The 87,777-nt window shown below is 41.1% G+C and carries 84 protein-coding genes and 1 tRNA gene; 43 read left to right on the top strand and 42 right to left on the bottom strand.

The annotated features are described in order from the left end of the window. The first annotated feature begins 158 nt into the window (after positions 1-158). The 4 genes from CLV48_RS08245 to CLV48_RS08260 all read left to right on the top strand — a co-directional run bounded on the left by CLV48_RS08245 (position 159) and on the right by CLV48_RS08260 (position 4,499). Positions 159-1,697, top strand: coding sequence for a serine hydrolase (locus CLV48_RS08245; protein WP_106566802.1), 1,539 nt, complete (start codon positions 159-161; stop codon positions 1,695-1,697). Next, a complete protein-coding gene (speB, locus tag CLV48_RS08250) occupies positions 1,694-2,485 on the top strand; it encodes an agmatinase (RefSeq protein WP_106566803.1) in 792 nt (263 codons plus the stop codon). The genes CLV48_RS08245 and speB overlap by 4 nt, the downstream gene beginning before the upstream one ends. Positions 2,486-2,587: 102 nt before the next feature. Continuing rightward, positions 2,588-3,997: a Gfo/Idh/MocA family protein gene (locus CLV48_RS08255; protein WP_106566804.1), complete on the top strand. Its 1,410-nt coding sequence runs from the start codon at positions 2,588-2,590 to the stop codon at positions 3,995-3,997. Positions 3,998-4,004: 7 nt separating this feature from the next. Then, positions 4,005-4,499, top strand: a complete 495-nt coding sequence (locus tag CLV48_RS08260) for a DUF1648 domain-containing protein (protein WP_106566805.1) — start codon at positions 4,005-4,007, stop codon at positions 4,497-4,499. 752 nt (positions 4,500-5,251) lie between these two features. Here CLV48_RS08260 and tnpA (CLV48_RS08265) read toward each other — a convergent pair. From tnpA (CLV48_RS08265) to CLV48_RS08275, 3 genes are all read right to left on the bottom strand, one after another. Further along, on the bottom strand, positions 5,252-5,698 hold the full coding sequence (gene tnpA / locus CLV48_RS08265) for an IS200/IS605 family transposase (protein ID WP_106566806.1): 447 nt from the start codon (positions 5,696-5,698) through the stop codon (positions 5,252-5,254). Positions 5,699-6,418: 720 nt separating this feature from the next. Then, positions 6,419-6,865, bottom strand: a complete 447-nt coding sequence (gene tnpA, locus CLV48_RS08270) for an IS200/IS605 family transposase (protein ID WP_106566806.1) — start codon at positions 6,863-6,865, stop codon at positions 6,419-6,421. Between the two features lie 580 nt (positions 6,866-7,445). After that, positions 7,446-8,579 (bottom strand): sugar phosphate isomerase/epimerase family protein, encoded by a 1,134-nt coding sequence (locus tag CLV48_RS08275; RefSeq protein WP_106566884.1) that lies wholly within the window; start codon positions 8,577-8,579, stop codon positions 7,446-7,448. Positions 8,580-8,726: 147 nt separating this feature from the next. Between CLV48_RS08275 and CLV48_RS08280 the strand changes: the two genes are divergently transcribed. The 3 genes from CLV48_RS08280 (at position 8,727) to CLV48_RS08290 (ending at position 11,812) form a co-directional block, all read left to right on the top strand. Next, positions 8,727-9,887: a PQQ-dependent sugar dehydrogenase gene (locus CLV48_RS08280; RefSeq protein WP_106566807.1), complete on the top strand. Its 1,161-nt coding sequence runs from the start codon at positions 8,727-8,729 to the stop codon at positions 9,885-9,887. Positions 9,888-10,008: 121 nt separating this feature from the next. After that, a complete protein-coding gene (locus CLV48_RS08285; RefSeq protein WP_106566885.1) occupies positions 10,009-10,932 on the top strand; it encodes an alpha/beta hydrolase in 924 nt (307 codons plus the stop codon). Between the two features lie 61 nt (positions 10,933-10,993). After that, positions 10,994-11,812, top strand: coding sequence for a sterol desaturase family protein (locus tag CLV48_RS08290; protein WP_106566808.1), 819 nt, complete (start codon positions 10,994-10,996; stop codon positions 11,810-11,812). Positions 11,813-11,958: 146 nt separating this feature from the next. Here the strand turns inward: CLV48_RS08290 and porT are convergent, their stop codons facing one another. Both porT and ubiE read right to left on the bottom strand, forming a co-directional pair. Beyond that, entirely contained in the window at positions 11,959-12,732 is a 774-nt protein-coding gene (gene porT / locus CLV48_RS08295; protein WP_106566809.1) for a type IX secretion/gliding motility protein PorT/SprT, read from the bottom strand. Continuing rightward, entirely contained in the window at positions 12,681-13,403 is a 723-nt protein-coding gene (gene ubiE, locus CLV48_RS08300; RefSeq protein ID WP_106566810.1) for a bifunctional demethylmenaquinone methyltransferase/2-methoxy-6-polyprenyl-1,4-benzoquinol methylase UbiE, read from the bottom strand. The genes porT and ubiE overlap by 52 nt, the downstream gene beginning before the upstream one ends. Before the next feature lie 155 nt (positions 13,404-13,558). Here ubiE and yihA point away from each other — a divergent pair, with 155 nt between their 5' ends. From yihA to CLV48_RS08315, 3 genes are read left to right on the top strand one after another with little or no spacing between them, the layout of a single operon-like run. After that, positions 13,559-14,167 (top strand): ribosome biogenesis GTP-binding protein YihA/YsxC, encoded by a 609-nt coding sequence (gene yihA / locus CLV48_RS08305; RefSeq protein WP_106566811.1) that lies wholly within the window; start codon positions 13,559-13,561, stop codon positions 14,165-14,167. A gap of 56 nt (positions 14,168-14,223) precedes the next feature. Continuing rightward, positions 14,224-14,652 (top strand): DUF5606 family protein, encoded by a 429-nt coding sequence (locus tag CLV48_RS08310; RefSeq protein WP_106566812.1) that lies wholly within the window; start codon positions 14,224-14,226, stop codon positions 14,650-14,652. A gap of 51 nt (positions 14,653-14,703) precedes the next feature. Further along, entirely contained in the window at positions 14,704-15,006 is a 303-nt protein-coding gene (locus CLV48_RS08315) for a hypothetical protein (RefSeq protein WP_106566813.1), read from the top strand. A gap of 75 nt (positions 15,007-15,081) precedes the next feature. Here CLV48_RS08315 and fbp read toward each other — a convergent pair whose 3' ends face one another. Continuing rightward, positions 15,082-16,119, bottom strand: coding sequence for a class 1 fructose-bisphosphatase (gene fbp / locus CLV48_RS08320; RefSeq protein WP_106566814.1), 1,038 nt, complete (start codon positions 16,117-16,119; stop codon positions 15,082-15,084). A 60-nt stretch (positions 16,120-16,179) separates the two neighbouring features. On the opposite strand from fbp, the gene CLV48_RS08325 reads away from it, so the two are divergent. Next, entirely contained in the window at positions 16,180-17,448 is a 1,269-nt protein-coding gene (locus tag CLV48_RS08325; RefSeq protein ID WP_106566815.1) for an aspartate kinase, read from the top strand. Here the strand turns inward: CLV48_RS08325 and CLV48_RS08330 are convergent. Together CLV48_RS08330 and CLV48_RS08335 are read right to left on the bottom strand one after the other, a co-directional pair. Then, positions 17,440-18,312, bottom strand: coding sequence for a fructosamine kinase family protein (locus CLV48_RS08330; protein ID WP_106566816.1), 873 nt, complete (start codon positions 18,310-18,312; stop codon positions 17,440-17,442). The genes CLV48_RS08325 and CLV48_RS08330 overlap by 9 nt on opposite strands. Continuing rightward, positions 18,305-18,790 (bottom strand): low molecular weight protein-tyrosine-phosphatase, encoded by a 486-nt coding sequence (locus tag CLV48_RS08335; protein ID WP_106566817.1) that lies wholly within the window; start codon positions 18,788-18,790, stop codon positions 18,305-18,307. Before CLV48_RS08335 ends, CLV48_RS08330 begins: the two co-directional genes overlap by 8 nt. Positions 18,791-19,202: 412 nt before the next feature. Here CLV48_RS08335 and CLV48_RS08340 point away from each other — a divergent pair, with 412 nt between their 5' ends. The 7 genes from CLV48_RS08340 to CLV48_RS08365 all read left to right on the top strand — a co-directional run bounded on the left by CLV48_RS08340 (position 19,203) and on the right by CLV48_RS08365 (position 26,437). Then, a complete protein-coding gene (locus tag CLV48_RS08340; protein WP_106566818.1) occupies positions 19,203-19,832 on the top strand; it encodes a peroxiredoxin in 630 nt (209 codons plus the stop codon). Between the two features lie 158 nt (positions 19,833-19,990). After that, positions 19,991-20,851: a glycosyltransferase family 2 protein gene (locus tag CLV48_RS08345; RefSeq protein ID WP_106566819.1), complete on the top strand. Its 861-nt coding sequence runs from the start codon at positions 19,991-19,993 to the stop codon at positions 20,849-20,851. 10 nt (positions 20,852-20,861) lie between these two features. Further along, positions 20,862-21,851: a Stealth CR1 domain-containing protein gene (locus CLV48_RS08350; RefSeq protein WP_106566886.1), complete on the top strand. Its 990-nt coding sequence runs from the start codon at positions 20,862-20,864 to the stop codon at positions 21,849-21,851. After that, positions 21,848-22,771 (top strand): ribosome small subunit-dependent GTPase A, encoded by a 924-nt coding sequence (gene rsgA, locus CLV48_RS08355; RefSeq protein ID WP_106566820.1) that lies wholly within the window; start codon positions 21,848-21,850, stop codon positions 22,769-22,771. The genes CLV48_RS08350 and rsgA overlap by 4 nt, the downstream gene beginning before the upstream one ends. 83 nt (positions 22,772-22,854) lie before the next feature. Continuing rightward, the gene (locus CLV48_RS20525) at positions 22,855-22,998 is read left to right on the top strand and encodes a hypothetical protein (protein ID WP_170068996.1); all 144 of its coding nucleotides are present in this window, start codon (positions 22,855-22,857) and stop codon (positions 22,996-22,998) included. A 61-nt stretch (positions 22,999-23,059) separates the two neighbouring features. After that, positions 23,060-24,676, top strand: coding sequence for a M14 family metallopeptidase (locus CLV48_RS08360; protein WP_106566821.1), 1,617 nt, complete (start codon positions 23,060-23,062; stop codon positions 24,674-24,676). A 12-nt stretch (positions 24,677-24,688) separates the two neighbouring features. Then, positions 24,689-26,437 carry a M14 family metallopeptidase gene (locus CLV48_RS08365; protein ID WP_106566887.1) on the top strand — a complete coding sequence of 583 codons (1,749 nt, stop codon included), beginning with the start codon at positions 24,689-24,691 and terminating at the stop codon, positions 26,435-26,437. Positions 26,438-26,493: 56 nt separating this feature from the next. Here CLV48_RS08365 and trxA (CLV48_RS08370) read toward each other — a convergent pair whose 3' ends face one another. From trxA (CLV48_RS08370) to CLV48_RS08405, 8 genes are all read right to left on the bottom strand, one after another. Then, complete coding sequence (gene trxA, locus CLV48_RS08370) at positions 26,494-26,811, bottom strand: thioredoxin (RefSeq protein WP_483862455.1); 318 nt, start codon at positions 26,809-26,811, stop codon at positions 26,494-26,496. A 157-nt stretch (positions 26,812-26,968) separates the two neighbouring features. Next, the gene (locus CLV48_RS08375) at positions 26,969-27,511 is read right to left on the bottom strand and encodes an OmpH/Skp family outer membrane protein (RefSeq protein ID WP_211299918.1); all 543 of its coding nucleotides are present in this window, start codon (positions 27,509-27,511) and stop codon (positions 26,969-26,971) included. Between the two features lie 19 nt (positions 27,512-27,530). Then, positions 27,531-28,061, bottom strand: coding sequence for an OmpH/Skp family outer membrane protein (locus CLV48_RS08380; protein WP_414734289.1), 531 nt, complete (start codon positions 28,059-28,061; stop codon positions 27,531-27,533). Positions 28,062-28,063: 2 nt separating this feature from the next. After that, complete coding sequence (locus CLV48_RS08385) at positions 28,064-30,760, bottom strand: BamA/OMP85 family outer membrane protein (protein WP_106566824.1); 2,697 nt, start codon at positions 30,758-30,760, stop codon at positions 28,064-28,066. Further along, a complete protein-coding gene (locus tag CLV48_RS08390) occupies positions 30,761-31,504 on the bottom strand; it encodes an undecaprenyl pyrophosphate synthase (protein ID WP_106566825.1) in 744 nt (247 codons plus the stop codon). Positions 31,505-31,584: 80 nt separating this feature from the next. Further along, a complete protein-coding gene (porG, locus tag CLV48_RS08395; protein WP_106566826.1) occupies positions 31,585-32,337 on the bottom strand; it encodes a type IX secretion system protein PorG in 753 nt (250 codons plus the stop codon). A 129-nt stretch (positions 32,338-32,466) separates the two neighbouring features. Then, complete coding sequence (locus CLV48_RS08400; protein WP_106566827.1) at positions 32,467-33,342, bottom strand: NAD kinase; 876 nt, start codon at positions 33,340-33,342, stop codon at positions 32,467-32,469. Positions 33,343-33,352: 10 nt separating this feature from the next. Beyond that, on the bottom strand, positions 33,353-34,018 hold the full coding sequence (locus tag CLV48_RS08405; RefSeq protein ID WP_106566828.1) for a CBS domain-containing protein: 666 nt from the start codon (positions 34,016-34,018) through the stop codon (positions 33,353-33,355). A 150-nt stretch (positions 34,019-34,168) separates the two neighbouring features. On the opposite strand from CLV48_RS08405, the gene dnaE reads away from it, so the two are divergent. Both dnaE and trxA (CLV48_RS08415) read left to right on the top strand, forming a co-directional pair. Further along, positions 34,169-38,455: a DNA polymerase III subunit alpha gene (gene dnaE / locus CLV48_RS08410; RefSeq protein WP_106566829.1), complete on the top strand. Its 4,287-nt coding sequence runs from the start codon at positions 34,169-34,171 to the stop codon at positions 38,453-38,455. Between the two features lie 150 nt (positions 38,456-38,605). Further along, positions 38,606-38,926 (top strand): thioredoxin, encoded by a 321-nt coding sequence (gene trxA / locus CLV48_RS08415; protein ID WP_106566830.1) that lies wholly within the window; start codon positions 38,606-38,608, stop codon positions 38,924-38,926. A gap of 55 nt (positions 38,927-38,981) precedes the next feature. Here the strand turns inward: trxA (CLV48_RS08415) and CLV48_RS08420 are convergent, their stop codons facing one another. From CLV48_RS08420 to CLV48_RS08460, 9 genes are all read right to left on the bottom strand, one after another. Further along, positions 38,982-39,602, bottom strand: a complete 621-nt coding sequence (locus CLV48_RS08420) for a 3-keto-disaccharide hydrolase (RefSeq protein WP_106566831.1) — start codon at positions 39,600-39,602, stop codon at positions 38,982-38,984. A gap of 113 nt (positions 39,603-39,715) precedes the next feature. Continuing rightward, positions 39,716-40,276: a DUF502 domain-containing protein gene (locus tag CLV48_RS08425; protein WP_106566832.1), complete on the bottom strand. Its 561-nt coding sequence runs from the start codon at positions 40,274-40,276 to the stop codon at positions 39,716-39,718. Between the two features lie 255 nt (positions 40,277-40,531). Then, positions 40,532-41,308: a Rossmann-like and DUF2520 domain-containing protein gene (locus CLV48_RS08430; RefSeq protein ID WP_106566833.1), complete on the bottom strand. Its 777-nt coding sequence runs from the start codon at positions 41,306-41,308 to the stop codon at positions 40,532-40,534. Positions 41,309-41,391: 83 nt separating this feature from the next. After that, on the bottom strand, positions 41,392-43,923 hold the full coding sequence (ccsA, locus tag CLV48_RS08435) for a cytochrome c biogenesis protein CcsA (RefSeq protein WP_106566834.1): 2,532 nt from the start codon (positions 43,921-43,923) through the stop codon (positions 41,392-41,394). Positions 43,924-43,954: 31 nt separating this feature from the next. Next, a complete protein-coding gene (locus CLV48_RS08440; protein ID WP_106566835.1) occupies positions 43,955-44,371 on the bottom strand; it encodes a cytochrome c maturation protein CcmE domain-containing protein in 417 nt (138 codons plus the stop codon). Positions 44,372-44,416: 45 nt separating this feature from the next. Next, positions 44,417-44,659, bottom strand: coding sequence for a CcmD family protein (locus tag CLV48_RS08445; RefSeq protein ID WP_211299919.1), 243 nt, complete (start codon positions 44,657-44,659; stop codon positions 44,417-44,419). Between the two features lie 50 nt (positions 44,660-44,709). Beyond that, complete coding sequence (ccsA, locus tag CLV48_RS08450; protein WP_106566836.1) at positions 44,710-45,390, bottom strand: cytochrome c biogenesis protein CcsA; 681 nt, start codon at positions 45,388-45,390, stop codon at positions 44,710-44,712. Between the two features lie 390 nt (positions 45,391-45,780). Beyond that, entirely contained in the window at positions 45,781-45,978 is a 198-nt protein-coding gene (locus CLV48_RS08455) for a hypothetical protein (protein ID WP_106566837.1), read from the bottom strand. Positions 45,979-46,610: 632 nt separating this feature from the next. Then, positions 46,611-47,276 carry a heme exporter protein CcmB gene (locus CLV48_RS08460; protein ID WP_106566838.1) on the bottom strand — a complete coding sequence of 222 codons (666 nt, stop codon included), beginning with the start codon at positions 47,274-47,276 and terminating at the stop codon, positions 46,611-46,613. Positions 47,277-47,712: 436 nt separating this feature from the next. Between CLV48_RS08460 and htpG the strand changes: the two genes are divergently transcribed. After that, on the top strand, positions 47,713-49,596 hold the full coding sequence (gene htpG, locus CLV48_RS08465) for a molecular chaperone HtpG (RefSeq protein ID WP_106566839.1): 1,884 nt from the start codon (positions 47,713-47,715) through the stop codon (positions 49,594-49,596). Between the two features lie 211 nt (positions 49,597-49,807). Further along, positions 49,808-50,176: a hypothetical protein gene (locus tag CLV48_RS08470; protein WP_106566840.1), complete on the top strand. Its 369-nt coding sequence runs from the start codon at positions 49,808-49,810 to the stop codon at positions 50,174-50,176. A 281-nt stretch (positions 50,177-50,457) separates the two neighbouring features. Here the strand turns inward: CLV48_RS08470 and CLV48_RS08475 are convergent, their stop codons facing one another. Continuing rightward, entirely contained in the window at positions 50,458-50,772 is a 315-nt protein-coding gene (locus CLV48_RS08475; RefSeq protein ID WP_106566841.1) for a hypothetical protein, read from the bottom strand. Between the two features lie 30 nt (positions 50,773-50,802). Between CLV48_RS08475 and CLV48_RS08480 the strand changes: the two genes are divergently transcribed. Continuing rightward, a complete protein-coding gene (locus CLV48_RS08480) occupies positions 50,803-51,465 on the top strand; it encodes a hypothetical protein (RefSeq protein ID WP_106566842.1) in 663 nt (220 codons plus the stop codon). On the opposite strand, the gene CLV48_RS08485 is transcribed toward CLV48_RS08480, so the two are convergent. Then, positions 51,466-53,256: an ABC transporter ATP-binding protein gene (locus tag CLV48_RS08485; protein WP_106566843.1), complete on the bottom strand. Its 1,791-nt coding sequence runs from the start codon at positions 53,254-53,256 to the stop codon at positions 51,466-51,468. 146 nt (positions 53,257-53,402) lie between these two features. Between CLV48_RS08485 and CLV48_RS08490 the strand changes: the two genes are divergently transcribed. The 7 genes from CLV48_RS08490 to coaE all read left to right on the top strand — a co-directional run bounded on the left by CLV48_RS08490 (position 53,403) and on the right by coaE (position 58,594). Further along, on the top strand, positions 53,403-54,503 hold the full coding sequence (locus CLV48_RS08490) for a Glu/Leu/Phe/Val family dehydrogenase (protein WP_106566844.1): 1,101 nt from the start codon (positions 53,403-53,405) through the stop codon (positions 54,501-54,503). 142 nt (positions 54,504-54,645) lie between these two features. After that, entirely contained in the window at positions 54,646-55,830 is a 1,185-nt protein-coding gene (nusB, locus tag CLV48_RS08495) for a transcription antitermination factor NusB (RefSeq protein WP_106566845.1), read from the top strand. A 12-nt stretch (positions 55,831-55,842) separates the two neighbouring features. After that, complete coding sequence (locus tag CLV48_RS08500) at positions 55,843-56,145, top strand: YtxH domain-containing protein (protein ID WP_106566846.1); 303 nt, start codon at positions 55,843-55,845, stop codon at positions 56,143-56,145. Positions 56,146-56,159: 14 nt separating this feature from the next. Next, the gene (locus CLV48_RS08505; RefSeq protein WP_106566847.1) at positions 56,160-56,699 is read left to right on the top strand and encodes a DUF1573 domain-containing protein; all 540 of its coding nucleotides are present in this window, start codon (positions 56,160-56,162) and stop codon (positions 56,697-56,699) included. Positions 56,700-56,702: 3 nt separating this feature from the next. Further along, on the top strand, positions 56,703-57,017 hold the full coding sequence (gene yajC, locus CLV48_RS08510) for a preprotein translocase subunit YajC (protein WP_106566848.1): 315 nt from the start codon (positions 56,703-56,705) through the stop codon (positions 57,015-57,017). Positions 57,018-57,069: 52 nt separating this feature from the next. Further along, on the top strand, positions 57,070-57,990 hold the full coding sequence (locus CLV48_RS08515; RefSeq protein ID WP_245889510.1) for a YbbR-like domain-containing protein: 921 nt from the start codon (positions 57,070-57,072) through the stop codon (positions 57,988-57,990). After that, a complete protein-coding gene (gene coaE / locus CLV48_RS08520; RefSeq protein WP_106566850.1) occupies positions 57,983-58,594 on the top strand; it encodes a dephospho-CoA kinase in 612 nt (203 codons plus the stop codon). The genes CLV48_RS08515 and coaE overlap by 8 nt, the downstream gene beginning before the upstream one ends. On the opposite strand, the gene CLV48_RS08525 is transcribed toward coaE, so the two are convergent. Both CLV48_RS08525 and CLV48_RS08530 read right to left on the bottom strand, forming a co-directional pair. Further along, positions 58,591-58,833, bottom strand: a complete 243-nt coding sequence (locus CLV48_RS08525; protein WP_106566851.1) for a hypothetical protein — start codon at positions 58,831-58,833, stop codon at positions 58,591-58,593. The genes coaE and CLV48_RS08525 overlap by 4 nt on opposite strands. Next, positions 58,826-59,800, bottom strand: coding sequence for a tetratricopeptide repeat protein (locus CLV48_RS08530; RefSeq protein ID WP_106566890.1), 975 nt, complete (start codon positions 59,798-59,800; stop codon positions 58,826-58,828). Before CLV48_RS08530 ends, CLV48_RS08525 begins: the two co-directional genes overlap by 8 nt. 83 nt (positions 59,801-59,883) lie before the next feature. Between CLV48_RS08530 and CLV48_RS08535 the strand changes: the two genes are divergently transcribed. From CLV48_RS08535 to hpf, 7 genes are all read left to right on the top strand, one after another. Next, the gene (locus CLV48_RS08535; protein ID WP_106566852.1) at positions 59,884-60,378 is read left to right on the top strand and encodes a C40 family peptidase; all 495 of its coding nucleotides are present in this window, start codon (positions 59,884-59,886) and stop codon (positions 60,376-60,378) included. A 191-nt stretch (positions 60,379-60,569) separates the two neighbouring features. Beyond that, positions 60,570-62,075, top strand: coding sequence for a F0F1 ATP synthase subunit beta (gene atpD, locus CLV48_RS08540; protein WP_106566853.1), 1,506 nt, complete (start codon positions 60,570-60,572; stop codon positions 62,073-62,075). A 33-nt stretch (positions 62,076-62,108) separates the two neighbouring features. After that, positions 62,109-62,357: an ATP synthase F1 subunit epsilon gene (atpC, locus tag CLV48_RS08545; RefSeq protein WP_106566854.1), complete on the top strand. Its 249-nt coding sequence runs from the start codon at positions 62,109-62,111 to the stop codon at positions 62,355-62,357. Between the two features lie 190 nt (positions 62,358-62,547). Then, positions 62,548-62,742, top strand: a complete 195-nt coding sequence (rpsU, locus tag CLV48_RS08550; protein ID WP_106566855.1) for a 30S ribosomal protein S21 — start codon at positions 62,548-62,550, stop codon at positions 62,740-62,742. A gap of 146 nt (positions 62,743-62,888) precedes the next feature. Beyond that, complete coding sequence (locus tag CLV48_RS08555; protein WP_106566856.1) at positions 62,889-63,536, top strand: DUF6624 domain-containing protein; 648 nt, start codon at positions 62,889-62,891, stop codon at positions 63,534-63,536. Between the two features lie 60 nt (positions 63,537-63,596). Then, a complete protein-coding gene (locus tag CLV48_RS08560; protein WP_106566857.1) occupies positions 63,597-64,481 on the top strand; it encodes a tyrosine-type recombinase/integrase in 885 nt (294 codons plus the stop codon). 29 nt (positions 64,482-64,510) lie between these two features. Then, positions 64,511-64,816 (top strand): ribosome hibernation-promoting factor, HPF/YfiA family, encoded by a 306-nt coding sequence (gene hpf, locus CLV48_RS08565; RefSeq protein ID WP_106566858.1) that lies wholly within the window; start codon positions 64,511-64,513, stop codon positions 64,814-64,816. 35 nt (positions 64,817-64,851) lie between these two features. Here hpf and CLV48_RS08570 read toward each other — a convergent pair whose 3' ends face one another. Together CLV48_RS08570 and hemH are read right to left on the bottom strand one after the other, a co-directional pair. Further along, the gene (locus CLV48_RS08570) at positions 64,852-66,030 is read right to left on the bottom strand and encodes a CynX/NimT family MFS transporter (RefSeq protein ID WP_106566859.1); all 1,179 of its coding nucleotides are present in this window, start codon (positions 66,028-66,030) and stop codon (positions 64,852-64,854) included. A 30-nt stretch (positions 66,031-66,060) separates the two neighbouring features. Next, positions 66,061-67,095, bottom strand: a complete 1,035-nt coding sequence (gene hemH / locus CLV48_RS08575; RefSeq protein WP_106566891.1) for a ferrochelatase — start codon at positions 67,093-67,095, stop codon at positions 66,061-66,063. A gap of 204 nt (positions 67,096-67,299) precedes the next feature. Between hemH and CLV48_RS08580 the strand changes: the two genes are divergently transcribed. Continuing rightward, positions 67,300-67,803 carry a phosphoribosyltransferase family protein gene (locus CLV48_RS08580; protein ID WP_106566860.1) on the top strand — a complete coding sequence of 168 codons (504 nt, stop codon included), beginning with the start codon at positions 67,300-67,302 and terminating at the stop codon, positions 67,801-67,803. A 6-nt stretch (positions 67,804-67,809) separates the two neighbouring features. After that, positions 67,810-68,631: a 3-methyl-2-oxobutanoate hydroxymethyltransferase gene (gene panB / locus CLV48_RS08585; protein WP_106566861.1), complete on the top strand. Its 822-nt coding sequence runs from the start codon at positions 67,810-67,812 to the stop codon at positions 68,629-68,631. Between the two features lie 7 nt (positions 68,632-68,638). Here the strand turns inward: panB and CLV48_RS08590 are convergent, their stop codons facing one another. Further along, positions 68,639-70,753 (bottom strand): T9SS type A sorting domain-containing protein, encoded by a 2,115-nt coding sequence (locus CLV48_RS08590; RefSeq protein ID WP_106566862.1) that lies wholly within the window; start codon positions 70,751-70,753, stop codon positions 68,639-68,641. Between the two features lie 92 nt (positions 70,754-70,845). On the opposite strand from CLV48_RS08590, the gene CLV48_RS08595 reads away from it, so the two are divergent. Together CLV48_RS08595 and CLV48_RS08600 are read left to right on the top strand one after the other, a co-directional pair. Further along, a complete protein-coding gene (locus tag CLV48_RS08595; protein ID WP_106566863.1) occupies positions 70,846-72,144 on the top strand; it encodes a UDP-N-acetylmuramoyl-tripeptide--D-alanyl-D-alanine ligase in 1,299 nt (432 codons plus the stop codon). An 85-nt stretch (positions 72,145-72,229) separates the two neighbouring features. Beyond that, on the top strand, positions 72,230-72,910 hold the full coding sequence (locus tag CLV48_RS08600) for a DUF2461 domain-containing protein (protein ID WP_106566864.1): 681 nt from the start codon (positions 72,230-72,232) through the stop codon (positions 72,908-72,910). 6 nt (positions 72,911-72,916) lie between these two features. Here the strand turns inward: CLV48_RS08600 and CLV48_RS08605 are convergent, their stop codons facing one another. From CLV48_RS08605 to CLV48_RS08640, 8 genes are all read right to left on the bottom strand, one after another. After that, the gene (locus CLV48_RS08605) at positions 72,917-73,186 is read right to left on the bottom strand and encodes a hypothetical protein (RefSeq protein ID WP_106566892.1); all 270 of its coding nucleotides are present in this window, start codon (positions 73,184-73,186) and stop codon (positions 72,917-72,919) included. Beyond that, a complete protein-coding gene (locus CLV48_RS08610) occupies positions 73,173-73,625 on the bottom strand; it encodes a hypothetical protein (RefSeq protein ID WP_106566865.1) in 453 nt (150 codons plus the stop codon). The genes CLV48_RS08605 and CLV48_RS08610 overlap by 14 nt, the downstream gene beginning before the upstream one ends. A gap of 25 nt (positions 73,626-73,650) precedes the next feature. Further along, positions 73,651-74,160, bottom strand: coding sequence for a RidA family protein (locus CLV48_RS08615; protein ID WP_106566866.1), 510 nt, complete (start codon positions 74,158-74,160; stop codon positions 73,651-73,653). Positions 74,161-74,218: 58 nt separating this feature from the next. Next, entirely contained in the window at positions 74,219-75,430 is a 1,212-nt protein-coding gene (locus CLV48_RS08620) for a glycoside hydrolase family 57 protein (protein WP_106566867.1), read from the bottom strand. Further along, entirely contained in the window at positions 75,427-76,716 is a 1,290-nt protein-coding gene (locus tag CLV48_RS08625) for a glycosyltransferase family 4 protein (RefSeq protein ID WP_106566868.1), read from the bottom strand. Before CLV48_RS08625 ends, CLV48_RS08620 begins: the two co-directional genes overlap by 4 nt. Positions 76,717-76,726: 10 nt before the next feature. Continuing rightward, positions 76,727-78,643 carry an amylo-alpha-1,6-glucosidase gene (locus tag CLV48_RS08630; RefSeq protein ID WP_106566869.1) on the bottom strand — a complete coding sequence of 639 codons (1,917 nt, stop codon included), beginning with the start codon at positions 78,641-78,643 and terminating at the stop codon, positions 76,727-76,729. A gap of 412 nt (positions 78,644-79,055) precedes the next feature. After that, positions 79,056-79,131: transfer RNA gene (locus tag CLV48_RS08635), tRNA-His, on the bottom strand. 72 nt (positions 79,132-79,203) lie between these two features. Then, positions 79,204-80,553 (bottom strand): dihydroorotase, encoded by a 1,350-nt coding sequence (locus CLV48_RS08640; protein WP_106566870.1) that lies wholly within the window; start codon positions 80,551-80,553, stop codon positions 79,204-79,206. A gap of 137 nt (positions 80,554-80,690) precedes the next feature. On the opposite strand from CLV48_RS08640, the gene CLV48_RS08645 reads away from it, so the two are divergent. Beyond that, complete coding sequence (locus CLV48_RS08645; RefSeq protein ID WP_106566871.1) at positions 80,691-82,046, top strand: DEAD/DEAH box helicase; 1,356 nt, start codon at positions 80,691-80,693, stop codon at positions 82,044-82,046. Between the two features lie 135 nt (positions 82,047-82,181). Here the strand turns inward: CLV48_RS08645 and CLV48_RS08650 are convergent, their stop codons facing one another. Together CLV48_RS08650 and CLV48_RS08655 are read right to left on the bottom strand one after the other, a co-directional pair. Beyond that, positions 82,182-82,772, bottom strand: a complete 591-nt coding sequence (locus CLV48_RS08650) for a hypothetical protein (RefSeq protein ID WP_106566893.1) — start codon at positions 82,770-82,772, stop codon at positions 82,182-82,184. Positions 82,773-82,882: 110 nt separating this feature from the next. After that, a complete protein-coding gene (locus tag CLV48_RS08655) occupies positions 82,883-84,379 on the bottom strand; it encodes a M28 family metallopeptidase (RefSeq protein WP_106566872.1) in 1,497 nt (498 codons plus the stop codon). Between the two features lie 199 nt (positions 84,380-84,578). Here CLV48_RS08655 and gcvP point away from each other — a divergent pair, with 199 nt between their 5' ends. Further along, positions 84,579-87,473, top strand: coding sequence for an aminomethyl-transferring glycine dehydrogenase (gcvP, locus tag CLV48_RS08660; RefSeq protein WP_106566873.1), 2,895 nt, complete (start codon positions 84,579-84,581; stop codon positions 87,471-87,473). Positions 87,474-87,777: the final 304 nt, after the last annotated feature.

Raw genomic sequence — 87,777 nt, forward strand, 5'->3', positions numbered from 1 at the left:
TTCACTAAAAATTTGAAAGCAGGCAAATGGTTCTGCCTGAATACTTAATGTCATGAAAATATCCCTTTACTAATTTTTCTATTTCTAAACAGGTCTCTTTTATTTGGACAGTCCCAAGTCTTTCCTAAATTGAGCCATCAACTATCCCCGCTCAATCAATGAAAAAACATTTCCACTTCTTTTGGGTCTTTTTCCTGTTTGCAATCCACTCCCTTCAGGCCCAAACTACCCCCGATCTTCAAAAGCTCGATGCCTATTTTGAACAGATGGTCAAAGACTGGGATGTTCCGGGAGCCAGTATTGGCATTGTTCAAGATGGACAATTGGTTTTCACTGGTAACTACGGCACTAAGGAAGTTGATAAAAATGAAAAACCCGATGAACATACCCTCTACGCTATCGCCTCCAATTCCAAGGCCTTTACTTCGGCTGTATTGGCAATGCTGGTACAGGAAGGAAAACTAAATTGGAACGATCGGGTAATGGAACACCTGCCATATTTTTCCCTTTTTGATGATCCTTGGATCAGTGCGCATGTTACCATCCGCGACCTGCTTAGCCATAGGGTGGGCCTAGGAACCTTTAGTGGAGACGTTATCTGGTACAAAAATGAAGGTTCCGCCGAGGATTTTATCAAAAGGGCAGGGAAAGTTCCACAAGCTTTCGAATTCAGAGGAGGTTATGGCTATTCCAACTTGATGTATGTGACAGCTGGGGAAATCATCAGGAAAATTACGGGCAAAACATGGGGAGAAAATATCCAAGAGCGCATCCTCAAACCTTTAGGCATGGACAGGACCACCACCACTGCCAAAGACCTGGATAAAAGGGGGAATTATGTCACTCCCCACGGACGCGAAGAAGGAATAAACTTCCCCATTGCTTTTGAGGATTGGGACACCATTGGTGCTACTGGCGGGTTGATTTCTTCCGTGAGCGATGTGGCCAAATGGATGATCTTCAATATGAACCATGGCATCATTGGAGAGGACACGCTGATCTCCAGAGGCAACCGCAACCTGATGTGGACCATGCACAATGTGAATGTGGTGGACCATACCCAACCAAACGACCTGGGCAGGCATTTCAGTGGTTATGGACTGGGTTGGAATTTGGGAGATTTCCATGGGAAGTTGATGGTAGGCCATACAGGAGGCTACGATGGCATGATTACCGCAGTGACTATGATTCCTGAAGAAAAGTTGGGCGTAGTGGTGCTGACCAATGGCCACCAAAGCCCCATCATGGCTGCTACCTACTATGCTTTTGACCAATTTTTAGGAACAGGAAGTAAAGATTGGTCTGGAGATATGCTCAAAAGGAGTTTGGCCAACCAAGCCAATGACACCCGTATCGCAGACATCAAAAAAGCCAGAGTCCTCAATACCAAGACATCCCTCTCTCCTTCCCAATTTGCAGGTGCTTATCGCTCCGACATCTATGGCAAAATCGAAGTCAAAGAAGAAAAAGGGGCTTTGCGACTTTACTTTGAAGACGCTCCAAGACTTTCTGCCAGCTTGAAACATTGGCATTATGACACCTATGAAATCATCTGGGATGAGAAGCATGCCTGGTTTAACTTCGGCACACTCCAATTCTTACTCAACAATAAAATGCAGGTTGTCGGAATGGATTTTAATATACCCAACGACGATATTTTCTTTGAGGAATTGAAACCTGTAAAAATCAATCCATGATCAAAGTTTTAGGAATCCCCTTTGATGCTAACAGTTCCTTCCTTAGAGGACCGTATTTAGCTCCTCCCAGGATCCGTCTGATGGCAACCGAAGGCTCTGCCAATAACTACACGGAAGAGGGTGTAGAAATTATAGCTGGAAGAGATTATCTGGATCTGGGTGATCTTTCTTTTGGCAGTCAAAATTCCCAAAAGGCCTATGAACAGGTCAAAGCAGCCGTTAGCAAAGCCATAGCCGATGGCAGCAAACTGTTGAGCCTGGGAGGTGACCATTCAATCGCTTATCCGGTGATTGAAGCCCATGCACTGAAACATGGACCTTTGCATGTACTGCAGCTCGATGCCCACGGGGATTTGTATGAGAATTTCGAAGACAATCCCTATTCCCATGCTTGTCCTTTTGCCCGGTTGTTAGAAAAGGGCTTGCTGAAATCATTAACTCAGGTGGGTATCCGAACCTTGACCCAGCATCAGCGGGAGCAGGCGGCTAAGTACAGGGTCAATATCATCGAAATGAAAGATTTCACCATGGATTTTATTTCTGTATTGGAGGGTCCTTTGTATATTTCTTTGGATATAGATGTTTTGGATCCTGCCTTTGCTCCTGGAATTTCCCATTATGAACCTGGTGGAATGAATAGCAGACAATTACTTGATATCCTGATTGCTATCAAATTGCCAATAATAGGAGCTGATTTGGTAGAATACAATCCATTAAGGGACCGTCATGACATGACAGCAATGGTTGCATTTAAATTGATGAAGGAACTTATTGCTAAAATGGCCTAAAAACCATGGATATTGATTGAGATCGCTTTTATCAAAATAATGATTTCAGATAAATGCAAAATCAATAACTTATCCATTCATCAACCTTAAACCCTATTGACCATGAAGAACAAAAATTCACCCCTTTCCAGAAGAGATTTTGTCAAAGCTGCTGCCCTTAGCGGCGCAGGGATGATGATAGTACCTAGACATGTCATCGGCGGTCCCGGATATACAGCCCCCAGTGACAAGGTCAACTTAGGTATTATTGGTGCGGGAGGAAAAGGAAAGCAAAATGCAGAAGCCTTTTTAAGGGTGGAAAATGTCAATATCACCGCAGTGGCAGATCCTGCTTATTACTGGAACCTGGCAGATTTTTATTACCGCTCGGAAGCTGGAAGAGGGCCGACATCAGCCATGATTGACGCCCATAATGCTGCCAAGGGAAACACTAAACGGGTCACCCAATACGACGACTTCCGAAAAATGATGGAAAATGCTGCTGATCTGGACGGTATTGTAATTTCCACCCCGGACCATACCCATGCCTACATAGCCTTGATGGCCCTGAAAATGGGCAAGCATGTGTATTGTGAAAAACCCCTGACACACAATATCTGGGAAGCCCGTGAAGTGGCCAAAGTCACCAAAGAGACCGGCTTGATTACCCAGATGGGCAACTCCGGGCATGCTGCTGATGGCATCAGAGAAACGGTGGAATACCTCAGGGCCGGCTTAATAGGAGAAGTTAAGGAATACCATGCCTGGGTTCCGGCAGGTCGCTGGCTTCCGGGCTTGAAGGGTTTGCCCCAAGGACAGAGTACCATGCCAATTGGCTTTGACTGGGATCAGTGGATCGGTCCAAGGGAAATGGTACCTTTCCACAAGGACTATGTTCCTGTCACCTGGAGAGACTTTTGGGATTATGGCTGTGGGGCATTGGGCGATTTTGGCTGCCATGATATGGATTCCGTCACCTGGGCCTTTGACCTCAAAAGCCCGGATACGGTTCAGGTGTTACCTGCAGGTTATTCTGACAGCAAAATTGCACCTTATGGAGAAATAGGCTATTTCAACTTTTCTGCAAAAGGACAACAAAAGCCCATGAAAATCACCTGGTATTCCGGTGGCCTGAAACCGGACCTCCACCCTGCCCTGCCTCAGGGCTTTGTGTATCCTTCAAGAGCCTCCATGTTTGTAGGATCAAAAGGAGTCATCATCAATGATGGGGGCAACCGTAAACCTCAGGTTTTCCCCGAGTCCTTCAGAAACAGTGTAAAACCACCAAAACCAACTATAAAAAGATCACCAGGTCATTTTCAGGAGTGGATCGATGCCATCCGAAACAATGACCAGGCTTCCTCCAATTTTGAATATGGATCAAGATTAACCGAAATTACATTATTGGGAGTGCTTTCTCTGAGATTGGGAGGCAAATTGATTGAGTGGGATTATGACAACATGAAAGCCAAAGGTCTCCCTGAGGCAGACCAATTTATAAAGGAACCTGTAAGATCGGGTTGGGAAATGTAAGAGAAAAATGGCAGCAAGACCTATCATCAAACTGGAATGGACCGCTTGGGATAAGATTTTGGAGGGCCTGGGCTTTTTGGCCCTGGTCCTCCTATTGGTAATTCCTATCTACTATTACCCGGAACTCCCGGACCGTATCCCAAAGCATTATGATGCAACTGGACAAGTCACGGCATATGGAGGAAAAGGTATACTTTGGGTGATGCCTATAATAGGATTAATCACCTATGCGGGGCTGTTTTTTATCAATAAAGTCCCGCACATTTTCAACTATCCTACTGAAATCACGACTGAAAATGCAGAAAGGCAGTACCGAATAGCCACCCGGATGATCAGGACTTTGAATGTGATCATTGTGTATACTTTCCTGTATACTTCCTATGGCACTATACAAAATGCAATGGGGATTCAGGTTGGTTTGGGAAAGGCCTTCATTCCTATCTTCTTGATTGCCCTCTTTGGGACAATTGTTGTTTATTTGGTCAAGGCCTTTAGAAAATAAGGGCAATGGTCATCATGCTATAATATGGAAACAGTTACCAGTTGTTTCATCCTGCCTTTATTTTGGTTTTTATTGCGCATGTTACGTTTATTATATTTTTGTTTTTATTCAATAACCGATCGGTCCTTCAGACCTCGCGTGGTGGATACACGATCTTTAACCCGGGGTTGCACCCCTGGCTGATACGGAACGGCCCTTCAGGCCTTACCAGATAGATATCCGGCCTTTTAACCCGGGACGTTGCCCAGAGCTGATACAACGTGGCCCTTCAGTCCTTAACTGATGAAAACCTGATTTAACCTGGAGCGTTACCCAAGGTTGATACAGAGCAGCCCTACTGCCCATAACTGATCAAAACATGACTTTTAACCAGGGACGTTTCAATGGCTGATACCGAGCGGTCTTTCAGACCTTATCGGATTCTGAAATTATCAAGAATCTCAAAAAGCCTGAAAGGCTGACCCGTAAAAGCCCAGACTGAAGTTTAGGCAAGTCTGGGTTACAATGATCAATCGTTGAACCAAAGGCCTGTAGGGCCGTTCTGTGACAGCCCAGACCAGGGCCAAGCGTTAAGAAATGATCCATTGGAATTATTTTAGCTGGGAGCCAGATTTCAGGGATAATGGACAATAATCATTAAGCGTTTAAAAAGAGGCCTGAAGGGCCGTTCTGTGACAACCCAGACTGAAGTTTACGGAAGTCTGGGTTACAATGATCAATCGTTGAACCAGAGGCCTATAGGGCCGTCCAGTTTAATCCCAAACATACCTTTCATCAAATTCAAGCCGATATTCCTTCAAAAACATTCTGAATTCATCTTCAAAACTTACATTCTTGTGATGTTCGGGTTGATTTTGAATATATTTTATTAAAACATTAATTTTTGATTGGCTTGCAGAAAACACTCCATAACCTTTTTGCCATTCAAAATTCCCAATCCCCTGAGACTTCATCCAAATCGAGCTTGACGTTTTTATTTTTAGAACTAAATCTGAAATAGTTATTGTCCTCGGTAATTCGCAAAATATATGAACATGATCTGGATTTGCATAAATCTCATGAACATAGGATTTAAGGTTTGAAGATACCTCAACCATATAAGCCTGAAGTGAAGGTCTAATTTTCTCCGGTATAAATCTATTCCGTCTTTTTGTAGAGAAAATGATATGAAGGTAAACTTTTGATAAGGATTGTGGCATTTTTAAAAAGTTTAAAACTGAATTCAAATTTAAAAACCTAAAAATTTCTTCAACTAAATTAAACGGATATATCCGATTAATTTCCGATCGGTCCTTCAGACCTCGCGTGGTGGATACACGATCTTTAACCCGGGGTTGCACCCCTGGCTGATACGGAACGGCCCTTCAGGCCTTAACAGATGGATATCCGGCATTTTAACCCGGGACGTTGCCCAGAGTTGATACAACGTGGCCCTTCAGGCCTTAACTGATGAAAACCTGATTTAACCTCGAGCGTTACCCAAGGTTGACACAGAGCAGCCCTACTGCCCTTAACTGATCAAAACATGACTTTTAACCAGGGACGTTTCAATGGCTGATACCGAGCGGTCTTTCAGACCTTATCGGATTCTGAAATTATCAAGAATCTCAAAAAGCCTGAAAGGCTGACCCGTAAAAGCCCAGACTGAAGTTTAGGCAAGTCTGGGTTACAATGATCAATCGTTGAACCAAAGGCCTGTAGGGCCGTTCTGTGACAGCCCAGACCAGGGCCAAGCGTTAAGAAATGATCCATTGGAATTATTTTAGCTGGGAGCCAGATTTCAGGGATAATGGACAATAATCATTAAGCGTTTAAAAAGAGGCCTGAAGGGCCGTTCTGTGACAACCCAGACTGAAGTTTACGGAAGTCTGGGTTACAATGATCAATCGTTGAACCAGAGGCCTATAGGGCCGTCCAGTTTAATCCCAAACATACCTTTCATCAAATTCAAGCCGATATTCCTTCAAAAACATTCTGAATTCATCTTCAAAACTTACATTCTTGTGATGTTCGGGTTGATTTTGAATATATTTTATTAAAACATTAATTTTTGATTGGCTTGCAGAAAACACTCCATAACCTTTTTGCCATTCAAAATTCCCAATCCCCTGAGACTTCATCCAAATCGAGCTTGACGTTTTTATTTTTAGAACTAAATCTGAAATAGTTATTGTCCTCGGTAATTCGCAAAATATATGAACATGATCTGGATTTGCATAAATCTCATGAACATAGGATTTAAGGTTTGAAGATACCTCAACCATATAAGCCTGAAGTGAAGGTCTAATTTTCTCCGGTATAAATCTATTCCGTCTTTTTGTAGAGAAAATGATATGAAGGTAAACTTTTGATAAGGATTGTGGCATTTTTAAAAAGTTTAAAACTGAATTCAAATTTAAAAACCTAAAAATTTCTTCAACTAAATTAAACGGATATATCCGATTAATTTCCGATCGGTCCTTCAGACCTCGCGTGGTGGATACACGATCTTTAACCCGGGGTTGCACCCCTGGCTGATACGGAACGGCCCTTCAGGCCTTAACAGATGGATATCCGGCATTTTAACCCGGGACGTTGCCCAGAGTTGATACAACGTGGCCCTTCAGGCCTTAACTGATGAAAACCTGATTTAACCTCGAGCGTTACCCAAGGTTGACACAGAGCAGCCCTACTGCCCTTAACTGATCAAAACATGACTTTTAACCAGGGACGTTTCAATGGCTGATACCGAGCGGTCTTTCAGACCTTATCGGATTCTGAAATTATCAAAAATAAAAGCCTGAAAGGCTGATATAGAGCAGCCCTTCAGGCCTTAAAGGGAAGTCCAATTTCTCATTCTTCATTATTAATTCTTCACTCTTCATTTTCCATTCTCCACTCTTCATTATTAATTCTCCATTTCCCTAGGATCATTTTACTATTGCCTTGGATCCTTTTCCTAACTTTTCACTTACTACTTCCCACCAGCTCCTCCATCCTCACCACCGGGATATCCTTTCTGTTGAGGTCTTTGAGCGGTCGAACTTCTGCTTTGGGATAAACAAATCCCTCATCGGTAAGTGGATACAACATTGGCGCAAGGTTCTGCACTGCTGCCTTGATACCCTGCATAATTGCCCCCATTTTACCTGTTTGCTTGGATAGTTTGGCCTCATTCTCAATTTCAAAAGGCCCGGTGAATCCCTTTTGATGCAAAACTTCCACAAATTTCCTCCAATCCATGCTGTCTCCCAACCCAAAACCCGGCAATGTCGCTTCATAATGATGCCTGTCCCATTCATTGGTGCTGTAAGGAATACCCGCCTTAGCTGCCCATTCCGGCTTCACCCGCTGCATCGGGTACATATTGCCCCAAAAAGGATCCGGCAGATTGCGCGTGGACTTCACATGTATCCTTTTCAACCTGCTCATATCTGTGTGCTCGATCACCGAAACAGGATCGGTATTCTGCCAGATATCATGGGAAGGATCATAGATTTCTCCATGGTTGGGGCTCGGAATCAGTTCGTACATGATCTTCCTTGCCGCCAACACCCCCGTCAGGTTATTAAAGGTAGTGCCATAACCCGAAGAGCGCCAACCCTCCATGGGGCAATTTTCATACAGCACAGTGACACCGAGGTCTTCCGCATATTTGATGATGGGTGAGAATACCCTTTGGTATTCCTCCAAGTTTTTCTCAAATCCGTTTTCCTGATTGCCCAGTTCATGGTTATAACCCACAAATGTCCCCACTTTCACATCATTTTCATCACCACCAAGAAGGTATGCCATCCGGATGAGCCTGAGCAGATGATTTTGGTTCTTTACCCTATGTCCTTGGTCTCCACCGATCAAGTTTTCAAAAGCCCCAATCGACAGGCGCAATTGGGCTGCGTTGAATTTATCTAATATTTCTTTGGCTGTATCTGGATAAAAATGCTCATAATCCATATGGGTGGCCACAAAATCATCACGGGTACCATCTTTTCTAAACACACAGACATCCAATCCCTGTACCCCTGCTTCTTTGGCTTTTTCAATGGTCTGATCCAGGTTGAGTTGATCAAAGGCAGAGGTCATGATCCAAATTTGATTCATAGGTTCTTTGGTTTTATTCCGGTTAAATATATCAAGTGCATCCAGCATAAAAAAGGCATTTTACTTTAAAAAGCCACCGTTAGTCAAATCCATCAAACAATTATGTAGGAAATTGATTAATTTTGAAAATTAACCAATTAAAACAATATGAAAAACCTGAAAAATCTCTCTTTTATTTTGGCGGGAAGTTTAGCGATATGCTTAGCTTCCTGTTCAGGTAAGGAAGGACAGAACACCGATAACACACCTAGTCCCTTTGCTACAGTAACGGAAAAAATGACTGTAAAAGTGGACACCCTATACACCCAATTTGAAAGCCCTTGGGGTATGACCTGGCTTCCTGATGGCAGGATGTTGGTCGTGGAGAGGAAAGGAGAAATTTTAGTGTTTAAAGATGACAAGTTCACAGGAGAAAAATTGACAGGAGTGCCTGAAGTGCATGAAATCAATCAGGCCGGATTGTTAGATATCACTATTCATCCCAATTATGCAAGCAATGGTTGGATTTACCTTGCTTATGCAAGACCTGAAGGAGAAGGAGATGTATTGGTTATTTCCAGAGCTAAGTTAGATGGCACCAACCTGCACAGTCTGGAGGAGATATTCGTATGTGGTCCGGAATGGAAAGGCGGCAGGCACTTCGGTTCAAGAATCGTATTTGACAATGCAGGTTATCTGTTTTTCTCTAATGGAGACAAAGGTTCCCGACCTACCAATGCCCAGGAACTTGACAATGACCATGGCAAAATCCACAGAATCAAGGATGATGGCAGCATTCCGGAAGACAATCCATTTGTAAATACCCCTGGAGCCAATCCTTCCATCTGGACATATGGTAACAGAAACCCTCAGGGCATGATCTACGACAAAACAAACGACAGGCTATGGGCAGTGGAACATGGTCCTAAAGGAGGTGATGAACTCAACCTGATCGAAAAAGGCAAAAACTACGGTTGGCCTGTGATCTCTTACGGCATCAATTATGATAGCACCATCCTTACAGAACTCACAGAAAAAGAAGGCATGGAGCAGCCGGTAACCTACTGGGTACCTTCTATCGCTACCTGCGGAATGACCTTGGTGACTTCAGACAAGTATCCTGCTTGGAAAGGTAATATTCTGGTAGCAGGACTGGCTGGGCAGCAAATTGCCAGAGTAGAATTGGACGGTACCAAATATATGGGAGAAGAAACCCTTCTGAAGGACATCGGCAGAGTCCGTCAGGTATCCCAAAGCCCTGATGGCTACATTTATGCGATTACAGAGGCTACAGGACTGATGATCAAATTGATTCCACAGGGAAATTAAACAAAAGAAATTTAAATGATTTGAAAAGCCATGTTGGAAACAGCATGGCTTTTTTTAATAGACTAAAATCCTTACTTTTAAAATGGCTCCATGCGATCAACTCTCTAAACCTAAAATAATTATGAACCTATCTAAAACCATTATTTTCCTCCTATGCCTAGCCTATGCTATGCCAGCAATAGCGCAGGATGGGACCATCTATCCCCTTGAAAACCCAAAAGAACCAAAGGCCATTCTACTGGGTACCGGTGGCGTGAATGGTCAAACTTTACCAGAAACATGGTTCCGCCAATGGGGAGACCCCATGGCCAGAAATATCTCCACTGCTACCCTCACACCATTCTTGCCGGATCCTGACAAAGCCAATGGCGCAGCAGTCATTGTAGCACCGGGAGGCGGCTTCCGATGGCTTTCCATGGGCAATGAGGGCTGGGAAGTCGCTGAAGCACTTGCAGCACAGGGCATTGCTGCCTTTGTACTTAAATACCGGCTCCAACCAACCCCGGAATCACTTGAGGAATTTAGCGAATCGATGAACAGGAGTTTTGCAGCAGCTGCCAACCCATCTCCAAATACTGCTCCAAGTCCTCCACTAAGAGACTTAAGCAATCAGCTTGAAGATGCAGAGGCAGCCTATGCAATGATTATTAAAAATGCAAAAGAATGGGGAGTGGATACTTCAAGAATTGGCATGATTGGCTTTTCTGCTGGAGCAGGACTGACCATGCATTGTACCTTAAACTCCAAAACCATGCAACTGGCATTTATTGGACCAATTTATGGGGGAATGGGTCCGGTACAAGTACCTGAAAACGCCCCACCAATGTTCAATGTAATTGCTACGGATGATTTTCTCTTCCGCGGTCAATTTGGCGTGATTGAATCCTGGTTCAAAGCCGGCAAGCCTGTAGAATTTCACCTTTACCAGAATGGAGGGCATGGTTTTGGACTGGGAAATCCAAACCGTACAAGCAACCGCTGGTTTGAGGCCTTTACCCACTGGCTGGATGTCAATGGCTTCCTAAAGCCCAAATCAAAAGGATGACCGTTTTGGTCATCCTTTTGATTTTGCTTTTTCATTAACTTTGCCCCATTGAAATTTTATAATGATGGATTTCGATCTGAATTGGCTTTTAAGTACAGATTATACGCAGCCCGATAGTTTTATTATCATTACCACTATTCTACTGGCAGGAATTTTTCTTCGTTACCTCCTTATGGCTTGGATCTACCATGAACTTGTTTATAAAAAATTAGGGAATTATCAACCTTACCGCAGACTCCATGAGCAGGTACGACTCCCTCAGGTCAGGAAAGAAATTAGGTATTCATTTCTAGGTGCGATCATTTTTGCCTTTTCCGGCACCCTCATGCTCATTTGTTGGCAGAAAGACTTAACCCAACTGTATACCCAACTTAACCTTATAGACCTCATTTGGATTCCATTAAGTTTCTTTCTGGGATTATTCATCCATGAGACCTACTATTATTGGCTCCACCGATGGATGCACCTTCCTAAGGTTCTGAAGCATTTTCATCACACTCACCACAATAGCCTTTATACAAGTTCCTTCACATCATTTTCCTTCCACCCGATTGAAGCATTCCTCCAAGCGATTTTCCTTCCTTTACTTGTATTGTTCCTGCCAATGCATTTTTCCGTCTTATTGGCTATGTTGGTGACCATGTCGGTCACAGCAGTGATCAACCATGCCGGGGTGGAAGTCTATGCCAGCTCATCCATACGCTCTCCCTTAACCAGGTGGATCGTCGGGGCTACCCACCATGATCTTCACCATTTAAAATACCGTTGTAATTATGGACTGTATTTTACTTTTTGGGATGTATGGATGAAAACAGAAGATTCAGAGTTTGAAAAGCGATTCCTGGAGCATAGTATAAAGCCGGATACGAAAAAAAATTAAAGCGGACTCCTGATTTCCAATTAATCCATTACCCTTTAAGGTTAACATTTATTTTAGGCATTCATCAGCCCAGGAATTTCAATTGAGAAAAAGGGGAGATTAGCTTTAAGCGATAGATGACAATCGTTCCTGAAATCGCTTGAGGTTTACTGGAAGTGAAGGTAAAGAGTTATTGACTTTCGCCTTATCTCTGAAATTAAGTCTCTGAACCTGGGATCGGTCGCCTCAGGCCGGTATAGATTAATCAGACCATGAGAAAAACGGATTTCAGGAGAAAATTTAAAAAATTTAAAGTACATATCTAAACCTACCCCTAAATCCACAGTGATATCTCTACCTGTGGTCACGATAGGTTCAATATCGGCTTCCTCTTGGTCCTTTGTACGGAACATATAACTGCCTCCAGCGGTGAAAAACATTCTGCTGTTATTGAACCGTTGAGCTTTGTATTTGAACAGAATTGGCAATTCCACCATAGTGGCTTCAGACAATACCCGCTCTACTCTCATTTCTGGCGCATCACTTGGACCCGGATTACCAAAGGTGTGAATATCAGTTGTAAACTCATAAAAACCGATTTTAGGGGTAAACATGAGGTTGAGCTGATCATGAATTCTGAAAATACTGAGAAATCCTAACGAAAACCCAGGGGTATATACCGGGACAATACTCTCAATATTATCTCCTTGTCCGTTATTCAGATTGGTAAAGGCATCAGAATATTTCAATCGGAAATAATTTGTCTGTCCTGCCAGAAAGAAGCCATAAGAAAACAGCCTATCGTCCTGACCTGCCTTGCTGATCTCTCCGAAACGGGCCTGTGAATAAGAATAAACTTGAAAACCTGCTAGAAAAACCAGAAGCAGGATTATTTTTCTCCAATATATATCGAACTTATGCCGAATGTCAGGGGTCTGCATTTTGTGTTTTTAAAACCTACTTTCTCCAAAATAGCAAGAAAATCTTTTCCATCCGGAAATACCTGAACAGATTCAGGTAAATAGGTATAAGCGGAATTGTCTTTGGATACTAATTTACCGATTTGAGGTAAAATATATTTGAAATAAAAATTATATCCTTGTTTCATGGGAAATTTTTTCGGTTTGGAAAATTCCACTATAACTGTCTTCCCTCCCGGCTTCAATACCCTGAACATATCCGCTAAACCTTTTTCGAGGTTCTCGAAGTTTCTTACTCCAAATGAAACGATGACTGCATCGAACTTATTATCTTCGAACAACAACTTCTCCGAATCTCCTAATTGAAGTTCAATGACATGATCAAGACCACGGCGTTTCATTTTTTTTCTGCCCTCTTCCAACATTCCCTCTGAAATATCCACTCCGATAATTTTTTCTGGATTCAAGGCAAGTGCTTCAATCGCAAAATCTCCCGTACCCGTAGCAATATCCAAGATCAGTTTGGGCTGATCTTTCCTGAGCATTTTGACGGCTTTTTTTCTCCAAATGATATCAATACCCAAACTCAGCAAATGATTCAAAAAATCATACTTCTTGCTGATATTATTGAACATTTCGGCTACCTGCTCCTTCTTTCCGGCCTCTTTCTCTTTGTAAGGTACTACTGACATGGGTATAAAATTTTGTGCAATATTACTAAGTAAACCTGAGCAATTGAAAAATGTTGGTGATTAAAGCGCCAAATCTCATATTTTATTGGTAGATAATCTTAGGTACAAAAGGCTCATTTCTGTCAAAAGAATTAACTTTGCATCAAAAAATAGCCATGATAAAAAAAGCCAGCTTTTTAATCAGTAATACAGATTACAAAAAATGCCCTCCTCCGACCATGCCGGAGTTTGCTTTTATCGGCAGATCTAATGTGGGCAAAAGCTCATTGGTCAATATGCTGACAGGAAATAAAAATCTGGCCAAAATATCAGGCAAACCAGGAAAAACTCAACTCATCAACCACTTCCTTATTGATGACATTTGGTACTTGGTGGATCTTCCGGGATATGGCTTCGCCAAAGTAAGTAAAGGCATCAAATCCACCTGGGAGAAAATGATCAGTGATTATTTGACCAATAGGGAAAACCTGGTAGCAGTATGTGTACTGATAGACAGCAGACTGGATCCCCAAAAAATTGACCTGGAATTCATCACTTGGTGTGGGGAAAATGAAATTCCTTTTATTCTTATTTTTACCAAATCAGACAAACAAAGCAAAACCAAAACTCTTGGTAATGTCAGAAAATTTCTTGATTCAGCTAAAGAGATTTTTGGAGATGAACCTGACTACTTCATCACTTCCTCCCAGAATGGTGAGGGTAAAGTGGAACTGGTAAGCTTTATCGAAAACGAGGTACAGGAATATTATGACAGCCACAGGTAAGCCTTGGGCTTTTATGAGGATATTCTATATTTGCAGGCTCAATAAATACATCAGCAATGAAATTCAACGAAATAGCAACTGTTTCCGGCAAGCCGGGTCTATACAAAGTATTGAAACCGACCAGAGGAGGGGTAATCCTGGAATCTTTGGATGCTAAAAAAAGTAAATTGGTAGTGGGAACTAACCAAAGGGTTTCAATCCTGGGTGAAATCTCCATGTATACCATGACAGAAGAAGGTGCTTCCCCATTGGAAGAAATCATGAAAAGCATTGATCGGGAGTTTAAAGGAGACCTTGGACTTGATGCTGATGCAGAAGCCGAGGAGTTAAGGTCTTTCCTTAAGCATGTACTTCCCGATTATGATGAAAGTAAGGTGTATCCTTCAGACATCAAGAAGTTGATTTCTTGGTATAAAATCATCAAAACCGAAGCTCCTGAGGTATTTGAAATTCAGGAAGAAAGCAAAGATTCAGAAGCAGAATAAAACATTTGAGTGGAGCCTTAAGTGCTCCACTTTTCATTTCCGATTCCGGCTATGCTCCCTATACTTCAACAAACAGCCGAAGTACTCAAAAAAGACTTTAACCTACCGGAAATTCATGAGAATTTCACCGAAGAGAGGCTGATAGAAATCCTTTCCCCAATAATCAAGCAAATGCTCGACAGGGATTTTGAAAGGTTACTGCATATCTGCTATCGGATTGATCTGGGTGAACAGCTGCTCAAAAAAATCTTACATGAGTCAGCACCTGACCAGATGTCCTTTGACCTGGCAAAGGCCCTTATAAAAAGGCAGATCCAAAAAATTGAAATCCGCAATAGATATCGGAATGAATAATAAATCCGGGATGACCAATGGAATTCTCCCACTGCCCGGATTTATCAATCTGATTTAATACATTTCAATTTATTGCTATCCAACTGTCAATGCCCTTCGTTTTTTAATTAGGGCCCCAACTTCCTTTACCATCTCAATAGAACCTATATAAAGTGGAGTCCGTTGGTGCAAGGAACTGGGCTGTATATCCAAAATTCTTTCCTCTCCATCAATTGCACTGGCTCCGGCCTGTTCAGCTATAAAAGCCAATGCATTTGCCTCATATAGCAACCTCAACTTCCCTGATGGGGATTTGGTAGTAGCTGGATAAATATAAATCCCACCTTTCAGGAGGTTTCTATGAAAATCTGCCACCAGACTTCCAATATACCTGGCACTGTACTCCAACTTTTTACAATTTTCGAGATACTCCCTTAGACCAGGTTCGAAATGGTTATAGGTTCCTTCGTTGATACTATATATTTTCCCATTTTGTGGGGCTTTCATATCCGGGTGGGACAAGAAAAATTCACCTAAAGATGCCTCATAGGTAAATCCATTTACGCCATGACCAGTTGTGTAAACCAACATAGTTGAAGAACCATAAAGCACATAACCTGCTGCCACTTGATTCCTGCCAGGCTGCATGATATCCTCGGGCTGAATGGGGCTTCCTACTGGAGTAACTCTTCTGTATATGGAAAAAATGGTGCCAATAGAAATGTTTACATCTATATTGGAAGAACCATCAAGTGGGTCTATGGCCACCACGTATTTTCCGGAACTGTTTTGCAAGTCGATGACCTCATCATCCTCCTCTGATACAATGGCACAGACTTCCCCTCCTTTGGTTAGCGCACGGGTAAATCGAATATTAGCAATCACGTCAAGCTTTTGTTGTTCTTCCCCCTGAATATTGGTATTGCCAAAGGCTCCAGCAATATTTGCGAGTCCTGCCCTATTGGTCTCGCGATTTACTATCTTTGCTGCTAATCCTATATCACGCAAAAGCTGGGACAATTCTCCGGATGCAAATGGAAAATCATCCTGTTTCATTTTGATGAACCTGTCCAGTGTGACGCCGACAGAATATGCTAATTTGGAATCACTTGGGGTATAGTACTTGACTTTCATTAAATATTGGAAAAATTATATATTGGAGTTTCTTTTTCGAAAATTACAACATAATTTCAGATGTTAAAAACTTTTGTTTTCAAATTTGGGGGCGCTTCGATAAAAGACGTCAACTCGATCAAAAACTTATCAAAAATTTTATACAATCGATTGCGAAATCATACCGTAATCGTAATTTCTGCCATGGGAAAAACTACCAACGCCCTGGAAGGAATTTTAGAGAAAAAATTCAACAAGGAAGACTATTCTTCGAATATTACAATTTTAGAAAATTACCATTTGGAAATATGCATGGGTCTTTTTGGAGAAAATCACCCTATCCATGCAATTGTAAAAAACTATTTTTTGCAGCTGCAGAGGGACCTTGAGCTACCTCTTTCCAAAGACAATTACGACCTTTATTATGATAGCATCATTTCTTATGGGGAACTTGTTGCTACCAGGATAGTTCAGGAATATTTATGCCTGGAAAAAATCTATTGTATTTGGAAGGATGCCAGAGAAATTATAGTTACCAATTCAGATTACAGATTTGCCAAAGTGGACTGGAATGCCACTGCTGCAAAAATCAAAAAAAGCCTTGTACCCCTCCTTGAAAAATTTCCTGTAGTCACCCAAGGTTTCATAGGTAAAGACAAGGTCGGAAATACAACTACCCTAGGCCGGGAAGGTTCTGATTTTACAGCAGCCATCATTGCCTCCAGCTTGCATTCTGCCTCTGTAACAATATGGAAAGACGTAGAGGGAGTATTGAATGCAGATCCCAAAAGATTTCCAAATACGATTAAATTTGATGAATTAGACTATCATGAAGCTGCAGAGCTTACTTACTACGGAGCTTCAGTCATTCATCCCAAAACCATCAAGCCACTGGCCAACCTTTCCATACCTTTATATGTAAAATCCTTTATTGATCCCAGTAGCCCAGGAACCAAAATCCATCATGTCAAACATGAAAACAAAACCCCCTGCATCGTGGTCAAGGACGAACAGATCCTAGTAAGTTTTAAGGTAACTGATTTTACATTCATCCATGAAGGGCATATCCATCAGATTTATTCCGAGCTTGAAAAATTGAAACTTAGGGTCAATTTGTTGCAGACCTCTGCCATAAGTATTTCCTTAGTAATCGACAAGCAGGTTTTCAAGTTGGAAAAACTAATTGATTCCCTGAAGCAGGACTTCGAAATCCGCTACAATGAATCCCTTCAGCTCATCACAGTCAAAAACCATAATCCCGAAATCATGGAAAATCTGATGAAAAACAAGGAAATCCTAATGGAGCAGGTCACCCGTTCCACTTTTCAGATTGTGACAAAATCAAATTAATTTCTGGATTGTTTTTTGGATTCCAACGAGGTAACTCTTCCCAAATAACAATAAATGTACAAGGAGAGGATAAAGATTGTAAACATCCATCCTTTCTTCAAATCCAGGTTCAAGGGGGAAAATATCATGATAAGCTAAATAAAAAGCTTCATCAAAACCGCCAAAAAGCCTGGAAAACGCCAGATCCATTTCCCTATGTCCATAATAAACCGCAGGATCGATCAAAACAGGTTGTCCTTCCGGACCAGTCATCACATTTCCGGACCAGAGATCTCCATGTAGGAGAGCGGGTCTTTCTTTGGGGAAAAGCGATTCAAGCTTAGGATAAATTGACTGAAATTTTTTGATAAACTCAGCTTCTATTAATCCGTTATAATACGCCCTTCCAATCAAAGGCTCTAACCTTTGGTGAATGAAAAATCCTGCCCAAGATAGCTCATCTTTATTTTGCTGTGGAACAGAAGCGATATAATTGTCAACCTCCAGTCCAAACTTAGACCTGCTGGCCATATGCATTTGGGCCAATCCCACCCCTAATTTTTCCCAATAAGCAGGTTTGGATCTTCCGGTATCTATCCATTCCATTAAGAGGAAATTCCTATCCTTGACCCTTCCAAATTGGTATACTTTTGGAACTCTGAGAGGGGAAAACCGGGACATTATTTCAAGTCCCCGAGCTTCTTTTTCGAATATATCCAGACTTGGTTCAAAATTGACTTTCAAAAAATATGACTTACCTCTTACCTTTAAATAAACTCCTTGATTAATATAACCCGCAGCAATCAACCTGCTTTCAAAAGAAACTTCCTGTTCCCCGGTACTTAAAAACACTACTTGTTCAAAAAACTCTTGGTCATCAAACATATATATCCTGAGACTGTTTCAGGTGTTCCAAAAAATGTTCAATAGAATTGTCCAGGATTTGGTAAACTTCTTCAAATCCATCCTCTCCCCCATAGTAAGGATCAGGCACCTCTAATTCCTCTGCATCTGGCTGAAATTCTCGAATTAAAAACAATTGTTCATGTTGGATACGGTGAATACCAAGTAAGTTTTCCACATTCCTTTTATTGGAAAAATCCATGGCAATAAGGTAATGGGACTCCCTTAAATCTACACGGTTAATCTGTCTGGCCCTATGATTGATTGGTATTTGGTATTTTGATGCACAGTTTAGGGTACGCTCATCGGGCAACTCACCTATATGGTAATCGGAAGTTCCACAACTATCACTTGAGAACTTATGCTCGAGTCCGTACTTCTTGACTTTATGATTGAAAATGGCTTCCGCCAAGGGGGATCTACAAATATTCCCCAAACAAATAAACAAAACTTTAATCATAGTAATTACTGGGGCCGATTATTCTTCATATCCTTTTTCAAGATAGTCAATTTTTAAATTACTTGAAAAGTCTGACACAAAACTAATCGGCATTAACCGCTCAACTCATTTGCTGATTATTCTGATTACCAGAATTAATCAGAACATAATTCTTTAATTCGTTAAAATATTTAATAACAGGTTAAACCGAATAGATATTTATAACTCATTTCGGAATTAAATTTGGTATTTTTTGTTTGTTATTACAAGCGAGGTTAACTTTGCAGTGGCAATGAAACTCTTTTTTACCTAATAAAAAGAGGTTCTGGTTTTCTACAAAAATTAAAGGCAATGCTTCCAAAAAAAAGAAAACCGGCTTAAAACCAAAGAAATACCAGCACAATTATAAATCTCAAAACCTAAAAATTAAATTATGTCATTAGTAGGAAAAAAAGCTCCTTTATTTTCAGCAGGAGCTGTGATTAATGGTGAGGAGATCGTAGAAAACTTCTCCTTGGAACAATTTATCGGCAAAAAAGATGTAGTGTTCTTCTTCTACCCTAAAGACTTCACATTTGTTTGCCCAACCGAAATCTTGGCTTTCCAAGAAAAATTAGCGGAATTTGAAAAAAGAGGTGTAGCTGTAATTGGTGCATCTACAGATACGGAAGAAACCCACCTAGCTTGGTTGATGACGTCCAAAGCAAATGGCGGTATTGAAGGTGTTACTTACCCATTGGTAGCTGACGTAGCAAAAACAATTGCTCATAACTATGGTGTATTGGCAGGTGAGTGGAACTACAATGAGGAAGGACAATTGACCTTCGACGGTGCCCCTATCGCTTATAGAGGAACTTTCCTTATAGATAAGCAAGGAATTGTAAGACACGAGACTATCAATGACTTCCCACTTGGAAGGAACATTGACGAAATGATCCGATTGGTGGATGCCCTTCATCACGTAGAAAAATATGGTGAAGTATGCCCTGCCAACTGGGAAGAAGGTAAAGAAGCAATGACTGCCTCCAGAACAGGTGTTGCTGAATATCTTAGCAAAAACTAATTGGAAATCTTTTAGCTATTAAGCCCTGAACTTTCTGTTCAGGGCTTTTTTCTTGCCAAAATCCGCTGATCACTATCTTTTATCCCATATTGAAGGTACGGTTTTCGAATTCATGACTTAAAACTTAACTTTGCTTCTACTCAATCAATTCTGTTTTCATGTCCAAAAATCAAACTTCTCCAACTCTCAAAAAAATCGCAGTGATCACCATGGCGAGAAATGATGACTTCTTCCTTTCCCGTTGGATCAAATATTATGGAAAAGAGCTAGGCGAAGAAAATTGCTTCATCTACCTGGATGGAGAGGATCAACCTATTCCTGCAAATGCCGGAAAAGTCAATGTTATCCATGAAAAAAGAGTAGCAGAACACGTAATAAAGGCAGAAAAACGTCGTCTAGGATTTCTTTCAAAAGTAGCCCATTCACTGTTGGGACAATATGATATTATCATTGGGGTAGATGCAGATGAATTTTTGGTGGTCGACCCGAAAGTCGGAAAAAGCCTGGCCTCTTACCTCAGTGAAATCGAAATTAACCCTTCAGTTTCAGGACTTGGAATGGATGTTGGACAAATCTTAGGAAAAGAAGCTGACCTAGATAAAGAGAGGCCATTTTTGGATCAAAGAGAATATGCACTGCTTTCCTCTCGGTACACCAAACCATCAGTCATTTCCCAACCTGTAAACTGGGGTTCAGGATTTCACCGGGTAAAAGGGCATAACTTCAGGATAGATCCCAACTTATATTTATTTCATTTTGGGTCCGTAGATTACAAAATGATTCAAGACCGTTTTTTGGATAAAGACAGGATGGCAACTGGAAGAGCCGGGCATATCAAAAAGAGGGCTAAAACCATTGACATTGTCACCAAATCGAAAGCCAAAACAGACGAAAAGTGGCTAAGTTTAGCCAGAAAATTTCAGACTTTTGCCAGACCCTTGTGGGCCTGGAATAAGCCCACAATGCTCAAGTGGAAACTGGTGGTCAGAATACCTGACCGTTTTAAGGGTATTATTTAATCAAGTGCAAATGGATTCCGAAAAAAGAGGGCCAATAGATGTAGTCATAGCCTGGGTGGATGGAAATGAACCCAAACACAGGGAAAAAATGAACCAATACCTTCCTGAAAAGTCACGTAAACAGGTATTCAGTACAGAAGCTACCAGGTTTGCTTCTGCAGGAGAAATCAAATACTGTGTGCTATCCATACTCACTTTTGCCCCATTTATCAGGAAAGTCTTTATAGTCACCGACAATCAGGACCCAAATCTGGGACCTGAACTTGAAAAATATTTCCCCCAAAGAAAAGACGATGTTCTGATCGTGGACCACAAAGTCATTTTCAGTGGTTATGAATCTTACTTGCCCACCTTCAACAGCAGCACCATTGAAAATATGCTTTGGAGAATTCCTGGCCTCTCAGAAAATTTTGTTTACTTCAATGACGACATGTTCCTGATACGCCCTCTAAAAGAAGAGGACTGGTTTATAAACAATGAAATTGTACTTCGGGGAACCTGGCTACCATCGGCAAGTGTCCGGCATGGGTTAAGAAAACTCAAACAACTGGTAATCAAAAACTATGAGCCTAAGCCATCCTATAACATCAAACAGTGGATGTCTGCGAAAATTATGGGCTTCAGATGGTTTTATTTTGGAATGGACCATACTCCTTGTGTAATGAAAAAATCAATTTTGGAGGATTTCTACACCAACAACCCGGATTTACTGATCAGCAATATATCTCATAGGTTTAGGTTCCACACCCAATTCAATGTAGCATCCATCGTCAATCATAGCACACTCGCCCGCGGAAATAAAAATATAAAAAAGTCAGATATTGCTTATCTGCAACCTTCCAAAAGAAAATCGGGATACCTAAAAGAAAAATTGGAAAAATGTGATAGAAAGCAAAACATCAAATTCCTATGCGTTCAGAACCTGGACCAATGTCCGGAATCATTGAGGAAATACCTTTGGAACTGGCTGGAAAATAGGTTTAAATTTCAAAATTCATGAAAGGAAGGGTCATCAAATCCACAGGAAGTTGGTATTCAGTACAAACGGACACTGGCAATATTCAAGCGAGGTTAAGGGGAAAATTCAAGCAGGATGAACTCAAACTGACCAACCCCATCGCCGTAGGAGACTTTGTGCTTATCGAAAAGGAGGAAAACCAATCCACCTCAGTGATCACGGACATTCTTCCCAGAGAAAATTACATCATCCGGAAATCAACCCGGAAGACCCATTTTTCCCATATTCTGGCCTCTAATATTGATCAGGCATTCCTGATTGTCACCCTTAGAAATCCAAGGACTTCTTTGGGTTTTATTGACCGTTTTTTGGTCAGCACAGAGAGTTTCCGGATCCCGGCTACTATCTTGGTCAATAAAATGGATGAATCCTACAAGGAAAAGGACCTGGAATACCTGGAAACCATCAAAGAAATCTATGAACCCATTGGCTATCCTGTTCTGGAGATTTCTGCTTTAAAAGGCGAAAATTTGAAAGAAAAATTCCTACCACTTCTCCAAGGCAAAACCACTCTTCTATCCGGTCATTCAGGTGTCGGCAAATCAACTTTTCTCAATAAGCTGGTACCTCAGGCCCAACAGGCCACCAAGGAGATTTCCAAATTCAGCGCCAAGGGTGTACATACCACTACTTTTGCGGAAATGTTTGAGCTGGGGGAAGGCGGCTTTCTTATCGATACTCCGGGCATCAAGGAGTTTGGTATATTGGATATCGAAGAACAGGAACTCTCTCACTACTTTGTGGAAATGCGGCAATACCTGGGGCAATGCAAATACAACAACTGCAAACATATCAATGAACCCGGGTGCATCGTACTTGAAAAACTGGAAGAAGGGTATATCCATCCCTATCGATACGACAGTTATGTCAATATCTTGTTTGAAGAGGAAAGTCATAAATAAAGTCCTGATTTCAATAACTTTCCGGAGAAATTTTTGGAGCTACATTTGATTTCAAAAACCACAATACCTAAGACCCGATTGCTATGCGCGTTACTTTGGTTACTAATGCCAAAATAACCAATGACCAGGAAGACAAACCCGCTTATCCAATCGGAAAACCTTTCAAAACCTATGGTATCAACACAGCTAATCCACTTTTATTAAACCATGTATTTTTTGTAACATAGGTGCGGCAAGTGGACCATGTCATGTCCTATTTGTTCAAAAAAACTAAACCTGATATACTTTATGAAGAAAATGTATCTATCGTTGGTTGCAGGGGCAGGAATGCTTTTTTCTGTCCATTCAACTACACTGGCACAGGGGGATTATCCCACTTTAAGCCAGGTAACCCAAAGACTACAGGCTATCTCAGGAAGTGGCAGTGCTGCCAAATTGAGCTCACTGACCAAAACCGAGGGAGGAAAGGACATTTGGGTATTAAAAATCGGCAAAGGTGATATGGATAACAAGCCGGCAATCGCAGTAGTCGGCGGTGCAGAAGGTTTCCATGTACTCAGTGTAGAACTTGCCGTACAGTTTGCTGAAAGACTGGTAAAGGAACACAGCCAAATCTTGGAAAGGACCACTTTCTATGTATTCCCAAACATGTCCCCTGATGCTTACGAGCAATACCATGCTTCTCTCAAATATGAGAGGAGGGGAAATGCTTCCAATGTGGACCATGACAGGGATGGAAGAGTTTCAGAAGATGGCTATGAAGATCTCAACAAGGATGGATTGATCACATTGATGCGTGTAGAGTCTCCTATGGGAGATTACATGACTTTATCCTCGGATGAAAGAGTGATGGTAAAAGCCGACCGCTCCAAAGGAGAAAAAGGAGCCTATATGGTATTCCCTGAAAGCAGGGACAATGACAAGGACGGTAAATTCGGGGAAGATCTGAGAGAGGGTATTGCCTTCAACAGAAACATGACTTACAAATTCCCGATCTTTACCCCTTTGGCAGGTGAATATGCTGTATCTGAAAAGGAAAGCCGTGCTTTACTGGATTACCTTTTTGACCAATGGAACATCTATGCTTTTGTTACTTTCAGCCCTGCAAACAATCTTTCTGCCCCATTGAAATACAATGCAGCTGATGCCCGAAAAAGGATCATTACCTCCATGTTGGAAAAAGACGTTGCTATCAATAGCATGGTCTCCGGCATCTATAACAAGACCGTATCCCAAAAAGCCTACAACCAAACCAATCAGGGAACTGATGGGGACTTTTTCCAATGGGCCTATTTCCATTTTGGGAGACTGAGTTTCAGCACCCCGGGTTGGTGGGTACCTGAAGTGAAAGGAGAAGATGGTAAATCTTATAGCAATACCGAGGCAAATTTCCTGGCATGGGCTTCAGGACAAGGGCTAAATGATGTATTTGTTCCCTGGGCTTCGGTCAACCATCCTGATTTCCCAGGCCAAAAAGTCGAAGTGGGAGGCATCAGACCATTCGCATTACATAACCCTCCTTATGCCATGGTCAATGAGATTGCCAAAGAACATACCGATTTCATTATCCAATTGGCAGAAATAAGTCCAAAGATGGAATTCCATAACCTCAAAACAGAAAAACTAGGGAATGGACTAACCCGGATCTCAGTGGATTTATTCAATAATTCTCCTCTACCTACCCATTCGGATATGGGAGAAAAATCCCGATGGTTGAGGAAGGTAAGGGTGGACATCAACAGAGATGCCAAGGACATTATTTCCGGTGACAAAATCAAATTGATTAACAAACTTGGCGCTTACGAAAATGTCAGTTTGAGCTGGATAGTAAAAGGTTCGGGATCAGTGGACCTCAAAGCCGGAGCAGCACACACTGGTTTTGCCACCCTAAATGTGAGACTTTAAACCAACATGAAGATGAAAATCAAAAATTGGATATATACAGCAGCCCTTGGAGCAGCAATCAGCTTTGCAGGGATAACTAAGACCTCTGCCCAAGTGGGACAGGACAGGTATTTCCGGGCTATCGGAACTCCTCACAATCCAAAAGTGCAGGTTTCTTGGAACAGGTACCATACCAACCTGGCCTTAGAGGAAATCATGAAAAACATGGTGAAACAGCATCCCAATCTGGTAAAGCTGGAAAGTATTGGTAAATCTTACCAGGGAAATGATATATGGGTACTGACCATCACCGATTTCAAGACAGGAAAAGCAGAGGACAAACCGGCCATGTGGATCGATGGTAATATCCATTCCAACGAAATACAAGGAACCGAATTTGCACTTTATACTGCCTGGTATTTGACCGAAATGTATGGAGACCTGGAATTTATCACGCAGCTATTGAAAGACAAAACTTTCTATATCGCCCCTACCATCAACCCGGACGCTCATGATTCTTTTATCAAGGAAGCGAACAACCAAAACTCCCCACGGTCCGGAATGATTGTATTGGACAATGATGGTGATGGTCTTGCCGGGGAAGACCCATTCAATGACCTCAATAAAGATGGACATATCACCATGATGATCAGAAAGTCTTCAACCGGAAGATTTATCAAAGACAAAATGGATCCGAGAAAATTAATCCCTGTCGCAGCCGATCAAAAAGGAGAATATGAAATGCTTGGATATGAAGGTTATGATATGGACGGGGATGGTGAAGTCAATGAGGATGGTATAGGTTATTATGATCCCAATAGGGACTGGGCATGGAATTGGCAGCCGGATTACATCCAAAGGGGTGCTTGGAAATATCCATTCTCTGTACCTGAAAACAGAGCGGTTATGGAGTTTGTGATGAAGCATCCTAACATAGCAGCTGCCCAAAGTTACCATAACTATGGCGGAATGATCCTACGAGGCCCAGGAGCAGAAGAAGACCTAAACACCTACAATGCTTCGGATGTAAGGGTATATGATGCAATTGCCAAGAAAGGAGAAGAGTTTATGCCCGGATATAAATACTTGGTAGTGTACAAGGATCTTTATTCTGTTTTTGGAGGACAATTAGATTGGTTTTATGGAGGAAGGGGAATATTTACTTACTCCAATGAACTGATGACCTCCTATTTGTATCTCCATCAAAATGCAGGTCGTGGCAATCAGGATGAGCAATTGAAAGTGGATACCTACCTTACCTTTGGTGATGCATTTGTCAACTGGGAAGAGTATGATCACCCTCAATTCGGTAAAATAGAAATAGGAGGATTCAAGAAAAACTTCGGCAGGTTACATCCAGGATTCCTGATGGAGCAGGATGCCCATAGAAATTCTGCCTTTACCATACTACACGCTTACCATACTCCCAAATTGAGTATATCAGAAGTGAAAGAGAAAGATCTTGGAGGCGGTTTAAAAGAAATTACTGCTACTATTTTCAATGAGCGATTGATCCCTACCCATTCCTCTCAGGACATCAAGTATAAGATCGAAAGGCCTAATTACGTAAGCATTTCAGGTGCAAAGGTGGTTGCGGGCTTCATTGTAGAAAATGAGGATTTCAATAAACTGAAGGAACAAAAGATCAGCCCTGAAAAACTAGAAGTGGAAAATATCCCAGGTATGGGAGCAGTAAAGGTGCGCTGGATTGTAACAGGAGGTGGCAGCTTCAGCATTGACATTGACTCTGCTAAAGGTGGCAAAGCCAGTTGGAAAAAATAGACACTAAAGCTGCTTAAACAAAAAAGCTCCAAGGATTCTGAACCTTGGAGCTTTTTTTATATAAAACCCTTCAAGGCCTGAAGCAATTCTTTCTTGGTCATGTATCCCCCTTTTCTCCAAAGTATCTTCCCTCTTTTGAAAAGGATAAAATGGGGAATTGATCGTACTCCAAACTGCAAACTGACCTGTGGATTTTTATCAACATTAAGTTTATACAATTTCAATTTACCACCCAATTCTTCCACCACAGCATCCAAAACAGGATTCATAGTCTGACAAGGAGCACACCACTCCGCAAAAAAATCTACCAAAACAGCTTCATCTGTAGCCTGGATTACATTTTTAAATTTATTCTTTGCCATAGATACCTGCAATTTTTCCTGATATAACGCCAGCTCCTTGGGAATGTATTAATCAAGGAATTGAATGTATTAAATACAAAAACTACCCCTGGAAAGTTCTGGAACAAAAGGCACAAAAAAGCCCGTCCCCAAAAGAGACAGGCCAATCCTTCACGCGATGAATGGATTATTAATTTGGTCGGGTAGGTAACTGTATACCCAATTTGGCCAAAACCAACTCAGTAAATTTATCATCATCTCTGGTGTACAACAGGATAGGTGAATTTCCTGCAGATTCGGAGAAGATATGTGTATAATTATGTTCAGCGGCCACAGAATTGATAGCATTGAACACCTTTTGCTGTACCGGCTCAAGCAGTTCCTGAAGTTTTCTTTGATAGGCTACCTGTGCATCCTGCTCAGCTTTTTGCAATTCTTGCTGCAATCTCCTCAACTCCTGCTCTCTTTGAGCTCTCGCATCTTCTGTCATAGTAGGAGCTGCTTGCTGATAAGATTGAACTCTCCTTTCAAAGTCCTGGGCTTTGGTTTGCATATTGGTCTGCAATTGGGTCTGATAGTCTTGAATATCTGCACCGATTTGCTCCATCTCTGGCATCAAGTCCATTAAAAGCTCTACATTGGTATAACCAATTTTGATATCAGACTGGGCCTGAGCTACGAATCCTACGCAAATTATCGCGATTGCGGAAAGGATAACTTTTACTTTCATCATTGTTCTAGTTAATTAATTTTTATTTTTCTAAACCTAATTCCTGAAGCACAAACTCCGAATAGTCATGCCTCGGATCTGAATAAATCATTAATGGCCCTGAAGCCTTGTCAAACAGCACTGCAAGATTGAACCTTTTGCAGACTTTGTCAATTGCGTCAAAGATCTTTGACTGTAAAGGTTGCAATAATTCAGCTTGTTTTTGGTAATACTGACCGTTGATACCAAATACCCGGTTATTGAATGCAATGGCCTGTTTCTCCTTTTCCTGGATGGCCAAAAGCCTTTCCTGATACATTTCCTCGGTCAGCAAAACTTCTTCTGCCTTCAGGTTGGAGCGCATCTCCTTGATTTCCTGCTCCAATTTTTGTGCCTCTTTTTTCCATTGCTCACTCAGGGATGTCAATTCATTCTGAACCAACTTGTAATCAGGATGCTTGTTTAATAGAAATTCAGAATCAATATATCCAAATTTCTGGGCGTATACCGGACTCCAAGCAAGTAGGGTGCCGATAAAACCAAACAAAAATAACAATTTGAGTGATCTTTCCATCATTATCTGAATTGCTGACCAATAGTAAAGTGGAATTGAGGGCCGCTTCTTTGTACTTGCCCAGGAAGTGGGTCAAAACCATAGCCCCAATCCAGCCCAAGCAAACCAAATGCAGGCATGAAGATTCTTGCACCCACACCAGCAGATTTCTTTAAGTTATACGGATTAAATTCCGCATAGGATCCCCAGTTGTTACCCGCTTCCGCAAAGCCAAGCAGGAAGATAGTGGCTGAAGGGTTAGGAGAAACCAGGAATCTCAATTCCATCACATGCTTATTATAAACGATACCCCCATAACCTTCGGTTCTATTGGGATCGAATCGGGATTCTCTTCCCGGAGTAATAGCTTGGTTCTCATACCCTCTCAATCCAATAATTTCCTGTCCAAGGGCAAAGTTATTGAAGTTCATTCCATCCCCACCCAATACGAATCTCTCCAATGGAATGATGCCGATTCGATCACCATACGAGCCCAAGAATCCCATATGTGTCCTTGCACTGATTACCCATTTGGATGAACCAAAAACGGGTGTAAAGAAAGAGGCATCAAACATCCACTTATGATATTCAAGCCATCTGAATTTCTCCTCATCAGGGGATTCCCTGTTTATATTCGGATTGAGCGAGGCATAAGGAGGTGTAAAGGTAGTCGTCAAGGAAATATTGGAACCAAGTCTTGGATAAATAGGGTTGTCGATATTGTTCCTTGCAATTGTATTGTTGAAGGCCAAACTGTTTGCCCTTCCAGTCGGGAAACTTAGACCAAAGCTGGTTCCAAAACGGTCAAATTCATAAATCTGAAAGGTCAGGGAATTACTTACCATAAAGTAATCATCAGGCCAGGTAACTCTTTTAGAAAGACCAACTGTAGCCCCTGTAATTTTAAATGAACCTAATATCTGATCTAAATTACCACTTCTAAAGTCAATCTGACGCTGTACAGAGTGGTTAAAACTTACTGAAAGAGCATTAGGTTTTTTACCTCCAAACCAAGGTTCGGTCAAAGAGATGCTGTAATTCTGGAATGTCCGCCCATTTGCCTGCACCCTCAAGGAAAGCCTTTGTCCATCACCTACAGGAAGCGGTCTCCATTTTTCAAAATTACCGATATTCTTGATGGAAAAGTTATTGAACACCAAACCTACTGTACCCACAAATCCAAAGAATCCTCCCCATCCACCAGATAATTCTATCTGATCATTGGGCCTTTCTTCTAATTTGAAAGTAATATCAACCGTGGCATTCTCAAAATTGGGTCTCATATCCGGTTCGATCTTTTCCGGATCAAAATATCCCAATTGCGAAAGTTCCCTGATAGTCCTTACCAACAAGCTCCTGTTAAACTTCTGTCCTGGAAGGATCCTGATCTCCCTCATGACTACATGGTCAGATGTCCTTTCATTACCTTCAATATTTACAGAATTTACAGTAACCTGCGGACCTTCAAAAATCCTCAGTTCAATATCAATGGAATCACCCTGCACAGCTACCTCCACAGGATCTATCTGGAAGAAAAGGTATCCGTCATTTTGATAAAGGGAACTGACATCATCCTCTTTTTGAGGATCGTAATTCAATCTTTTCTCTAGTTTTTCCTTGTTATAAACATCTCCTTTTTCTATGCCCAGTCGGGCAAGCAATACTTCTGATGGATGTAAATAATTGCCTAAGAAAGTTATATTTCTGTAATAGTATTTAGTTCCCTCTTCCAGCGATATGTCTACATTAATGGTATTGTCGGAATGCCTGTACGTAGAATCTGCAATGACTTCTGCGTCTCTGAAACCCCTGGAATTATAAAAACCAATCAGCTTCTGTTTGTCTTCTTTGAAATCCTTTGCCACATATTTGGAAGATACAAAGAAATTCAATTTGAAATTCCTGTTAAAATAGTCCTTTACCTGCTCATCGCTGACCACATTCCTGTAAATGATTGCCTCTTTTGCAGATTTGGGTGTAGTGTTAGAAATCCTTGATGCCAATTCCCTGAAGAAATGCATCCTGGGATGCTCCTTAGTCTTTTTAAGTTTCCCTTTTAATTTTTTATCAGAAATTTCCTCATTCCCATAGATATTAACCCTATTGATCTTGACTTTAGTTTTGGTGTCAACATCAAACCGGATTTTCACACTATTTGGTAAAGTTGTATCCCTCTCCTGAATCACTTTTACTTCGGTATTCAGAAATCCCTTGTCCACAAAGTATTGGCGGATATTTCTTTGCGAAGTACTGAGTACATCGTCCCTTACTACCCTCCCGCGGATTTTAATCTTATCCTTAAGCTCACCTTCCTGGGTTTTATTGACGCCAGTGAATTCAACACGGGAGAATCTTGGTCTCTCTGTAAGTTCCAAAAGCAGATAAATATCATCTCCTTCAATTTTAGTAACCAAGATTTTTACATCCCCTATAATTCCTTGTCCCCAAAGTTTTTTGAGTGCATTAGATATAGCATCTCCGGGAACGGAAATTTCATCATCTACTCTTAGACCTGAAAGTGAAATAACAGCTACCTCATCTAAAGTAGCGAGCCCTACTGCTTTGATCTCAGCAATTCTGAATTTTTGTGGCTTGGAATAATTCAGTTCCAAAATATCAACAGGCTTTGCCGGGGTAAATCTACTTTGCCCCAATCGGATCTGTGCCTGGGCAGTTACTGCCCATATTATCATTAAAAGTATTAATGTACTCCGCTTCATTCAAGGTTTTGATTTAATCTGGGCAGTTGTTTTTCCAAACCTCCGCTCCCTTCTTTGGTAATCCAATACAGCCTCCAATAAGTGCTCCTTCCTAAAGTCAGGCCACAGAACTTCTGTAAAATACAGCTCTGTGTAGGCCAATTGCCACAATAAGAAATTGCTGATCCTCAGCTCACCACTTGTCCTGATCAATAACTCGGGGTCAGGTACCCCTTTTGTATCCAAATGATCAGCAATTACTTGCTGATTGATCTGTTCTATGCTAATCTGTCCTTCAACTACTTTTTTGACAATCTCCTTAAACGCATTTTCAATTTCCCACCTGCCACTATAGCTGAGAGCAAGCAATACAGTTAATCCTGTGTTTTGGGCAGTAAGTTCCTTAGCCTCCTTTAGTTTTGCCTGGGCAGAAGAAGGAAGGCTTTTGATGTCACCGATGGAAGAAAGCCTGATATTATTTTTCATCATGGTAGGGACCTCATCCGTGATAGAACTGATAAGGATTTCCATCAGGGCATTGACTTCATCCTGGGGTCTGGCCCAGTTTTCTGTTGAAAACGCATAAAGTGTGAGGAATTTAACTCCGATTTCGGCTGATATTTCAATGGATTCCCTTACAGCCGTAAGAGCATTTCTATGACCAAAAATCCTCATGGCGCCTTTCTTCTGGGCCCAACGCCCATTCCCGTCCATGATAATCGCTATATGTTGGGGGATGTTATTCCTGTCTAATAATTCCTTCATTCCGGGTGTAAAGAATCCACTCTTATTTTTGGAGGTACAAAAATGCTATTTCTTTTCCAATATTCTAACCTAATGCTCAATTAATTGTAAATGTAGCATTTGATGTTATTGAAGGAATAACTGATTGTCAGACCAAAAAAGTAATACCAGTCATTATCGCTGTAATTGCCACGGCTGATCCTTGAAGGTTGATTAACCCCATTGGCATCCGGAACCATTATTGGATTGACCGGTAACTTTCCATCTACTTTATCCAAAAGGTCGGTAAATGTAGCCCTAAATCCCAATTCCGCACCGAGCATCCACTTGTCGTTCAATTTATATTTGATACCAATTCCAAAAGGAATCACCGGGGTACTTACGCTATAATCTCCTGCTTCTTGATCTGCAAAATAGCTTCTGCCAGTCCCACTGAAATAGGAATAACCCAATCCGAAAAACCCATATGGGGAAAACCTGTACATGGACTGAGGATGTAGAAAATCAATAAAATGATATTCCATAACAGCTGTCAGTTCATAGACGTTTCCTTTAAAATATGCGTCTCTATTAATGGAAGGCAAGTCAATACGGGAAACAGAATCTGCCGCTGCCAATCTACCAAAAGACAGCCCTGCCCGTAAAGACCACACATTGTCAAAATTTCGTCTGCCAAACAACGTCCCTTGAAGACCAACATTTCCCTGATCAAACCTCCTTACCAGATCTCCGGTGTAGGTGGCTACTCCCAGACCTCCACCAAAATCATAACTTTGCGCAAAGACCCGGTCTGTAAGCATTCCTATAGAAAGCATTAACAGGGAAAGGATTAACCGAATGTTGACTTTATTCAAGACGATGCAATTTATGAAGTACAAAACGATATAAAAACCCCACTTAGTATTTCAGGGGTTAATTTTTGTTAAGATTAACAAGCTTTTAGAAAGCTAAACCAAATGTTCGGAAATTGAAAATATTCCAGTCTAATTTCTCATATCAAAGCCCCAATTTAACTTTTGCCTTAATGTATCAAAATAGCTGTAACCATAAAATTTGACCAACATGGCTGAAAAATCAGCTTTCTTCAGTTTGAGTTCTACAGTAGCATCAATGGCAGTGGACCTTGAATCCAAAGAAATAAGGAATTTCTCGGATCTTCCCTCTATTTGAAAACTGATGACCGACTCATCCGAAACAATGATCGGCCTTACATTGAGGTTATGGGGGCTAACAGGAGTGATTACAAAATTCTTGGCACCTGGGGTAATCAATGGCCCACCACAACTCAATGAATAGCCGGTAGAGCCAGTGGGTGTCGCCACGATTAACCCATCTGCCCAATAGCTGTTGAGATATTGGCCATTGATATAAGTATGGACAATAATCATGGAAGAGGTATCTCTTTTGTGTATTGTAAACTCATTCAGGGCAAAATTCATCCCATTAAAAACAGGTTTGGAGGATTCCAAGCTGACCAAAGTCCTAGACTCCAGACTATACTTCCCCTCAAGCAGGTCATTGATGGCCTTTTGGATATTTTCCTTGGCCACGGTCGCCAAAAAACCCATCCTTCCTGTATTGATACCCACAATAGGAGTCTCCATCCTTCCAACTTGGATGACTGTATCCAAAAGGGTTCCGTCACCACCTACCGAAAGCGCAAAATCCATATCCTTTACCTCCTCCATAGAAGTGATCACATTGGCTTCGGTCACTTTTGTATGCGGCTTTTTAAATGATTTGGAGAAACTTTCTGTAAAAAAAATCCGGATACCCCGGTTTTTTAATAAATCTATCAATTGTTCGATAAATGGAATAAATTCCTTTTGCAGGTTGATTCCATGTAGCACAATGTTCATTGCTGAGCTTTTAAATATTCAAGAATCGGAAAAGATTATCAATTCTTTCCTGCTCTTCACTGATATTATTTTCTTCCTGATATTGGTCGATTATTTTAAAGCCAAATCTCTCTAAGGTGGCTTTGATATGTCTCAATTCCATTTTGTCCAATTTCAAAGTCAGCTTGATCTTACTGTCATCCAGTGGGTCATTGGAAATAAAACTACTCAAAATCTTGGCATTTTCAGACTCGATGATCCTGGCAATTTCAAAAAGGCTATAATCCGTCATATACATTGACAGGACCAGTACTGCGCCATGGGATTGGATGGAAAGAGTATCGGCAAAGGCTCCTATTGCATCTTCCATAGTAACCACACCCAGGTATTTTTTGTCCCTATCTACCACTGCCACCATGTTGATATCAAATTCAGAAGAAACCTTTATGACATCATAGATATGCTTATCCATATAGACAAAACAGGATGGGCTTATTAAGTCTAACTTTGCAATCTTTGAATCAGGTTTGTTCTTAGTATAAATCTTCTCATCTGTCAAAAATCCAAGAAAATTCCCATTTTCTATCACAGGCAAAACGTTGGTTCTAATCTCCTCCATCCAAGACAAAGCCATCTTAGCCTTATCCGTTGGTTTCAAAGGTGGAATGAGATTATTGATGAATTCGTACGCCTGCATGGACTAAAGATATTTAAATTGTTCCGAAATATAAAACAGGTCTGTCAAGTATCTGGTTCAAATAAAATAATTCCTGACAATTTGTGCCAGTGATGCGACAGCTCCAAAGGATATCCCTTATTTTAGAAGTTCCAAAATTCAGGAGTTTGTATGTACATAGTTTTTGATACCGAAACCACAGGATTACCAAGGAATTATGACGCCCCAATGGAGGATTTGGACAACTGGCCCCGGCTGGTCCAAATTGCCTGGCAGCTTCATGATTCCAGGGGAAAATTGATATCCAATCATAATTACATTGTTAAACCGGAAGGTTTCACCATTCCCTACAATGCCGAAAAAGTCCATGGTATTTCCACGGCCAGGGCAAACAAAGAGGGGCATGATCTTGAAAAAGTACTTCAGGTTTTCCATGAAGATGTGGAAAAAGCCCAATACCTGGTAGGTCACAATATCGGTTTTGATATCAATGTAGTAGGCTCGGAGTTTCTTAGAAAGCAAATCCCCATGAAAATCAGGGAGATGCAGGAACTGGACACCAAAGACCTGGCCACTGATTTCTGTGCCATCCCCGGCGGTAAAGGGGGTAAATTCAAATGGCCAACCCTAACTGAACTGCACCAAAAACTTTTTGGAAATGGATTTGCAGATGCCCATGATGCCGCTTATGACGTTGACGCAACAGCAAAGTGCTTTTTTGGGCTAATCACCCAGCAGGTTATCAAGACCGAACCCGGTGTTAGCTATACCGAAGTCATTTATGAAGCTCCAAAATTGGATGCCGCAAATTTTGCAGCTGCGAAAGATGAAACTAAGTCAGCCGCTAAGGAAATTTTAAAAGCTGCAGGTACAGCCGATATTTCGGAAATGGTGGATATGCCATTTTCCCATCTCCACGTACATACCCAATATTCTGTACTGCAGGCTACATCAGAAATCCCTTCTTTGATAGCTCTCGCCAAAGAAATGAACATGCCAGCCATTGCCATGACCGATCATGGGAATATGATGGGGGCATTCAATTTTGTAAGGGCAGCACTTTCTGCTGACATAAAACCAATCATTGGCTGTGAATTCAACCTTTGCCGGGACAGAAAAAACAAATCCACCAAAGATGACGGTTTCCAGACTGTACTTCTGGCTAAAAATAAAGCCGGTTACCATAACCTAGCCAAACTTGCTTCTTATGCCAATATTGAGGGATACTATTATGTTCCAAGGATTGACAAGGAATTATTGGTCAAATACAAAAGTGATCTAATTGCCACCACAGGTGGCCTTTGGGGTGAAATCCCTTACCTTATTCTCAATGTAGGCGACACACAGGCAGAAGAAGCTTTTGTATGGTGGCTCGATCAGTTCGGAGAGGATTTTTACGTGGAACTTAACCGTCATGGAATTCCTGAGGAGGAAAAAGTAAATGAAGTATTGCTCCAATTTGCCAGAAAATACAAGGTCAAATATTTTGCAGCTAACAATACCTATTACAACCAAAAAGTGGATGCCAAAGCACATGACATCCTCCTATGTGTCAAGGATGGGGAATTGGTAGAAAAGCCGAAAAAATATGTAGGCAAACGGGGTAGGGAATTCCGTTATGGTTTTCCTAATGAGGAATTTTACCTTAAAAGTCCAGAGGAGATGAAAAAACTTTTTGCTGACCTTCCGGATGCCATTGCCTGTACCAGTGAGATTGTAGAAAAAATAGAAACATACAAGCTACAGAGGGATGTATTGTTGCCAAAATTTGATATACCTGAAGAATTCAAACATACGGAAGATGATCTCGATGGCGGAAAGCGTGGCGAAAATGCTTATCTGAGATACCTCACCTATGAAGGAGCCAAAAAGCGCTATCCGGTGATCAATGATGAGATCAAAGAAAGATTGGATTTTGAACTGGAAACCATTGAAAGAACGGGGTATCCCGGTTATTTCCTGATTGTGCAGGACTTTACAGGCGCAGCCCGCAAAATGGGTGTATCCGTAGGTCCAGGAAGGGGATCAGCGGCTGGTTCGGCAGTCGCATACTGCATAGGTATCACCAATGTGGATCCGATTGCATATGACTTGCTATTTGAGAGGTTCCTTAACCCGGACAGGGTTTCACTCCCCGATATAGATATTGACTTTGATGATGAGGGGAGGCAAAAAGTCATTGACTACGTGATCAACAAATATGGCTCTAATCAGGTGGCCCAGATCATTACCTATGGTACTATGGCCGCCAAATCAGCCATCAGGGATACTGCAAGGGTCCTTAATCTCCCTTTGTCAGAAGCAGACCGTTTGGCCAAACTGGTACCGGACATCAAACTCAAAGTTTTGTTTGATCTATCCAAAGACAGAGCGAAACTTTCTGAAAAACTAAAAGGCAATGGCGAGGACATGACCAAAGCCGAAGAGTTGATCCGCATTTCCAAAGGACAGGATGAACTCTCCAAAACCATCAATCAGGCAAAGGTACTAGAGGGCTCAGTTCGGAATACCGGCATTCATGCCTGTGGTGTAATTATCACTCCTGATGACATCACCAACTTTGTGCCTGTGGCCTTGGCCAAAGATTCGGATATGGTATGTACCCAATTTGACAACTCAGTTGTGGAAAGTGCCGGTCTCCTCAAGATGGATTTCCTGGGGCTGAAGACTCTCACCTTAATAAAGGATGCTGCCAAAATAGTAAAAGAGAGACATGGTATTGAACTGGATCCGGATAATTTCCCAATAAATGATGTCAAAACATACGAACTGTTCCAGAGAGGAGAAACTGTCGGCATCTTCCAGTACGAATCCCCTGGTATGCAAAAATACATGCGGGAATTAAAACCTACCGTATTTGCTGATCTGATAGCCATGAACGCCCTGTACCGCCCAGGGCCTTTGGAATACATCCCCTCCTTTATTAAGAGAAAGCATGGCCAAGAACCGATCACTTATGATTTGGACGATATGCAGGAGTACCTGGAGGAGACCTATGGAATTACGGTGTACCAGGAACAGGTAATGCTTTTATCACAGAAGTTAGCAGGCTTTACCAAAGGTGAGGCGGATGTGCTCCGAAAGGCCATGGGTAAGAAACAAAAGGACGTCTTGGACAAAATGAAGCCTAAGTTTGTGGAACAGGCTTCTGCCAAGGGACATGATGCCAAAAAGCTGGAAAAAATATGGAAGGACTGGGAGGCATTTGCTTCTTATGCCTTCAATAAATCCCACTCCACATGCTATGCCTGGGTTGCCTATCAGACTGCTTATTTGAAAGCCCATTATCCAGCAGAATATATGGCCTCTGTTTTGAGCAACAACATGAACGACATCACACAGGTCACTTTCTTTATGGAAGAATGTAAGCGAATGGGCATTTCTGTATTGGGACCTGATGTCAACGAGTCCAAGAGTGGATTTACTGTAAACAAAGAAGGACAGATACGGTTTGGAATGGCAGCTATCAAAGGCGTGGGTGAAGCAGCTGTGGAAGCCATTGTAGAGGAAAGGGAGAAAAACGGGAAATACAGCAATATTTTCGAATTCTGTAAGCGGGTCAATAACAGGGCATTAAACAAAAAATCACTGGAATCTCTTGCTATGGCAGGAAGTTTTGATTGTTTTCCACAACACCATCGCCGCCAGTATTTGGAGGCACCAGATGGTGATGTCACATTGTTGGAAAAGGCGGTAAAATATGCCCAGAAAGTGCAACAGGAATCTGAGAGTGCACAGGTGAGCTTGTTTGGCGGAGGCTCAGGAATGGAGGTACCCCTACCTTCTGTAACTCCTATGGAGCCTTTCAGTCAATTACAAGCCCTTAATATCGAAAAAGAGGTTGTAGGCCTATATATTTCTGGCCATCCATTGGATCAATTCAGGGTGGAAATGGAGTCCTTTACCAATACCCCTCTGCCTGAGTTTACCGATATGGATAACCTGAAGAAAAAGGGAGAAATAAAGGCTGCAGGAATGGTCACCGGTTTTGCGCACAGGACCACCAAAACAGGCAAGCCTTTTGGTACATTGACCATGGAGGATTATCATGGAGGGCATACTTTCTTCCTTTTCGGTGAGGATTACATCAAGTACAAAGAATACTTCATGACCGGTTGGTTTATTTATCTTACAGGTTCTGTCCATCCAAACAAATGGAAGGAAAATGAGTTTGAATTCAAGGTCAACAACATGATGCTGCTCAGCGATGTACGTGGCAAAATGATCAAAGGACTAAGGGTAAATATAGACCTGGACGATCTGAACTATGATCTGATGGAAAAGCTGGAGGAAATAACCAAAAAATTTAAGGGGGATGCCAAACTCTACATCAATATTATTGACAGTAAAGAAAATATCACTCTGGACCTCATGTCCAAGCGGTACACAGTAGATCCTTCCAATGAAATGATCAAAGATTTAGGACAGATCCCAGAGGTAGTTTACCAGATTATTTGATGATACGGGCAGTTGGGAAAATCTGAAAGGGTTTCTTTCAGCGAGGAGTTCATTTACATGAATTATTCAACCTGATTTGGAACTATTTACGGGGAATTTAAATTTGGATATTATATTTGAAATTCTAGCAAAAACAAAATTATCAATACGATGGCAAAAGCAATTGAAATTACTGACGCTAACTTTGAAGAAATATTAAAATCAGACAAGCCTGTTTTGGTGGACTTTTGGGCAGAATGGTGCGGTCCATGCAAAATGATCGGCCCAATCGTGGAAGAATTGGCAGGTGATTATGAAGGAAAAGCCGTAGTAGGCAAAGTGGATGTGGACTCCAACCCAGCTGTAGCTTCAGCCTTGGGCATCAGAAGTATTCCTACTTTGATGTTCTTCAAGGGAGGTCAGATTGTTGACAAGCAAGTGGGTGCTGTTCCTAAGGCTATTCTTGCTCAAAAATTGGATGCAGTTCTCTAAAAGAAAAATTGCTATAAAAAAATAATCCCGAAGCGAATGCTTCGGGATTATTTTTTTATAGTACCTTGACTTTGATGCTTTTGTAATAAATAACACTTTCAGGATCATGGGCCTGAATGGCAAATGTACCTTTATCAATTCTTTTCTCCCCTGCATTGGCAGGTCTGTTTCCATCTTTGGACTCCACATATTCCATCACAGTTTTTCCATTCAGTTTGACTGTTACATGGTCACCTTTGACAATGATATGGGTAGTATACCACTCCCCATCCTGTACATATGTTTCCTTTACATCATTGAAGGAATAAAGACTGCCTGACTTCCTCCAGTCTCCATGGGTCTGATTGACCTGAACTTCATATCCTTTGTCAGGCCATCCTTTTTCTTGGTAAACAGTATGGAAGAATATCCCAGAGTTTGCTTTGGGCATGGTCTTCAGTTCCACCATAAGTTCAAAATCTTTAAATACCCCTCCATTTACCTCACCTGTATAGAAGGCGTGGGCGCGTGGCCCATCGATTTTGATGATACCCTCTTCTATTGAAAAAGAATCGGGATTCTCGGAAATTTTCCACCCATCCAGGTTTTTTCCATTGAACAAAGGTATCCATCCGTCCTGCGCATGGACTGCCAGTGACAAGGATAGCAACAAAACAAAGACCGTTAGTTTTTTCATCTTAAATTGTTTTTAGGTATATGTTAATTGGTTTGTAAGATTCATTTCTTGCCCCTTTATTACCCATTATTCATTCTTCATCCCATCCGAAATCCACCTTTAGAACCTTCCTCCTACTCCCTTACCAAATGTGAAACCCCACCGGAAACGATAAATTTCATCACATCGGCACTTCTGATGTTATTAAGAATCCTTACATTTTCTTTAGGCACCAAATAGAGGTTACCAGAGAAATTATAACTATGGGGGAAATAAATGGCCACCAGATTTTCCTCTTCAATTACTCCCAGATCCTCCTGGGTAATAAAGCCCAATCTCGAGATATTTTCCGACATTTTGACAATCACAGGAGTATTGAATTTTTTTTTGTCCCCCACAAAAGCTGACATTAAATCCTTGATACTGGTATAAAGGATATTGATCAAAGGAATTTTAAACACCCATCTTTCAAAAATCTCAAATAATGGTTTTGTGATGAAAATACTTGCCAAAAAACCAATAAAAGTAACAAAACTAAGCATGATCAAAATACCAAGACCAGGTATAGGGATAGGCAAGATTCCATCCAAAAACTGAATAATCAGCACTATTACATAAATGGTCAAAGCTATGGGAACGACAAAAAGTAGCCCACGAAAGAAGTATGTTAGAATTCTCCGGTAAGTAAAAACCATAGTTCAAATAAAGCTTAATGGAATGACAATTAAAGTTACGAAAGAAAAAAATAAAGTGTGTTAAATAGTGCATCTAACAATAAAAAGTGGCCAAATTTTCATTTGACCACCTTTAATCTCTGCAAAACGTTCAACCAAACACTAAAAAGAAAAGCCTGTCCCGCTAACCGGGCTCTTATCCCCAAAAATTGTTCTTAGATAGGGGCAAGTTAGGAAGATTAGTAATCTTAAAAAATACCCTGTACAGGGTATTTTTCAATAAGAATCTATGATGTCCTGTGAAATAAGTCTATATATCTCAGCTACTTGCTCATTATAATTGAGAAATTGGTAATGAGTTTCCAAAGTGTTGAGATCTGTACGGACAGCGGGACCGGTCTGAGCCTTTTTTGCACCCAGTTCAAGGCTTTTACTTATTGTTTCAATGATCAGAGGTTTCAGCATTTCATAATCCAATCCCTTTCTAGCCATTATTTCCTCGGCCAATCGCAACATGTGATTGGAAAAATTGCTTGCAAATACAGCCGCAACATGCAAGGCCATCCGGTCTTTAGACTTGACTATATATTGATGAGGCGAAAGGCTTTTGGCCAATTTTTTAAGTTTCTGCAAAGTAGTAGCGTCTTCCGACTCCAATAAAAAGGGAACATCTTCAAAACTGAGTTCTCTGTTTTTGGTAAAAGTTTGAAGTGGGTAAAAAATCCCAATATAAGATGCAGAGCTATACCCTAGAATATCTAAGGAAACCGATCCCGAAGTATGTACCAAAATACTTCCCTCTGGTAAAATAACTTCATCAGCCAATTCCGAAATAGCTTGGTCACTGACCGCCAAAATGAAGATTTCTGCTTCGGAATCTGAAAAATCCAGATCTGTTTTAGCTTCAGCAGTATAGAGCCTGTTTGTCACTTGTTGGACTTTGTCAAGGTCTCTGCCATATACTTCAGTCACCGTATGTCCCGCTTCTTCCAAAGCCGGTGCCAAATGCCAGGCAACATTTCCAGTACCTAATAGTGCAACTTTAAACTTCATATCTGAAAGATAAAAGATTTTTGACCGATTCTAAAAGGCATTAAAAAACCCCAGAAAGTTCCAGGGTCCTATTTTTTAAGATTTCAATATTCCAAGCCTTTATCTCTCATTTTCCTGAATTCATCATATCTTCTGTAAATCGCAACACAGAACCCAAACAACATGATGATAGTTCCTGCCCAAAGAATATTGATCTGCGGCTTGATAATGGCCTTCAATACAACATAATCCTTTTGGTACCTGTTTACCTTAAATGAAAACTGATTGGATTCAGGAAGAATGTTATCAATTTCGACTTTTACTCCCAATTCATTGTCTATTGCTGGAATTTTCCCTACCTGATTGCCTCTGATGATAAAGATAGGTTCTAAAATTTTCTCAATATCATAATCCATCACCACGAGCTTGGCTTTTACCGCCACATCCCCATCTCTAAGGTCTACCCCTTCAATTTGGTTAAGAACTTCTCCTCCTTGAAATTCTGTAACAAAGTCAGAGATAAAGAAGGTTTCACCAGGAGCCACTTCAAAAAACTCATCTTCTCTCCATTCTGGATCTTCAAAATCATTGATTGCAGAAACAAAGGTATAGAGATCCTTGTCAATAAACCTTCTGGAGTCGGGAGAAGAAATCAAGCCCATACTGGTATTGAATTGGGACATTGGATTCAGTGTAAACTGGTATTCTTCACCTTTATAGTAATCGATTTGGAAATAATCATTTTCTTCAAGGACAATCGGTACTCTCTCTCCTTTTTCATAAAAGGTCTTACCTCTGTAAACGATATCCCCTAAAGCGATGGCCTCATTCACATTGTCAGTAGATTTTAGTAAATTTACATTGACAAGTCCCGGAACTCCTTTAACTTTTTTCTGCCTACCTCTATAAATGGCAGTATATTCTTTAATTTGAGTCGGTTTATTTATCCAAAGAAGTACATGCTCCTTATTCAGTTCATCTTCCCAGGCATTACTGTAAGTAAGACCTGACATATTGAAGGAAATGACCTGAGAATATCCAGAAGAAAACATCACCCCAATTAGGACCATTCCCAAACCGATATGAGCCAAAGAACCTCCTGCCAGTTTGAAGGTGGATTTTTTGATTAAGCGATACAAAATGGTAGAATTGGCCACTATAGTAAAAGTACTCGCCAACACCACAACGATATAGGAAATATCGTATACTTTACCAAAAACAATAATGACAGCAGAAAGGATTACAGCAAGCACATAAGGCATTACCAATGCCTCTCTTAGAGCTTTGGCATCCATCTTATTCCACCAGAAGTACTGCCCTACAGCAGACAATAAGGCAACAGTCACAGCAAACCAAAGTTGGAACTTGGTATAAAAACCAACCTGATCTGCCGGAGGCGCCATATTGGAAATTCCACCAAAGCTTTCCACAATTGCATTCCACACAGGAATGGAGGTTGGAAGAATCACCTGAAAGGCCATCAAAGCCAAGGTAATCGCTCCAATAAATATCCAAAATTCACGGGAATACACAGAAGCTTCTTTCTCTGAAGAAGGGATATGTTTCCAGTGTCTCGCGGCAAGGTAAACCGCAACAGCAAGGAAGAAAAGCATGTAAATCAAAAGCTGCCCGGATAGACCCAAATCAGTAAATGAGTGAACTGAAGAGTCCCCCAAAACACCGCTTCTCACCAGAAAGGTAGCATATAGAACCAAAATGAAAGTAGCGATGATCAGGACAATTGAAGACTTTAATGCGGTACTACTTTTCTTAAAAGTAATCATGGTATGGATTCCCGCTACCAAAATTAGCCAGGGAACATACACTGCATTTTCGACAGGATCCCAATTCCAGTAGCCCCCGAAGTTCAAGGTAACATATGCCCAATAGGCACCCATAATGATACCCATGCCTAAGACCATGGCCGAAAACTGGGCCCATGGAAGTGCCGGACGTACCCACTCAGTATATTTTCTTGTAGCTAAGCCTCCAATCAAAAAAGCAAAAGGCACCAATGTGGTAGCATACCCTAAGAATAGTGTGGGAGGATGAATTACCATCCAGATATTTTGTAACAATGGATTCAGACCAGTACCATCTTCAGGTACAAAATCCGGATTGATCTGAAAGACCGGAGCGCTAACCGCATCCCTCAACAGTATAAAAGGGGAGCTCCCAATTTTAAGATCTCCGATTACCACTCCCAAAATCATGGAAACCAAGAATGCCTGTACCAAGGCAAATACCACCATTACAGGGCCTTCCCAGGCTTTATTGGTCCTTATCAAAACCAGACCCAACAACACATTCCAAACTATCCATAAGATAAATGAACCTTCCTGACCTTCCCAAAAACTGGAAATCATGTAGTGTACAGGCAGTGCTTTAGAGGAATGGGAATAAGCATAAAAATATTCAAAGCGATGGCTGTAAATGATTTCAAATAATGCCAGGGCAATCGTAATACCTGCTGCTGAATGGATATAAAAAGCAAGTCTGCTGAAACGCTGCCAGGTTTTCTTTTCAAGTTCGGGAACTACTGTAAACTGGTAATAGCCAAAAGCAGTCACCAAGGAACTTACAAAAGCCAGGATAACTGCAAAATGACCCAAATTACCTATGAAGGTATTTATCATGTTCTTTTTTGATCAATAAGGTTTTTAGGAATTACATACCAGCTGTGCTGACCTCATTTTCCTGATATTTGGAAGGGCACTTCATCAGGATTTTGTCTGCAACGAATAGGTCTTCGTTTTTGTAAGAACCAATGACCACTACTTGTTCTGCCCTGGCAAAATCCGGTGGGACTGGTTCATTATAAAACACTTTCTGCTCAGTTCCATCATTGTCTACCATCATGAAATAGAAAGATGTTTTGTCAGCATTGACTTCTATACCTTCCACAGCACCGGCAGCACTCTTTTTAAGCTCACCCACCACATGGATGGCCTTATCTTCCCCTTTCATTTTCATCGCTTTGGCGGTTGCAAAACTTTCATAAGTACTTGCATCCCCAATCATGGATACAATGATGATGATCGCCACTGCAATAACCCCAAGTCCTATCAGATGTCCTTTTTTCATAGTATTTTCAATTTGCCTAAACGAAAAACAATTAATCTCCCCAGATCATTCCTGAAGCAGTTTTTCAAGTTTGGCGACTTTTTTGTCTGTGTTGATGATATAAACCAATATTCCAGCAAACACGATCCCAATGATACCTACTAGCACATAAATTTTACCTTCAGATCGCATGACATCGGCCATTTCCACCCTGGAATTTTGGTAATCCGCTTCTGTAATTTCAATTTTCTCCTGAGCTACAGCCTGAAGGCTAAAAACCAGGAACAAGATCAATAACCACTTTTTCATTTAATAATTTCATTTATGGTAAACAGTGCTGCTACTTAAGATTTTCCTTCTCATGATACCTGGTTGATCAGCCTGTCTTCAATTTTCCTTTCCACTCTCCTTAGCCTTACACGTACGGAACTTATCCAGGTTCCCAAAAGCGTCCAACCGATAATAGCCGGATAAAACACTATTCTTAATTTGCTGTCCAAATCATAGGCATTAAAACCTGGATTCCCTCCATTTCCCGGGTGCAAACTATCTGTCAATCTTGGCAACACAAATATCAATGGGATAAAGGCTGCAAAAGCAAAGATATTGTACACTGCACCAATTCTGGCTCTTTGGTGTACATCATTTAAGGAGTTTCTCAGCACCAGATAGGCAAAATACATCAATAAGCCAATGGCGGAAGCGTTCTGCTTTGGATCTCCTGACCAATAATCTCCCCATGTAAACTTCGCCCATAGCATACCGGTCACAATCCCCAATACGCCAAAAAGTATGGCTGCATTGGTGAATTCAATTGCCATATCGTCATGATTGAGATCGTTGGTTCTCAGAAACTTGATACTGTAAACCACCGCTACCACCAACATGATGATCATACCAAACCACATGGTCACATGGAAATGTAAAGCCCGAATTGTTTCATTCAATATAGGAAGCCTAGGTACATCAAGAAGAAGTCCAGCTGTCAGGGTATAAGCAAGTAAGGCTACAGCTAAGATTTTCCACCAACTATTTCTCATGACAGGATTTTGCTAATTCAAGCGCAAAAATAAGGCATAAGTTCCTGATTCCTGTGCTTTTTATGACATAAGTTATCGAATGTTTTACCGGCACTTACAAAAAGGGCTTTTTTAAAGAATAATAGTTGGGCCATGTGTTTCATAAACCAGCCGAAACTTTCATTACACACTAAACCCAAATTATAGATTAGAGTTCTTAGGGAGAGGTCATAACACAAAAGAATCAGGCATTTAGCAAGTGAAACATAGTCATCTCTATGATGAATGAACTAAATGCATTGAAACGATTGATTATGTCCGCCACAGCGGATGACCTCGTATTAACTTGTGCGCAGTAGTGTAGAAATTCTTATGCATATTTCGGGTTAAATTACATTTGCCTACTCGCTTTTAACTAGCAGCTTGGCATTCAAAGAAATCCGGCCAAATAATCACCAATGGCTGTTTTAGATGCTGCAAATAAACTTCCACAACTCCCCCACCTGGAGACAAATGAACATTTTCCACTTGCCAGATGGGATAAGTCCTGATATTATGCCCTTCATGAAATCCTATTAACCGGCTACTGATGCGGATTATTCCTTCCATATCCTATTGATAGCTCCTACATTTTTCCTCACCTTATTGGACTTCCATGAATCCATAAACCTAAGTATCAATAAAAGATAAAAGAAATATCAAAAAGTGGGTACGGAAAGGAAAGGATTGTGGTTTGGATTAAACATGAATTCTAAGGCAATTTTTTACGTGGCACTGAGTTCCAAAATTAAAAAAGTTGTGGAAAGTATTAGAAAGATCCGGAATACATTGAACCCTAAATCAACTAAGTAGGTCAGTGATAGGAACGAACGTGAAGAAAATGTCCAGCGGACATTTTTAGTGAGGGGCCAGGATGCAGAGCAGGAATAAGATCCAAGGAAAAAGGCAAAAGTGAGGTTTAGTCCGGGCCAGCTCCGGCCTTGCGCGCTGATAGGTTTCCGCCGTCTTGATTTTTTTGGTTTCTTTTTGGATCAAAGCCTGTCCCGGAGAAATCCGGGAACAAAAGTAACTAAAGTAAGTAACCTTACAGACCTCCTCAATCAGCTTGATTCAGAATTTCGGTTTTTTTAACTAATAAGCTCAAGTTAGATGGAATTCAAGCATTTTGTCTAACTATTGAACCAAATAAGTAAATTCCCAGCCTTAGTTAATTCCTAATCATTTATTCTTCATTTTACATTCTAACTCCTCCACAGATACGGAAACAAAATGTAAGCCGTAACAGCGACAATGGCATTGATGGCCAAAAGGGTGAGGACTTTATCCATGCTGACCGACCAATCCAACCCATCAATTGCATTTTTGGATACCCTGATCGCCATCAATAATATGGGGATAATCACAGGGAAGCTCAGGATGGCCATTAAGGTGGCGTTGTTGCTTGCTTTGGAAGCGATACCGGAAACCATAGTCAGACAGGCTGAGAAACCCACCGAACCCAAAAGTAAATTGAGCACAAAAAGTCCCTGGTCCTGAACCGGATTACCAAGAACCACACTGAAAACCAAATATCCCAACATGGCCAAAACCAAAGTCAAAAGCGTATTGTACAGCATTTTGGAAATGATAATGGCTTCGGGAGATGCTATCATGTAGTAATACAGTTGCCGACCTTGATGCTCTTGCACAAAACTTTTGGCTACCGCATTAACCGCTGAGAAAAGAATAATGATCCAATACAGGGCGTTCCAGGTGGGCACAGCAATATTCCCTTGCTTGGCCCCCACACTCAGGTAAACGATAAATACTGCCGAGACCACATATAGCAAAATCCCATTCAGGGCATATTTCTGACGCCATTCAAGGGTGAATTCTTTTAGCATTAAAGTCCGGATCTGTCGAAGCATGTGGATCAATTGAAGTTCAAAGTTAAGGTTTGAAAAATAGAATTTAATAGAAATATAATGGAAATAAGGTTGAAATAGAGTGGAAATATTGTTTGAAGACGATTAGGATCCAGGGGTTAACCTGGAGTGCGCTTCGAATTTCATAACTACTGCAGGGAATGTTTTGAATCTGCTGAGTATGCCTTTGGGTACTTTTGAAAAAAGTGACCTGGAACTTCGTTTCTCTCTTAACCTTCTCCCTGAAATAGAACATATTTCAAATTCATTTCACATAGCATATTTCCACTTTATTTCACCATAGGTTTATTTCTACCTTATTTCACCCAAGGTATTTTTCTTTCATACTGCCAAAATGACATTTTTCACCCTTTGGAACGGGCATTGATATGGCTGTATTGTCAAAAATGTTTATCAGTAACTTAAATTCAATATAGCTATGCAGGAAAAAGGTACCATCTCGATACATACCGAGAATATCTTCCCTATCATCAAGAAGTTTTTATACTCTGACCATGAGATTTTTCTCCGGGAATTGGTTTCCAATGCGGTAGATGCCACCCAAAAAATCAAAAGATTGGCCCAGCTTGGACAGTACAACGGGGAGCTTGGAGATCTGACTGTTGAAGTGTCATTTGACAAAGAAAAAAAGACCATCACCATTTCTGACAAAGGTCTGGGGATGACAGCTGATGAGATCAAAAAATACATCAATCAGATCGCCTTCTCCGGAGCTACAGAATTTGTCGAAAAATTCAAAGATGCCAAAGACGCCAATGAGATCATCGGAAAATTTGGTCTGGGATTCTATTCTGCCTTTATGGTGGCCAAACAGGTAGAAATCAACACCCTGTCCTATCAAGAAGGCGCTGCCTCTGCCAGATGGACCTGTGATGGAAGCACGGAATTCGAAATTTCAGCAGGTGACCGAAAAACCAGAGGTACAGATGTCATCCTGCACATCAATGAGGATTCTGAAGAGTTCCTGGATAAGTGGAAACTTCAGGGTATCCTAGACAAATACGCCAAATTCCTTCCTGTACCGATCAAGTTTGGCACCAAAACAGAAAGTGTGGAAGATGGCGTGGATGACAAAGGAGAGAAGAAATGGAAGTCCGTGGAAGTGGACAACATCATCAACAATACCAGCCCCATCTGGACCAAGTCTCCCAACGACCTGAAAGATGAGGACTATCTGGCTTTCTACAAAGAACTTTATCCTTTCAGTGAAGATCCATTGTTCTGGATTCACCTGAATGTGGACTATCCTTTCAACCTCACAGGGGTGCTGTACTTCCCTAAGGTGAAAAATGATTTTGAATTCCAGAAAAACAAAATCAAACTCTTCAGCCGTCAGGTATTCATCACAGATGAAGTCAAGGACATTGTTCCTGAATTCCTAATGCTGCTGCATGGGGTTATTGATTCGCCGGATATTCCTCTGAACGTATCAAGAAGCTTCCTACAAGCGGATGGTAATGTGAAGAAAATCAACAACTATATCACCAAAAAAGTAGCTGATAAATTGGCTGAGCTTTACAAAAAGGACAGAAAAGTCTATGAAGAGAAATGGAATGATATCGGACTTTTTGTAAAATATGGAATGATCTCTGAGGAGAAATTTGCTGAAAAAGGTAAGGATTTCGTCTTGTTGAAAAACACCAAAGGAGAATTCTATACCTTGCCTGAATACAAGGAAAAAGTAAAAGCCTTTCAGACCGATAAAAACGAGCAGGTGGTTTACCTATATGCTACCGATGTAGCCAAACAGGACGCCTTTATCCAGTCTGCCAATAAAAAAGACTATGATGTCCTGGTGATGGATTCTCCCATTGACAACCACTTTATCCAGCACTTGGAGATGAAGGAAGAGAAAACTTCACTGAAGCGTGTGGATGCCGATGTGGTGGACAAACTCATCCAGAAAGAGGCCGGCTACGCCAATCTCCTGAATGAGGAGCAATCCAAAAAGGTGAAGGAAATCTTCGAGAAAGCCATAGACAGCAAATCATACACGGTGGAAGTAGAAGGCTTGAGCCCTGAAGAAATGCCGGTTACTGTGACCATGGAGGAGTTTATGCGCAGGATGAAAGAAATGGCGCAGATGGGAGGCGGCATGGGCTTCTATGGCGCTATGCCGGACAACTACAAAGTTGCCATCAATGGCAATCATCCTTTAATTGATAAGATTCTGAAAGCAGAAGCCGAAGAAGATCAGACCAAGCTGGCCAAGCAGGCATTTGACCTGGCACTCCTGGCCCAGGGCCTACTTACAGGAAAGGATCTGACTGCTTTTGTGAAGCGCAGTGTGGAATTGATTTAATTCAGGCATCATCCCTTGAGGTTTTACCAACCTCGAGGGATTTTGTCAGACCCAAAAACCCTTGAGTGCCCAATGGTACAATCAAGGGTTTTTTATTTGTCAGACTTCAGTTCATCAGGAGTGAAATAAATTTACATTTTTCCTTAAAAAAAATCACAAAACACAAGGACATCTTCATTATTACTTACGTCATAGCATAAACCAAAGTCTTATGCGCTACTTTTTACTCCTTTTTTTTCTTTTCTTTTCTGTCCGGTCTGCGGCACAAGTGTCCAATGAGGATAAACCATCGGTGTTGCTCTACCCGGAAGTTTATGAAGTAATCCACCTCCAAAATACATTGGAAAGCCAAAATTTGATTGCTGAAAAACTGGGTGATTCAAAGCAGGTGTTTTGGAAAACTTTGGAAAAAGAAATCATCTTAATTAAAGTCCATGCCTCGAACCTGGATGCTAAAAATCCGGATAAAAGTCTTGAGCTTCTTCTTAAACCATCTCCAGAGTTCAACATTATATCCAGCAAGCGCTACGGAAGAGAATACCTGCCTCAGGCTTATGTTTGGTGTCTGAACAACAGATAATATGCTTGTCTCCTTTTGTTCTCATTTGTCAATTTCCCGATTTCCAGGAAAGGTCGTAGTTCATAATTAAAGAGCTATGGCCGTTCAAGAATAGACAAAAATCATCATAATTACCTTCCCAACAGCAAAGTTTTTCCAGTTGGAATGGATTGGTGAAAATCAGAAAATCACAGCCCCAAATGAACCAACTATTACAACCCCTACAACAATTACAACCTCCTGGTGGACTGAGAGACAATCTTACTAAAATTGACTAAAAATCTATTTAAGTACTTGTGTAACTACTTACCCAACAACTTCCTTACCCCCTCCAAAATCTCCTTGAAGCCTTCTTTGAAATGTTCGGCCGAGGCGGAAAGATTAGGCTCCATTTCCTCTTTCTTCTCATTATAGAGTTTTTCGACCTTCTCTTTACCTTTTTGGAATTCATCCTCCAGGGTGGTCCGTTTTTCTTTCAGGTCTTTGATTTTCTTTTCGATTTCTTCCTTGGCTTCACCCCCCACTTCCTTACCTTTTTCGATTAATTCTTCTATTTTAGTACCGATGTCCTGAAGTATAGCTTCTACTTCCTCAAAACCTGTTTTTTTCTCAGACATAAAGCGAATTATTTAGTAAACAACCAGACTATGATCAACAAGATACTCAAAAAGCTGCAAACGACCAGTAAACTCAAAGACAATTTGTTTGGACAAACCGAAACCCTATTCAGGCAATTGGAAGAAATCTGCCATACCATTACAAAAGAAATCGATGAAGCCAACAAGGGACAGACACCGGTCCCCATTAAAGTTGAAAGGATCAATGATTTGGAATTTATCTTTCGGGTCGGGGGAGATGTGCTCATTTTTATTCTACAGAGCAATATTGTCCGCCTGCCGGACGACACCTACCTTAGCAGATCCAAGTACCTCAAAGAAGATGTAACCCTTCGGTATTTTGGACAGATCCTGATTTACAATTTCATCGCAGATACCCTGACCTATGGACGGCTTGACGACCCAGGCTACCTGATAGGTAGAATCCTTTTGAACAGGGAGAATAAGTTTTTCCTGGAAGGAGACCGCAAAATTGTCTTTAGCTTTCCCGAACTCAGGGACAACCCAGCAACTCCTGAAAAAATGCGCAGTTTGATCGAACAACTTATAATAGCCGCCTTGGAAAATGACCTGCTTGCACCGGCATTCCATGACATCATGGTCATTACATATCACCAAAAACTCGAACATACTTCCAGTATGGGAAATCCCAAAAAAATAGGGTTTGACTTTTTTGCCAAACCCAGGGAATGATTATTCTACAATTGTTTCAGGAGACTGAGTCTGCTTTTCATACAACTCAGCATAAACTCCTTTCTGTTCCATCAATATTTCATGGGTACCCTGTTCCACAATTTCACCATCGTCCAAAACGATGATTTTATCTGCCAGCTTTGCTGATGACACCCTATGGGAAATGATAATGGAGGTCCTTTTCGCCATGATTTCCTTAAGCGCAGTAAGTATGGCATTTTCTGTTTTGGTGTCCACGGCAGAAAGACAATCATCCAAGAGGAGTATACTCGGCTCCTTGGCTATGGCCCTGGCAATGGAAACCCTTTGCTTCTGACCACCTGAAAGGGTGATACCTCTTTCCCCAAGTTTCGTTTCAAAACCATTGGGAAAATCGATGATATTCTGATATACGTCTGCATCTTTGGCCGCCTTCTCCACTACAGCCTGGGGAATTGTATCAAGCCCAAAGGCAATATTGTTTGTGATGGAATCACTGAACAAAAAGACATCCTGGGGTACAAACCCGATCTGCTTGCGCAATGCTGCGATATCATAAACTTTTATATTTTTCCCGTCAATGAAAATCTCTCCTTCACTAGCATCATACATGCGCATCAGCAGATTGGCAATAGTAGATTTACCCGAACCTGTAGTGCCAATGATCGCTAGGGACTGCCCAGCATTGATTTTAAAACTGACATCTTTCAGGGCCTGTATACCAGAGTCCGGATAGACAAAACCTACTTGGCTAAATTCCACGTTGCCCTCAATGGGAACTTCCAAAGACTCTGTGCTTACAATGTCATTTTCCTCATCCAGAAACTCATTGATTCTGACTTGGGAAGCTGCTGCCCGCTGCACGATACTGGTTACCCAACCCAAGGATGTGACCGGCCAGGTCAGCATATTGACATACAGGATAAACTCAGCAATGACACCATATCCAATAGTTCCATTCATCACCTGCACCCCTCCAATATATACTGTCAAAATGGTACTGATACCGATCAATGCCATGATCAGAGGAAAGAAAAGTGACTGGACCAGGGTCAGGCTGATGGACTTCTCCTTATAATCTTCACTGGCTTTGGCAAATTCATTCTCAGAATCACTCTCTCTGACAAATGCTTTTAACACCCTGATCCCCGAAAAAGCTTCCTGAACAAAAGTGCTTAATCCCGATAGACTGCGCTGGATTTTTTCCGAGCGTTCATTGATCATATTATTGACAAAATAAATGCTCAAAGAAAGTATAGGCAAAGGAAGTAGGGAATAGATAGTCAACTCTACATTGACAGAAATCATGTAGCCAATGACCATGGGGAATAAAATCAGGAGATTGAGTCCATACATAATAGCAGGCCCTAGGTACATCCTGACCCGGCTGACATCTTCTGTGATTCTGGCCATAAGGTCACCAGTACTGTTTCTTCTGTAAAAGCTAAGTGGAAGATTTTGATAATGTTCAAAAATCTCGTTTTTCATGTCGTACTCTATCAGTCTGGACATAATAATAATTGTCTGACGGATAAGAAATAAGAAAAAACCCCTTAACAAGGCCATGACCAAAATCAATACCCCAAAAATCAGAATGTATTGTAAGAATTGGGACCTTGCTAAAGTGGCCAGTTCAATGCCCGAAAACACCTGATAGAAAGAAAAACTCTCCACCACATAATCTATGGCAATCCTGACCAATTGGGCAGGGATTATTACAAAAATATTGGAAATGATAGTAAATAAAATTCCCAACAAAAGATAACCCTTGTATTTGTACAGGTATTTATTGAGCCGCCAGAGAGGTTTCACGAAATAAAAACTTTAAAATCACTTGATAAGTTTTATAATACTCTATTAATTGCATTGGTAAACCCAAAACAAAATATATAATTTTGTGGCGGGTTTCGACAATAGAGTAATCCCAAATATAACACATTAAAAATTTCCAAGTTCAAATGGTAGAGATTAATACTGAGGAAAAAGTGAAGGAAGGTTCCATTTATGGACAGATTACTTCAATGGGTCACGAGCAATTGGTTATTTGCTACGATGAGCCTACCGGACTAAAAGCCATCATTGGCGTGCACAATACGGTGTTGGGACCTGCCCTTGGCGGAACCCGTATGTGGAACTATGCCTCAGAGGCGGAAGCCATCACAGATGTTTTAAGGCTTTCGAGAGGCATGACCTTCAAAGCTGCCATTTCTGGACTGAACTTGGGTGGCGGCAAAGCTGTCATCATCGGTGATCCCAAGTTGAAAAGCGAAGCCTTCATGAGAAGGTTTGGAAGATTTGTAGAAAGTTTGAACGGTAGATATATCACTGCAGAAGATGTGAATACCAAAACAAGCGATATGGAATACATTGCCATGGAGACCAAGCATGTCACAGGGCTTCCGGAATACAAAGGCGGTGGCGGCGATCCATCTCCTGTAACTGCCTATGGTACTTACCTGGGCATGAAAGCCGCTGCTAAAAAAGCATTTGGTACAGATTCCCTTGCCGGTAAGAAAATCGCAGTTCAAGGTATAGGACAAGTAGGAAAATACCTGGTCAACCACTTGGTAAAAGAAGGTGCTGATGTATTCATCACTGATATTTTCGAAGATAGACTGAAGGTAGTAGCCAATGAAACCGGTGCTACTGTAGTGGATCCAAATGCCATTTACGACATAGATATGGACATTTACGCTCCATGTGCTTTGGGGGCCACCATCAATGACCAAACCATTGACAGACTGAAATGTCAGGTAATTGCAGGAGGCGCCAACAATCAGTTGCTGGACGAAGAGAAACACGGAAGAATTCTATTGGAAAAAGGCATCATCTATGCTCCTGACTTCCTGATCAATGCCGGTGGCCTGATCAATGTGTACACCGAATTCTTAGGTGGCTACAAGAGAGAAGTGGCTTATGGACATGCTGAGAAGATCTATGACACTTGCTTGGCCATCTTGAATAAGTCAGAAAACGAAAACAAGCCTTCACAGCAGGCAGCAATAGAAATGGCTTGGAACAGAATTGAGTCAATTGGAAAAGTAAAATTGTCTTACTGATCCCATTTATAATTCCAAAACCACCTGTCAGGGAACTTTTCCATTAAGACAGGTGGTTTTTTGTACATCATCCTAGGGAAGTGGGAAACAAACTCAAATCCTAACCCCATTTTAATTATATTTACGTTCTTTTATTTCAGGTATGTTAAACAGACGAATACTCAGAGTCAAAGCATTTCAGAATCTTTACGCATATGAACAATGTAAAGCTTCCAATTTTAACCTTGCAAAAGACCAAATCAGGGAAGCTTTTCAGCCGGACCTCAACAGCATGGAGATCCAGGACAAGGCCCAGCTAAAAAGAGATGCAGCTAAAGCAATTGAGATTTTTTCAAATAACCTGAACAAAGACATACTAGAAACAGACAATGTGGGCAATCAAAAAATTGTTCAAGAAGTTAAAAATGCCCTTAACTATTTCCACAATACGAACAGAAAGGATTTTGAATTCCTTTCCAAAAACATGATCACTTCCGCCGAAAGGCTGCCTCAATTGTATCTATTTGCCATCAAAATGTTACTGGCATTCGGAGAACATGTGGCAATGGAAGGAGATAGGAAGAGGAAGTTTACCCAAGAGAAAATCAAAATGACTCTTGGTGAACTGAACCTTGCCAACAATAAAATCCTGGACAAAATCAGAAATTCTTCAGAATTCAAATCCGCATGCATCAGACACCTGGTTGATATGGAGGACTTGGAACTGGAAATCAAAGAATGGTTCAGAGATTATGTAAAACCACTTGAAAGTTACCAAGAATACATCAAAATTGATAACCCGACCCTAGAGCAGGATTTTGAGATCACTGATGATATTCTGAAAAAAATTATTTTTAAAATAGAGGCCATATTGAATTTTTTTTCAGAAAAAGACCTCAACTGGACTGAAAACAAGTCAATAGTAAGGAGCCTAGCTTCAAAAGTTCTTAAAAACGTTAAAGATAATTTTGATGCAGAAGGAGAAGTATTGCCCGAGATTGCCCTAAACTGGGAGGAGGACAAGGAATTTTTCCAAAATATATTTAACTTGACCGTTCAAAATGATGACTACAACAAGGAGCTGATTGCCAAAAGGACCCAAAACTGGGATATTGAAAGGATAGCACAGACTGATAAAATCATCTTATCCATGGCAATTACAGAAATGAAAAATTTCCCAAGCATCCCTGTAAAAGTTAGCATAAATGAATACATTGACATTTCTAAAAATTACTCTACACCGAAAAGTAAACAGTTTGTCAATGGCTTGTTGGATGTGTTGTCCAAGGAGTTAACAGAAAGCGGCCAAATCCGTAAGAGTGGAAGAGGATTATTAGACAACAAATAAAAAAGACTGATCATGAGCAAGAGTACCAACGGATGGATAGCATTTATAGCCGGAGCAGGTATAGGTGCAGCCTTAGGCATATTGTTTGCTCCCGACACGGGAAAAAATACCAGAGACAAACTTTCTTATCAGCTTTCCAAATACCGGGAGGAATTGGAAAAGTTGATCAATGACCTGATCGAGGGAAAAAACATGCCCATCAATGAGGCCAAATCAGAAGGGAATAAGGTTATCTCTGATGCCAAAAACAAAGCAGAAAACCTTTTAAGTGATGTCAATAAATTAATTGACCAAATCAATAGAGAAGCTAACTAACCCAATAAATTTATATGAAATACTTCAGATTAACAGCCTTGGCGCTAGGTGTTGCGTTGATGGCAGCCAGCTGTGATTCGAAAAAGGACGATCAGTCTGACAAAATTGCAGAACTTGAACAGAAATTGGCAAGATTGGAAGCCAGCCAGACAGCGGTTCCCGCCAATGTAACATCTGTGACTCCTGCAGACCCTTCCTCTTTAGGCAGATTCAGTTTCCAGGAAATGGAATATGATTTCGGAACCATTGATGAAGGAAAAGTGATTGAGCATATTTTCAAATTCACCAATGAAGGAGAAGCTCCTTTGGTAATTTCCAACATCACTGCATCCTGTGGCTGTACAAGTCCAGACTGGACCAAAACTCCAGTAAAACCTGGTGAAGAAGGTTTTGTGAAAGTGGTATTCAATTCCACTGCTAAGCCTGGTACTCAGGCTCCTACGGTGACCATTCAGGCCAACACAAACCCGAATGTAACACGTTTGAGAATGAAAGGAAATGTTACCCCAAGAGGAGCTGAAGCTACAAGCCAATTGGGTCCCGTTAAGAGATAATCTATGAACAATTGGATATTATTACAAGCTGACGGTGGAGCCGGCATTATGGGACAAGTGTTCTTGTTTGGTTCTATTATATTGATCATGTACTTCTTCATGATCAGACCTCAACAAAAGAAGCAGAAAGAAACTAAGCTCTTCATTGAGGCAATTAAAAAAGGTGATACTGTAGTGACCATAGGCGGCATCCATGGGAAAGTCAGTTCCGTTGAAGGTGATACGGTCATTTTGGAAATTGATAGAGGACTTAAAATCACAGTGGAAAAATCAGCGATTTCTGCTGATTATACCAAAAAAGCCACTGGATCGAAATAATTAAACCTTGTCTACGATAAAAAAAACATTTGCCAATCTGAATCCTCAAAAGATGGCAAACCTGAAAGTGGCGGCACTGTGCTTTTTGGCAGCCGCCACTTTTTGGGTTTTAAATGCCCTCAATAAGGACAATTACACTACAGTAGTGGATTATCCGATCGAAATAATTTTCGACAGGGAAGAGTATATGGCTGTAGAAAAATTGCCTAGCAGGATCAAAATTGAGATCAATGGCAATGGATGGGATTTGTTGAGAAAATACTTCAAATTCAATGAAACCCCTTTTTTGATTGAAATTAGCAATCCTTCTACCAAAAACTATATCCTGACTTCAGAAATAAGGAGAAGTTTGGCAGAATCAATATCACCTACAGGTTTGGTATCAATGGTTTCGGACACCATAAAATTTCAGGTTGATAAAATTGTCACAAGAAAGATTAAAATCCTTCCCGATACCACTGCCAATACATTCGCCAAAAACCACCGCTTGGTAGGAAATATGGAACTGGATCCGGAAACAGTAAATATAAAAGGCCCTGTCTCAGTCCTTCAACAGTTGGATGGATCTTTAAAAATCCCATTGGGTGAGGAAAAAATAAATAAGAATTTTAACAAAATTCTCCCTCTTGAAGCACCAAACGCCTTCAAAGAATACCTCACACTGGAAGAGGAGAGTGTACATATCCATTTCACAGTCACCCAAATGCTGGAAGGCAACAAGCGTCTGAAAATTAAAACAGTAAATTTCCCTAAAAATGTGAGCATCAATGAAGATATGACCACTGTCATGATGTCTTACCTCATAGACGAAAGACAGGTCAATGAATTGGGCAATTACGAATTTGAGGCCATTTTGAATTACAACAATAGAAACAGAGAAGATAGTACCATTGCAGTACAGGTATCTCCCAAACCTCCATTTTTGGAAAAAATCAAATTTGAGCCAGAAATTTTAAAACTCAAATATGAGTAAGCAAAGACCTTATCTGGTAGGAATTACAGGTGGAATTGGTTCTGGCAAAAGTACAGTTGCTAAAATATTCTCCATTTTGGGCATTCCTGTCTATTTTGCAGACGATAGAGCAAAATGGCTTATGTCCCATAATCCTGAATTGAAAAAGGCAATTGAAGAAAACTTTGGAGCAGAAAGCTACTCCTCATCAGGAGAGCTCAACCGCAGTTATTTGGCTGCCCATGTTTTTGCCGATGAAGAAAAGGTGAAAATCATCAATGGTTTGGTCCATCCAGCGGTTAAAAATGATTTTGAGTTCTGGGCAGCTGCCCAAAATAGTCCCTATGTGCTAAAAGAGGCCGCTTTACTTTTTGAGACTGGTTCTTACACAGATTTGGATAAAGTCATCAATGTCAGTTCTCCTCTAAAAATCAGGATAAACAGAATCATGCTGAGAGATCCCCAAAGAGATGAAAAGCAGGTCAATGACATCATTAATAAGCAGTTGCCCGATGAAGAAAAAAACAGCAAGGCTGATTATGTGATCAAAAATTCTGACAATAAATTGCTCATTCCTCAGGTATTGGCTATCCACCAAGAATTGCTCCAATTGGCCAAAAATTAAAGTGGCAATTGGATCTGATCCAGATAGAATTTCATCCTGGAATGTCCTGTGTTCAAAAAATCGATGTTATCTATCTTATCCAGTTTGTGATTGTAAAAAACCTCTATGTATTCCTGCCCCAATAAAAAAAGGTTTACCTTATGGGTATAGTAGCGGATACCCACAATAAAGGTGCCTTCAGTATAAAGCAAATTAATTTTTTTGTGTAAAGGTAAATTTCTAAAGTCTTCCCTACTCATCTTTCAGATTTGCCAGTTCCATTTCAGAAGCAATATAACCAAACGCCGACCAATATCCAGTGGACAAAACATTTTCGAATATAGTTTTTGCCCGGACGGTATCACCTTGGGAAAGATAAAAGTTGCCCAAACCATATCCCTGTGTCACATATTGCAATTTTTGGTCATCGGCATTGGAATCTATAGAAAGTAATGTTTCAGGATTAAGTTCCCCTTTGTACATCAGGATCCTTTTATGGTATGCATCATTTTCAATGATATTCATGGAGCGCTTTACATTTCGGATCAGGTTTTTTGCCTCGTCATGCCTCCCTAACTTCACCAGCGCCATATAATACCAATCCAAAGTGGCAACTATTGAATCATCGTTTTCAGAGACATCCAGGCATTTTTTATATGCTTTGATGGCATCATTCCATTCTCCCTTGAGGTAATGTGCCAGTCCCAAATGGTACCAAACATTAAACTGAACTGTGGAAAGGGGGATGTTCAATTTGTTGGGCATACCATCCTGTTCGATTTGAATAGGCTGACCCTCCATAAGTTCGGCAGCTTTCTCCAAATCTGCAATGGCAGAATCCAACTTCCTGATACTGATAAAACGGTGCCCCCTATGTCTTAAGGGTTCAAAGGCTGAAGGGAATTCTTTAATTGCTTTTGAAAATGTCCTTATGGCCAGATCATATCTTCCCAGATATGCTTCTCTCCGTCCAATCCAGATCAGGTTATCCAAAGAAGGATCATCGGCATACTTTTCCTCTGCCTCCTTCAATTTCAAAATCTGGTCATTTTGGGCTATGGAGTCCACTTCTGTTACCAAAGTGTCTCCCAAGAGGCCAACTCCCTGAAATACACCGGTAGGTTCCAAAATAAACCCATTTTTATTACCGACTATTTTTGAAGTAGGTGTATCACATCCTGGGGAAAAAACTATTAGAATCAAGAAAAAAACATAGATCAATCTCATAAATGAAGGCATTAAGTCGTTGGAATTGTTGGATACTTTGCTTTTGCAAGCTATTATTGAAGTTAAATATATTTTATGCATTTATGAATAAGCGTACCCGGGAAAATTACAGAACTGCCCTATTTTTCTTGTTTTTGATGTTTTCTTTGGGAATATTCTTAAATTCCTGCTCTTCCAGCAAAAAAGCCAGGAACAAAGATGTAGAAAAAGTCATAGCTACAGCCAGGTCTTATAGGGGGACCCCCTACAGGTATGGGGGCACTACGAGATCAGGAATGGACTGTTCGGCGCTTATCTACCATTCCTTTGCCAGTGTAGGTATACAGATGCCGAGGACTTCTGAATCCCAGAGCAAGGTAGGTAAAAGTGTTCCCGGTAGAAATCTCCAAAAGGGTGATCTGGTTTTCTTTGCTACAGGGAGAAATAAAAGAAAAGTTACACATTCCGGAATTGTGACCGAGGTTTCTGGAAGAGGAATAATTTTCATCCACTCCTCTACCAGTCTTGGCGTGACAGAAGACAATTTGTCAAGTGCCTATTGGAACAAAGCATTTTTACATGGAAGAAGGGTTTTTTAGTCTGAGAACATGGCTGTTATTGTATCAGCCACAAAACTTCTATTGTAACAGGTAAGCATTGGAGAAATGATTTCAAAAAAATGAAAAACAAAGGATTAAATTTCCAAACATCCTTTGGTATTCATTATTAATAATTAATTTTGCGACCGATATCTAAAAAGTGTTCATCCTTTTTACATTACTTAATACAAATGGCAAATATTGGTAAGATAACCCAGGTAATTGGTCCGGTAGTGGACGTCTCCTTTGAAGGAGGAAAATTGCCTAATATTTTGGATGCATTGACTGTCACCAAAGAGGACGGTCAGAAAGTAGTCCTAGAAGTACAGCAGCACCTTGGCGAAGATAGGGTAAGAACCATCGCTATGGATGCTACTGAAGGTATGGTAAGAGGTCAGGAAGCTGTGGACAATGGTGCACCAATCTCTGTCCCTACGGGAGAGAGCATCAAAGGAAGACTATTCAACGTGGTCGGTCAAGCTATTGACGGTTTGCCTGAGGTAGAATCAGCCAAAAGATTGCCTATTCACAGATCAGCTCCAAAATTCGAAGATCTTTCTACCTCCACAGAGGTGTTATTTACCGGTATCAAAGTAATCGACTTGATCGAGCCTTATGCAAAAGGTGGTAAAATCGGTCTTTTCGGTGGTGCAGGTGTAGGTAAAACCGTATTGATCCAGGAATTGATCAACAATATTGCAAAAGCTTATTCAGGTCTATCCGTATTTGCCGGTGTAGGTGAAAGAACCCGTGAAGGGAATGACCTTTTGAGGGAAATGATCGAATCAGGTATCGTTACTTACGGTGAAGAATTCCTTCATACCTTGGAAACTGAAGGCGGTTGGGACCTTTCCAAAGTAGATTTGAAAAAATTGGAAGAATCCAAAGCTACCTTTGTGTTCGGTCAGATGAACGAACCTCCTGGTGCCCGTGCTAGGGTTGCTTTGACAGGTTTGACTTTGGCAGAATATTACAGGGACGGAGAAGGTGAAGGTGCAGGCAAAGACATTCTGTTCTTCATTGACAACATCTTCCGTTTCACCCAAGCAGGTTCTGAAGTATCTGCACTTTTGGGAAGGATGCCATCTGCAGTAGGTTACCAGCCTACCCTAGCTACAGAGATGGGTTCTATGCAGGAAAGAATTACTTCTACCAAAAACGGTTCAATTACTTCCGTGCAAGCGGTTTACGTACCTGCGGATGACTTGACTGACCCTGCTCCTGCGACAACTTTCGCACACTTGGATGCTACTACCGTACTTTCCAGAAAAATTGCTGAATTGGGTATATATCCTGCTGTGGATCCTTTGGATTCAACTTCAAGAATCTTGACTCCGGATATCCTTGGTGCAGAGCATTACAATTGTGCACAAAGGGTAAAAGAGATCCTTCAGCGATACAAAGAACTTCAGGACATCATTGCCATCTTGGGTATGGAAGAATTGTCCGAAGAAGATAAAATGGTGGTACACAGAGCCAGAAGGGTACAGCGTTTCCTTTCACAGCCTTTCCACGTAGCTGAGCAGTTTACAGGTTTGAAAGGTGTGTTGGTAGACATCAAAGATACCATCAAAGGCTTCAACATGATCATGGACGGTGAATTGGATCACCTGCCTGAGGCTGCATTCAACTTGGTAGGTACTATCGAGGATGCCATTGCCAAAGGTGAAAAGATGTTGGCTGAAGTCAATCAATAATATTTAGGATCTCCTGAATAAAAAATTAAATTTATGATGCAGTTGACCATTATCACTCCTGACCAAAAAGTATTTGAGGGAGAAGTAACAGAGGCTACTTTCCCCGGTGCCAGCGGTTCCTTCCAAGTTTTGAAGAACCACGCGGCTATTGTTTCTGCTTTGGCAAAAGGAAATGTTTCCTACACCACCAAAGAAGGAAAACAAAGTCATGTGATCGAAGGAGGAGTAGTGGAAGTAAATGATAACAAAATCGTCCTTTTGGCCGAAAAAGTAATCGGTTAAGGATTAATCAATACTACAGAAAAGCCCTTTCAACGATCGGGCTTTTTTTTGGCCCTTCAAGCTTACAGCCAAAGACTTAGTAGATCACTTCTGACTATTCAAATACCTTAATAGTATTTATTTCAGGATCTAATTTTGCAATTGGTTTAATAATTAGTACCTTTGCCAGCCTGAAAGGAGGTGTATACAAATGATAATAGTCAACGTAAAAGAAAACGAATCTATCGAAAAAGCGCTTAAGCGTTTCAAAAAGAAGTTTGATAAGACTGGAGCTGTTAGGGAACTAAGAGCAAGACAGCACTTTGTGAAGCCTTCTGTTAGGAAAAGAGACGAAGTAATCAGAGCTGCTTATAGACAAAGATTACAGACAGAAGCAATGAAGTAATTGTTTGTTATCTTTTCGATATCATACAGATAGCGCATCTACCGAAAGTTGATGCGCTTTTTTTTTTACTCTTAACAATTATTAAGTCAGGGGAAACGTTTTTTAAAATAATAAGCTGTAGTTTAGAATATTCCAAAGTAGCTCAAATGAAACATTCTGTTTTTTTCCTTTTGGCTTTGTTGCTTATGTCATGCGGTAGTCGGCAAGATAAAGAAAACAGTAATTTAGATTATGCCGCTTTCGCAAATGCTTTGGACTCCATTATGGAAGTTGACCAAGGAATCAGGATCCTATTAAGCGAGGCAAGGCAATCCGGCAATGAAGTTCCGGATAGTCTGTTCGAAAAGATGGACATCATTGATGCTTCCAATCAGGCCTGGGTTAAATCTAGGCTGGAAGAATACGGTTGGCCAGGAAAAAGTCAAATTGGCGAAAATGCTGCTTTGGCCTTATTTCTTGTAATCCAACATGCAGAGTTTAATGATATTGAAACTTACTATCCCCAATTACAACAACTTGCTGACAATGGTGAGGCTCATCCTGCACATGCAGCTATGATGCTGGACAGGATGTTGATGTATCAAGGCAAAAAACAGGTTTACGGTACCCAAGCCAGCGGACTTCTCCGGGCGGATGGCTCATTTGTGATATGGCCGATTGAAAATCCTGAATCCGTTAACGAAAGAAGAATCAAAGCAGGTTTTCCAGATTCAGTGGAAGACTATGCAGCATCTTTGCAAGCATTCTATGACCCCATGGAACCATTACCAAAAAATGAAAAGCAAGGCCAATAATCCATTCAATACATCTAGCCCCAAGTCAATACCCCTTTTTTAATTACCAAAATTCAAAGCATGTTAGACTCCTTTATCAACTATCTGGAATTTGAAAAAAGAGCAAGTGCCCATACCGTCCTGGCCTACAGGAAGGATCTGGAACAGTTTTCTGATTTCTGTCAAACTGCATTTGAAAAAGGAGATATCAGCAAGGCCGAACATACCGAAATCCGGGCATGGATAATTGACCTTGTCGAGCAGCAGCTCAGCGCTACCTCAGTAAACCGCAAAATTGCTACTCTCAGATCATTCTATAAGTTTCTTTTACGCTCAGGGGAAATAAGCAAAGACCCAACCTACAAAATCAAAGCCCTAAAAACCCCTAAGCGGCTTCCTGAATTTGTACAGGAAGAGACAATTGAAAAAATCCTTGATGAATTGGTATATGAACCAACATTTGATGGACAAAGAGACCGGATGGTGATGGAATTCCTTTACCTCACCGGGGTACGTTTGTCGGAATTATTGGAACTGAAATGGAAGGATATCAATCTACATACTGACATTGTCAAAGTATTAGGAAAAAGGAAGAAAGAGCGAATAATACCGATCACGAAGACACTAAAAGAAAATATTCTTTCGTACAAAAAAGTATTTGGAGAAACATTTCCAAATTTAAACGAGAGTGATTATTTTATCGTAAATAAAAACAAAGAGCAGGCCTATCCTATGAAGATTTACCGCATTGTGAGACATTATTTGGACCTTTTTGCTCAGACAACCAAACGCAGCCCTCATTTGCTGAGGCATACCTTTGCCACCCATCTGCTCAACAAAGGGGCTGATCTCAATGCAGTAAAAGATTTGTTGGGCCATGCCAATCTTGCTGCTACGCAAGTGTACACGCACAATTCTATGGAAAAACTTAAGGCTGTGTTTGAACAGGCACACCCTAAAGCTTAATAAACGTTTAACTTTAAATCTTTACAGTTATGAAACTTCAAATGCATTCCATCCATTTCGATGCCGATCGAAAGCTAATCGACTTCATTCAAAAGAAGGCAGATAAACTGGATACTTTCTATGATCGTATTGTCGACGGTGAAGTTTTTTTGAGATTAGACAAAAATGAAAAGAATGAAAATAAAATTGTTGAAATAAAAATGAATGTGCCGGGAAAAACCCTTTTTGCCAAACACCAAAGTGATTCATTCGAGGCAGCTGCAGATGAGGCAGTGGAAGCTCTAAGAAGACAGATCAAAAAATTTAAAGAAAAAGCAGCTGTTGCCAACCAATAAATCAAAACCCCGTCTAAAGACGGGGTTTTTTATTTTTAAATCTGCCGGGACTTCCCTGATCTCATCCCAAAATAAATAAACAACACGGAGCAGATCAGCATCAACACTATAAACACATTCCATTCTGCAAATAGATCAAAAGTAACCCCAAACAACAAAGGACCTAAAGCTGCCAAATAATACCCGGTGGATTGGGCCATTCCGGATAAAGTAGCAGTAGTCTTCTCATGACCAGTACGTAGACCAATCAGGGTATAAGCCAAAGAAATACTGGATCCTAAGCCAATCCCCACCAAGGTAAGCCCAATATAATTAATCCAAAGCTTTTGGATAAAGAGCAAACTAAAACCTAGTAGGTACATCATACCCAAAACAATAACCACTCCTACTTGATCTTTAAACCGGGTAGCAATAATAGGAGCTAAGAAAGAACCACTCAAGCCAACTATCTGCATTAGGGAAAGCAGAATACCTGCCTCTACAGCCGACAAGCCCCTGTCCATCATCATATCTGGCAACCATGCCACAATCGTGAAGAACAGCAGGGACTGAACCCCCATAAACATACTGACATCCCAAGCCAACCTGGATTTCCAAACATTCACTTTGGGCGATTCCATATCTCTGCTTTGGTTTTCACCTTTCCACTTCAACTGCGGCATCCAGATCAAAATTCCAATGAGCAAAAGACCTACCCAGGCCAGAAGGGAACCTCTCCACCCTAAGTCCAAATCGATGGCCATTGGTGCAGATATTCCAGAGGCAATAGCAGCAAAAAGTGTCATGCCTGTGGTAAAAGAAGCAGTTACCCATCCTATTTTCCCCGGCATCCTATTTTTAATCAAGGGGATCAAAAGCACATTACAGATCACTATTCCTATTCCTGTCAATCCAGTACCAATGAAAAGTAAATCCGAACCACCCAGAACTCGAACAACCGAACCTATCAAAAGCAATAAGAGGGCATATAAAATTGCCTTCGCATTGCCAAAATATTTACCAATGGATGCAGCAAATAAGGAAAATGTAGCAAAGGTTAATAAAGGCAGAGTGGTCAGAAAACCCACCCAACCATTGGACAAGCCCAGATCTTCCCTAATCATGGGAATAAGGGGACCGATTGCAGTAATGGAAGGCCTGAGGTTAAAAGAAACCAAAAGAATGCCTGTAAACAACAACCAGGGCTGTTGATAAAACTGTTTTTCTGAGCTCATACAATCAATTATTTCCTATAATGAATCCGCTCAGGTATTCTGTTCTACAAGATCCTTTACACATTCCACCCACATGTCCCTGGAATTTAGGCTTGGCACCAGGTCCCATTTCTCCCCCCCTAGGTCTTGAAATTCCTCCTTGTACTCCTGTCCTACTTCAATGGTGGTTTCCAAACAATCTGCAACGAATGCTGGAGAAAATGCAAGAACTTTTTTCACCCCTTTGGTTGCTAGTTCCTCGATGACATCCTCGGTATAAGGTTTAATCCAGGGATCTTTACCTAATCTCGACTGGAAGCAGGTCACAACCTTATCATCGGGCAAACCTAATTTGGAGGCAATCAATCTGGTAGTATGGAAACATTGCCCCCTATAGCAAAACTGGTTTTTCTTGGTGTAATTCCCACAGCACTTATCGCTCAATTGGCAATATCCGTCTACAGAACCTTTTCTGATCTGCCTTTCGGGTAGTCCATGATATGAAAAAAGGTACATGTCATACTCCTCTTTTTCCATCATTTCCCTTCCCAACTCAGCCCATGCTTCCAGAAAAAGCGGATGATCCACAAAATTGCTGATAAAAGTAATATTTGGGATTATCTGCCACTCTTTGGCTATCTCCATTACCTTATCTACCACAGAGCCATTGGTCGCAGAAGCGTATTGGGGGAACAAAGGGATAACTATGATCTTTTTGACATTAGACTTATTTAGCTTTTTCAACCCCTCCTCAATGCTGGGTGACTGGTACCGCATGGCGATTTCTACCTGATATTTCTCTGCATCCAGTTTCTGGATCAGTTTTTCACGAAGATCCTCAGTATGAAATAGCAAAGGAGAACCTCTATCCGTCCATAGTTTCCTATACTCTTTGGCTGATTTGGGAGCCCTGAAAGGAGCAATGATCAGATTTACCAACATCCACCTCGGAATGAAGGGAAAATCTATTACCCGGCCATCCATTAGGAATTCCCTGAGATATTTTCTTACATCACCTGTTTGGGTACTGTCAGGAGTTCCCAAATTGACCAATAGGACCCCGGTCTTCGCTTTATTTTTACTTATCATTGAATTGATTCTTTGAATTCTCCAATAGAAAACCAAAAGTACTGTCTTTGGTTAGAAAATACCAATTGATTCTATGAATGACCTATACCAAAACAGAAAAAACCATGGGATAAAGCTCAAATAATGAGTTGGCAATAAAAACACTTTGAATCCAAAGCCAATTGACTTAATTTTCCTTTTTAAAATCAAAAAATAACCGGCATGAGTGAAAACCTGACCCTGGTATTGAACCAAAAGCAGATCCAACAAAAGATCATCAGGATGGCTTATGAAATCTACGAGCGCAATGCCTCTGAAAACAAGCTCCTATTTGCAGGTATCAGCGGAATGGGAAGTCTCCTTGCAGCTTCTTTGGCAAAAACCCTTGAAGAAATTTCACCATTGAAAGCCCAGGTCATTGAAATCTTACTGGACAAACAAGATGTCAACCGTGGTGAAGTCAAACTTTCAGAAGATTTAGATCTCAATAATAGCTGTGTCGTAATTGTAGATGACGTGCTGAATACAGGGAAAACTTTGATGTATGCCATTAAGCCATTTTTAGACGCCCCTATCAAAAAGATGGAGGTAGCTGTCCTAGTTAACAGGAGTCATAAATTATTTCCAGTAACTCCGGATTATACGGGACTGGAACTGGCGACCACCCTAAGCGAACACATTACTGTGGATCTCTCCAAGGAAAACCAATCTGTACACCTTCACTAAAAAAAAATGTCTGTACACCAATCCTCCAACATAAAGAGAATTACAACCCACATTCTCCAAGAAATGAAGTTGCGTGGGGAAAAAATTTCCATGCTTACCGCTTATGACTTTTCCATGGCTGGAATTATTGATGCGGCAGGAATAGATATCATTTTAGTGGGTGATTCCGCATCCAATGTAATGGCTGGTTATGAAACCACACTTCCCATCACTTTGGACCAAATGATCTATCACGCCACCTCTGTAGTACGTGCTGTAAAAAGGGCATTTGTAGTGGTTGATATACCATTCGGCTCATATCAGGGAAATAGCTCAGAAGCCTTAAGATCGGCAATTAGAATTATGAAAGAATCAGGAGCCCATGCCATTAAAGTGGAAGGTGGCGCTGAAATCAAAGAATCCGTAACCCGGATACTCAGTGCCGGAGTACCGGTGATGGGTCACTTGGGGCTAACTCCCCAGTCCATCTATAAATTTGGCACTTATACCGTAAGGGCAAGAGAAGAGGCTGAAGCCAAAAAACTCCTTGAAGACGCCAAATTATTGGAAGAATGCGGATGCTTCGCTATAGTATTGGAAAAGATTCCTGCCTCATTGGCCAAACTCGTCGCTGAAAGTGTCCAGATTCCGGTAATCGGAATTGGCGCCGGCCCTGATGTAGACGGACAAGTACTCGTGGTACATGACATGTTAGGAATCACCCAGGAATTCAAGCCAAGGTTTCTCCGACAGTATGCGGATTTAAGGAGCATCATGACCAAAGCCGTTCAAGATTATATTGATGATGTCAAGGCCAAAGATTTCCCCAAAGACAGCGAAAGTTACTGATTCATCCTTATTGGATGATCAGTTTTTTACTTAACTGCTTTTTATTTTCAGTAGAAATAAACTGCAGCACGTAAACGCCAGGGGCTAAATTTAACTGTCCCAAATCAATTTCTCTATTAGCCTGTAATGTCGCTTCTTCTAAAATTACCTGTCCCATCATATTGACAATTCTGAGTAATGCATTTTGCGAAACCAATACTTTTGCCGGGCCAATAGAAGGATTTGGAAATACTTTGACTTGAAAGCCTTCCTCTCCAGAGGGTAATGACCCCGACCTAAATCTCAAAAACTCCAATCCACCGGCCCTACTTCCCAGAATCAAATCCCTTTCCTGAGAAAATGCTTGAGGGATAGAAGTAATCCAGGTATTCCTTCCCATTCTTGTAGGTCCCGTCTCGTTGTTTTTAAAGCTAATCGCTACAGTTTGCCTTTGGTTTTGATTCATAAAGTCTTCGATAAAGACCAAAATCCCCCTTTGGTCGATAGCATAAAGAGCTGGTTTATTTCCTTCAAGCACATGTACATTTAGATTCCTGTTTGCAGGATTGTCTGAAAAACCGAGAAAATCCCTACTGACCAATGTCAGCGGATTCAACGCATTAATATCCAATGAAAATAAGACCAGTTCCCCGGTTTGACGGGCCAAGAGAAGGTAGTCCTTGTTTTCATGGGAAAACAATGTGAAATGATCTTGGGCACGTAATCCTGTATTAGGAACAATTATTTCCTTCTTATCTCCCAAATCGGATGAAAAACCAAAGAATAGCTTTCTCCTTGGTAGAAAATTAAGGGTATCCACCCCTGAGAACCAGTAGGTATTCCTACCCGATACTGTCCTAAATTCGGAATACTGAATGTCGGAAAGATTGAACTGAGAAAGATTTAAAAAATCCTCATCGATCAATTCAAACCCTTCTTCATCCATTAGGAATCTGAAAGCTTTGCCAATGGTCCTCCCTTGTGAATGTACATTGGCAGTTAGGACCAACTCACCTGAATTTCTGAAACCTTTAAAGAATGGACGGGAGTTTTCTCCCAAATCCAGGATATCTGTCTGAAGAAAAGGTTTGATTTCAGATTGCTCTTTTGTCAATGCAAAGATATTTCTGGAAAAATCAGCATTAAATACCCCTGCAGCATCAGAAGAATTACTGCTGATCAAAAGATGTTCATTTTTCAAATAGGAGGCATGGAAAATCGGGAATTGGGGAAGTGGACCATATCCTGGTAGTGTATTGGAAAACTCACGGAATATGGGGTTAATATTCGTCCCTTCATTGGGCATGAAGTAAAGCACATCACATTCATCCTGCCCCATGAGCAAATCAAAAATACCATCCCCATTAAAATCTGCATACAACAAAGAGTGCCCGCCGGCATGCTGTATCCTTGCCCCTGAAAGCTCATTGGCCGGAGCTTCATTGATAGGAATGCCACCACAAGTAATCCCAAAACTGAACTGCCCGCAGGCACAGAATTCAAAACCGCCCCATCTTGCAAGGGGAAAAGCAAATCCATCTATGTCAGGAACCCCTTTCCGCTCCACAGATGTGTTCCTGTACAATTCCAGATAATCTCCCAAGACAAAATTGAAAGTCACAATATCCAGGTCCCCGTCTCCATCAATATCCTTGATCACAGGAATATCCAGCAGGTTGGCCTGTACATTGGAGCCATTATCCAATCGCAGGAAATTTTGTGCAAGCTCCCATCTCGGGACAGTGCCTCCTGCAGCTGTGACATTTCGGTACGCTTTGATTCCAAAAGGGCTGCTGGTAAAAAGATCTTTTTTGCCGTCCCCGTCAAAATCCGCCAAGACCAAAAAGCCATTGACATCATTTGGAAAGTAATAGGCCATCTCTGGTAAGTAGCGGAACCCATCATCTTTATTTTCGAACACCAAAATCCTTCTTGAATTGATATCCCAGATGACCATTTCTTCACTTCCGTCTCCATTGGTGTCCATTTCCTGAATCTGGGCCGCATTGATACCCACAGCAAACGGCAGGGGTATATTTTGCCCATCGATTTTGATTTTCAGGCTTTGATCAAAAGTAAAAGTCTGTTGGGCAGTTAAAAACAAACTGGATAGAAAGAAAAAAAAGAAGAAAGCGTACTTCATCCGGAGGGGAATTTGAATCCCTAAAATTAAACGAAAGAATTTGATTAAAGATTTTTGCAAAGACTTAATTTTAGGCTTCCAATTAGGACATAATGAAAACTGAAGCACTCTACAAGCAATACCTCCAATCCACAGGAGTCAGTACAGACACCAGAAAAATAGAAAAAGGAAACATTTTCTTTGCGCTCAAGGGCCCAAACTTCAATGCCAATGATTTTGCTGCACAGGCTTTGGAAACTGGGGCCTCTCTGGTGGTGGTGGATGAGGATCGGGTAATACCCTCAGGTGATTCAAGGTATTTCCTGGTAGATGACGTGCTTCTGGCACTCCAAAAATTGGCCAACCACCACAGAAGGCAATTGACAATCCCAATAATAGGTCTGACGGGAAGTAATGGCAAAACCACTTCTAAGGAATTGCTCCATGCTGTATTAAAGAAAAAATTCAAAACTTCAGCAACCGTTGGCAACTTGAATAACCATATCGGTGTACCATTGACTTTATTGTCCATACCAAAGGATACAGAAATTGCCATTGTGGAGATGGGAGCCAATAAACAAGGGGATATACAGGAACTCTGTGAAATCGCCGAGCCTACCCATGGCTTCATTACCAATATAGGTAAAGCACATCTTGAAGGCATGGGCGGACCAGAAGGTGTGTTAAAAACCAAAACTGAGCTATTTCAGCACCTTAGGGCCAACAAGGGAACCGTCTTTATCAATTCCCAGGATCCCATCCTTTCCAATATGGCCAAGCGCTTTGAGAATCCTATCCTTTATCCCGCCAAGGGAGATTTTTGTGAGGTCAAATTTGAAGGAGCAGATCCTTTTGTAAAGTTCAAAGTGGAAGGGGATGATACAGTTCACCTGAGTTCACTTATAGGTGCTTACAATTTTGGGAACATAGCCACGGCACTGACCGTGGGCAAGTTTTTTGGAGTCCCTGTGGAGCAAGCTGTAGAAGCTGTGGTCAACTACAAACCTTCCAACATGCGTTCGCAATTGCTGGAAAAGAGGTCAAACCTGATCATCCTGGATGCCTACAATGCCAACCCTTCCAGCATGGAAGTGGCTATACAGACATTTGGTCAAATGAACGGTAAAAAGTACAAAATGGTCATTTTGGGGGACATGTATGAATTGGGGGACAGCACGGAAGAAGAACATAGAAAATTAGGGGAATTGGTGGGCCGATACAACTTCGACAAAATCTGCTTTACTGGTAAACATATACAGGCCGCTTTGGAAAAAGCACCAATCCGTGCCCTGTATTTTCCCGATCCATTTTCTTTCCGCAACTGGCTTCAGGACTCCAAACTGGAAGATCATTTGATATTGATCAAAGGAAGTAGGGGAATGAAACTGGAAGGATTGGTGGACTTCATTTAATACTGCACCACAAAACTGGATTAAAATTTTAAAGAAAATTCCAACCAAAACCTCTCCCTTTTGTTTTCTAAAAAAGAAATCAGTCATGAGCAAAAACTACCTCAGCTTCTTATCAGAGCTATCCCAAAATAACCACAAAGACTGGATGGACGCCAACAGAGATTGGTATCAGGAAGTGAGGGCTGCGTTTTTGGGGGATGTGGAGTTTTTGCTGAAAGAGATCAGCCAATGGGAACCTGAAATGTCCAATTTCAAAGCCAAGGACTGTGTCTTCAGGCAAAATAGGGATATCCGCTTTTCTGCCAACAAAGAACCTTATAAGATCAATTTTGCCGCCTACTTTGCAGTTGGTGGGAAAAAATCCAATGGACCAGGCTACTACCTCCATATTCAGCCTGAACAAAGCTTCCTTGCAGGAGGAATATGGATGCCACCGGCAGATATCTTGAAGAAAATCCGCCAAGAGATTGATTATTCAGGAAATGAACTATCAGCAATCCTTCAGGAACCTGGTTTCAAAAAGGTTTTTGGTGGCTTGAAAGGGGAACAATTGAAAACCACGCCTAAGGGATATGAAGCTGATCACCCCCATGTAGAACTATTGCGGCACAAAAGCTTTATCGTTTCTGCGCCTTTGTCAGACCAGGAAATCAATTCCGGTAAATTCAGGCAAAAAGCCATCGAACATTTCAAAAAAATGAAGCCCTTCCATGATTTTTTGGCAAGGGCTATAGAAGAAACCGAGAGCGGAGAAGGATTGCTTTGATTTTTCTTATAAATCAGCAAAATCCCAATTGTCAAAAACCCCGGTTACCGCACCTATTCCTATTAGAATTACGAAAACAATTCCTATCCCTATAGCAACTGCATACCAAAGCAGTTTTGCCCTGGCCCAGTTGGCCTTATTGGGATTGCCAGTCTTGTCAATGGCCCATACCACCAGCATAATCAAGCCCAAAACGGGAATATTGGCAATGAAAATGCTAAGGAACCAGTCTCCAGTATTGACTGGAGGGTGTTTGAATTCGTTATTGAAATCCATAATCATAATTATTTACTGAATTAATCAGGTCCTCCACTCTAAAAATGTATTCACTCATGGCCATGTTATTCGGATTGAAAGGATCTGTCTGAATAAATACAATCTTCACTTCATCATACTCCATGATTTTGGAGTAACCTTCAGCGTAAAGCTCAGCACATTTTCTGGCGAGATTTTCTTCACTTTGATGCATAGAATGGCCTTTTCCATTGATGAGCCGGAGTTCAACCTGAGAAGTAGTCTGCCCATCTAGGTGGCTTTTACTCATGTTGATTTCCACCTGCTCAAATTCTCCCAAGGCCAATATTTCCGCTGAAGGAAAATAGCCATCGCCGGCGAGTTTGTTCATTCCCCAGAACATGGCCTTCATCAAATTTTCCCCATCACAGGCACAGGAACTAAATAAACCCATCAAAAAAAGAAAAAGTATCTTCTTCATATGTAATCCCAAGGAAAACCCCAAGCTATTTGGCTGCCACTGCTTCAATCTCAATCAATAGGTCAGGATTTGCCAAGGCATAGACCGCCAAGGTTGACCGGGCCACCTTATTGGGATTTCCCTCATAGTTAAAATATTCCCCGTAAGCTTTGAACCAGGCATCCCAATCGATTTTACCCTCTTTATCCGGGGCAAGATAAACCCTTAAAAAAATTACATCCGACATGGAAAAGCCTGCTTCTCCAATGGTTTCCTTAATCCTTTCAAGGGTACCTATACTTTGCTCATAAGTATCCCCATAACGCAAATAAGTCCCAGCAGCTGCATCAGGATCTTTGACTGGGGCTACAAGCCCCGAAGTATAGAAATATTCCTTTCCTGCAGGAATATAAACTCCTCTCAATATACTTGCATCTGGCCTGTCATATCTGACAATAAAGTCTTCCTCGGTCGGTCTGACTGGAGATTGCTGATTTCCAACTTCAGCTGTACAGCCTATCAGCAATAATATTAAAGGTAAAATCAGTTTTCTCATTTTTCTCAAATTTAAAATAAGTGCATAATAGCCTGATATTTACACAAACCACTACTTTTTATTGTACCCCAACCAACTCTTTTTCCTTATTTTTTACTCTCAGAATAAAATCACTCAATACATTCATATAATTGATAAATGCATCATAAGGGGTATCATAATGGCTAAAGTAAGAATGTACCGCTCCATCAGAAAAAAACTTGGTACACATGTAATAGAAATGATCGGAAGTCTGTAGGTAATTCCAATCCCTTTGGATATCTGCATCCTCTATTTTTTTGACCTGGGCTTCCAGCTCATACAATTTCGTAAATGCCTCTTTTTGGAGATCATTACCCAACCATGCTGTCAAGTCCCTTTCTTCATCTGCCCATGAAATGGGCACGGGGACGTTGATTTTCGCAATGGGATTGGCGTTTTTTGCTACTTCAGTAGTGGTACTGAAATCGAAATCCGTATAATTGAAGACCGCTTCCGGAAGCACCCTCATGAATTCAAAAATGCCTGTTTCTGCCCATTGATGTTCCCCGAAAGTTTCATAATCCATGAATAAATTCAATACTTCCTGCTCCTTAGGGATGGCATTGATCCAGTTTACAAATTTTTCTGTGGTCAATGGATAATCGGACCATGTTTTATTGCTGAACCTAAAGGCAATATCATCACTCAATTGAAAATTCTTCAAAAGGATTTTCAGGTTAGGGTCTATGGAGTTTTGGTAAACAAAGTTTGGGCTTTTCCATCCCAAGATATGCTTGGCTCCTTCTGTCAGCATTCCTTGATAGCCCAATTTAGAAACCATGGCACCGATTTTATCAGAATAAATCAATTCCGTATTCCTAAAGACTTTGGGTTCGTACCCATTGAATAAGCGCTTGATTTTTGCCTTATGTCTTTCAACACTTCTGGCAAACTCTTCTTCACTTGTCAAAGAGGCTAAGGCATGGGCATCTGTTTCACTCAATAATTCCACATGACCTGTAGCAACCAACTCCTGAAAACTTGCCAAAACGTCAGGTGCATAGGCTTCAAATTGATCCAGGCAGACCCCTGAAATGGAAAATGTCACTTTGAATTTTCCATTATACCGTTTGATCAGATCCAGCAGCAGGGCATTCATCGGCAGGTAGCATTTAGTGGCCACCTTTCTGATGATACTTTTGTTGCTATAATCATCCCAATAGTAATGGTCTTCGCCTATATCAAAAAAACGATAAGGCTTTATCCTGAAAGGTTGGTGTACCTGAAAATAAAAGCAAATAGTTCTCATGGTTGTTGTTTATGTAGTTTTTCGTAAACAGTGACAAGTTTGGCAGCAACATGCTCCCATTTCAAATTCTTCAGTTCTTCACTTCCCAATTCCTTGAACATCCTGGCAATACTTTCATAATGAAGCAGACCAAAAATCGCATCAGCCATGGCATCCACATCCCAGAAATCAATTTTTATCGCATTGCGCAGTACTTCTGCCACACCAGATTGCTTGGAAATGATGACTGGGGTATTATGTCTTACTGCCTCTAATGGGGCAATACCAAACGGCTCAGATACAGAGGGCATGACATACACATCGGAAATGGCATACATATCATCTACATCCTGCCCCTTCAAAAACCCTGTAAAATGAAACCGGGTACCCATACCCAGTTCTGCTACCCTTTCCACCATGCGGTTGAGCAAGTCCCCGCTTCCCGCCATCACAAAACGGACATTGGGATCCCTATCAATAACTTTTTTGGCGGCTTCCACAAAATATTCAGGGCCTTTTTGGAAAGTTATTCTTCCAAGAAATGTGACTATTTTCTCAGGAACATTTTTCCTGATGGTGGAATGAATGATGCTGGCATCCAGTACAGCATTGTGGAGTACACTCACTTTATCCGGATCCACTCCGTATTTTTCAATGACTATATTTCTGGTCAGATGACTTACTGCCACAACATGGTCTGCTGCCAAAAGTCCAGCCTTTTCCATTTCGAAAACAGGGCCTTGGGCGCCTCCCTGTCCAGCCCTGTCAAATTGTGTGGCATGAATATGTGCAACCAGGGGTTTGCCACTGATCTGCTTAGCAGCAATTCCTGCAGGATAAGCCAGCCAATCATGGGCATGAATGATATCATGATCCTTCATTTTGGCAATCTGGGTAGCTACCAGCGCATATCTGGAAACTTCCTCCATAAGGTTTTTCCCGTATTTCCCAGAAAATTCATATTTATTTGAAAATACAGTCTCATCCACATCAGATCTGTGGTGAAGGGTATAATCAGTGTACTTCTCAAATTCCTGTGGACCAAGGTAGGGCACAAGGAAACTATTGATTTCAAGATAGGTCAGGTTTTTCCAGGTATCTATGAATTTTTTCTCTCGGTAGTCTATTTCTATATCGCTGGCATTGACAAAGTCTGCCAAGGGTTCCTCATCCCCCCAAAGCTTAGGCACCACAAAAATGATATCCTGATTGTGGTGGACAAGACCCTTAACCAAGCCATAACAGGCTGTTCCCAAACCTCCTGATATGTGTGGCGGAAATTCCCACCCAAACATTAAAACCTTCATAACAAAACAATTATATTTTTTTGACCAAGTACATCATTCTTAACAATTCACCAATACTCCAAGCCTGAGATATGGAACCTTTTGGTCTATGAGGTGGATCACCATCATAAATCTCTGCTACAGTACCTATACCATACTGGCTCATGACCTCATCAAATCCCTGGATGATCTTCTCCACGAAATGTTTGCCTGATTTACCATGCAGCTTAAGGTATCCCTCCACAAAATGCCCAAGCAACCATGCCCAGACCGTACCATTGTGATAGGCTAAATCCCTGGTATATTGATTACCATGATAATACCCCTTATATCCTGGATCCTCAGGGGACAAAGACCGCAGCCCCCTTTTGGTCAACAGTTTTGATTTGACGATTTCCAGAATAGAATCCATCTGACTTTCTTCCAATGGGGAATAAGGGAGAGAAGTAGCAAAAATCATATTGGGTCTGATTGACCAATCCTTGTAATTCCCTTCTACATAATCGGCGAGGTATCCTCTTTTTTCATCCCAATAGACCTCATTAAAGGACTTTTTCACCAGGTCAGCAATTGAATTTACTTCATCATCACCTGATAGCTCATGGTAAAAGCAAAGTGCGTTGTACCAAAGTGCATTGATTTCAACTGGACATCCGATCCTTGGGGTAACCGGACCATCTGAATTAACTGCATCCATCCATGTCAGGGCAATTCCTTCCTCACCACCATACATCAATCCATTGTCCAACATATGGATATTGAACTCAGTGCCTGCCCTATATCCATCAATGATACCTTTCATCTTTCCCAGGTATTTTTCTTTGATGGTTTTTTTATCTCCCGTGAAAATGATGTACTGCTGCAGTGACCAGAAAAACCACAAAGGCGCATCCATAGAAGTCATGTTCCGCATCACTCCACTTCCAACATTAGGAAAAAGTGGACCATTCAGGTCAGCAACCATGGTATCTATTATTTCAAGAAATGTCTCTTTATCCCCTTGTGTTAAGATTAAGCCAGGCGATGCCACAAAAGTATCTCTGCCCCACCACCCAAACCAAGGGTATCCAGCCACCACATGTGTTTTGCCATCTCGTTTTTGGATAAACTGACTGGCAGAATTGATCAGACAGTTTTCAAAGTTATTTCTGGGCACCCTACGGGCCAGTTCTTTTTCAAAAGCACGCTGACGGGTACTTGGATCAGCTTCAGTAAGCCCTGCAGAAAAAATAACTGATTCCCCTTTTTCAATTTCAAATTCAAACGATCCCGGATAAAAAAGGTCCTCCTGATACTCATATCCCCTTTCCCTTTCCATGATATATTCGAAATTATAGTACCAGTCCGGCTCTGATTGGAATTTGTTCTTTTTGGAAAGTTGAAGATATAAGGGGCTATACTCTGGATACAATTGAAACCTCGCGCCATTGGGGACTTTATCAAAATTCCTGTTGATCCTGTCATTTGCCTTGGAAAGGTCATGATAGCCTCTAAAAGCCAAGAAAGGTTTTATCTGTATTTTGGTAGGCGAATGGGCATCCAGTAGGGTATACCTGATCATTACCCGGTCCCGGTTGGTGTCCAATATCAATTCTTTTTGCAATAGCACACCTCCCACCCTATAAGTCAACTTAGGAATAGGTTCCGAACTGAAATCCTCCAGGTACTTGTGGCCCCTTGGAAAATAGTTTCCCGGAAATTTGCTGATGCCCAAATTAAAGCTTGCTCCTCTTTGGATGACGGTCTCATGCACTGTAGAAAGCATCACATGGAGCTGTTCATTGATTTGGGGCTGAGGGACCACCAATAGGCCATGGTACTTCCTCGTGTTACATCCGATAATGGTCGTACTGGTATAGCATCCTCCTCTGTTTGTTCGGATGATCTCCCTATCCAGTGAATAATTTAGGTTGATAAGTTGGGTTTTGTCAAAATGGATATAACTCATGCGTTAAAAGTTTGAGATTTCCATAAAAATACCTTTTTGGTCGATAAAGAAAAACTAATTAGCACAAAAATAAAGGTTATGTTGCCATAACCTTAGCTAAAATATTTGATAATCGAATAGCAGTAAACTAAATCAGAGAGATATTGCTGTTTACTTTGGTTTCTCCCAAATCAGGAGCAAATACTTTCTTTTTGAAGTTCCTCGAAGTTTTTTAAAGATTCTTCAAACTTCGACATATAAAGTTTGATCACCTTTATATCAACAGGTTGAATTTTCGGGAATTTTGGCGAAGCTTTAAATAATGTAAACATGCCTTTTGTAACTTTTTTTAACCAATTAAACAAAATTTATGCCACTTTGGGTTACTTTATTGTTTAAAACTAAAAAAGCCCCTTATTGAAAGGGGCCTTCTGGGTGGGAGACCGGGTTCGAACCGGCGACCTCTGGTGCCACAAACCAGCGCTCTAACCAGCTGAGCTACAACCACCATTTATCTTAGGATTCAGGACATTTCCCGAATGGTTTGCAAAGGTAACGCTTCCTTGTTTTCCAAGCAATACTCAGCCTTGAATTTTTCTTGAAAATTTTAGACGCATCCCTTTCTTTTCCTCATGGAACTCTCCGTTTTCGTACACTAAATGTCCGGAAACAATGGTATGGGTAACTTGAGAGCGGAAAGTATGTCCTTCAAAAGGAGACCAACCACACTTTGCCAATATATTGTCTTTTTCCACCTTCCATGGCTTTTCCAAATCCACAATCACCAAATCGGCATAGTAGCCAGGTCTGATATACCCTCTCTTCTCTATTTCAAAAAGGACAGCAACATTATGGCACATTTTTTCAGCAATTTGATCCAGTCGGATCTTACCCTGATGGTAAAGATCCAGCATGGCCACCAAGCTGTGCTGCACCAAAGGGCCTCCGGATGGAGCAGAAGTGTATGGCTGTGCCTTTTCCTCCAAAGTATGAGGCGCGTGATCAGTAGCGATTACATCAATATTCCCCTCCAAAACTCCTTGAAGTATCCTATCTCTGTCTGCTTTGGTTTTGACCGCGGGATTCCATTTGATTAGATTTCCCTTTTCTTCATAATCTTCGTCAGAAAACCACAGATGATGAATACATGCCTCCGCTGTGATCCGCTTTTCTGCAAGTGGAAGCGTATTGTCAAACAGCTCTACCTCTTTACCTGTGCTGATATGCAACACATGCAGTTTGGTTCCATATTTTCTGGCCAGGTCCACCACTTTCTTGGAAGCATCATAACAGGCCTCCTCTGAACGGATTATCGGATGAAATTTCACAGGAATATTTTCCCCATATTCCTTTTTATATTTTTCAAGATTAGCCTTGATGATATTGTCATTCTCGCTATGCGTGGCAATTAACAGTTTGCATTCTGAAAAAATCCTTTCAAGACTTGCCGGATTATCCACTAGCATATTGCCGGTAGAGGATCCCTGAAACACTTTTATACCGCAGACATGCTCAGGATCCACTTTCAGGATTTCTTCAATATTATCATTGGTTGCTCCAAAAAAGAAGGAATAGTTGGCAAGGGATTTTTCTGAAGCAATTTTATATTTCTCTTCAAGCAGGTCTATGGTCACACTTTGAGGAACTGTATTGGGCATTTCCATATAGGAGGTCACGCCACCTGCAACAGCTGCCTTGCTTTCTGTATAGATGTCGGCCTTATGGGTAAGACCTGGCTCCCTAAAGTGAACCTGATCATCAATAACCCCAGGGAAAATATACTTTCCAGAAGCATCTATTTGTAGATCAGCTTCAAAAGCAGAAAGGTCAGAACCTATATTATAGATAAACCCATCCTTTACCAAGATATCAGAACGGGTAATCTGCCCTTCATTTACTATATTTGCACCGGTTATCAGTATACTTTTCATTCGGTTTATTCAGTTTGATACAATTTGTTTGGTTTGGGACTTGACATGCTTAGACATGTCATGATAAATTCAACAGGCCTGGACTCAAAAGTGTTCCTTTGATAACCATCGAACTTCAGTTCCAAAAATACAAAAACATGTCTGATAGCACGCCTAATTTCGAAAATTTCAAAATAAATAAACAACTTTTAGATGCAGTAAATGAGGCCGGCTTTTCCAAACCTACTCCCATTCAGGAAAAAGCAATTCCTCTGGCCCTGGCAGGACATGACGTATTGGGTATCGCGCAGACAGGCACAGGCAAAACTGCAGCTTATGTGCTTCCTTTACTGATGAAAGTGAAATTTGCCCAAGGTCAGCATCCTAGGGCATTGGTACTTGCTCCGACAAGGGAATTGGTCATGCAGATAGAAGAAGCAGTGGTAACTTTTGGCAAATTCACCGATCTCCGGTATGTGTGCCTGTATGGCGGTCTCGGACCAAAAACCCAAATAGAAAAACTCCAACAGGGAGTAGACATCATTATATCCACCCCGGGAAGATTTATGGACCTTTACAAAAAAGGTGAAATCTATACCAAAGAAATCAAAACCATGATCCTGGATGAGGCTGACAAAATGCTGGACATGGGATTCATGCCCCAAATACGTGCTATCCTTGAGGTCATCCCTGTAAAAAGACAAAACCTGTTGTTTTCCGCAACTTTTGGTGCCAAAGTAGAAAGACTTTCTCATGAATTTCTGGAATTTCCCGAGCGTGTGGAAGTGGCTCCACAGGCCTCCACAGCGGAAACCATCCAACAGGTGAAATATGAAATTCCCAATATCAAAACAAAAATAAACTTATTGGTCCACCTCTTAGAGAATTCTGACTTGAACAGGGTGATCATATTTACCAAATCCAGAAAGAACGCTGAGTCTGTTTATAGTTATCTGGAGAGAAAAAAAATAGGAGAAATCCGTGTGATTCACGCCAACAAAGGCCAAAATACCAGAATAAATTCCATGGAAGACTTCAAGGCCGGAGAGGTGCGAATCCTGGTTGCTACAGACGTGGCAGCAAGAGGGCTGGATATCAGCATGGTCAGCCATGTAATCAATTTTGATGTACCCTTGATCTATGAAGATTATGTTCATAGAATTGGACGGACCGGAAGAGCGGAGAATGAAGGCTTTGCCATCACCTTTGTCAATCCAGCCGAAGAATACCACTTTGAAAAAATCCAGGATATCATCCGGATGGAAGTTCCTCTGGTACAAATTCCTTCAACTGTTGAAATTGCCCCCACTCCTTTTGAAGAAAAACAGGGTTATGAAAGGGAAATTGACAATCAAAAGAAGAAAGAAAATCCGGACTATAAAGGTGCCTTCCATGAAAAGAAGGTTAAACACAGGCCAACCAACCAAAAGAAGGAAAAAAGAGGCAATAAAAATTCCAAGGCCAAAAGGAACCGTAACCAGCTTAAAACGCAAGGAAAGTATAGGAATAAATAAGGTGAAACGTAAGTCGGAAATTCGAAGTCGGATTTCAGGACGTGACATTTTTTTCCGAAATCAGCCTTCCGAAATCCAAAATCCCATCTATTCATATGACTCTTAGTACTTCGTACTTGGTACAAAGCCCCCTCCCTAATTATCCCTTGGTGGATTGATCATGATATGTGCCCTATGGGTTCCTGGATCCATGATCCAAGGCATAGCCGGACCGGAAGGTCTCAGTGGCAAACCTGTACTTTCAGCAGTAGCCCAAGGAATATAGACAACATACCTGAGGTAGGAATCTTTTACTTGTCCTGTAACAGGTTCATAATCTTTAGCTTCTGAGGTCAATACAAATAAGGTAGCGCCAGCTTTTGGCATTTTTAATTTTCCGCTTTTGGCTTCAGCCTCCCTGATATCAAAAATTTCCTGTGTGTTTTTACCCTCTCTTTTCAATACCCGGCCCCTTTCCATAAATGGTTCGAGATCCTTATGATAACAGGACACATTAAAACCTGGAGAATATGGATCATCTGTAAGGCATATTAAATCATTACTGCCTTTTCTCAAGGAAATAAATTTTCCATTTTCATCATAACCATACACCGAAGCTCCATCTTTAAATTCATCCGGAGCAGCCAGCAAAGCGGTCTTGATCTGTATTTCCTTGGTTGGGATTTGCTGTGCAATACCCCAAGTCGAAATGAGAAATAAGCTGATGAGAGTGAACGAAGTCTTCATATAAGGGGAATTTTTATTGATGGAAATTAGCATAAATAAATTCCTTAAAAAAGAAAAACCTTCAGGAACTACTCCCCAAAGGTTTATCTATCTTTCAAATTTTCAAGCTTTTATCTCTCTCCTCTTGTATTTGTACCATCTACCGGTGTCCTGTTCAGCCTATTGGCAAGATCCCAGGAGAGGTGGAATATAAGTTTTGCTCTTGTTGTCATAAGCGGAAACGCTATTTTATCCACTGTATCCTTTGAGGTATGATAGTCATCATGAAGACCAGAAAAAAAGAAAATAGACGGAATATTATATTTTGCAAAATTATAGTGATCTGACCTGTAATAAAACCTATTTGGATCATCAGGAGCATCATATCGGTAATCTAAAGTCAGTCCGGTATAAGTAATATTATTGTAGTCCAGAATCATTTTCAAATGACTTGACAACATATCCGAACCAATTGCATATAAGTAGTTAGGGTTTTCAGTGTCCTGATATTCGTAGTCAATTCTTCCCAACATATCAATATTCAGGTTGTTCACCGTATTTTCCAATGGAAAAATCGGATTCTCAACATAATACCTTGACCCCAATAGTCCTTTTTCCTCAGCAGTAAGAGCTATAAAAAGTACACTTCTTCTTGGTTTGATACCATCTTTGGCCGCCATAGCAAAAGCTTCTGCAATTTCCATAATGGCCACTGTTCCCGAACCATTGTCATCAGCACCATAATTGATACTTCCATCTGCATTGGGAGCTACGTGGTCATAGTGGGCAGAAACTACCAATACCTCTTCCTTTTTATCCGTGCCTTCCAGATATCCAAGGACGTTTTCAGTACCAACCATCCTTTTATTTTTCTTTACCAAGAAACTGGCTTTTTGGGAATTTACTGACTCAGGGTTATTCCTTGCTGCTTCTTTGAGTATTTCAATTGGGGTACTAAATAAGCTGGCCATCTGACCTGCACTGACCAGGAAAATGGGTTCCTGCTTAGTAGGCTGATCAAAACCCAAACGTCCGGATGTACTCAAAGATCTGTACCTTCTTGCCAACCTGTCGAAACTGGCCTGATCTTCAGAAGTGGTCATTATGATTCCCATAGCACCTGCATCCATCACATCCTTTACCCCATTTTGAGCCCCTGCGCCAACAGCCCATAGACCCACCAACTTTCCTTTTACATTGACTTTTGCCAGATTGTCTTTGGTCGCTTCACCCAAAAAGACCAAATCTGCTTTTTGGATTTTTTTCATATCTCCATCACCTATAAAGACAAAGTCATTATTGGCTTCCAACTTCTTCTTGCCCACCTGAAGGCTCACTTCTGGATATGAAACTGCCGACAATTGGAAAACCTGAAAATAACTTCCATTAACTGGACCGGTAAGTCCCAAATTTTTGAAATGTTCAGCAATATAATTGGCTGCCTTCTTCTGTCCTTCTGAACCTGTATCTCTTCCCTGAAGTTCTTCAGAAGCAATAAATCGAAGGTGTTTTTCCAGATCCTCTGCTGTGATCGTAGCCCCGTACTTTAAGGCGGTAGCATCTTGGGCGCTTACTTGGGCTGAAAGCATTAAAGCCAAAGCCCCGACTAACCAAAATCTCTTTTTCATACTTGAGTTTTTCAATTCTACATTTTAGGGTTTAAACATAAATATTATTGTGAAAACAATAAAACCGTTTATCAATTTGATAGTTATTTGGATAGATTTCTTTTACAGGAAAAATCCATTATCGTTCAATAATTTATACATTTGCACTACCAAAAATTAAACGGAATATAACCCAAAAGTTTCCCTTCGAATTTCGCGTATGAAAATTAATCTCCATCCCTCTACCAAGTTTGAGAACAGACACAATGGTCCTTCCCAAGAGGAAGTATCCAAAATGCTACAGGCAATCGGAGCGGCTTCTTTGGATGAACTGATAGATCAGACCATCCCAAAATCTATTCAGTTAGAAAAAGCCCTTGACTTGCCAAATGCAAAATCTGAAGCGGGTTTTCTACATGACTTCAAAGCACTTGCTTCAAAAAATAAGATCTTTAAATCCTTCATTGGCTTGGGTTATTACGACACCCTGGTACCTGGAGTCATTTTAAGGAATATACTTGAAAATCCGGGATGGTATACCGCCTACACGCCGTATCAAGCGGAAATTGCCCAGGGCCGCCTGGAGGCTTTGATCAATTACCAGACCATGGTAATGGATCTGACCGGAATGGAAATGGCCAATGCTTCCTTGTTGGATGAAGCAACGGCAGCAGCCGAAGCGATGACCATGTTGTATGCTTCCAAACCAAGAGAAAAGAAAAATGCCCATAAGTTTTTTGTAGACGAGAAAATATTCCCTCAGACCAAGGACCTTTTGATCACCAGATCTACACCTATTGGGATAGAATTGGTAATCGCTCCCCTATCCAAACTTGACTTGACTGATCCTGAACTATTCGGCATCATGTTACAGTATCCAAATTTGGATGGAGAAGTCATTGATCACAGTGCATTGGTGGCATCTGCTAAGGAAAACCATGTTCTGACTGCCTTTTCGACTGACCTATTGAGCTTGACATTACTGACACCTCCTGGGGAAATGGGGGCTGATGTGGTGGTGGGAACCAGTCAGAGATTTGGCGTACCTATGGGATATGGTGGCCCTCATGCCGCATTCTTTGCTACCAAAGAGGCTTATAAAAGACAGGTCCCGGGTAGAATCATTGGTGTTTCCGTTGACAAAGACGGCAACAAAGCATATAGAATGGCGCTTCAGACAAGAGAGCAACATATCAAAAGAGAAAAAGCAACTTCCAATATCTGTACTGCCCAGGTTTTATTGGCAGTTATGGCCGGAATGTATGCAGTATATCATGGACCTAAAGGCTTGAAGGAAATTGCCATAAGAACTCATGGCTTGACACAACTTGCTGCAAAAGCACTACAAGTCCTGGGATTCGAGCAAGAAAATGCGGTTTATTTTGATACAATAAAAATCAAGGTCGACGACGTTCAGCAATCCAAAATCAAAGCTTTTGCATTGTCTGCAGAAATGAATTTCAGGTATGAGGATGGTGCTATCTTACTGGCATTTGATGAGGCCAAGACGATAGAAGATGTTAAAGCAGTAGTTGAAGTTTTTGCCAAATCCACCAACCAAAAGGTGGGAATTGATTGGGATGCATTGACTGACAACTTAGAGGTAAGCTTCCCGAATATTTTGGAAAGAAATTCAGAATACCTCACACACCCTGTATTCAATCAATATCATTCTGAGCATGAAATGCTCAGGTATATCAAGAGACTGGAAAATAAAGACCTTTCATTGGTTCATTCTATGATTTCATTGGGTTCTTGTACCATGAAATTGAATGCAACCACAGAAATGATCCCAGTTACCTGGCCGGAATTCGGTCAGTTGCATCCATTTGCTCCACAGGACCAAGCTGCCGGTTATTATGAAATGTTCCAAAATCTAAGAAACTGGCTGACAGAAATCACCGGTTTTGCGGATACATCCCTTCAGCCAAATTCCGGTGCTCAAGGTGAATACGCTGGTCTAATGGTAATCAGAGCTTATCACATGAGCAGAGGGGACCATCATAGGAATATCGCATTGATTCCAACATCTGCACACGGAACCAACCCTGCTTCCGCAGTAATGGCCGGTATGAAAGTAGTATTGGTAAAATGTGATGAGCGTGGAAATATTGATGTTGAAGACCTCAGAGCAAAAGCCGAAGAACATAAAAATGAACTTTCTGCATTGATGGTCACCTATCCATCTACCCATGGTGTATTCGAGGAGGCAATTCAGGAAATTTGCCAGATTATCCATGACAATGGTGGACAAGTATATATGGATGGTGCCAATATGAATGCACAGGTTGGATTGACAAGTCCGGGAAGAATCGGGGCAGATGTTTGCCACCTGAACCTGCACAAGACATTCTGTATTCCACACGGTGGTGGTGGACCTGGCATGGGCCCAATCTGTGTAGCGAAGCACTTGGTTCCATTCTTACCTGGAAATCCATTGGTTAAAACAGGTGGCACCCAGGCAATTCATGCCATCTCCGCAGCTCCGTTTGGAAGTGCATCCATCCTTCCGATTTCTTATGCATACATTTCTATGATGGGCGGTGAAGGACTAACCAATGCAACCAAAATCGCAATCCTTAATGCCAATTATATCAAATCAAGATTAGAACAGCACTACCCTATCCTATACACTGGATCAAATGGAAGAGCTGCACACGAAATGATCCTGGACTGTAGGGCATTTAAGGAAGTCGGTATAGAAGTAGAAGATATTGCCAAACGTCTAATGGACTATGGTTTCCATGCACCTACTGTTTCCTTCCCAGTAGCAGGTACTTTGATGGTAGAGCCAACAGAATCTGAAACCATGGCTGAACTGGACAGATTCTGCGATGCCATGATTGCGATCAGAGCAGAAATCCAAGAAGTGCAGGATGGAAAAGCTGACAACGAAAACAATGTACTTAAAAATGCACCACATACAGCAACATTGGCTTTGGCTGACAACTGGAACTTCCCCTACAGCAGAGAGAAAGCAGTCTATCCACTTCCTTATGTGAAAGGCAACAAATTCTGGCCAACTGTAAGGAGAATTGATTCTGCTTACGGAGACAGAAATCTGGTGTGCAGCTGTATACCGGTTGAAGAATATGCAGAAACAACAGCAGAATAAGCTGATCTGAATACCAAACAAAAAGCCGATTGGATTCTCCAATCGGCTTTTTGTTTGGTATAGGTACAAGATTTAGAACTGAAGAAAAGTTGAATTTCGAAAGGTGGAAGTCGGAACTGGGACTATGACAAAAACTGTGTAAGTTGGTTTCACTACTTACGAAGTTAAAGTTATACCTCGAAATTCTCTGTGTGATTTAGAAGAAATCGCACGGGGAATTTGAGGAACCCGCGGTAGGCGAATACCCGATCTGTGTGCAGACAATTTCTTACCTTTAACACACAGATTGCAAAAATGAAAAAAG

It is taken from the genome of Cecembia rubra, from assembly GCF_003014575.1.
Lineage (GTDB): Bacteria > Bacteroidota > Bacteroidia > Cytophagales > Cyclobacteriaceae > Cecembia_A > Cecembia_A rubra.

Excerpts from the sequence above, each read along its gene's own strand:
- CLV48_RS08400 (WP_106566827.1), bottom strand. The coding sequence starts at position 33,342 with ATGAACATTGTGCTACATGGAATCAACCTGCAAAAGGAATTTATTCCA.
- CLV48_RS08365 (WP_106566887.1), top strand. The coding sequence starts at position 24,689 with ATGAAAATCAAAAATTGGATATATACAGCAGCCCTTGGAGCAGCAATC.
- CLV48_RS08285 (WP_106566885.1), top strand. The coding sequence starts at position 10,009 with ATGAACCTATCTAAAACCATTATTTTCCTCCTATGCCTAGCCTATGCT.
- fbp (WP_106566814.1), bottom strand. The coding sequence starts at position 16,119 with ATGAAAGTCAAGTACTATACCCCAAGTGATTCCAAATTAGCATATTCT.
- CLV48_RS08605 (WP_106566892.1), bottom strand. The coding sequence starts at position 73,186 with ATGGATTTCAATAACGAATTCAAACACCCTCCAGTCAATACTGGAGAC.
- nusB (WP_106566845.1), top strand. The coding sequence starts at position 54,646 with ATGTTAAACAGACGAATACTCAGAGTCAAAGCATTTCAGAATCTTTAC.
- CLV48_RS08525 (WP_106566851.1), bottom strand. The coding sequence starts at position 58,833 with ATGAGTAGGGAAGACTTTAGAAATTTACCTTTACACAAAAAAATTAAT.
- CLV48_RS08335 (WP_106566817.1), bottom strand. The coding sequence starts at position 18,790 with ATGATTAAAGTTTTGTTTATTTGTTTGGGGAATATTTGTAGATCCCCC.
- atpC (WP_106566854.1), top strand. The coding sequence starts at position 62,109 with ATGATGCAGTTGACCATTATCACTCCTGACCAAAAAGTATTTGAGGGA.
- CLV48_RS08615 (WP_106566866.1), bottom strand. The coding sequence starts at position 74,160 with ATGAGAAAACTGATTTTACCTTTAATATTATTGCTGATAGGCTGTACA.
- CLV48_RS08360 (WP_106566821.1), top strand. The coding sequence starts at position 23,060 with ATGAAGAAAATGTATCTATCGTTGGTTGCAGGGGCAGGAATGCTTTTT.
- CLV48_RS08330 (WP_106566816.1), bottom strand. The coding sequence starts at position 18,312 with ATGTTTGATGACCAAGAGTTTTTTGAACAAGTAGTGTTTTTAAGTACC.
- CLV48_RS08245 (WP_106566802.1), top strand. The coding sequence starts at position 159 with ATGAAAAAACATTTCCACTTCTTTTGGGTCTTTTTCCTGTTTGCAATC.
- ccsA (WP_106566836.1), bottom strand. The coding sequence starts at position 45,390 with ATGAGAAATAGTTGGTGGAAAATCTTAGCTGTAGCCTTACTTGCTTAT.
- CLV48_RS08475 (WP_106566841.1), bottom strand. The coding sequence starts at position 50,772 with ATGTCTGAGAAAAAAACAGGTTTTGAGGAAGTAGAAGCTATACTTCAG.
- CLV48_RS08310 (WP_106566812.1), top strand. The coding sequence starts at position 14,224 with ATGAAATTCAACGAAATAGCAACTGTTTCCGGCAAGCCGGGTCTATAC.
- coaE (WP_106566850.1), top strand. The coding sequence starts at position 57,983 with ATGAGTAAGCAAAGACCTTATCTGGTAGGAATTACAGGTGGAATTGGT.
- CLV48_RS08655 (WP_106566872.1), bottom strand. The coding sequence starts at position 84,379 with ATGAAAAAGAGATTTTGGTTAGTCGGGGCTTTGGCTTTAATGCTTTCA.
- CLV48_RS08425 (WP_106566832.1), bottom strand. The coding sequence starts at position 40,276 with ATGGTTTTTACTTACCGGAGAATTCTAACATACTTCTTTCGTGGGCTA.
- CLV48_RS08260 (WP_106566805.1), top strand. The coding sequence starts at position 4,005 with ATGGCAGCAAGACCTATCATCAAACTGGAATGGACCGCTTGGGATAAG.
- CLV48_RS08390 (WP_106566825.1), bottom strand. The coding sequence starts at position 31,504 with ATGAAGGAATTATTAGACAGGAATAACATCCCCCAACATATAGCGATT.
- CLV48_RS08590 (WP_106566862.1), bottom strand. The coding sequence starts at position 70,753 with ATGAAGTACGCTTTCTTCTTTTTTTTCTTTCTATCCAGTTTGTTTTTA.
- CLV48_RS08630 (WP_106566869.1), bottom strand. The coding sequence starts at position 78,643 with ATGAGTTATATCCATTTTGACAAAACCCAACTTATCAACCTAAATTAT.
- CLV48_RS08340 (WP_106566818.1), top strand. The coding sequence starts at position 19,203 with ATGTCATTAGTAGGAAAAAAAGCTCCTTTATTTTCAGCAGGAGCTGTG.
- speB (WP_106566803.1), top strand. The coding sequence starts at position 1,694 with ATGATCAAAGTTTTAGGAATCCCCTTTGATGCTAACAGTTCCTTCCTT.
- CLV48_RS08530 (WP_106566890.1), bottom strand. The coding sequence starts at position 59,800 with ATGAGATTGATCTATGTTTTTTTCTTGATTCTAATAGTTTTTTCCCCA.
- CLV48_RS08640 (WP_106566870.1), bottom strand. The coding sequence starts at position 80,553 with ATGAAAAGTATACTGATAACCGGTGCAAATATAGTAAATGAAGGGCAG.
- CLV48_RS08290 (WP_106566808.1), top strand. The coding sequence starts at position 10,994 with ATGATGGATTTCGATCTGAATTGGCTTTTAAGTACAGATTATACGCAG.
- CLV48_RS08610 (WP_106566865.1), bottom strand. The coding sequence starts at position 73,625 with ATGAAGAAGATACTTTTTCTTTTTTTGATGGGTTTATTTAGTTCCTGT.
- CLV48_RS08600 (WP_106566864.1), top strand. The coding sequence starts at position 72,230 with ATGAGCAAAAACTACCTCAGCTTCTTATCAGAGCTATCCCAAAATAAC.
- ubiE (WP_106566810.1), bottom strand. The coding sequence starts at position 13,403 with ATGTCAGTAGTACCTTACAAAGAGAAAGAGGCCGGAAAGAAGGAGCAG.
- CLV48_RS08385 (WP_106566824.1), bottom strand. The coding sequence starts at position 30,760 with ATGAAGCGGAGTACATTAATACTTTTAATGATAATATGGGCAGTAACT.
- htpG (WP_106566839.1), top strand. The coding sequence starts at position 47,713 with ATGCAGGAAAAAGGTACCATCTCGATACATACCGAGAATATCTTCCCT.
- CLV48_RS08535 (WP_106566852.1), top strand. The coding sequence starts at position 59,884 with ATGAATAAGCGTACCCGGGAAAATTACAGAACTGCCCTATTTTTCTTG.
- CLV48_RS08595 (WP_106566863.1), top strand. The coding sequence starts at position 70,846 with ATGAAAACTGAAGCACTCTACAAGCAATACCTCCAATCCACAGGAGTC.
- CLV48_RS08645 (WP_106566871.1), top strand. The coding sequence starts at position 80,691 with ATGTCTGATAGCACGCCTAATTTCGAAAATTTCAAAATAAATAAACAA.
- yihA (WP_106566811.1), top strand. The coding sequence starts at position 13,559 with ATGATAAAAAAAGCCAGCTTTTTAATCAGTAATACAGATTACAAAAAA.
- CLV48_RS08455 (WP_106566837.1), bottom strand. The coding sequence starts at position 45,978 with ATGGAAGGAATAATCCGCATCAGTAGCCGGTTAATAGGATTTCATGAA.
- CLV48_RS08280 (WP_106566807.1), top strand. The coding sequence starts at position 8,727 with ATGAAAAACCTGAAAAATCTCTCTTTTATTTTGGCGGGAAGTTTAGCG.
- atpD (WP_106566853.1), top strand. The coding sequence starts at position 60,570 with ATGGCAAATATTGGTAAGATAACCCAGGTAATTGGTCCGGTAGTGGAC.
- CLV48_RS08325 (WP_106566815.1), top strand. The coding sequence starts at position 16,180 with ATGTTAAAAACTTTTGTTTTCAAATTTGGGGGCGCTTCGATAAAAGAC.
- CLV48_RS08560 (WP_106566857.1), top strand. The coding sequence starts at position 63,597 with ATGTTAGACTCCTTTATCAACTATCTGGAATTTGAAAAAAGAGCAAGT.
- trxA (WP_106566830.1), top strand. The coding sequence starts at position 38,606 with ATGGCAAAAGCAATTGAAATTACTGACGCTAACTTTGAAGAAATATTA.
- CLV48_RS08620 (WP_106566867.1), bottom strand. The coding sequence starts at position 75,430 with ATGAGAACTATTTGCTTTTATTTTCAGGTACACCAACCTTTCAGGATA.
- CLV48_RS08380 (WP_414734289.1), bottom strand. The coding sequence starts at position 28,061 with ATGGAAAGATCACTCAAATTGTTATTTTTGTTTGGTTTTATCGGCACC.
- CLV48_RS08555 (WP_106566856.1), top strand. The coding sequence starts at position 62,889 with ATGAAACATTCTGTTTTTTTCCTTTTGGCTTTGTTGCTTATGTCATGC.
- CLV48_RS20525 (WP_170068996.1), top strand. The coding sequence starts at position 22,855 with ATGCGCGTTACTTTGGTTACTAATGCCAAAATAACCAATGACCAGGAA.
- hpf (WP_106566858.1), top strand. The coding sequence starts at position 64,511 with ATGAAACTTCAAATGCATTCCATCCATTTCGATGCCGATCGAAAGCTA.
- rpsU (WP_106566855.1), top strand. The coding sequence starts at position 62,548 with ATGATAATAGTCAACGTAAAAGAAAACGAATCTATCGAAAAAGCGCTT.
- yajC (WP_106566848.1), top strand. The coding sequence starts at position 56,703 with ATGAACAATTGGATATTATTACAAGCTGACGGTGGAGCCGGCATTATG.
- CLV48_RS08650 (WP_106566893.1), bottom strand. The coding sequence starts at position 82,772 with ATGAAGACTTCGTTCACTCTCATCAGCTTATTTCTCATTTCGACTTGG.
- CLV48_RS08515 (WP_245889510.1), top strand. The coding sequence starts at position 57,070 with ATGGCAAACCTGAAAGTGGCGGCACTGTGCTTTTTGGCAGCCGCCACT.
- panB (WP_106566861.1), top strand. The coding sequence starts at position 67,810 with ATGTCTGTACACCAATCCTCCAACATAAAGAGAATTACAACCCACATT.
- CLV48_RS08445 (WP_211299919.1), bottom strand. The coding sequence starts at position 44,659 with ATGAAAAAGTGGTTATTGATCTTGTTCCTGGTTTTTAGCCTTCAGGCT.
- porT (WP_106566809.1), bottom strand. The coding sequence starts at position 12,732 with ATGCAGACCCCTGACATTCGGCATAAGTTCGATATATATTGGAGAAAA.
- dnaE (WP_106566829.1), top strand. The coding sequence starts at position 34,169 with ATGTACATAGTTTTTGATACCGAAACCACAGGATTACCAAGGAATTAT.
- CLV48_RS08420 (WP_106566831.1), bottom strand. The coding sequence starts at position 39,602 with ATGAAAAAACTAACGGTCTTTGTTTTGTTGCTATCCTTGTCACTGGCA.
- tnpA (WP_106566806.1), bottom strand. The coding sequence starts at position 5,698 with ATGCCACAATCCTTATCAAAAGTTTACCTTCATATCATTTTCTCTACA.
- CLV48_RS08500 (WP_106566846.1), top strand. The coding sequence starts at position 55,843 with ATGAGCAAGAGTACCAACGGATGGATAGCATTTATAGCCGGAGCAGGT.
- CLV48_RS08430 (WP_106566833.1), bottom strand. The coding sequence starts at position 41,308 with ATGAAGTTTAAAGTTGCACTATTAGGTACTGGAAATGTTGCCTGGCAT.
- CLV48_RS08625 (WP_106566868.1), bottom strand. The coding sequence starts at position 76,716 with ATGAAGGTTTTAATGTTTGGGTGGGAATTTCCGCCACACATATCAGGA.
- CLV48_RS08480 (WP_106566842.1), top strand. The coding sequence starts at position 50,803 with ATGATCAACAAGATACTCAAAAAGCTGCAAACGACCAGTAAACTCAAA.
- CLV48_RS08255 (WP_106566804.1), top strand. The coding sequence starts at position 2,588 with ATGAAGAACAAAAATTCACCCCTTTCCAGAAGAGATTTTGTCAAAGCT.
- CLV48_RS08345 (WP_106566819.1), top strand. The coding sequence starts at position 19,991 with ATGTCCAAAAATCAAACTTCTCCAACTCTCAAAAAAATCGCAGTGATC.
- CLV48_RS08460 (WP_106566838.1), bottom strand. The coding sequence starts at position 47,276 with ATGCTTCGACAGATCCGGACTTTAATGCTAAAAGAATTCACCCTTGAA.
- CLV48_RS08470 (WP_106566840.1), top strand. The coding sequence starts at position 49,808 with ATGCGCTACTTTTTACTCCTTTTTTTTCTTTTCTTTTCTGTCCGGTCT.
- CLV48_RS08440 (WP_106566835.1), bottom strand. The coding sequence starts at position 44,371 with ATGAAAAAAGGACATCTGATAGGACTTGGGGTTATTGCAGTGGCGATC.
- rsgA (WP_106566820.1), top strand. The coding sequence starts at position 21,848 with ATGAAAGGAAGGGTCATCAAATCCACAGGAAGTTGGTATTCAGTACAA.
- CLV48_RS08490 (WP_106566844.1), top strand. The coding sequence starts at position 53,403 with ATGGTAGAGATTAATACTGAGGAAAAAGTGAAGGAAGGTTCCATTTAT.
- CLV48_RS08505 (WP_106566847.1), top strand. The coding sequence starts at position 56,160 with ATGAAATACTTCAGATTAACAGCCTTGGCGCTAGGTGTTGCGTTGATG.
- CLV48_RS08570 (WP_106566859.1), bottom strand. The coding sequence starts at position 66,030 with ATGAGCTCAGAAAAACAGTTTTATCAACAGCCCTGGTTGTTGTTTACA.
- CLV48_RS08405 (WP_106566828.1), bottom strand. The coding sequence starts at position 34,018 with ATGCAGGCGTACGAATTCATCAATAATCTCATTCCACCTTTGAAACCA.
- CLV48_RS08350 (WP_106566886.1), top strand. The coding sequence starts at position 20,862 with ATGGATTCCGAAAAAAGAGGGCCAATAGATGTAGTCATAGCCTGGGTG.
- CLV48_RS08315 (WP_106566813.1), top strand. The coding sequence starts at position 14,704 with ATGCTCCCTATACTTCAACAAACAGCCGAAGTACTCAAAAAAGACTTT.
- CLV48_RS08275 (WP_106566884.1), bottom strand. The coding sequence starts at position 8,579 with ATGAATCAAATTTGGATCATGACCTCTGCCTTTGATCAACTCAACCTG.
- CLV48_RS08580 (WP_106566860.1), top strand. The coding sequence starts at position 67,300 with ATGAGTGAAAACCTGACCCTGGTATTGAACCAAAAGCAGATCCAACAA.
- tnpA (WP_106566806.1), bottom strand. The coding sequence starts at position 6,865 with ATGCCACAATCCTTATCAAAAGTTTACCTTCATATCATTTTCTCTACA.
- ccsA (WP_106566834.1), bottom strand. The coding sequence starts at position 43,923 with ATGATAAATACCTTCATAGGTAATTTGGGTCATTTTGCAGTTATCCTG.
- CLV48_RS08375 (WP_211299918.1), bottom strand. The coding sequence starts at position 27,511 with ATGATGAAAGTAAAAGTTATCCTTTCCGCAATCGCGATAATTTGCGTA.
- gcvP (WP_106566873.1), top strand. The coding sequence starts at position 84,579 with ATGAAAATTAATCTCCATCCCTCTACCAAGTTTGAGAACAGACACAAT.